This window comes from Alkalilimnicola sp. S0819, from assembly GCF_009295635.1.
Lineage (GTDB): Bacteria > Pseudomonadota > Gammaproteobacteria > Nitrococcales > WHIW01 > S0819.
This window is the reverse complement of the sequence record NZ_WHIW01000007.1, coordinates 1-111599: the sequence shown is the minus strand read 5'-3', so window position 1 is coordinate 111599 and position 111599 is coordinate 1. Positions and strand designations below refer to the sequence as shown.

Here is a 111599-nt window from a genome sequence, read left to right as displayed (position 1 = left end):
CCGGCGCGCGAGCGCGTCCAAGGAGGCAAATAATGCTCATCGAAGGTTACACCGCGCTGTATATCTTCATGCTCGCGGCCTTCACCGGCTACGAGGTGATTGCCAAGGTGCCGGTCATCCTGCACACCCCGCTGATGTCCGGCTCCAACTTCGTCCACGGCATCGTGCTGGTGGGCGCCATGGTGGCCCTGGGGCACGCCGAGGGTGTCGCGGAGCAAGTGGTCGGCTTCATCGCCGTGATCCTGGCCGCGGGCAATGCCGCCGGCGGCTACGTGGTCACCGAACGCATGCTGGAAATGTTCAAACCCAGCAAGAAGGAAGAAGGGGGTGAAGCGTGAGCATTAACTTCATCGTCCAGATCAGCTACTTCCTGGCGGCTGTTCTTTTCATACTCGGCCTGAAGGGGATGACCTCCCCCAAGACCGCCCGCCAGGGCATCGTCTGGGCCGGCTGGGGCATGGTGCTCGCCACCGCGATCACCTTCATCCACCCCACCCTGCTGCACAGCGACGGCATTGCGCTCAACTACGTGCTGATCGTCGCCGGTATCGCCATCGGCGGTGGCTGGGCCTGGATGTCCGGCAAGAAGGTCGCCATGACCGACATGCCGCAGATGGTGGCGCTGTACAACGGCATGGGCGGCGGTGCGGCCGCGGCCATCGCCGCCGTGGAGCTGATGAAGGCCTCCAAGGTGCTGGTGGACGGCGAGCTGATCTGGCAGAACATGAAGCTGGATCACGCCATCCTCGGCCTGTTGGGCGCGCTGATCGGCACCGTGGCCTTCTCCGGTTCGCTGGTGGCCTGGGCCAAGCTCGATGGCCGCATGAAGCGCAACAAGGTGGTGCCCCAGCAGCAGCTGGTGAACATCATCGTCTTCGTGGCCACCATCGCCGCGGGCCTGTGGGCCTTCTTCGCCGGCAGCGAGCAGGCGATGACCGCCATCGTGCTGTTCTTCGTGCTCGCCCTGGTGCTGGGTGCGTTCATCGCCATCCCCATCGGCGGCGCGGACATGCCCGTGGTCATCTCCCTGTTCAACGCCCTCACCGGTCTGGCGGTCGGCTTCGAAGGTTATGTGCTGGGCAACCCGGCCATGATCATCGCCGGCACCGTGGTGGGCGCGGCGGGCACCCTGCTGACCCAGCTGATGGCCAAGGCCATGAACCGCCCGATCAGCAATGTGCTGTTCAGCGGCTTCGGCACCACCGCCGGCCCCGCCGCGGAAGGCCCGGAAGGCGAGATGAAGGAAGCCCAGGCCGAGGACGTGGGCATCATGATGGCCTACGCCGAGCAGGTGGTGATCGTGCCCGGCTACGGCATGGCCGTGGCCCAGGCCCAGCACAAGATCTGGGAACTGGTCGAGCTGCTGCAGGACAAGGGCGTGACCGTGAAGTTCGCCATCCACCCGGTGGCGGGCCGCATGCCCGGGCACATGAACGTGCTGCTGGCCGAGGCCGGCGTGCCCTACGACCTGATCTACGACATGGAAGACATCAACGCCGAGTTCTCCAAGACCACCGTGTCCCTGGTGATCGGCGCCAACGATGTGGTCAACCCGGCGGCCAAGGACGACCCGAGCAGCCCGATCTACGGCATGCCCATCCTCAACGTCATGGAGTCGCAGAACACGATCGTCATCAAGCGCGGTCGCGGCACCGGCTTCTCCGGCGTGGAGAACGGCCTGTTCTTCGCCGACAACACCCGGATGCTGTTCGGCGATGCGCAGAAGATGGCCGGGGAACTGATTCAGACGGTGAAGCAGTTCTGAGGCCGGCCGGGCTCCGGAGCATTGAGAGGCCGCCCTTCGGGGCGGCTTTTTAGCGTCTGTCATGGCACCAACGCGGGCTGGCAGCACGCCGCACGCATACGTTTATCGACAGAAGCCTGCTGCTCAACAAAACTACCACCAACAATAACGTCCCCTACGAATCCCTGGAGCCAAAATCATGGTTCGCAACTTCCCGCTCAATTGGCACATGGGCACTGATACCAAGCGCCGCCACGGCAGGCCTGCGCCTCGTGCCACCACCTGGCTTATGCTCGGCGGCCTGTTGTCAACAACGGTCGTCGCCGTGGCAGACGAGGCGGTGTGGACCGGTGGCGGCATGAGCGCCAACTGGAGTGATTTCGGTAACTACCAAGGCGGATCCCGTATAAGAAACGGCGAAGACCTCAGATTCCTGGGCCCCGGAAACGCCAGCAGTCACAACGACTTGCTCTTCCTCGCGCCAAGGGACCTGCGCTTCGATGCCGCCGCACCGAGCTTCACCCTCACGGGAGAGGCGTTCTCCCTGGAAGGCAGCATCTACAACGATACGAACAAACTGCAGACAATCGACACCTCACACATCGAGTTGCGCCGCAACGCAACGAAGACCATATCCAATGCCGCGGGCGGCACGCTGACCTTCACCGACAACGGCGCGGAACTGCGCAGCCCCGGCGAGATGACGGTCACCTTCACCGGGGCCGGCACCACCAACATGAATCGGCGCTTCTACAACAACCTGGGCCGCCGCTTGGACATCGTCAACGCTGGCGGCACCCTCAACCTGAACCACGATGCCAATGGCTACACCAGCCTGACCATCAACGCCGGCACCGTAAACACTGGCGTGTCGGGAGCCCTGGACGGCAGCGCGGCACTGCGGATCGATAGCGGCGGTACCCTGAACCTGCAGGGCCACGACCAAACGGTGGGCAGCCTCAACGGCGACGGCAATATCAGCCTGGGCGCTGCCATACTGACGGTGGACGAATCCGCCAGCAGCCTTTTTGACGGCGTCATCAGCGGCACCGGGGCATTGGTGAAAGTGGGTAGCGGTAGTCACACCCTCCGCGGGCACAATATCTATAGCGGTGGCACCACGGTCGGTGCCGGCACCCTCATCGGCGATACCGACAGCCTGCAGGGGGACATCTCCAACAACGCCACCCTGGTCTTCGACCAGGCCGCCGACGGCAGCTACGGGGATGTGATCAGCGGTACCGGCGCCTTGACCAAACGGGGCGTGGGCAGTGTCACACTCACCGGCGCCAACAGCTACACCGGCGGCACCATCATCACGGCGGGCACCCTCATCGGCGATACCGACAGCCTGCAGGGGGACATCACCAACAACGCCATTCTGGTCTTCGACCAGGCCGCCGACGGCAGCTACGCCGGCTCGCTCAGCGGCACCGGAGAGATGCTCAAACGTGGTGCCGGCACCGTGACCCTGTCCAGCGCGGGCGGCCACGCCGGCAACACCACCGTCAACGGCGGCACGCTTGTGTTCGGCGGCGACGCCCTGCAGCTGGGTGCGCTTGATCTGGCCGGCGGCGATCTGCAGCTCTCCCCCGGCGATGGCAATGCCGAGGCCGGCGCGGTGAGCATTGCCAACGGCAGCACCCTCGGCATAGGCGCGGGCGACTGGGCGCGGATCGACTCCCTGGCCGGCGCCGGCACGGTACTGCTGGCCGACGAAGACACTCTTCTCTCGGTCGTTGGCGCCGCCGATACCACCTTTACCGGCACGATCAACGGCGACGGCGGTCTCTCCATGACGGGTGGCGGCACGCTCACCCTTCAGGGCCGCAACCATCTGCTGGGGGGCGTGCTCAGCGTTTGCGGCTGCAGCGGCGACCCGGCCGGGCTGCTTATCGACGGCGGCACCCTCACCGCCGGCTCGGGCACCGGTGTCGCCAATGGCCTGCTCCAACTGAGCAACAATGCCCAGCTCATTACCGGCGATCTGGAGGTCAGCCCGCTGGGGCGGCTGGTGGTGGAGGCCGGCGCGGAGCTGAGCATCGCCGGTCTCGGACTGATCAACGACCAGGGGGTGTTGGTGGCCAACGGCACAGTAGGCAATCTGCTGGTGGACGAGGGCGGCACCGTAATGGGCGGCGGCACGGTCAGGGGCCTGGTCGCCCTGCAAGGCGCCACCCTCGCCCCGGGCAATTCCATCGGCGCCCTCACGGTGGATGGGGATCTGATCCTGAACGCCGGCAGCCGCTATGAGGTGGAGGTAGACCCGGCGGGCAGCGCCAGCGATCGCATCCACGTCACCGGCGATGCGATGCTGGCCGGCGGGGTGCTCCACATCGGCGAGAACGGCGCCTATCGTGCCCAGAGTGACTACACCATCCTCACCGCCGACGGCAGCATCAACGGTGGCTTCGATTCGGTGAGCAGCGCCTTCGCCTTCCTGGACCCCAGCCTCGGCTACAGCGCCCATGCGGTCACCCTGACCCTGGCGCGCAACGACACCGACTTCGCCGATGCCGCCCGCACCCGCAACCAGCGCCGCGCGGCAAACGGCGTGCAATCGGTGGGCGGCGGTGATGCCTACAGCACCGTGCTGGGGCTCTCCGATCCCCAAGCCCCCGGCGCCTTCGACGCCCTCTCCGGCGAGGCCCACGCCAGCAACCAGGGCGCGCTGCAACAGCAGACCCGCGGCCTGCCCCGGCGAGGGCTTGCCGCGCTGCGCGGCAATCTCGCCGCCGGCCTGCGCCCCGGCGCGCCCACCGCCAGCGCCGGCGACTTCGTCCCCGCCGCCGCCCTGCCCCGCTCGGCGGCCTATCCGCTCTGGCTGGAAGCCCGGGGCGAGCGCGCGCGCCTGGAAGGCGACGGCAACGCCGCCCGTCTGGAGCAGCGCAGCCACGGCCTGCGCCTGGGCGGCGACCTGCCCGTGGGGGACTGGCGCCTGGGCGGGGCCTTCGGCTATGCCGATCAGGATCTGCGGGTGCAGAATCGTGCCGCCGAGGCCGAGGCCGACAGCTACCAGCTCGCCGCCTACGCCGGGCGGGCATTCGCGCTCGGCAAGGGCCGGGCACATCTGATCGGCGGCGCGAGTTGGGCCCATCACGAGATCGACAGCAAGCGGCGGGTGGTCTTTCCCGGCTTCAACGAGACCCTGCGCGCCGACTACCGCGCCGAGACCCGGCAGCTCTTCGCCGAAGCGGGCTATACGCTGCCCCTCACCACCGCACTGGGCCTCACGCCCTATCTCGCCCTGGACTGGAGCGAGCAACGCCATGAGGCCTTTCAGGAGAAAGGCGGCGGCGCCGCCCTGCGCGCCGAGCGCGGCCGCAACCAGGTCAGCACCGCCACCCTCGGGCTGCGGGCAAGTCAGCAATGGGAATGGCGTAATCAGGAAGGCGTGCTGCAGGCGGATCTGGGCTGGCGTCACGCCGAGGGGGATCTGGCCGCCGAGTCCGAGCACCGCTACGCCGGCGGTCAGCGCTTCACCGTCAGCGGTGCCCCCATCGCCCGGGACGCCGCCGTACTGGGCCTGGGCCTGAACATGGTCCTGAGCGATGCCGCCGCCCTGGGCCTGCGCTACGACGGCCAATACGGCGCCGGCGACCGCGAACACAGCGCGCAAGTCAGCCTGCGATGGCGCTTCTGAAGGCTTGCATGGTCGCCCTTCCAGGGACTTACGTGACGTGCCCATTCGCGACTATACTGCGCAGGCGCTTCAACAATAGAAAAAGACGATAACAACCATGCTTCGCATCGCTCGCAACCTCTGGCCTGCCCTGGCCCTGCTGTCGGCCCCAATGGTTTCCGCCGATGAGATCATCAACGATGATCTCATCGTCCAGGGCTCCGCCTGCTTCGGCACCGCCTGTGAAGACGGTGAGGATTTTCAGTTCGACACGCTCAAGCTGAAGGCCCCGGAGCCGCGCCTGCTGATCCAGGACACCAGCGCCGGCGCCTTCCCCACCCATGACTGGGCACTGGGGTCGCGGGGTGACGGCAGTGGCGTGAACAGCTATTTCTATCTGGAAGACGCCGTTGCCGGCGTGCCCGTGCTCAGCCTGTACCGCGATGGCAGTATCACGCTGGGCGCCACCGCCGCCCGGGAGGCGGGGGCCATTTCCGTGGGCAGCCCCGGTAACGAGCGGCGGATCGCCCATGTGGCGGATGCCACCGTTGATCACGACGCGGTCAACCAGCGCCAGTTCGAAGCCTTCAAGACCGCCACGCTGGCCACCATTGACGACCAGACCGCCGCCATGACGGCTTCGCTGACCACGCTCAGCGAGCGCATCAACGCCCTGAACACCCGGGCGAACGAGCTTGCCGCCCGGCTGCAGGCCCTCGAGGAAAGCAGACCCGCCATCGTGTACCGTCCTTGAGGCCCCGGAGCGCCCAATGCTGAAACATTCATACCGCTCTCTGGCGGCCGCACTATTGCTGGCCTTCGCCGGCGCCGCCCACAGCGATGATGTGCGCCACGACGATCTGATCATTGAGGGTTCGGGTTGCGTGGGCGTGGACTGCGTGGACAACGAGGATTTCTCGGCCGCCTTCTTCAAGCTGAAAGAAAACAACCTGCGCCTGCGCTTCACCGACACCAACACAATCCAGCCCCAGGAAGACGGCACCTGGTCGGTGGAATTCAACAGCAGCACCAGCGGAGGCAATGACTACGCAAGCTTCCGCATGCGCGACGGCGTCACCGAACAGCTCAGCGACGGCACCGCGCCGGACTTCGCCTTTTTAGGGTGTCCGGCGCACCCCGGCGGGAGGATCCCGGCCGGCGAACCGGTGGTGAATCCCGATTGCGAGGTTCAGTACGTCACGTTCGAAGCCCCCGTCATCACCCTCGGCACCGCCGGCGACCGCAGCGTCATTCTCGGCATGGACAGCGCGGGCGTTCCCGGCGAGGTCAGCGTGGGCAGCCCCGCCAAACCTCACCGCCTGGCCAATGTGGCCCTGGCCCTGGCGGCCACCGATGCGGTGATCAAGGCGCAGCTGGACGCCGGCGTGCTGGGCGATTATGCCGCGCAGGTGGATGCCCTGAACCGGCAACTGGATACGCTTTCGGCGGAACTGGACGCCCTGGAAGCCGGCATCCGCGCGGAGGAGCGCCGCAACAGTGGCGGCGGCGGCAGCCTCTCGCCGCTGACGCTCGCCGCCCTGCTGCTGACCTGGCTGGTCTGGCGCCGACGCTTAACCCCCTGAAGCCTGCCCGGCCGCAGCGCCTTGGGCAGGCTCATGAATCCGCATTTTCGGCTCGTCTGGAACTACCGCCGGCAGCTGTGGCCCCTTGCCCTCGAACTCGCCCGAAGCCGCCCACGGCGCGCCTCGTACGGCGCAACGGCACTCACGAGGCCCCGCCGGGCAGAAAACGCGCCACCATCCACCGTACCAGCGTCTCACGGCCCAGCGCCGACCATTCCAGGCGCTGGAAATCCTCCCCGGCAGCGTAAAGGATCGTTTCATTACGGCGGCCTATCCGGCTAAGGTTGTCGGGATACGCCGCCAGGGGCAAGTCAGCCAGGAACCGCCAAGATGAATCAGGACACCGCCGCCCGGGAGTTGTGGAACTTTGCCGTCGCCGTGTACGAACGGGACGGCGTGAAGGCGGCCTGCCTGCGAGTGCAGGCCCGCTACGGGGTGAGCATCAGCACCCTGTTCGCCGCCGTGTGGACCGGCAGCCATGGCTATGGCCGCCTGGGCGCCACCGAACTGGAGGACACCGCCCGCCGCGCCACCGAATGGCACCGGGACGTGATCCAGCCGATCCGCGCCCTGCGCCGCCAGCTGCGCCAGCAACCCCCGCAGGGCGTGGAGGACGAAACCTACCGCCTGCGCAAGCAGCTGCTGGAGCGGGAGCTGGACGCCGAGCGCATCGAACAGAAGCTCTTTCTGATGGACTTCCCCCAGGGGCTCCCCTGCGCGCCCATCGGTGAGCGCTGGCGCGACGCCAGCCATAATGCCGTGCTGTTGATGCGCAAGTACTGCCCCCGCGCGGAAGCCGAGGCCGTGGAAGATCTGAGCCTGATCCTCCAGGCCGCCTGCCCGGGGCGCAGTGTCGCGGATCTGCAGGCGGAAACCGCGCGGGTCTGGCGCGGCGCGTAGCCCATCGCCCGCCGGCGGCTAGACCCCCAACGCTGCCATGGCGGCATTGATCGCTTGCAAGCGCTGGCCGTCGCCGCCGCGATCCGGGTGGTGGCGCATGGCCAGGCGCCGGTACTGGCGCTTGATATCGGCCGCCTCCACCGGGTCCTGCAGCTCCAGCACGGCCAGTGCCTCGGCCCGGGCGTCGCGCCCCTTGAAGGCTCGCCAGAAGGCGCCCAGCATCTCCAGCACCTGCGCCTCGTCCACATTGTCCCGGTTGCGCAGGTCCAGGTAGAAATCGGCCAGCGAATCGGGCGCCGCGGGCAAGCCATCGCCGGCCCCCCGCTCCGCCGTGGGCAGCAGCTTTATCCGCAGGCAGTGTATTTGCAGGCCCTCGTCGGCGAGGCGCTCGCGCAGGCGGTACAGGCTGTGGAACAACAGAAAGTGCGTGCGGTAGAGGCTGAGCGGTTCCGAGAGCGCTCCCGGGGCGAAGCCCTCCACCTCGGCGGCCTGCAGCGCCCGGATCAGCGCGAACTCGCTCAGCCCCGCCGGGTGGGCCCGCAGTTGCGCCTCGATAGCCCCGAGGAGAACATCCCAACTGTCCCATGACTGTGACATGTGTCCAGTGTAACGTACTCCGCTGAAGCCTGCGGCGACGAGAAGTCAAGCACTTATGCACACCACCGTCGCCGCCGTCCGCACGGCCCGGCAACAGCCCCTTGGACAAGGCCTGAAATTAACTCAAGATGCTGTTTTTTCTGGGCATTATGGAAATTGGCGAGTTTCTGAACAATCTAAGGGAAAGCCGCCAGTGACCGCCATTTGCGGCGTTTCCCCAACGGTCTTCCACAGACTTATCCACAGGTTTTGTGGACAAGTAAGGTTTTTGAAACACTGTGAGACAGTTACGTGACTTCAGCTAAGAAACCGCTTGAACGGCGGCTCGTAAATCACCCGGCTGACACGCCGCGAAAACCCTGGACACCTCGTGCCTGAACCCCTGGTACAGATTGCCGTCCCGGCGCCGCTGCACGGCTACTTCGACTACCGGCTGCCGGCCGGCGCGCCGATGCCCGCCCCCGGCGCTCGTGTGGAAATACCCTTCGGCCGGCAGCGACTGATCGGCGTGGTTCGCGCGCCGGTCGCCCACACCGACACGCCGGACGCCCGCCTGCGCGCCCTGCACCGGGTGCTGGACCCCGACGAGCCCTGCCTGCCCGCGGAGCTGGTGGCGCTGGCCGAATGGGCCGCCGCCTACTATCACCACCCCCCGGGCGAGGTCTTCCAGACCCTGCTGCCGGTGCTGCTGCGCCAGGGCGAGGCCGCCGAGGCGCAGCAGCTGCAGCACTGGCGCTGCACCGCGCAAGGCCAGCAGATTCCGCTGAAGCAGCTGCGCCGCGCGCCGCGCCAGGCGGCATTGCTGCAACGCCTGCGCGCCGCCGATCAAGCGCTCTCGCCCAGCAGCCTGCCCGAGGAAGGCGATTGGCGCGGTGCCTTTCGCGCGCTGGTGGAAAAAGGCCTGGCGGAAGCCCTGGAGCGGCCGGGCTACGGCCTGATCGAAGGCAGTGGCGAGAGCGTCGCCCCGGCGCTGAACGCCGAGCAGCAGGCCGCCTGCGAAGCGCTCCTGGGGCAGGCGGCGGGCTTTCGCGCCAGCCTGCTCGATGGCGTCACCGGCAGCGGCAAGACCGAGGTATACCTCGCCGCCATCGGCGAGACCCTGGCCGCCGGCCGCCAGGCCCTGGTGCTGGTGCCCGAGATCGGCCTCACCCCGCAGCTGCTCGACCGCTTCCGCCGCCGCTACGCCGTGCCCATCGCCGTGCTGCATTCGGCGCTCAACGAGCGCGAACGCCTCAACGCCTGGCTGGCCGCCGCCCGGGGCGAGGCGCGGCTGATCATCGGCACGCGCTCGGCGGTGTTCACCCCGCTCGCCGAGCCCGGGCTGATCGTCGTGGACGAGGAGCACGACCTGTCCTTCAAGCAACAGGACGGCTTTCGCTACTCGGCACGGGATCTGAGCCTGGTGCGGGCACGCAAGCTGGATATCCCCATCATCCTCGGCTCGGCCACGCCCTCCCTGGAGAGCCTCGCCAACGCCCGCGCCGGGCGCTACCAGCACCTGCGCCTTTCTCGCCGGGCCGGCGCGGCCCGACCACCGCGCTTTCAGGTGCTGGATGCCCGGGGCAAGCCCCTGGAAGGCGGGCTCACGCCCCAACTGATGGAAACCATGCGCCGGCATCTGGACCAGGACGGCCAGGTGCTGCTGTTTCTCAACCGCCGCGGCTTCGCCCCGGTGCTCATGTGCCACGAGTGTGGCTGGGTGGCTGGCTGCCCCCGTTGCGACGCGCGCCTGACCTGGCATCGCCGGGCCGGCCGCCTGCGCTGCCACCACTGCGGCCACGAGGCGCGGCTGCGCCCCCACTGCCCCGACTGCCAGAGCGTGGACCTGCGCCCCATCGGCCAGGGCACCGAGCAACTGGAGAGCGTGCTGCGGGAGCACTTTCCCGAGCAGGGCGTGTTGCGCATCGACCGGGACAGCACCCGACGCAAGGGCGAACTGCAGCGCCTGCTGGAGCAGGCCCACGCCGGCGAGGCCCGCCTTCTGCTCGGCACCCAGATGCTCGCCAAAGGTCACGACCTGCCCAACATCACCCTGGTGGGGATCATCGACGCCGACCAAGGCCTGTTCGGCGCGGATTTCCGCGCCCCCGAACGGCTGGGCCAACTGGTGGTGCAGGTGGCCGGCCGTTCCGGCCGGGCCGAGAAGCCCGGCGAAGTCGCCATACAGACCCACCACCCGGATCACCCCCTGCTGCAGGTACTGATCCACCACGGCTACGAACGCTTGGCCGAGCAGCAGCTGGCCGAGCGCCGCGCCGCGGGCCTGCCCCCCTACGCCCATCTGGCCCTGCTGCGGGCCGAAGCCGTGGACCCGGGGCCGCCGGAGGACTTCCTGGAAGCCGCCCGCCGCCAGGCCGATGCCTTGGGCCTGCCGGGCGTGCAACTGCTCGGCCCCGTCCCCGCCCCCATGGAGCGGCGCGCCGGGCGTTACCGGGCGCAGTTATTGCTTCAGGCCTTCGAGCGGCGAGATCTGCACCGCCTGCTGGGCGTGTGGGTGGCGGGTCTGGGCAAGCTCAAGGAGGCGCGCAAGGTGCGCTGGTCCATGGACGTGGACCCGCTGGAGATGCTCTGAGCCGAGCCCCGGGGGCTTGGCGACGGGCGGGTTTTACCGCGCATATCATTGAATCAGCGCCCACAAGCGCGATAATACCCGGCTCGCCCGTTCAGGACGCACGAACCCCATTATGAAAAGCCATCTCGCCCAGCTGATCCATCAGGCCATCGCCCGCCTGCAGGCCGAACACGTGCTGCCGGCCAATGCCGAGCCGGACATCGAGATCCAGGATGCCCGGGACAAGGCCCACGGCGACTACGCCACCAACACCGCGCTGAAGCTCGCCAAGATCGCCGGCAAGCCGCCGCGGGAGCTGGCCCAGCTGCTGGTGGAGGCGCTGCCGGAATCCGCCCGGCTCGACAAGGTGGAGATCGCCGGCCCGGGCTTCATCAATTTCTTCATGCACGCCGACGCCGCCACCGCCGTGGTGGGGCAGATCCTGGAACAGGGCAAGACTTTCGGCCGCGGCCGCCAGGGGCAGGATCAGCGGGTGATGCTGGAATTCGTCTCCGCCAACCCCACCGGCCCCCTGCACGTGGGCCATGGCCGGGGCGCGGCCTTCGGCGGGGCGCTGGCGAACCTGCTGGAAGCGGCGGGCTACCAGGTACACCGGGAGTACTACGTCAACGACGCCGGCCGGCAGATGGACATCCTCGCCGCCAGCGTGTGGCTGCGTTATCTGGAGCGCTGCGGCGAGACGCTCCGTTTTCCCGACAACGGCTACAAGGGTGAGTACGTCCACCTGATCGCCGCCGATCTGCACCGCGAAGCCGGCGATGCCTACCGCCACCCGGCCGCCGCGGTGATGGCCGATCTGCCCGCCGACGCCGAGCAGGGCGGCGACAAGGAAGCCCACATCGACGCCCTGGTGAATCGCGCCCGGGAACTGCTGGGCGATGCCGGCTACAAGGCCGTGCACGCCTTCGGCAAGGACGCCATCCTCGCGGACATCCGCGAGGATCTGGCGGAATTCGGGGTGGAGTACGACGAATGGTTCTCCGAGGCCTCGCTCACCGAATCGGGCGCGGTGGACCGGGCGCTGGACAAGCTCCAGGGGCGCGGGCATCTGTACAAGGACCAGGGCGCCTGGTGGTTCCGCTCCAGCGCCTTCGGCGACGAGAAGGACCGGGTGGTGCGCCGGGACAACGGCCAGATCACCTACTTCGCCTCGGACATCGCCTACCACCTGAACAAGCTCGACCGGGGCTTTGGCACCGCCATCGACATCTGGGGCGCGGACCATCACGGCTACGTGCCCCGGGTGCAGGCCGCGCTCGCCGCCTTCGGCGAAGACCCCAAGCGCCTGGAAGTGCGCCTGGTGCAGTTCGCCATTCTTTACCGCGGCGGCGAGCGGGTGCAGATGTCCACCCGCTCCGGCTCCTTCGTGACGCTGCGCGAACTGCGCGAGGAAGTGGGCCGGGACGCGGCGCGCTTTTTCTACGTGATGCGCAAGCCCGAGCAGCACATGGACTTCGACCTGGACCTGGCCAAATCCCAGTCCGCCGACAACCCGGTGTACTACATCCAGTACGCCCACGCCCGGGTCTGCTCCGTGTTGCGGCAGATGGACGAAAAGGGCCTCACCCACGACCCGGTGGCCGGCGAAGCCGCCCTGCCGCGCCTCACCGAGGCCCACGAGCAGGATCTGCTCAACCTGCTGCGCCGCTACCCGGATGTGATCGACAAGGCCGCCGCCGCCCGCGAGCCACATCAGCTCGCCAACTATCTGCGGGATCTGGCCAACGGCCTGCACACCTACTACAACGCGCATCAGTTCCTGGTGGAGGATGCCGATCTGCGCCATGCTCGGCTGAACCTCGTGCTGGCCACCCGGCAGGTGCTGGCCAACGGGCTGGCGATCCTCGGCGTATCGGCGCCGCAGAGCATGTAAGACAGGGGCAAGACGGTGGCACGGGACTACAAGAACGCCGGGCGTCGCAGCAGCGGCGGCGCGCGCCCGAAGGCAAAGGCCAAGCCGGCCCGCGCCGGGCTGCCGGGCTGGCTATGGCTTTTCACCGGCCTTGCCATCGGCCTGTTCGCCGCCCTGCTGGTGCACCTCTACCATCTGGAACAGGAGCCGCAGCGGCTGTTCGTGCAGCCGGGCAAGGCCGGGCGCGCGCCGACGGGCCAGGCGGGTGGCGAGCCACCGGCCCAACAGCCACCCAGCCGCCCGCGTTTCGAGTTCTACAAATTGCTGCCCGAGCAGGAAGTGGTGGTGCCGGAAGAGCGCACCGCCGAGACGCCGCGCAGCGCCCCGCCCCGATCGCGCGCCCAGCCCGCCAAAGCCGGCGGCAATTATCTCTTGCAGGCCGGCAGTTTCCAGAAGCAGGAAGACGCCGAACGGTTGCGCGCCAACCTCGCCCTGCTGGGCGTGGAGGCGCGCATCCAGCGGGTGCGACTGGCCAGTGGCGAGACCTGGCACCGGGTGCGAATCGGCCCCTACCGCGACAACGGCCGGCTCAACACCGCCCGCCAGCGCCTGCAGGAAAACGGCATAGAGACGATTCTGCTGAAACAGGGTGGTTGAACGAGCATCACCTGTGGGGGCGGCTCATGGCCGCGAATGTCTTTCCTCCCGTATCGCCGAATGGCAGCATTCGCGGCCATGGGCCGCTCCTGCGCGAGAAAACCCTTACGCCTGGAACATGGCCCGCTTCAGCCGATACAGCGCGGAAATGTCCTCTTCCCCATGTCCCTGCTCCATCAGCCGCTCATAGTGCTTGAGGGTCATTTCCACCACGGGTAGCGCCACGCCCCGCGCTTCCAGCATCTTGCGGCAGATGCCCAGGTCCTTGTGGTGCAGCGCCACCTTGAAGCCGGGCTCGAACACGCCCCGGGTCATGGTGGGGCCGCGATGGTTGACGAACCAGTTGCCGGCGGCACCGCCCCCCACCACCTGGATCACCTTGTCCATATCCAGCCCCGAGGCCTGGCCGAAGGCCAGGGCCTCGGTGACCGCCTGATTGATGCCGGCGGCCATGATCTGGTTCACCGCCTTGGTGGCCTGCCCCGCGCCCACCTCGCCCATGTGGGTGACCGCCTTGCTCATGGCGTCCAGCGCCGGGCGCACGCGCTCCAGCACCGCCGGGTCACCACCCACCATCATCACCAGCTGGCCGTTGCGCGCCCCTTCCACGCCGCCGGAGACCGGCGCGTCCAGGAACCGGGCATCGCGTTCGGCCAGGCGCCGGGCGGCCTCTTTCGCCGTGTCCACGGCGATGGTGGAGCAGTCCACCACAATGCTGCCCGGGCGCAGGGCCGGGAGCATGGCGTCGATGACGTCCAGCACGTCCTCGTCGCGGGACACGCAGGTGAAGATGAGCTCGCATTCGGCGGCGAGGGTGGGAATCTCGTCGGCGGCGGTGACGCCGTGCGCGCCGGCGAATTCGATGGCGCGCTCGTAGCTGCGATTGTAGACGACGCTGAGCAGGCCGGCGCGGTGCAGGTTGGCGGCCATGCCGCGGCCCATGCCGCCCAGGCCGATGAAACCGGTTTTCATGGGTTGTTGGTCCTCAGCTTGCTTCGGGGGGTGGTTTGAAACCTTAGCAGAAGGGCATGGAGCTTCGCGGCCATGAGCCGCTCCTACGAAGAGGAGGCCCGCCCCCCTTGCAGGCGCGGTGCATGGCCGCGAACCCCCGCTCCCCTAGTCTTCCAGGTAGGTGTAGCCCCGCAGGCCTTCCTCCAGCTCCCGCAGACACTCCGCCTTGCGCGCCTCATCCAGCGGCGCGGCCGCGACGCGCTCACGGTAGGCAACAAGCAGGTCCTCGGCGTCGAAGTGCACGTAGCGCAGCACCGCGTCCACCGTGTCCCCCCGGCGCACATCGCTGATCTCGTAACCATCGCCGCTCAGGCGCACGTTCACCGAATCGGTGTCGCCGAACAGGTTGTGCATGTCGCCCAGGATCTCCTGATACGCCCCCACCATGAACATGCCCAGCAAATACGGCTCGCCAGGGCGGTATTCGGGCAGGGCCAGGGTGCTCTCCACCCCGTCCCGGTCCACGTAGCCGCCGATGGTGCCGTCGGAATCGCAGGTCAGGTCCTGCAGCACGGCGCGGCTGGTGGGCGCTTCGTCCAGTCGCTGCAGGGGCAGGATGGGGAAGATCTGGTCGATGGCCCAGGCATCGGGCATGGACTGGAACAGGGAGAAGTTGCAGAACAGCTTGTCGGCGAGCTTGTCGTTGAGCTCGTCCAACAGTTCCCGGTGCGCGCGGCTGTGGGGGTCCAGGCGCGGGCGCACGGCGTGGCAGGTGGCCTGGTAGATGCGCTCGGCCTGGGCGCGCTGCGCCAGGCTCAGCACGCCATGGGTGTACATGGCCTGCGCTTCGCTCAGCCAGTGCGCCGCATCGTGCCAGGCTTCCACCGGGGAGCGGGCGGCGACCTCGCGCAGGCCGTGCCACAGGTCTTTCAGGATCAGCGGCGCGTCCGCCGCGGGGGGCTGCAGATCGGCGCCGTCGGCGGTGCGGTCGTAGTCGATGACATTGGTGATCAGCACCGCGTGATGCGCGGTGAGCGCCCGACCCGACTCGCTGATGATGTCCGGCTGGGGGAGCGCCTGCTGCTGGCAGATTTCGCGCAGGGCATAGACCACGTTGCTGGCGTACTCGGCCAGGGTGTAGTTGATGGAGCAGTAGCTGCGCGAGCGGGTGCCCTCGTAGTCCACGCCCAGGCCGCCGCCCACGTCCACGGTGGCAATGGGCACGCCCAGATGGCGCAGCTCGGCGTAGGAGCGGGCGGCCTCGCGCATGCCGCGCTGAATGTCGCGGATGTTGGGGATCTGGGAGCCCAGATGGAAATGCAGCAGCTGCAGGCTCTCCAGCATGCCCGCCTCGCGCAGCCGTTCCACCACCGTGAGCGCCTGGGAGGCGGTGAGGCCGAACTTGGATTTCTCCCCGCCGGTGTTCTGCCATTTGCCCGCGCCGATGGAGGCCAGCCGCAGGCGCAGGCCCAGCAGCGGCTCCACGCCCAGCGCGCGGGCCTCGCGGATCACCAGTTCGATCTCGGAGAGCTTCTCGACGACGATGTGCACCCGGTACCCGAGCTGCTGCCCGAGCAGGGCCAGGCGCACGTATTCCCGGTCCTTGTAGCCGTTGCAGATCACGGTACCGCCGGCGGGGATCAAGCCCAGCACGGCCATGAGCTCCGGCTTGGAGCCGGCCTCCAGGCCCACCTGGCCGTGGTTGCGGGCGAGGATCTCTTCCACCACCCGGCGCTGCTGATTGACCTTGATGGGGTAGACGGCGGTGTAGCGGCCCTCGTAGCGCTCGCTGCGCATGGCCTCGCTGAAGGCCGCGCAGAGGCTGTCCACCCGGTCATGGAGAATGTCCAGGAAGCGCACCAGCACCGGCAGACTCACGCCCTGCTCGCGCAGGGCCTCGGTCAGCGCGTAGAGGTCGATGCCCTCGCCGGCGCGCCGCGGGCGGGCCACCACCCGGCCCTCGGTGTTGATGTCGAAGTACCCGCCGCTCCAGTGAACGGTGTTGTAGGTCTGCCGTGCGCGTGAAACATCCCAATCCTGCATCTGCTGTCCGCTTGCTTTATCCGAGGCGAATGTGAAGAATCCGCGCAGTTTAGAGCCTATCCAAAGTTTTAACGAGGCGGGACGCATGATCGCGGACAAGCACTGGTTCACCGAGGCGCTGGAAGACGAGGGCCTGGCCTTCTCCATGAAGATCAGCAAGAAGCTGCACGAGGAGCAGACCGAGTTCCAGCGCATAGAGGTGTACCAGACCACTCACTGGGGCCGGTTGATGGTGATCGACGGCTGCGTGATGCTCTCCAGCCGCGACAATTTCGTCTACCACGAGATGATGGCTCACCCGGTGCTCTACACCCACCCGAACCCCAAACGGGTGCTGATCATCGGCGGTGGCGATTGCGGGCTGCTGCGCGAGGTGCTCAAGCACCCCGGCATTAGCCAGGTCACCCAGGTGGATATCGACGAGGGTGTGACCCGCGCCGCGCGGGAATACTTCCCGGAACTGTGCGAATCCAACGACGATCCGCGGGCCACCCTGCTGTTCGACGATGGGGTGAAGTATCTGCAGGATCTGCCCGCGCAGTCGGTGGACGTGGTGATCGTGGACTCCACCGACCCGGTGGGCCCGGCGGCGGGCCTGTTCGGCGTGGGCTTCATGCGCGATGTGCACCGGGCGCTGCGCGAGGACGGGCTGATGATCCAGCAGAGCGAATCGCCCATCCTGCACCGGGACAGCATCCTGAAAGAACTCTATGGGGTGATGCGCGAGGCGGGCTTTGCCCAGGTGGCGACCCTGTCCTTTCCGGTGGTGGGTTACCCCTCCGGCTGGTGGTCGGCGACCATGGCCGGCAAGGGCGCGAAGCTCACGGAGTATCGGGAAGCGGACGCCGCGACCAAGCCCTTCGCCACCGAGTACTACAACGTGGATATCCACCGCGGGGCGCTGGCGGTGCCGGAGTTCTGCAAGGGCCTGTTCACCGACCAGTAAGGCGAGCGCCCGGGCCTGCCTTGCCCGGGCCTTTGGGTCACGGCTTGCGCAGCCGGTCCAGGCGCAGCCGCTCCCGCCCATCGAACAGCCGCCGCGCCCCCAGACGCACCGCCACCAGGGTGCCGAAACCCGTCCCCGCCGTGATCAGAAACATGATCAGGATCTGGTACTTCACCGCTTCCACCGGCGGGGCGCCGGCGAGGATCTGCCCGGTCATCATCCCCGGCAAGCTGACCACGCCGGCGGCGGCCATGGCGTTGATCATCGGGATCATGCCCGCGCGCATGGCCTCTCGACGCAAGCCCGCCACCGCCTGGTCCCAGCGCTGGCCGAGCAGCAGGCGGCCCTCGATCCCGCTGCGCTCCCGCCAGGCGCTCTCGGTGAGCCGGTCCAGGGCGACGGCCACACCGGTCATGGTGTTGCCCAGCATCATGCCCAGCAGCGGCACCGCGTACTGGGGGCGGTACCACGGCTCCGGCTGCACCAGCAGCAACAGCGCGAGCACGGTGATACTGAAAGAGGACACCGACATGGCGAGCGTGCCCAGGCCATAGCCCCACAGCCCCAGGAAGCGCCGCTGCTGGCGGGCCATCACCTCGCGCCCGGCAATGAGCAGCATGGCCAGCGCCAGCAGCGCCACCCAGTGCAGGGCGCTGAAGGCGAACAGCGCTTCCAGCACCAGGCCGATGAGCAGCAGCTGCACCACGGTGCGCGCCCCGGCGATCAGCAAGGAGCGGCCCACCCCCAGCTGCCCCTGCCAGCTGAGCGCGGCCAGCACGACCACCAGGCCCGCGGCCAGGGCCAGATCCCAGGCCGTAAGGCTCAGCAGGCTCATAGCGACACCTCCCGCAGCGCGCCATCCTCGATGCGCAGCCAGCGGTCCGCCACCCGGCGAATTTGCGCCGGGTCATGGGAGACCCAGATCTGCGCCACGCCCCGCCGCCGCCAGTCGGCCAGCCAGGCCTCCACCGCGGCGGCGCTGTCCGCATCCAGATTGGCGGTGGGCTCGTCGAGCAGCATCACGGCGGGCGCGAGCGCGGCCACCCGTAACAGCGCCAGGCGCTGACGCTCACCGCTGGAAAGGCGCGCGACGGACCAGCCCAGGGCCTCCTTGCCCAGTCCGAGGGCGGGCAGGCCATCCGCACCGGCGGGAAAGTGGGCGCCCACCGTGTCCGCCCACCAGGCACTTTCCGCGGGCAGATAAGCCACCCGGGCGCGCCAGCGATGGGCCGGCATGGCGTGGGCGGGCAGGCCTTCAAGCCGCGCCTCGCCCTCATGGGGGTCCAGATCGGCGATCGCCCGCAGCAGGCGGCTCTTGCCGCTGCCCGAGGGGCCGGACAGGCACAGGCACTCCGCGGCGGCCAGCTCCTCATTCACGGGGGCCAACTGGCCGACGCCCAGCCCATGCAGCTGTAACAGGGGCATCTTGCTCACGTGGCGAACTCGTCGCCGCCGCCCGGGCAAAGCGGGGCGATTTCACCGGGCTTGGCCCGGTACATGGCCTGATCGGCGCGGACCCGCCGGGGAGTGCGCGCGAAACGCACTCCCCCGGGTCCATCCAACAGACCGATTGCGCGCAGCGCGCTCAGGCGCCGCGCCTCATCCGCCGGCTTGTTCGGTTCGCGCATGGGGGTCTCCGCTGGGGGTCGCCAGGGGCCCATTATCCACACTTGCGAAGCGCTGCCTATCGCCGGCCCAGGACCCAAAGAGGCGCCCGAGGGCGCCCCTTTGGCGTGCCGGCGGCGTTCAGTTGCCGGGATTGCGGGTGGTGGTGAACTCCGGATAGGCCTCCAGGCCACACTCGCCCACGTCCACGCCGTTGATCTCCTCTTCCTCGGAGACCCGGATACCCATGGTCGCCTTGATGAGGCTCCAGACGATCAGGCTGGCGCCGAACACCCACAGGAAGATGCAGACGATGCCCAGCAGCTGCGCGCCGAAGCTAGCCTCGGCATTGGTCAGCGGCACCGCCAGCAGGCCCCAGAGCCCGACCACGCCGTGCACCGAGATCGCGCCCACCGGGTCGTCGATCTTCAGTTTGTCCAGACCGACGATGGCGAACACCACGATCAGACCGCCCAGACCGCCGATCAGGGTGGCGGCCAGGGGGGCGGGGGTGAGCGGCTCGGCGGTGATGGCCACCAGGCCCGCCAGCGCGCCGTTCAAGGCCATGGTCAGATCGGCCTTGCCGAACATCGCCCGGGCGGTGAGCAGGGCCACCACCAGGCCCCCGGCGGCGGCCATGTTGGTGTTGACGAAGATCTTCGCCACCGCGTTGGCCTCGGCCACGTTGGAGATCATCAGCTCCGAGCCGCCGTTGAAGCCGAACCAGCCCAGCCACAGCACGAAGGTGCCCAGGGTCGCCAGCGGCATGTTCGCACCGGGAATGGCGCGGATCTCGCCCTTCGGGCCGTACTTGCCCTTGCGCGCGCCCAACAGCAGCACACCGGCCAGGGCCGCGGCGGCGCCGGTCATGTGAACGATGCCGGAGCCGGCGAAGTCGTTGAAGCCCGCGGCCTCCAGGAAACCGCCGCCCCACTTCCAGAAACCCTGCACCGGGTAGATGAAACCCGTCATCACCACCGCGAACAGCAGGAAGGCCCAGAGCTTCATCCGCTCGGCGACCGCCCCCGAGACGATGGACATGGCGGTGGCGACGAACACGACCTGGAAGAAGAAATCCGCCATGCTCGAGTAGTAGATCTCGCCCTCGCTGGCGAGCACGGCCTCGGCGGCATGATCCCCGCCGATCAGGAAGGACAGCCCCGGAATGAAGCTGTTCACCGAATCGCCGTACATGATGTTGTAACCCACCAGCATGTACATGATGCAGGCGATGGAGAACAGCGCGATGTTCTTGGTGAGGATCTCGGCGGTGTTCTTGGCGCGCACCAGGCCCGCCTCCAGCATGGCGAAACCCGCCGCCATCCACATCACGAGCGCGCCGGACACCAGGAAATAGAAGGTATCCAGGGCATACGCCAGTTCAATGACTTCGTTCATGACCGTTACTCCCGTGAACTGCCCTTAAAGCGCGTCGGCGCCAATCTCGCCGGTGCGGATTCGCACCACCTGCTCGACGTCGAAGACGAAAATCTTGCCGTCGCCGATCCGGCCGGTGTTGGCCGCCTGAATGACGGCATCCACGGCCCGATCGAGCAGGGCTTCGTCCAGGACGATCTCCACCTTCATCTTGGGGAGAAAATCCACCACGTACTCCGCCCCGCGGTAGAGTTCGGTGTGGCCCTTCTGGCGGCCGAAACCCTTGATCTCGGTGACGGTGATGCCCCGCACCCCGATCTCCGAGAGGGCCTCGCGCACGTCATCGAGCTTGAAAGGCTTGATAATCGCGGTGACCATTTTCATGATCGTCTCCTTGATGGTTTCTGTACGGCCCGCCCCGCGGGCGCTTGCACCCTCGATCCGCTGCCCATAGCTCGGAACGGGGGCCGCGCTGATCGAACGCTTGCACCGGAGCGAAGAGCACTTCCCGTGCCATGCGGGGTTTTCTCTTTCCCCACAAAGGCTTGCGCAACATCAGGAACACCGATCCGCGGCGCCGTTGCACCAAAACGGGCCGGCCACCGCGGATCCCTCGCACCAAAGCGGTGCAATCACCAGCCCCGAAGGACATCAGTCATGCTGGACCCGAAGAAACTCGATGAAATGGCCCGCCGCCTGAGCGAGAACCTGCCCGGTGGGGTGCGGGAATTTCAGGCGGAGATGGAAAAGAACATGCGCGCGACCCTGCAGAACATGTTCAACCGCCTGGACCTGGTCACCCGGGAGGAATTCGACGCCCAGGCCAAGGTGCTCGCCCGCACCCGCGCCCAGCTGGAAGCGCTGGAGACCCGGGTGGCGACGCTGGAAGAGCACGAGGACCGGGCGCAGGGATAGGAAAGGCAATCGCGGCGCATGGCCGCGGTTCTCTCCTCACGCAACAATAAGCACCCAGGGAAGGGGGTAGCACCATGGCGCTCGCCGTCATCCACAGCCGTGCGCCGCGGGGCATCGACGCCCCGCCGGTGACGGTGGAGGTTCATCTCGCCGGCGGCTTGCCCACGCTCAACATCGTCGGCCTGCCGGAAACGGCGGTGCGCGAGGCCAAGGACCGGGTACGCAGCGCCCTGCAGAACGCCGGCTTCGACTTCCCCGCCGGGCGCATTACCGTCAACCTCGCCCCCGCCGACCTGCCCAAGGGCGGCGGGCGCTACGACCTGCCCATGGCACTGGGCATCCTCGCCGCCTCGGGGCAGTTGCCGGCGGAGCTGGAGGGCTATGAGTTCATCGGCGAACTCGCCCTGAGCGGCGCGCTGCGCCCGGTGCAGGGCGCCCTGCCCGCCGCCGTGCACAGCGCCCGGGCGCATCGGCGCCTGATCCTGCCGGCAGCGAGCGCCCCGGAGGCCGCACTGGCCCACCCCGAGGGCTGCCACGGGGCGGAGCACCTGTTGGCGGTCTGCGCCCATCTGCGCGGCGAGGCCCCCCTGCCAGCGGCGAGCACCCGGCCCGCCCCGGCAGCCCCCAGCGCGGCGGCGGACCTGGCCGAAGTCCGCGGCCAGAGCCTCCCCCGACGCTGCCTGGAGATCGCCGCCGCCGGGCGCCACAACCTGCTCATGCTCGGCCCGCCCGGCACCGGCAAATCCATGCTCGCCGCCCGCCTGCCGGGCATTCTGCCGCCCATGAGCGATGCCGAGGCGCTGGAGGCCGCGGCCGTGGCCTCGGTGAGCGATACCGGCTTCGACCCGACTCAGTGGGGCCGACGCCCCTACCGCAGCCCCCACCACAACGCCTCCCACGTGGCGCTGATCGGGGGCGGCAGCCGCCCCCGGCCCGGAGAGGTGTCGCTGGCCCACCAGGGTGTGCTGTTTCTGGACGAATTGCCCGAGTTCGACCGCCGTGCCCTGGAAGCGCTACGCGAGCCCTTGGAGAGCGGCGAGGTGCGCATCGCCCGTGCGGCGGGGCGCATGCGCTACCCGGCGGATTTTCAGCTGATCGCCGCCATGAACCCCTGCCCCTGCGGCTACGAGGGCGACCCCCAGACCCCCTGCCGCTGCTCGGCAGAGCAGATCGGCCGGTATCGGGCGCGCCTCTCCGGGCCCTTGCTGGATCGGATGGACTTGCTGGTGGAAGTGCCCCGCCTGCCGGCCGGGCTGCTCGCCGACTGCGCGCCCGGCGAAGCCTCGGCCCGGGTGGCACGCCGGGTGGGGGAAGCCTGGGCACGGCAGCAGGCGCGCCAGGGCGGCGCGAACGCGCGCCTCGCCCCGGGCGCGCTGAGCCGGTTCTGCCAGCTGGACCGTGCCGGGCGAGAATTGCTGGAGCGTGCGCTGGAGCGGCTGCGGCTCTCGCCCCGGGCCTATCACCGGGTGCTGCGGGTGGCCCGCAGCATCGCCGATCTGGCCGGCGCCGAGCGGATCTCGCAACCGCATCTGGGAGAGGCCTTGAGTTATCGGGGCTGGCCGGGGGCTTGAGGCGAGGACAAGCAGGCCCCCCGTGTCAGGATGGAGGTCCCGAGCCCAAAGAAAAAACCGGGCCTGAAGCCCGGTTTCCGTGGAGTTCGAAGGCAGCGTGGCGCTTACTCGGCGCTCAGACCGCTCTGCTCCAGCATGTAGGCGACGGTGTCACGCACTTCCTCGTCGCTCAGCGCGCTGTTGCCACCCCGCGGGGGCATGGCGCGGATGCCGTTGATGGCATGATCCACCAGCACCTCGAAGCCCTGCGCCAGACGCGGTGCCCAGTCACTCTGCTCACCGGTCACCGGCGCACCCAGCACGCCGCTGGCGTGGCAGGCGGCGCAGACCTGGCCGTTGATCTGCTCGGCGCTCATCGGCCCGCTGGCCGCGGCCGCCGCCTGCTGCTCGCCGCCACCCAGCTCCGGCATCGGCTCACCACCCTTGCGCACCGCCGCCACCGGCTGCAGGCGCTCGGTGGCACGCTCGCGCTCGAGCTGGGCGCGTGCGCCCTGCTTGGCATCCGGGCTGGAGGTCGCCAGGAAGATGAGCACGGCGGTCAACATCGCCATGAAGGCGATCACCCCGATGAAAGTGCGGATAAACGTCTTGTCCTGCTGCTCGCTCACCTTATCCCCCGTTGTATGAAACCGGTGCTGAGCCCGTGCGACCCCACCCGATACGGGCAGCGCACGCGGCAAGGGCCAGAGTATAGCGGCAAAGGGACGCACCGAAAACTGCGCCCTTGGACTGCCGCCCTTTAGGCGCTATTCTATGCAGCCGCCGAAGCGCCCGTAGCTCAGTTGGATAGAGTGTCGGCCTCCGAAGCCGAAGGTCGCAGGTTCGAATCCTGCCGGGCGCGCCATTTTCCTCAGCCTTTCCCCGAACACTCGGCACCCCGCGCAGGCCCCCCGGCGCCGCGCGGCAGGCACCGACTTGGCGACCCCGCCCGCCCTACCGGCACTGAGGCGCCGGCCACCCAAGCCCAGGGGAATCAAGGCTTTTCACCTCGAATTGTGCTAAATTCGCGCCAGGGCAACGCTGCATCAGCGCCACCTTGAAGCACAGCCCCTGGACCGCTCCCCTCCCCACCACTCGGAAGGTTATGGACAAGGCCACCAATCCCCGGCTGGCCGCCCAGCTCGAAGAGCTCCGCGGCCAGCTGAACCGCTCGGAAGCGCGCCTCAGCGATGCGGTACATCAGACGGAACTGCTGCGCCAGATCAGCGAAGCTCCCAACCTGGATCATCTGTTGCGACTGCTCGATACGCGGCTGGCCGCGCTGGCGGGCGTGGACGGCCATCTGATCGCGCTGCTGGACTCCGAACGCGACAATCTGGTCTGCGAATCGCTGCAGCTGCCGGACGAGTTCCACGGCGTCCTGAGCACCTACCGGCGACTCAGCTTCCCGCTGAACGCCGAAGACCCGGCGGTGGACTGCCTGCTGAAGAACCGCCCGCGGCCGTTGCGCCTGGCGGAGCTGGAGAACGCGCCCGGCACCACCGCCACGCGGCTTGCGCGCTGGCGCATGGAAGCGGCCTACTGCCTGCCTATTGCGCTGGGGGAACGGGCCATCGGCATCGCGATGCTGCTGACACGGCAAGCTACCGTGCCCCCACCGGCGCTGGCGCAGGCCGAGGAGCTGCTGCGGCTGTTCCGCCACCCCCTGGCCAAGGCGGCCCATCACCAGCACTTGCGGGAGAAGGAGGAGCAGCTCAACCGCGCCGCCGAGGCCCAGCGGGAGTTCCTGCGCTTCATCGCCGAGGTGAACAATCTCACCTCCACGGATTCGATCTACGATCTCATCTCCCGGGAGTTCCTGGACCACTTTCCCTTTGATCTGGTGGGTGTGCTCACCAGGGACGGGGAACAACTGCGCCTGCGCCGGCTCAGTGCCGGCAAGCTCGCCCACGAAGCCACCGCCGAGGCGCTACGCCGGTATTTCAGCGAACTGAGCTTTGACCTGGACGAAGCCGACGGCGCAACACCCATGGTCTTTCTGAAGAACAGCCCGCTCTACTTCCCCGACGCCCGCAACATTCGCGAACTCCCCATGTCCGACAAGGACCGTGGCAGCCTGGACGCCATGGGCGACCCGCGCAGCATCTGGATCCTGCCCATTCGGCGCCGGGACGCGGCGGTGGGCGTGCTCTGGCTGATCAGCCTGGATGCGCCGATACAGCGGTCCGCGCAGGAGCGGGAGGTGATCGACCTGCTCTGCTCCTTCATCGGCACGGCCATGGCCAATGCCGAGCTCTACGACACGGTGGGCTCGCAGAAGCGCAAGATCGAGAAACTCAACCAGGCGCTGCAAAGCCGGGTGGAGGAGCTGCGGGCGATCGCCGCGCGGGACCCGCTCACCGGGCTGGGCAACTACGGCACCTTCCAGGCGGAGCTGGAGCGGCGGATCAAAGAGCACGAGCGGGAGCCGAGACGAGGGCTGTCGCTGCTGTTGGTGGACGTGGACCACTTCAAGCACTTCAACGACACCTACGGACACCTGGCCGGCAACATCGTGCTCCAGGAGGCCGCTCGGCGCCTGCAGGACTGCGCCCGCACCATGGATCTGGTGTGTCGATACGGTGGCGAGGAATTCGTGCTGCTGCTGCCCAAGTGCGATACCGAAGGAGCGATGGCGGTGGGCGAGCGGATTCGCCAAAGCTTCGCCGACACCCCCTTCCCGGCGGGGCGGGAAGCCGTGTCGGTGACGGTCAGCGTGGGCTGCGCCCAATACCGCGCCGGGGAAGGCGCGGCGAGTTTCGTGCAGCGCACCGACGAGGCGCTATACCGGGCCAAGCATGCCGGGCGCAATCGGGTGGAGCGCTGCTGAGCCGCCCCGCGGCCTCACGCCATTGCCGCCAGCAGCCGCTCCATCAGTCGCCGCGCCTGCCCCAGATACGCCCCGCCGAACAGGTTCAGATGATTGAGCACGTGGTAGAGCTGGTAGAGATCCCGGCGCCGCGGGTAATCCTCCGGCAGCGGTGATCGGGCCTGGTAAGACGCGTAGAACGCGGCGGGAAAACCGCCGAACAGCTCGCTCATCGCCAGATCACTGCAGGGGTCGCCGTAGTGACAGGCCGGGTCGAAGAGCACCGGATTGCCGCAGGCGTCGAAGCCCACATTGCCGGCCCAGAGATCACCGTGCAGCAGCGCCGGCCGCGGCGCGGGCCCGGGAAACAAGCGGTGCAGCCGCGCGGCGAGCCGCTCCCCCGCCTTCAGCCAGGCCCCGCCATAGCCGTTGCGCGCAACCAATCGCAACTGATGACCCAGCCGATGCTCGCCGAAGAACCCCCACCAGTCCTCGCTGGGCGGATTTGGCTGCGGGGTACTGCCGATGGTGTTGTCCCGCGTCCAGCCGTAATACGGCCCCTCGACGCTGTGCAGACGGGCCAGCGCCTCGCCGAGCCGGCGATAAGCGGCCGTACTCCCGGGGCCGAAATCGATGTACTCCAGCAGCAAATAGGCCTGGTCGGCGAACACGCCGCTGCAGATCGGCCGCGGCACCCGCGCCGCCCGGGCCAGCTCCCGCAGGCCCGCCGCCTCCGCCTCGAACATCGACAAGCGCGCGGCCCGATTGTATTTGACGAAGTAACGCACCGGCGCGCGGCCCAGCACGGCGGCGCCGTTGATGCAGCCCCCGCCACGCCGCTCGGCGTGGGGCTCGACCCGCTGCCGGGCCTCGTCGGCGAGCCGCTGGCTCAGGTGGGTCCACAAGTCCATGCGGGTCATCCTCCCTTGGCGAGCGGGCCGGATGCCAGGGTTACGGTGGGGGCGGCGAATACCGCCGGAGAAGCGCCGGCAAGGTGGCGCCGACCCCCGCCAGCAAACCACCGCAGGCCCCATAGAGATGCGCGTTGACGATGATCGGGCCACCGACCAGACCGGCCGTGGCCGGCGCGCCACCCGCCCATTGCTCCCAGCCAAGCTTGAGCAGGATACCGAGCAGCAGCACCGGGCGAAGGCCCGTCGGCAGGCCGGAACCCATCAGCGCCCCGCCGGCCAGCAAACCATGCAACACGCCGGAGAGCCCCACATACCAGGCAAGCTGCGGCTCCAGCAGGACAAACCCCAGGGCAATGCCCAGCCAGCTGCCGGCAAGCAGCCCCCACCATTGCGCCGCTCGCAAGGCCGGGGCGAACAGCCAGGCGAGCAGGCCCAGCCCCGCCAGGTTCAACAGCAGATGGACCGGGCCCAGGTGCACCAGCTGGCCACTCAGCAGACGCCACCACTCGCCCGCCAGAACCTGTTCCCGCTCATAGCGCAGCAGGCCCGTGGCGGCGTTCCCGGCGAGGGCGACGACCAGGGCGAGCGCACCCAGCAGCCACAGCGGCCAGGCGGCGATCGCCGGGTGGTCGGCGTTGAACCACAAGCGTCGCGACCGGCGGCCGATCACGGCGAGCCTCGTCGTGCAGCGCCCACCCCCAGCACACGATCACCGGCCGAAACCTGCGCCCAGGATTTCTCCGAGCTCGCCTGCAACCATCGCCCGAAGGCCAGCAGTTTCAGATCGTCCCCTCGCCGGGCATGAATCTGCACGCCGATGGGCAGCCCCGAGCGCGCGCGCCCCAGGGGCATCACCAGCGTCGGCCCGCCCAGCACGGCGCTGGGGCTCAGGAAACCGCTCAGGAACACCGGATACTCCCAGCGCCGACCCGCGTACTCGATGGGCGCGCCCTGGGGATGGTGCGCCAGGGCCTCCGCCGGGGAGACCGGCGTGACCCAGAAATCATGCTGCGCGAAGAAGCCCTCGTAATCGTCGATGGCCTCTTCTCGATAGGCCAGATCCGCGGCCAGCGCCCCCTCGTCCTGCAGAAACCCCCGCCGCACACTGCCGGCCAGGTCCTGATCCACCCGTTCCCACTGGGGCGCCAGGCGTGAAAACGGCAGCAGCCGCCGGGACCGGAGGCCGCGCAGGGGCGCGGGCAGGAACTGCAGCGCGTCGGCGCCGATGAGCCGCGCGTGCAGATGAAAAAGCGCCTCCAGTTCCACCGCCGGCAGGCCCTGATTCACGGCCAGGCCCGCGTGGGCCAGATCCGCCGCGAACCCCCGCAGCAAGGCGGCAGTTTCCGCACCGGCCTCGACGAAACCGAAGGAATCGGCCCAGGCGATGCGCCAAGCCGCCGGTTCGGCCTTCGGCGTGTCGGCGGGGAGCTTGCCGGGCTCGGCGATCACCCGCAGCGCCAGCTCCAGGTCCTCCACGCAGCGGGCCATCGGCCCATTGACCAGGGAGTGGCGATACGCCCCCTTGCCGCCCGGCATCATGCCGGCGTTGGAGACCAGCCCATCGCTGGGGCGCAGCCCCATCACGCCGCAGCAGTGCGCCGGGTAGCGGATGGAGCCGGCCAGGTCACTGCCGATCTCCAGCGGCGTCATCCCCGCCGCCAGCGCCGCCGCCGCGCCGCCCGACGAGCCGCCGCAGGTGCGCGCGGTGTCGTGGGGGTTGAGGGTGCGACCGTGGGCACCGCTCAGGCATTGCCAGTCCACGCCCCCGACCGGCACATTGCTGCGGCCCAGGATGATGGCGCCGGCGCCCTTGAGGGCGGCGACCACGGCCGAGTCCTTGCGCGGCCGGTAGTGCTTGAGCAACCGATAGCCGTAGCTGCTGGGGCAAGCGGCCACCCGGGTGAAATCCTTCACCGTCATCGGCAGGCCGTGCAGGGGGCCGCGGGGGCCGCCCTCGGCGTAGGCGCGGTCCGCGGCGCGGGCGGCGCTCAGGGCGCGCTCGCGCTGGACCACGGGGACGGCGTTCAGCCGCGGGTTCTCCGCGTCGATGCGCGCCAGACAGGCCTGGGTCAGCGCGTAGGCACTGAGCTCACCCCGGTGCAACCGCGCCAGCAGTTGGTGAGCCGGCTGGGAAAGTTCGACGTCCATGGACCCGCCTCATTGGTTTGCGTCAAAAGCGATGGTACGCACACATTACACCAACGCCGGCCCACGCCTACTTCATCGATCGGGGCGGGCGCGAAAGCCGGCGGGCATTTGGCGGATCGAAGGCGAACCCCCATCGGGGACGGGGCTTGGGCTATCATCGGCGCCAGACCCGCGCCGCCCCCAAGCCTGTAACGCCCTGAAAGCGACCCATGAAAGCCAAACGCACTCTGCACAATATCCGCTCGGTGGACCTGAACCTGCTCGGCATCTTCGATGCCATCCATCGCGAGCGGAACATCACCCGCGCGGCGCGCCGCCTGGGGATGACGCAGCCAGCCGTCAGCGGCGCGCTTAACCGGCTCCGACAGTTACTCGACGACCCGCTGTTCGTGAAGACCGCCCAGGGTATGGAACCCACCCCCCGTGCCGACGAGCTCGCGGAGCCGATAAGCCAGGCCCTGGAGGACATACTCGACGCGCTCAGTCACAACAGCGGTTTCGACTACGCCAACGCCGACCACAGCTTCTGCCTCGCCATGAGCGACTACAGCGAATTCCTGCTGCTGCCGCCATTGATGCGATGGTTGCGGGCCCATGCCCCGCATATCACCCTCTCCACGGTGCCCGTGGTGGAGCGAACCCTGCCGGTGGACCTGGAATCGGGCCTGGTGGACCTGGCCATCGGCAATATTCCCGCGCTACAGAGCGGCTGCTATCGCCAACAGCTGGTCTTCGAGGACTTCATTTGTGTCGTCAGAGACGATCACCCGGAAATCGGCGAGGAACTCACCCTGGAGCAATTCCAGGAGATCCCCCAGGTGATCTTCACCCCGCGCCAGAACCAGGACACCGTCGACCAGGTGCTGTCCCAGCAAGGCCTGCGGCGCAACATCGCGCTACGCGTGCCCAACTACCTGACCATCATCGGCGTCATCGCGGAAACCGACCTGATCGGCGTGCTGCCCGTGCGTATCGCCCGCCGCGTCTGTCGTCTGGCGGGGCTGCGCATGCTGCCTTGCCCGGTCGAGCATCCGGGCGTGCCGGTGAGCCAGCACTGGCACGTCAGAGAGAGCAAGAACCCCGCCAACCGCTGGCTGCGCGAACTGCTGAAGGAGCTTTCCGCCGCGCTGTAGGGAAGCACCGGGCGATTCCCCGCCCCCACACCCACAGGCCGCGATGGGCCGTTATCACGGCCGCTTATACCGGACATCGTGAATAGTGATTTCTCCGCGCGCACAGCGGTTGATAGCCTTCGACATGACAGCCGAGTCATGATTCACAAGGTAGTACCCAATGCGCTCAAGAAAAATGCTCCTGACCCTTGCCTGCCTGCTGGCGTCCCTGTCCACCCTGCCGGCTGTCGCCGCCGACTGGGCGATCACCTCCAATGCCATACACGAGCTGCAAGGCTCTCTGCACTCCGTAACGCCGCCGGTCAACGACCCGGTGGACGCGGAGCAGTACCTGGGCTCTTCCAGTGCCCTGGGCTACTACGGCCCCATAGGCCCCTACGGCCCCCTGGGCAGCCTGGGCCCGATCGGCAGTAACGCCTGGGACGTCTCCTACTGGATCAGCGGTGCCGCCAGCTGGAACGAATGGTCGGAGGATCTCACCGAGCTGGGCGGCCCCCTCAGCGCCGCCGGCCCCCTGGGGCCCGACGGGCCGCTCAGCGACACGGCTTACGACCAGACCCTTCCCGGCATCAACGACTTCGGCAAGCAGCTGCAGGCCGGCGGCGTGTGGACCGTGCTCGGTCCGCTGGGGCCCCTGGGCCCCCTGGGACCGTTGGGCCCGCTCGGCCCGGTGGGCGCCCATGGTTTCAGCACCGACAGCCATGGCCGATACACCGACGGCACCCAGATACAGCGCAACGTGACGGTCGACTACAACAACGGCGTGCGCAGCTACGAGCTCTACGAAAACTACACCGAGAGCTACGCCAAGACGGCGACCGACAACGACACGTCCTTCATGGTGGAGGGCTACATCGCCTATCCGTACATGGAGACGGACAGCTACACGTTCACCTCCAACGACGACCAGTACGTCACCGTCGTGCTGGTGCCCATGTACACGCTGGACGACTTCGACCTGGTCATCAAGGACCAGCAGGGCACGGTGCTGGCCACCGCCAACACCGCCTCCTACGTGGACTTCATCCAGCTCGGCAAGGTCGCCGCCGGCACCGAGCTGCGGGCCGAGGTCAGCCTCTACGCCACCGGCCATAGCTACCCCAAGGAATACCGCCTGTACGTGGTCGGCTCCACCAGCTACATCGGCACCACCACGCCCATCAGCGGCGACCACCAATTGCACTGAGCAGGACGCGGCCGTCGTGCCGGGCGGCGGAGCGTGGCATAAGCCGCGCTCCGCCGCGGCTTGCCCTCACGCCCCCTCGGCCAGCAAGCGCCGCAGGTCCGCCACGACCCCGTCGTGCCGGTCGGACGGCCGGATCAACAGCCGCGCCCGACCCTGGCGGTCGAACACATAGACGCCGGCGGGGTGGGAGACGGCGTAATTGCCGCGATCGTCCGCGTCGCCGTAGCCGTAACCGACCCGGTAGCGCCGGCTGAGCACCCGCAGGGTGGCCGGATCCGGACGCAGACCGCTGACCGGCGCCCTGAAGCGTTGCAGGAACGCCCGGAGAACGGGCCGGGTATCACGGCGCGGATCCACGCTGATGAAGACGATGCGCAAGTCCGGCGGATGACCGAGGGCGGCGCTCACGGCGTCCAGACGCGCCAGGGTGGCCGGGCACAGATGCGGGCAATGGGTGTAGCCGAAGAACAGCAGCCGCACCTCCGCGGACCCGATCCTGGGGCTGAGTTCGGACGGAAGATCGGGCAGCAGTCCGCGGATGTCCCGGCTGTGCCAGTGCGGCTGGCCACCGCACGCCGCCAGCGCGAACAGCAGCACGCCCAGCCGCAGGCAGCGCGAGAGCCCCCGGCGGCGGCGGCGCTCGTTCATGGCTCGGGCACCTGTTCGCGCCGCGCGGTATCGCGCAACAGATGCACCAGCACCACCAGCGCGCCCAGCATGCTCATCATCGCCGCGGGTATCCAGGTGAGCAGCCCGCCCAGGCGCTGATCGGTCAGTGGGTCCAGCGGCCAGGCCCGCCCGCACACTTCGTACACCTCGAACCAAACGCGCTCGGCACCGACCATGAACACCCCCAGCAGCACCTGGGGCAGGGCCACCGCCAGCACCAGCAGCATCCGCGCGCCGTAGCCGCAGCGCTGGCGCGGCGGGCCGCGCCGGTCCAGCACCAACTGCCAGAACAGCAGCCCGTCCAGGTACATGCTCAGGTTCATCAGCGCGTACAGCCGGGCGCTGAGCATGGCGTCGAAATGCAGCTCGGGCAGCAGCCACAGATACACCAGACCCACGAACAGCAGCCCCGCCACCGGCGGGCTTTGCAAGCCCGCGTAGCCACGCCCCAGCAGTACCCGGCCGGGCTCCGCGCCGGGCAGCGCACGGGCGCGCCGGGGCAGGCCGGCAAGCAGCGCCGCCCAGGGGGCGCTCAAGGCGATCAGGAAAGGGGCGGCGTGGTGCAACACCAGATGCTGCGCCCGGTGCGCGAAGAACAGATACCGGGCGAGATAGTCGTAGCCGGTCTGGGTGACCGCGTACACCGCGACCATGCCCGCGAGAAAAAGGCATGTCCGCCACCAGGGCGGCGCCTGGCCGCGCCGGCGCAGCCGGCCGAGACCGCGTGCGTAGAGCAGCACCGGCACCGCGCTGAGGAGCGCCCACGCGGGCGAGAACTCCCAAGGCAACAGGTAGTGCGACCAGGCATCGAGATCCATGCCCTCAGCAGTGCGGGCGCGGGGCGCGATTCAAAGCGCCCGGCCTTGAACCCTCACGCTTTCGGCCATAGACGAATACGCTCTGCGAAGAGAAACCGGACAGCCGCCGATGCACGCACGCGTAACGCATGAGTGGGCCTGATCAGGTGCCCTGGGCCGTAGTGCTGCACATCCTCTTCATCTGTCTCTGGCTGGGCACCCTCAGCCTGGTGCCGGCCCTGTGTGCCGAGCACCGCCGCGGGCCGGGCGAGCAGGACCAGCCCCTGATCCAAAGTGTCTTGCATCTGTATGCCTGGGGGGCGAGCGGCTGCGCCGTGCTGGCGGTACTGACGGGGATCTGGCTGGCTTACGCGCGCGGCTTCGAGGGCGGCTGGCTGGCGCTGAAGCTTGGCTTCGTGACCACGCTCGCCTGGTGCCACCTTTACATCGGCCGACTTGCCGCGCAGCTGCGCGACAACATCGTACATGCACCGCTGCACTATTGGAGCCTGAGCCTGCTGCCGCCGATGCTCGCCTTGCCGATCCTGTACCTGGTGCTGAGCAAACCCCTCTGAGCGGGGCTCAGCCCTCCTCCGGCGGTTCGCCACCCTGAACGCCTTCGCTGTCGGGAATGTCCGGCGCGTCCATCAACGGTTCTCCGGGGCCGAGATTGTGCTCGAACACCATCTTGCCGCCCAGCCAGCCCGCCACCGCGAGCATGAGCGCGGTGACCACGGACAGGAAAAAGCCCCAGGGCCACACCGCCGTGTCCGGATCCACGCGCCGCTGCAGCAGATTGACCGTGGCGAATGACAGCATCACCACCGCGCTGAGCATATGGCTCCAACCGCTCAGGTGATGGCGGATGACCCGTACCCGGGTGAAATCCGACAAGCCCGTCAGCGCCGCCAGGGCGCCCATGCCCACGCCGCCCGTCAGCAACCAGAAGCTCATCCGGGCCCAGAACGGGTCGGCGAGATACAGATACGCCGCATCGGTGACCACGACGCCGCTGAGAAAGGCGATCGGGAAGGGGATGAACATGGGGTGCACAGGGTGGCCGAAGACGGTGATCTGGCTTTTGGCTCCGCCGCCCGGCCTGAAAGTCGCCATGCTCACCCCGCTCGCTTGAGTTGCCGCCTCCGCCCCTCCATCTGCTTTGGGAACGCTCGAGCCCCAGGACAAGCGGCGTCGGGGTGACGGTGTATGTCTTTCTCCGAGCACCCACATTCCCGGTTATGACAGAGCCGACAGGCAACAACGGAGGCTGGGATGAAGGCAGCGGATATCATGAGCGCCCCGGTGATCACCGTGAACCTCGACACGCCCATCGACGACATAGCTCGCTGCCTGCTGACGCACGGCATCAGCGCCGTACCGGTGCTGGATGCGACGGGGCATGTCACGGGCATGGTCAGCGAGGGCGATCTGTTGCGCCGGGCGGAGCTGGGCACGGAGCCCCGGCGCAGTTGGTGGCTGGGACTGTTCGAGACCGACCAGGCAAGCCTGCGCGATTACCTGCGCGCTCATGGCCGGACCGCCCGGGACCTGATGAGCAAAGAGGTGATCGCGGTGGACGAGGAAACGCCCCTGGGCGACATCGCCGATCTGCTCGAAGGCCACCGCATCAAACGGGTGCCGGTGCTGCGCGAAGGGCGCCCCGTGGGCATCGTGAGCCGCGCGAACCTGGTTCAGGTGCTGGCGACGCGGGAACGCCACCAGCCGGAGCCGCCCGGCGACGAGCGGGAACTGCGGGACCGGGTAATGAACAGCCTGCGTCAGGTACCCGGCCTTACCCATGCGCTGAACGTCATCGTCGACGGCGAGCAGGTGCACGTCTGGGGAGGCGCCACCTCCGAGGCGGAACGTGCCGCCCTGCGCGTCGCGGCCGAGAACGCCGCGGCCGGCCGGGCACTGGCCTTCCACGTTCAGGTCTTCCCCCCCTACATGCGCGGCGCGGGCTGGGTCTGAGCACCCCCCCGGGAATCGTCATGGACCAAACACCCGCCAGGCTCCGCGCGCCCTCCCCCCGCATCGCACGCGGCGCTTGCATCGGCCCGGTGCTTGCGGCACTGGCCCTGACCGGCTGCAAGGGCACGCAGTCGGCCCTGCAGCCCGCCGGCCCCCAGGCCGAGGCGGCGGCGAGCCTGTGGTGGCTGATGCTCTGGGGCGCCGTGGCGGTACTCGGGCTGGTCATGCTGCTGGCCCTGCTGGCCGCGAGGCTGCCGCGCCATGAGCGCCCCGCCCCCCGCCTGCTGCTCATCGTCGGCGGCGGCGTGGCGCTGCCCATCGTCAGCTTGAGCGCGCTGCAGATCTACGGCCATAGCCTGGGGGCGCCGTCGGTGGAGGCGCGGGCCGCGGGGCTGCAGATACGGGTCAGCGCCCAGAGCTTCTGGTGGCGGTTCAGCTACCCGCAGCATGGCGGCCTGCACAGCGCCGGCGTGCTGCACCTGCCGGTGGGCGAAACGGTGGACCTGACACTGGCCAGCGGCGATGTCATCCACAGCTTCTGGGTGCCACGCTTGGCCGGCAAGCGGGACCTGATCCCCGGCCGCGCCACCCACATCCAGCTGCGCGCGGATCAAGCCGGCGTCTTTCGCGGGCAGTGCGCCGAATTCTGCGGCGCCGAGCACGCGCGCATGAGCTTCGTGGTGGTGGCCCAGCCCAGGACGGAATTCGATGCCTGGCTCCAGGCCCAGGCGCGCCCGGCCGCCGAGCCCACCACGGCGCTGGCCCGGCGCGGCCGGCGCGCCTTCGAGCAAGCCGGCTGTGGGGCCTGTCATCGCATCCGCGGCACCGGGGCATGGGGCAGCGCGGGGCCGGACCTCACCCATGTGGCCAGTCGCTGGCGACTGCGCCGGGCACACACGCCGGAAGCGGCCGGTGGCCTGGGGGCGGCCGAGGGCATGGCCGACTGGATTCGCCGCGCCCACCAGGCGCCGGACTGGCTCGCCGAGGAAACCGTGGCGCCGGCGTCCGGCCAGCGGCTGCGCGCCATCGCCAGCTATCTGCAGGGCCTGGAATGAACCAGCGACTGCACCGCCAGCTGCAGGCTGTCTGGGGCTGCCCGCCGGGGCTGGCCCAGCTCACGGTGGTGAACCACAGCAATGTCGGCCGGCGCTTTCTGATCACCGGCTTCTGCTTCTTCGCCGTGAGCGGCCTGCTGGCCATGCTGATCCGCACCCAGCTTGCGCTGCCCGACAACGACTTCGTCGACCGGGACACCTACAACCAGCTGTTCACCCTGCACGGCACCACCATGATGTTCCTGTTCGCCGTGCCGGCGGCGGAGGGGCTCGCCATGTACCTGGTGCCGAAGATGATCGGCAGCCGCGACCTGGTGTTTCCCCGCCTCAGCGCCTACGGCTACTGGTGCTACCTGGGCGGCGGCCTGCTGCTCTACAGCAGCCTGCTGTTCGGGGCGGCGCCGGATGGCGGCTGGTTCATGTACACCCCGCTCAGCGGGCCCGATTACGCACCGGGCAAGGGGGCGGATTTCTGGCTGATGGGGGTGACCCTGGCAGAGGTCTCGGCGATCTGTGGCGCCGTCGAACTGATCAGCAGCATACTCATCACCCGCGCACCGGGCATGCGCCTGCAGGACATGCCGGTGTTCGTCTGGGCCATGCTGGTGGTGAGCACGATGATCCTGTTCGGCTTTCCGCCGCTGATCCTGGGCAGCGTGCTGCTGGAGCTCGAGCGCGCCTTCGGCCTGCCCTTCTTCTCGCCCGCCGGGGGCGGCGATCCGCTGCTCTGGCAGCATCTGTTCTGGCTGTTCGGCCACCCGGAGGTGTACATCATCTTCCTGCCCGCCGCCGGCATCCTGTCCACCCTGATCCCCGTGTTCGCCCGGCGCCCGCTGGCCAGCTACACCGCGGTGGTGGTGGCCCTGGTGGCCACGGGCTTTCTCAGCTTCGGGCTCTGGGTGCACCACATGTATGCGGTCGGCATCCCCTACCTGGCCCTGAGCTTCTTCTCCGCGGCCAGCATGGCGATCACCATTCCCACCGGCATGCAGGTGTTCACCTGGATCGCCACCCTCTGGCGTTCCCGCCCGCGCCATAGCGTGCCCATGCTCTATGTCTACGGCTTCTTCTTCATTTTCGTGCTGGGGGGGCTGACCGGGGTGATGGTGGCGCTGGTGCCCTTTGACCTGCAGGTCCATGACACGCACTTCGTGGTGGCCCATCTCCACTATGTGCTCATCGGCGGGCTGGTGTTCCCGCTGATCGGGGGCATCTACTACTGGTTGCCCCATTTCAGCGGCCGGCGCCCGTCGGCGCGGCTGGGCCGGGTGGGCTTTTATCTGATGTTCATCGGCTTCAACCTCACCTTCCTGATGATGCACCTGACCGGTCTTCTGGGCATGCCACGGCGCATTTATCTGTACTCACCCGGGCTGGGCTGGGACGGTCTGAACCTGCTCTCCTCGGTGGGCGGCTTTCTGCTCGCCATCGGCACCGCCGCCTTCTTCGTCGATGTCCTGCTGCACCTCGTCCATGGCCGGCCCAGCCGGCGCAACCCCTGGCAGGCCGACACGCTGGAATGGGCCATGCCCCTGCCGCCACCGGCCTACAACTTCGCCTCCATCCCCCACGTCCGGGGGCGCAACCCCCTGTGGCGCAATCCGGCGCTGGGTACCGAGCAGGCCGCCGGCGCGCACTACCTGGGCCATGACAACCCGGGGCGGCGCGAAATACTCGGCACCAGCGTGCTCTATGCCCAGCCCCGCCAACTCATCGTCCTGCCCGGCAATACCTGGGCGCCGCTGCTGCTGGCGGCACTGACCGCGCTGGTGTTCATCGGCATGCTGGCCGGTCTGTACTGGCTCACCGCCGCGGCCCTGCTCGCCGTGCTGGCGACCGCCTGCGACTGGGCCCGACGCCATCGCATCGCGCCCGGCCGACATGCCCTGAGCGAGGCTCGGCAGCTGCCCCTGCAGAGCCTGTGTCCGCGCCGGCCGGGCTGGTGGGGCACCTTGTTCGCGCTGGCCGCCGCCGCCACCACCGCCAGCGCCCTGCTGTTCGGCTATCTGTTCTACTGGACGGCCACGCCGCAGTGGCCACCGGCGAACCTGCCGACCCTGCACAGCGAGCTCGGCCTGGCCGCGCTGCTGGCCATGCTGCTATCGAGCGCTGTGCTGCAGGCGGCTCGCCGAGGCGAAGTCGCCCTGCGCCGGCACCGGGCGTATCTGGCCTCCGGCGCACTGCTGCTGGTGCTGGGCGCGGCGCTCGCCTGGGCGGCGTGGAGCGTCGGCGGCCTGGAGGCCACGCGCCACGCCTACGACGCCACCCTCACCGCGATGCTGGGCATGCAGTCGCTGTTCATGGCGGCCAGTCTGGCCGCCGCGGTGTATCTTTCCACGCGCGCCGCGGATGCGGCCCTGGCCAGCGAGCTGGGCGTGCTGGCGCTGCTCTGGCACTACACCGTGGCCCAGGGGCTGTTCCTGCTCCTGCCGGCGCTGATCCTGCCCGGGCTTGCCTGAGATGCCCGGAACCGCCGGCCAGAACCTGCTCACCGCCCTGCTCGCACCGCTGCTGATCTGGAGCGGGCATTTCCTGGGCAGCTACGTGTTTCTTTCCGTGGGCTGCGCGCGAGCCTGGAACACGCTGCACTGGGTCGTGATGGACCCGATCCGCCTCGGCCTGTGGCTGGGCACCGTCGGCGCCGTGCTGGCGCTGCTCGCGCTGCTATTGGCGCTGCGCCGGGGCAGCGGCATCATTCCACTGGCGGGGGCGAGCGCCACGGTAATCGCCCTGGTCGCGGTGACCTGGACGCTCTTCGCCCTGCCCTTCGCCAGCCCCTGCCTGTGAGCGAAACCGCCCCCCGGGCCATTGATCCCATGGCCACCGTGCCCCAAGCCTGTATCCATGCCGAAAAGCTCCGCGTCTCGAGGGGCCCGCGCCGCCGGGCTCATGCTGCTGTGCGCCACCCTGGCGGGTTGCGGCCACCTTGAACGCTGGGGGAGCGCGGCCCGGCTGGTGGCGGCCATGGCGGATGCGCCGCCCGAAGCCCTGCCCACGCCCGCGCGGGAAGTCAGCTACCCCGGCGAGGCGCGGCGCTACCGAGCGGATCTGTACCCGGCCGCGGGTGAAGCACGCGCCGCACTTGTCCTGGTGCACGGCTTCACCAGGCACGGCAAATCGGACCCGCAACTGCGCCGCTTCGCCGGCCAGCTCGCCCAGGCCCGTTTCCAGGTGCTTGTCCCCCAGATCCCGGGGCTGACGCGGTTCTCCGTCAGCCGTGAAGACGTCGACGCGATCACCGCCAGCCTGGCCTTCCTTGCCGAGCACAGCGAACTCCGGCAGGGCCTGGCCGCCATCAGCTATTCGGTGGGGCCCGCCATGCTGGCGGCCATGGCCGAGGGGGCGGAGGCGGAATTCATCCTCGCCATCGGCGGCTACCATGATCTGGTGGAAGTCATCCGCTTCGCCACGACCGGGCATGACGCGCTCGGCGCTGCGGCGGGCGCGCCCAATGAACTGGGCCGTTGGCTGATCCTGGCCAGCCATGCCGCGCAGCTCCCCCGCGACGAGGACGCGGAACTGCTGCGACGCATCGCCCGGCGCAAACTCACGGCCAGGTGGGCGGACATCAGCGATCTGCGCGCCCAACTGACGCCGGCGGGCCAGCGCGTCCTGGCGCTGGTGAACAATCGCGACCCGGAGCGAGTGGCCCCGCTCATCGCGGGACTGCCGGCGGTGCTTCAACGCGAGATCCGTGCCCTGGACCTGGCGCATCGGGACCTGTCCACGCTCCAGGCCTGCCTGGTACTGATCCACGGCGAAGACGACCCGGTGATCCCGCCCTCGCACAGCGTGGCCCTGGCCGCGGCCGCGGCCCCCGGGCGGGCGCGCCTGTTCGTGGTCTCGGGTATCGGCCATGTGGACGTTCAGCCCGGCCTGGCCGACGCCTTTTCACTGTGGCGAGCGGCGGTGGCCTTGCTGGAAGCGGCAAGGCGCGAAACCTGCCGGGAAGACACGGATCAGGGGCCGTAGGGGGCGTGGGCCGCGGCGTTTCCACTCGCCGCGGCCCACGCGTTGCACGTCTGGTCGCAGACTCCATATCCTAGGATGACTGAAGGCGACAACGCCCGCGGCCACACCAAGCACAGGAGGGCGGCTATGCTCGCAGATCTGGGAAGAGGCGTACTGGCGGGGCTGACCGCCACCGTGGTGCTGTCCCTGCTGATGGTCTTTCGATTGTCCATGGGCATCATGACGGAGTTTCAGCCCATCGAGATCCTCAACCTGGCCGCCAACGAGCTGCTGGGCACCCCGGACCGGCGGTTCAGCGGCTGGGTGATGCATTTCTTCGTCGGTGTGGTGCTTTGGGGCGTGCTGTTCGCCCTGTGGAGCCGCGGCGTCGCGCCCCGTCACAGCGGCCTGCGCCAGGGGCTGTTGTTCGGCACCCTGGCCTGGTTGCTGCTGATGATCGTGGTCATGCCGCTGGCCGGTTCGGGGCTGTTCGGGCTGGGCTTCGGGCTCGCGGTGCCAATAATGACCCTGCTGGCACACCTGGTCTACGGCGCCGTGCTCGGCTGGGGCTTCCACTGGCTGCGCAGCCTCTGAATCGGCTATCGAAGGAGCATCATCCTGCTGCACGATAGCCCCTACAGGGCAGCGCGGCCGCGCTGCCCCGCCGGAGCCATGCCTCTAGTGCGCCGGAGCCATGGGGCCGAAGGCGAAGTCGCCGGACCCCGGGGCCGCCCCGGTTCGGGGGCGCTCAGCGCGCGGGTCGCCACTCCAGCCCCAGCACGAAGAAATCGGTATCTTCGCGCTCGAACCCAAAACGCTGCCACTCCCCGCTGAGACGCCAGGCCGCGTTGAGCCGGTAATCCAGCCCCAGACCGCCATAGACGCTGACGCCGCTGGCCTGGTCGTCATCCACCCGGCCCACATTGCGCCGATCGGTGTCGTAGTCCTGCTGCCACGCGAACACACCCAGCCGCGCCCGCAGCCCGAACCCGCGGCCCAACCCATGGCGAAAGAGCCCAGAGACGGCCAGACCGTGGCCGGATTCCGGATGTACCTCCGCGAGATCCACGTCGGTGCTGGGTGCGCGGAAATCCAGCTCCACCTCACCCAGATCCAGATAAGCGGCCTCCACCGCCCAGCGATCATCGAGGGCATAGCCCAGCCCCAGGCTCCAGCCGAGTCGGTCGCCGTCCACGTCCTCCACCTGGGCGCTGATCCCCTCGCCGGCAAAGCGACTTTGCATATCCGCGCGACCGACATCAGTGCTGGCATGCCCCAGGGCGCCGGTCAGGTACAGCCCCTCGGGCCACTGCGTGGCCCGGGCCGGGCCGCTGGCCAGCAGCAGCATCAGGGCCAGGGCGCCGAGCAGCCGCAGCCCGCCGCGCAAGCGGGCCAGGACGGCGCCCAGCAACAGGAGCAGCATGGGCAGGCCCAAGGCGCCACCGCCCCCACCGCCGCCGGAGGTGTTGTACGCCACATCGGCGGCCTGGCCGACGCCGCCCGGATCGACCACCACCCCGTCGGCGATGCCATCGGCATCATTGGGGCCCCCGTCCTCGATCAGCAGCTGCACGCACCAGTGACCGGCGCTCAGGCCCGGCTGCCAGGCCGCGTCGCCCGGGGGCGGGCAGTAACCGCGCACACCCGGGGCGGAGTACAGCCGGTTGCGCGCATCGCTGACGAAGTCGCCCCAGCCGCCGTTGCGGAACTTGCGGTAGACCGCCTGACGCGGCACCGGAGCGCGCTGCGGGATGACGACCTGCAGACTGGCGCCCACGGTGGGCACATCGGCCTCGAAGTCGAAGGTGCCGCCGACGTTGACATAGTCCGGGTCTTTCCTCAGGCCCGGCAGCGTGCTCAGCTCCTCACTGCTGATCTGAGCGCCACCGTGGCCACCTCGCAGGGCGTTCTCGCCCAGGCGACAGCGGGCACTGGGCGCGCATTCCACCAGGAAGGACTGCTGGTTCGCCAGCCGCTCGGGCAACACATGGCTATCGTCGATGGCGTCCAGGTAGTCCGGAATGCCGTCGCCGTCGCTATCCCCCAGCCCTTCGGTGGCATCGTCGATGCCGTCGCCGTCACTGTCTTTGGCGCCATCCAGCACCGGCAGCGACTGCACGACCCGCAGTATCAGGCTGGCGGAGCGGGACGCCGCCGGTACGCCGTCATCGGTCACCGTCACCCGCACCTTGTAGGTGCCCGCGGCGAGGGCGGAGGGATCGAGGGTGAAGGTTTCCGCATCGCCGTCGGTGTCGACCAGCAGTGACGAGCCGCCGCTCCAGTCGTAACGGTGCGTATCGCCGCTATTGGGGTCGTTGACGGTGGCGCGGATCACCACCAAGCCGTCGTGGTTGCCTACCAGCTGGCGAGTGTCGCCGCCCTGCTCCGCGCTCAGTGTGACGTCAGGCGGCACATTGGCCTCGGTAATGCGGATGGTGTGACTGGCCTTGGCGCCCAGATTCAACGCGTCGTCCAGGCGGATGACAATGGTCTCCTCGCCCTCGCTGACGCCGTCATCGGTGATGTTGTAGGTCACCGTCTTGACCCGCTCGCCGGCGGCGAAGCTCACGCTGCCGTCCGTCAGATCGTGGTCCGCGCCGTCGGCCGTGCCGCCTACGGTGTAATTCACCGTCAGCGGATAGCTGGGGGCCTCGCCGTTGAGGTAGATGCTGAAGCTGCCGCTCTGACCCTCGGTGAGCACCTGATCCTTGCCCAGGGACACCAGCGGGTTCAGCTTGAGCACATTGCGCCCGTCGCCGGCCCAGGTGAGCACGTTGCGGCCCGGCGGGAACAGCGGATCACCGCCGCTGCTGGGGTAATCGCCGCAACAGGCGGCACGGTCCGCCTCACCGATCAGACCCAGCGCGACCAGACGATCCAGGCTTACCCGGGTGTAGAGCCCGGTGGCGTTCTCGCTGGCCTCGATGAAGGGGAAATCGCTGCCGTCGTGGGGATCGGTGCCTTCGAGCCGCTCCACATGATCGGGCACGCCGTCGCCGTCGCTGTCGCGGAAATCGCCGCCATCGTGGGGGTCGGTGCCGTCGACGTGCACTTCCACAAAATCCGGGACGCCGTCGCCGTCACTGTCGGCATAGCTGCGGTCATCGGCCGGGTCGGTGCCGTCCAGCTCGGTCTCCACGTAGTCCGGCACGCCGTCGCCGTCGCTGTCCTTGGCGCTGCCGGCATCATTCGGATCGGTGGCGTCACGGAACGTCTCCACGTAATCCGGCACACCATCGCCATCGCTGTCGGGATAATCCGCCGGGTCGCCCGGGTCGGTGCCGGCGATCAGTTCCACGCGATCCGGCACGCCGTCGCCGTCACTGTCCTTGTAGTCGGCACCATCACCGGGGTCGGTGCCATCCAGGTGGGTCTCCACGTAATCGGGCACCTGGTCGCCATCGCCATCCGTATAGCTGGCGGCATCATTCGGGTCGGTGCCGGCACGGGTTTCCACATAATCGGGCACACCGTCGCCGTCGCTGTCGCGGTAGTCAGCGGCATCGTTGGGGTCGGTGCCGTCGGCGTTCTCCACGTAGTCCGGCACGCCGTCGCCGTCGCTGTCCACGAAATCACCGGCGTCGTAGGGGTCGGTGCCCTCGGTGTCCCGCTCTTGCGAATCAGGCACGCCGTCGCCGTCACTGTCCAGATCCAGGAAGTTGGGGATGCCGTCGAAGTCAATATCCTCATACCCCTCCTCGGCATCGGGGATGCCGTCACCGTCACTGTCCAGATCCAGGTGATTGGGGATACCGTCACCGTCGGCGTCGCCGGTGCCTTCGATGCTGTCGGGGATGCCGTCGCCGTCGCTGTCGCGGTCCAGCAGCACCGACAGGTTCAGGGCATTGCTCTTGCCGTCGGCGTCTTCCAGGTACAGCGCCATGGGGCGCTCGCCCTGGGGGGCGGCGGTGCCGTCGCTGTGCCCGTAGCGGAGCGCCCGCAGCATCGCCTGTACGGCGGGAATGGTGGCATCCGCGGTATTGAAGGCGACCCGCAGCGCCGCGCCGTTGCCGTTCTCGGTAGCGTCGATGCTGCCGATGGCCTGGCCGCCGTAGCTGACCGTGTTGCCGGCGACGCCCACCTGACCCGGGCCGTTGCCCTGGTCGCTGATGCTCAGCTGGTCCTTCGCCTCACCGGAGCTCATGTTCAGCTTGAGGTAACCGCCGTTCAGGTCGAGGTTGTCCGGCGGATCGCTGAGCAGTGCATTGGCGCCCACGTCGACGGCGACGGGGTTGCCGTCGGCGAGGTTGAAGAAGGCTTGATCGCCGTTGAGATTCTGCACCTGCGGCGCATCGGGGTCGGGCACGATGAAATTGATCGTGGCGTAGCTGCTCGCCTTGCCGGCCTCCTGGATGTCGAAGGTGATGGGGTAAGTGCCGGGCTCCAGGCCGGTGCCGAACTCGCCCGGCTCGAAGCGGTAACGGTTCTCGGACGGCTCGGTCAGCGCGCCCTGGATGTCGCCCAGGCTGATGGTGTCTATGGCCGCGCCGCTGATGTCGAACTCGAAGCTGTCGCCCTTCTGTACCACCACGTTGCCGGTGCTGGGCACGCGCGGATCCAGCGTGTAGCTGCTGGCCTGCGCATCCACCAGGTTGAAGATCAGATCCACGTGGGTCTTGGAACGCACCGAGCCGTCGCCGGCCAGGTCCTCGACGACGAAACCGGCGCTGTACAGGCCCGCGGACGCGCTGCCCGAGCCCGTCCAGGTGATCAGACCGGTGCTGCTGTCGATCGCCACCCCGGCCGGATTGCTGCCGCCACCCATTTCGTCAGCATTGGCCAGACGGTATGCCACCCGGTCGGCATCAGGGTCGGTGGCGTTGACCTGATAGGTCCAGTTCGCCAGCGTATTGCCGTCGGCGTCCTTTTGCGGCACATCGACGATGATGGGCATCTCGATCTGCGGCGCCCGGTTGCCGTTGTTCAGGGCGATGATCGTCTGGATCTTGAAGCTGCCGTTGGCGTTGTTCTCCAGATTCCCTATACGACAACAGCTGGAATAAAAGACCAGGTAATCCACCGTGGGATCCAGATCCCGGGCCTCCAGGCGGGTCGTCTGCAGGGTGTACTTGCCGCCGATATCGAACGTGCTTTCGCTCAACTGGGTGAAGCTGGGCGCGGCGGCGCCGTCACCGTTGCTAGAGGCCAGCGTGGTCACGCTGTTCTCGGCGTTCAGTCGCCAGGCGGTCTTCACCGTGACCACCACGTCATTGCGCTGGCCGTCACCGTCCAGGTCGACCGGCTGCCAGCTGATCAGCCCACCACGGAAATGGCTGGCCTCGGTTACGCCAGGCGCGGCCAGGGCGAAGCCCGCGAGCAACAGCATGGTCAGGAAATAACGGTGTCTTGTGATGCGCATGGCGCTTCCCCCGGAACGGACGTGGTGCTTCATGAGATCCAATGTGTTGCCGGCGGGGCGACTCAGTCGGTCAGCCGGCGATAATCGAGTTCAAGGCGGTAGGCGGCCTCGGCGGCGGCGGTATTGGTCCACATGAAGCAGTACACGCCCGCCTCCTGTACCGCGGCCAGCTGGCCGCGATGGACGCCGCTGATCACACCACGGTCGGCGTACTCCATCCCCCCTTGCGGCGGATGGTAATGGAGGTTGAAATCCACGCGGTGGGGCGTCTCGAAGCGGTAATCCAATCCCTGCCCGGCGGCCAGTTCCAGGCACTCCTCGCGGAAATAGCCTTGATGCGCCTCCATCGGGATCGCCTTTTCCACCCGACCCGTCTCAGCCGCCGCGGCGGCAGGCAGCAGGGTGCATGCCAACAAGACACAGGCCGGCGCGGATACGACGCGCGAGAAAAAGGTCGGTACTGTAAACTTCGGCATGACACCCACATTCCGTCAACGGTGAAGGCATCCGTGCCGAACCAGTGTCGCGGCGTCCGTACTGCGCGGTTATCTGAGCTGACCGGGCAGTGTCGGCGATGGAAAAGCGTGATGTCAGTCTCAATTTGTCTCAATTTGTCTCAGCCCGCCGCGTAGGCCGGGCTGCCCATCGCGCTGCGCACTCCCCAGGCTCCTCAAAACCAACGCTCCCCAAGGCCGCGAGCCGCTCCAGGCGGATTCCCGCCCTGTTACGACTGCGTTACAGTTACGCCATGCGCCAGCCCTTCCGTCATTGCCTCGTCTTGCTGCTACTGCTCCTGCTGAGCGCTGGCCAGGTAACGGCCGCCGACTACCGTCACGGCACCGTGGTGGCCCTCGCCGACGGCGACACCGTCACCGTGCTCACCGCCGAGCGCCAGCGGCTGAAGGTGCGCCTGGCGAGCATAGACACCCCGGAGCGCGCCCAGCCTTACGGCAGCCGCGCCCGCCAGGCCCTGGCGGAGCTGGTATTTCAGGAGCCGGTGCAAGTGCTGGTGAGCGATGTGGACCGCTACGGCCGGTTGGTGGGGCGCCTCTACCGCGCCCGGGACGGGCTGGATGTGAACGCCGAGATGGTCCGGCGTGGCGCGGCCTGGGTGTACCGCCGCTACAACGACGACCCCAGCTTGCTGCAACTGGAGCAACAGGCCCGCGGCGCGCGCCGCGGGCTGTGGGCGCTGCCCGAAGCCCAACGCACACCGCCCTGGGACTGGCGCGCCCAGCGCCGCCGCCCCCGCCCGCCGGCGGCGAACGCCCCCGCGGGCTGTGGGGAGAAAACCTGGTGCCGGGAGATGAGCAGTTGCGAAGAGGCGCGCTTTCATCTGCGCCAATGCGGCCTGAGCCGGCTGGACGGGGATGGGGACGGGGTGCCTTGCGAGGCGCTGTGCCGGTGAACATGGGTCACGCGGCACCCATGAAATCCTGAACCGGCTCCGGCAAGCAGCCCCTTACACCGGCAGAATCGGGCTGCGCTCCGCCCCCCAGGCCAGCGCCACCCCACAGCCCGGCTGCTCGAACACATCCACCCGGTCCAGCTGGGGCAAGCTGGGCGAGAGCTCCTGGCGCACCCAGCGCGCGATCCCCGCCGAGCCCTCCTCGCCGATCCCCGGCAGATCCGACACCGTGTGGTGATCCAGCTGCGCGTAGAACGGCTTGAACAGCGCCTTCACCTCGCCGTAATCCACCGTCCAGCCCAGCACCGCATCCAGCGGCGCGCTCAGATGCAGGCGCAGCAAATAACTGTGCCCGTGCAGGGCCCGGCGCGGATCGCCCTCGGCCACGCGTGTCAACCGCAGGGCCGACTCGAAACGCTGCTCCTTCCAGATGCTGTAACGCCTGCCATCGAAATGGCAGCCGGCGGTGGCGGTTTCGTAGACACTCACCCAGGAGAGCGCCGCGAAGCGCGGCTTGAGCTCACGCCAGATCCAGCCCGCCAGCACCTCGCTGGTGGGGTTCTCCAGCCCCGGAATATCGTTGAGGCAGCGCAAGTGCAGCCGCGCCTGCAGCGGCGCCCACAGCTCGCCCAGCAGGTCGTAATCCACCCCCAGCTCCTCATCGGGCATGTCCACCGCGGCATGCAGGATCACCTCGAAGCCGTGGCCGTGCATGCGTCCGCACTGATGGCCTGCGGGCACATGGGGCAGCTGGTGGGCGGCCTCGAAGCGAAAGCGTCGCCAGACATGGGCGCGCTCCCGCCGGTCCAGATCCACCCCCTGCTCGCGGGTGCTCTGCACGCCGAGGACCGCCCCTTCGGGGGCGTCCAGGCGGGCCCGCAGCCAGCGGGCGAGGTTCTCGTCGGTGGGCACCTCCAGCAGCTCGTTCAAATCGCGATAATCCAGCGCCGCCACCGCCGCGCGCAGCCGCGCCTGCAGCGCTTCGGGCTCATCGCCGCGCAGGGCCTGGCCGGGTACGGCGGGCAGGCGCAGCTTGGCCAGGAAGCTGTGGCCGTGGAGCCGCCGCGAGGGGTGCTCGGGGGGGAGGATCCGCACCCGGCGGGCGGCCTCGAAGGGGGCACTGGCCAAATGCAGCAGTTGTTCGTGATCGCTCATGCGAAGCCCAGGTATTTGTGGGTCTGCACGCTCAGCCGCCAGCGTGGGTGGCGCATGCAGTAGTCCAGGGTGGCGCGGGTGTTGGCCTCGGCCTGCGCGCCGTCCATGGGTTGGAGGAAGAAGTGCCGGAAATCGAGCTGCTCCAGCTGCGCGGGCTCCAGGCCAGGCTGCGGATAGACCAGCTTCAGCTCGTCACCCCGGGTAAGCCGCAGCGGGTTGCCGGCCTTGGGGCTGACACAGACCCAGTCCAGCCCCGGCGGCGGCTCCAGGGTGCCGTTGGTCTCCACGGCGATCTCGAAACCGCGGGCGTGCAGGGCATCGATCAGGGCCGCGTCCAGTTGCAGCAGGGGCTCGCCGCCGGTGCAGACCACGTAGCGATGCGCCTCCCCGCCCTGCCAGCAGGCCTCGATAGCGGCGGCCAGGGCATCCGCGTCGGCGAACTTGCCGCCCCCCGGGCCGTCTGTGCCGATGAAATCCGTATCGCAGAACCGGCACTGGGCGCCGGCCCGGTCCCGCTCCAGGCCGGACCAGAGATTGCAGCCGGCAAAGCGGCAGAACACCGCCGCGCGCCCGGCCTGGGCACCCTCGCCCTGCAGGGTGTGGAAGATTTCCTTGACGCTGTAGCTCATGTCGCGCCCTCGCGATAGCGCGCCCAGCCGCCGGCGCGCAACTCGCAGGCCGGGCACTCGCCGCAGCCGTAACCCCAGGCGTGGTGCCGGCTGCGATCACCCAGATAACAGCTGTGGCTTTCCTCGCGGATCAGATCCACCAGCGCCTCGCCGCCAAGGCTTTCGGCCAGCCGCCAGGTGTCGGCCTTGTCACGCCACATAAGCGGGGTGTGCAGCACGAAGCGGCGGTCCGTGCCGAGGTTCAGCGCCACCTGCAGCGCCTTGATGGTGTCGTCGCGACAATCGGGGTAGCCGGAGAAATCGGTCTCGCACACGCCGGTGACGATGTGGCGGATGCCGCGCCTGTAGGCCAGTGCGGCGGCATAGGTGAGGAACAATAGATTGCGCCCGGGCACGAAGGTGTTGGGCAAGCCATCGTCGTTCATGCGGATCGCTACGTCCTCGGTCATGGCGGTCTCGCCCAGTTCGGCCAGGGCGCTGACATCCAGCAGATGATCCTGCCCCAGGCGCGGCGCCCACTCGGGGAAGCCCCGGCGCAAGGCGCTCAGCGCGCGCACGCGGCAGTCCAACTCCACGGCATGGCGCTGCCCGTAGCGAAACGCGATGCTCTCCACGTGGGCATAACGCGCCAGCGCCCAGGCCAGACAGGTGAGCGAATCCTGCCCACCGGAGAGCAGCACCAGTGCGTGATCATCCTGCAGAGCCATGCTCCGCCTCCCTCAAAGCCAGACGTTCCCCGGCGTGGCCGGGGCGGCATATTGTACCCCCTGAAGCGCCGGCCCGCGCAGGGCCCGGGGCGGGCCGGCGGGCGCATCGTCAGGGACGCGGCTCATCGCTCACGATGCGCCCGTCCACCAGATTGATGGTGCGATCGCAGGTGGCGGAGAGACGCGGGTCGTGGGTCACCAGCAGGACCGCGCAATCGCGCTCGCGATTGAAGCGGCGGAACAGCTCGAACACCTCGGCCGCGGTTCGGGTGTCCAGGTTGCCGGTGGGCTCGTCGGCCAGCAGCAGGGCGGGCTCGGTGATCAGCGCCCGGGCGATGGCGATGCGCTGTTGCTGGCCGCCGGAGAGTTCACCGGGCCTCACATCGGCGTACTGCTCCAGCCCCACGGCCGCCAGCAGCGCGCGGGCACGGTCACGGGCGGCGCGGTCCGGCTTGCCCCGGGCCAGCATCAGCGGCATGAGCACATTGTCCAGCGCGCTGAAGGCCTGGATCAGGTGGTGGAACTGGAACACGAAACCGATCCGGTGACCGCGCAAGGCGGTGCGGGCGGCGTCATCCATGTCGCGGGTGGGCCGACCCAGCAGATAAAGCTCGCCACTGCTGGGCCGATCGAGCAGGCCGATGAGATTCAGCAAGGTGCTCTTGCCCGAGCCGGAGGGGCCGATCAGGGCGGCAAAGTCCCGCCGGCCGATGCGCAGATCCAGGCCATGCAGCACCTCGGCCTCGTTGGGCCGGCCCACATTGTAGGATTTGCGCAGCGCCGCCAGGCGCAGCACCTCATGGTCTGCCTCAGACATAACGTATCGCCACCACCGGGTCCAGGCGGGCGGCCCGGCGCGCGGGCACCGCCGCCGCCAGCACCCCGGTGAGGGTAGCCAGCAACAGCGCCGGCACCACCAGCATCGCCGGGATCGGGACCTGGAACAGCCCCGGCCCGTAAGTATTGAACACCCACACCAGCAGATAACCGGCCGCGCAGCCCGGTACGGCGCCGAACAGCCCGTACAGGGCACCCTGGATCAGGAACACCCGCAGGATCTGCGGCCGGGTGGCGCCCGTGGCCCGCAGGATGCCGATCTCCCGGGTGCGCTGGACCACGCTCACCGACAGCACGCTGGCGATGCCGAAGGCCACGGAAATCGCCACGAAGACGATGATCATATTGGTGGACAGGCTTTGTGCGCTCAGGGCATTCATCAACTGGGCGTTGGTCTGGATCCAGCTCTCCGCCTTCAGCCCGGTCAGCCGCCCTACCCGCTCGGCGATGCGCTCGGCCGCGAAGATCTCCGCCACGGTCAGGTCGATCACCGTCACCCCGCCGGGCAGGTCCAGCAGTGGCTGGGCCTGCTTGAGGCCCAGATACACATAGCGGGCGTCCAGCTCCCGCACGCCCAGCTGGAAAATCCCCGCGACGTTCACCACGGAACTCTGCTGCTCGCCGGTCTCCAGACGCAGCTTCATGCCCACCCGCAGCCCCAGGTCCTCGGCCAGCACGCTGCCGATCAGCGCCTCGTCGGCACCCAGCCGCAGCCGGCCGTCGACCAGATAACGACTCAGCGGAATGATCCGCTGGTAGCGCGCCAGGTCGATGCCGGTCAGCGCCACGGACACCACCGCGTCCCCCCGCCGGGCGAAGGCCGGCCCCGACACCACGGGGGAGACGGCGCGCAGTTGCGGCAGCCGGTCGAGGGTGTCGAGCAGCTGCTGCCAGTTGTTGATGGAGCGCAGCCGCTGGGCGCGCTTGTCCTCCTGCAGCAGTTGCACGGTCCCCGGCGCGGCGGGCAGCACCCGGTTGATCTCGTCCGGCGCGAGCAGGCGGATGTGGGACTGGGTGCCCAGGGTGCGCTCGATGATATTGGCCTGCAGCCCCTGGATCAGAGCGGTGATGAACACGATCACCGCCACCCCCACGGCGACCCCCACGGTGATCATCAGCGACTGGACGCGCCCCTCGCGCAGAAAGCCCAGCGCAATGGTCCAGTCGGTCCAGAGCAGGCGCGGGCTCAATTGAAGCTCACCGGCAACTCGTTGCGGCTGGCACGCTCATCCTCGCCACCGGCCGGCGGCGCGCGCTCTGAAAAACGCACCCGCGCGCCCTCGGCCAGCGCCGCGGCGCCATCGGCCAGCACCCGATCCCCCGCGCGCAGCCCGGCCAGCACCTCGCTCATCGCCAGGCCGCGCAGCCCCAGGGTCACGACCCGGCGCCTCACCCGCCCCTCACGCAGCAGCCAGACCCGGGCGCGGCCGATCTGTTCTTCGTCCAGGGCGTCGTTCGGCACGACCAGTGCCTGCTCGCGGCGGCCGGTTTCGATGTTCACCGACACCGTCATGTCCTGGCGCAGGAAATCCGGGGCCGGGTCCACGGCCAGTCGCACCTCCACGGTGCCCCGCTGGGGGTCTATGCCGGGCGCGATGAAAGCGAGGCGGGCCGGGAAGGGCTGCGCCGGGTAGGCATCGGCGATCACGGTGGCCGGCTGATGCAAGGCGAGCCGGGCGAGATTGCGCTCGTCCAGGGGTACGCGTATCTCCGTACCCCCGCCCAGCGCCAGGGTGAACAACACATGACCCGGCTGTACCAGATCACCTGGCTCCACATCGCGGGTAAGCACGGTGCCGCCCACCCGAGCACGCAGCACGGTCTTCTCGAGCCGCGCGCGCAGGGCGGCGAGCTGCTCGCGCAACTGTCGCTCCCGGGCATTGCCCGGTGCCAGGGCCTGAAGGCGCAGGCGGGCGGTCTGCAGCGCGTTGCGCGCCAGGGTCAGTGCCTGCTCGGCCTGCTCCAGCGCCTCTCGCGGGACCATGGACTCCCGGGCGAGCGCCCGCCGCCGGGCCGCTTCCCGCCGGGCCTGGGCGAGCTCGGTTTCGGCGCGGGCCAGCGCCAGCTCCGCCTGGGGGCGGGTGCTGGTTTCCAGCTCAGCCAGCGCCGCCTCGGCCTGGCGAACCTGGGCGGCAATCTCCCCGGCATCGAGCCGCAACAGCGGCTCGCCGGGCGCGACGGTATCGCCTTCGCGCACCAACACCTGCAGCACCACGCCGGCGATCTCGCTGCCCAGCTGAGCGCGGGAAACCGGCACGACCCGCCCCGTGGCGACCACGGTCTGCACCAGCGGGCCCTGGGCCACCAGGTAGCCCTGAACCTGCGGGCCCTGCCACCATCGATAGGCGCCGAAACCCACGGCGACCACCAGGGCCGCCATCAGCACCGCCATCAAACAAGGGCTTTTGCGCACGGCATGTCTCCAGGTCCAACCCACCAGCAAGCCCCATGGCCACGCACTCCGCCTTCACCACGCGGTAGAGGTCGGTACTGGAGGAACGCTTTGCTACTCGCTTGCGGCCGCGGTCGCCCAACAGGCCTTGGGGCGCGCAGCGCCGATGTTGCTGCCTTGCTGAATGGCCTGGGCCAGCGCCGGAGGCAAGGGCTCTCCCACGCTTCGCCGCCGGGCTTGCCCCGGATCAAAGGAACCCAAGTCCATATACTTATAGCAAGAGCATATTAGCGCAACTCATCCGCTGTTCCGTACCCTTCCCGGTTCACCATGACCTGAAATGGGATGAGCCAATGACCAGCTGGAAAGAGCGCCTGGCGGAGCGGACCGACCCGGAACTGACCCGGGAAATCGACGCCTATCAACAGCAGCTCGAGCTGAGAAAGCAGGGCAAGATCGAGGACAACCTCTTCCAGGAGACCCGTTTGCGCCGCGGCGTCTACGGCCAGCGTTATGACAACGGCCAGCGCCACGACGGCATCGCCCAGCGCACCCTGGGCTTCCCCTGCGGTGATCTGCGCAAGGGCCCCGAGACCCTGTGGGACGCGCCGGGGATGATGCGCATCAAGATCCCCTTCGGCGAGCTCAGCCCCGAGCGGCTGGAAGTCTTGAGCGACCTGGCCGAGGAATACTCCGACGCCGTCTGCCACGTCACCACCCGCCAGGACATCCAGCTGCACTATGTGCACATCGAGGACACGCCGGACCTGATGCGCCGGCTGGCGGCGGTGGGCATCACCTCCCGGGAGGCCTGCGGCAACTCGGTGCGCAACATCACCGCCTGCCACAAGGCCGGCTGTTGCCGCGGCGAGACCTTCGACGTCACCCCCTATGCCCGGGCGGCCATGCGCTTTCTGCTCGGTCACCAGGACACCCAGGACTTCGGCCGCAAGTTCAAGGTCACCTTCTCCGGCTGCGCCGGCGACGCCTGCGGCCTGACCTCGCTGCACGATCTGGGCTACATCGCCAAGCTCGACGAGCAGGGTCGGCGCGGTTTTGCCGTCTACGTCGGCGGCGGTCTGGGGCCGGTGCCCTACCAGGCCAAGCTGTTCGACGAGTTCGTCCCCGAAGAGCAGATCCTGCCGCTGGCCCAGGCCATCTCCCGGGTGTTCGCCCGCTACGGCGAGAAGAAGAACCGCGGCCGGGCGCGGATGAAGTTCCTGGTCCACAAATGGGGCATCGAAGACTTCCGCGCCGAGGTCATCAAGGAGCTGGAGCAGCTGCCCGAGGACCCGGCCTGGACCGCCTTCCTCGAAGAGGTGGCCGCCTACGGCGAGCAGCCGGCCAAGCCCGGCGAGGCACTGGGCCCCACCGACGACGCCCTGTTCGAGGCCTGGCGGGCGAGCAACACCTATCGCCAGCGCCAGAGCGGTTACGCCATCGCCATGGCGACCCTGCCGCTGGGGGATTTCACCTCCCAGCAGGGCCGTCAGCTGGCCGACATCGCCCGGCGCTACAACGGCGGCCACATCCGCGGCACGGTGGACCAGAACATCGTCCTGCGCTGGGTCAGCGAGGCGGATCTGCCGGCCCTGCATGCCGATCTGCAGGCCATCGGCCTGGGTCAGGCCGGCGCCGGCACCATCACCGACGTCACCTCCTGCCCGGGCACCGACACCTGCAAGCTGGGCATCGCCTCCTCCCGGGGGCTGGCCGCGGAACTGTCGGAGCGGCTCGCCGCCAAATCCGAGCAGCTGGACCCGAAGGTGCGGGAGCTGCAGATCAAGGTCAGTGGCTGCTTCAACTCCTGCGGCCAGCACCACATCGCCGATCTGGGCTTCTACGGCGTCTCGCGCAAGATGGAGGGCACCACCGTGCCCCATTTCCGTGCCGTGCTGGGTGCCCGGCGGGAGAACAACGCCCACGAATACGGTCAGACCATCGGCGCCATCCCCTCCAGGCGGGTACCGGAATTCGTCGACCGGCTCACCAGCCTGTATCTGGAGCAGCGCGAGGGCGAGGAGCGCTTCCCCGACTACATCAAGCGTCTGGGCAAGAAGGGCCTCAAGCCGGTGCTGGAGGAATTCAGCAAGGTGCCGCCCAAGGCGCTGGACCGCTCCTATTACACCGACTGGCGTGATGCCCGGGAATTCAACATCAGCGACATCGGCACCGGTGAGTGCGCCGGCGCGGTGATCTCGCGCATCGACTTCGACCTGCAGGAGGCCGAACGGCTGCACTTCGAGGGCCAGATCGCGCTGGAGGAGCACGATTACCGCAAGGCCGACGAGACCGCCTACGCCGCCATGCTGGAGGCCGCCAAGGCGCTGGTGCGCACCCAGAAGCCGGACGTGGCCACCGATGCCGACACCCTGGTGAGCGAGTTCCGCACCCGGCTCTACGACAGCGGCCTGTTCCAGGATCGCTTTGCCGGCGGCAAGTTCGCCCAGTACCTGTTCCGCCGCCACGAGGACCGTGACCGGGCCTATCGCGAAGACGACGCCCGCCACCTGCTGGAGGAAACCCAGCTGTTCATCGAGGCCGCCTACGCCTGCCAGGCACGGCTGGACGAACAACCCCAGCGCGCCACCGGCGCCTGAGCTCGGAGAGCAAGCCTATGAACCTGCACAAGATCGGTGTGAAACTCCCGGCCCGGGAAAGCGGCGGTGGCGTCGACCTGGTGGGCCTGATCCCCGTATTCCACCGCTGGATACAAGGCGGCACCCTGGATGGGATATTGATCGACGTCGCCGACTACAGCCATATGCACCACGGCCCGGGGGTGCTGATCATCGCCCACGACGGCAACTACGGCTACGACGAGACCAAGGGCCGCCGGGGCATGGTCTATTACGCCAAGCACCCCCAGGACGGCGATCTGGCCGAGCGCCTGGGCACCAGCACCCGCCGGGCCCTGCAGGCCGCCCGCCAGCTGGCCGCCGAGCAGGCGCTGGGCGCGGAACTGGCCTTCCCCGGGGAAGAGCTGGAGTTCTTCGCCAACGACCGGCTGGCCGCCCCCAACACCGAGCAGACCTTCCAGGCCCTGGAACCGGCCTTGCGGGCCCTGCTCGACCGGCTCTATCCTCAGGGCTATGAACTGGCCCGGGAGCCCGACCCTCGGGAGCGCTTCTCGGTCCGGGTCAAGGCCCTGGCGGCGGCCGACCCCGACACCCTGCTGGAGCGGCTGGACGCCTGAGCGCGCTCGCTGCTCAAGCCGGCTTGATGACAGGAGCAAGGGCCTCATGGCGGCACTGGGCTACGAAACCGTCCTCGACGTCCATCACTGGAACGACAGCCTGTTCAGCTTCCGCTGCACCCGCCCGGAGGAGCTGCGCTTTCGCAACGGGCAGTTTCTGCTGCTGGGCCTGAAGATCGACGGCCGCCCGGTGATGCGGGCCTACAGCATGGTCAGCACCGATGCCGACGACCATCTGGAGTTCTTCTCCATCAAGCTCGACGAGGGCCAGCTCACCTCGCGGCTGCGCCATCTCAAAGCCGGCGACCAGGTGATCGTCAGCCGCAAGCCGGTGGGCACCCTGGTGCTGGACGATCTGCGCCCGGGCAAGCACCTCTACCTGCTCAGCACCGGCACGGGGCTCGCGCCGTTCATGAGCATTATCCGCGACCCCGAAACCTACCGCCGCTTCGACAAGGTGGTGCTGGTCCACGGCGTGCGCGAGATCAGTGATCTGGCCTACGCCGACTACATCCGCGAAGAACTGCCCCAGCATCCGCAACTGGGCGAGCAGGTGCGCCGGCAGTTGCGCTACTACCCGACGGTGACCCGGGAGGACTACCCTACCCAGGGCCGCATCCCCGACCTGATCGAAAGCGGCCGGATGAGCGCCGATCTGGGCCTGCCGGAGCTCAACCCGGCACAGGACCGAATCATGCTCTGCGGCAGCCCGGCCATGCTGGAAGACCTCTGCGCGCTGCTGGATAGGCGCGGCTTCGAAGTCTCGGCGCGCACCGGCTCGGCGGGCGACTACGTGGTGGAACGCGCCTTTGTCGAAAAATGAGGCGCTGGGAAAAGGCCGGTAGATCGGATCTGTGGTCTTGGTGCCGGTTCTGGGGTGGGCGTGGTCTCGGGCGGCCCACGATTTGGCCCGGCTGCGCCGGGCTACCCTGCGCTTCTCGCCGGAAAGGGGCGAGCAGCAAACTCGCTTCGCTCAAACAAGCTGCTCGCTGATCCCTTTCCGGCTGCGATGCTCGGCTGCATCGACGGCCGCCCGAGACCACACCCACCCCAGAACCCCCTCTGTCGGCGCCTATCCCACCCGAAAGTAGCAAAGCAGGAAAGCGGAAAAGTGCGCATCCGCGCACTGTCGCACCGGCCTAGTCCCGCAGGGCCCGGCAGAACCGGGCTTCCTCTCTCTCCGCCGAGAAGCAACCGCCAGGTTCGTGGAGCCGTGTGCGGGTGGGCCCTGGGGGTTCGTTGGCGCAGCCGAGCCCCGCAGGGCTGAGCGGATGAAGTGGAGCGCTGTCTGAGCGAAGCGAGTTCGCGGAACGCCGCTCAGACCGAGGAGCGAGGGGAGCCCCGGCGGAGCCGGGGCCAAGCCGTGGAACCCCCAGGGCCCACCCGCACACGGCGACCGGCACCGACGCTAATTCCCGGCTTCTCAAGCCATCCCGAATGCTCCCGCCACCGACCTGCCTTGCGAGGGTTCGCGATCACCCCGTAAGATGTATTTTTCGTATGCCTTGGAGGAGAGACCCATGAGCGAAACCTGGCTGCCGTCCCTGATCACCGATACCCCCCAGGAAGGCTACGAACTCGCCGTCAAACTCGCTCGCGTGGCCATCAAGCTGACCCAACCCGACGCCCAGGTGCGCGATGAGCTGCGGGAGGTCTATGCCCGGGACGCCGACAGCCTGATCGCCGTCTCCCAGGTGGTCGCCACCCACTACCAGACCGTCGCCGCCGCCAACGACTACTGGCGCTAGGCGTTGCCCGGCCGCCTACAGAGTAGGCCAGGGCTGGACCGTGTCCCGCCACGCCGAAACCCGACAAATGCTGGAGGCCGATGAGACCTTCAGCAACACCGTCTCCCGGCACCTGTCGGTGCCCAAGGGCATGGATCCGCCGGCGCAGGGGATCGACCGGCGGCTATCACCGCCTGTCGGTCTGGCCGGATACCCCTCCACGGCGATAGACCGCCGCCAGCAAGGCCGCCGACTGCACCGCCCCGCTGCCCCCGGGCGCATCCGCCAGCCCCAGTCGCCGCACGGCGCGGGACAGATAGCCCTGCTCCTCCAGCCCCAAGGCGGGTAAATCCAGCCAGCCGCCGCGGGGCAGGCTCCGCCCCACTCGCTGCAACTCACCGCGCAGCACCGCCAGCACGAAATCCGCCCGGGTCAGCAACAAAGGCGCATCCCCGAGCCAGGCGAGCCAGTCATCGGCCAGTGATGCGAACGTGGGCACTTGCTCCGGCCGCCCGGCCATCCGCTGCTCCCGCAGACTGTGCCAGGGCAGCGGATGGCCGGGGTCGACAAAGACATGGTAGGAGCGGCCGCTGCTGACCCCGTCGATCAGCTCCAGGCAGGCCAGCTCGATCAGGCGGGCGCAGGCCGGGTCATGGGCGCCGCTGACGGTGATCCCCAGCGCCACCAGTCGGCGCGGGGCGGCGAGCGGCGCGGTACGCGGCCGAAGGGTACGCATGTGTCTGCCATGGCTAGCGAGTCCGGGTACAGGCTAGCGGCGCCGGGCGACGGACGGTGTCGCGGCGGCTTCAGTCCTGGTAGGCGGCCAGGGCGGCCTGCAGGCCGCGTACCAGCTCATCACGCAGCCCCTGGGGCTGGAGCACCTGTACGCCATCACCGAGGCCCGCCAACCACCAGCGCAATTGCCGGGTATCCGGCACCGTGGCCCGCAGACGCCAGCGGCCCTCCTCATCCCGGCGCAAGTGCTGATCCGCGCTCAGCGGTCGCTCCTCCAGATGCACCGCCAACTGCTCGCTCAGGCGCAGCTCCAGCGCCAGGCGTTGCTCGCTGAGCAGGACATCGAAGCCGCCCTGGGCGATGTACTCGTCCAGATCGAAATCGGCAGGGGGGGCCGCCGGCAGATCGGTGAGTTCCAGTTGTTCGATGCGGTGCAGGGCGAACTGTTTGGCTCGGCTCTCGCCGGGCTTGCAGCCGAGCAGGTAGCCGTACAGCCCGGTCTCGTCGCGAAACACCAGGCCCAGCGGCGTGAGCTCGTAGTCACGCAACTCGCCGCTCCGCGAGCGGGTGCGATAGCGCAGCCGCACCCGATGGTCACCCATCAGCGCCTCGTAGAGGGTCTCCACCAGCGCGGCATCGACACTGGGCGGGAGCAGCCGCTGGCCCGGCGGCAGCACACGCACGCGCTGGGTCCACAGCCAGCTGGGCGAGAGTTCGCTGCGCTGGTCGAGAAACTGCTGGGCACTGTGGAAGATGGGCTCGAAGCGCTCCCGGGTGTGGGGCGGCAGCAGGTGACGGCTATAGTCACGCATGATCTTGAACAACAGGGCCCGGTGGCTGTCCATCGCCGCCGGGTCTTCCACCCGGCGCACGTCCCGCTCCCAGGCCCAGCCGTAGACGCTGTCCCGATCATCCCGGTGGATGGCGAACTCGCCGCTGGCCCAGAGCTGGTGCAGGTCCCGCTGCAGCGTGCGCAGGGTGACCTCGAAACCCTCCTCGCCGAGGGACGCCCGCAGCTCCTGGGCGGTGGCGCGCCGGGGATAGGTGGGCAGCAGCTGCAACAGCTTGTGGTGACGGGCGAGGGTGTCGTGTATGCGGGCCATGGGTCGCGAAGTCCGGCGGTTGTTGCTGTTCGGCGCCGACAGCATAGCAAGCCGGGGTCGCCCCGGCCGTAGCTCAGCCCGAGGCCTGTTCCTCGGCCGAGTCGGCATCGACCGCGGATTCCTCGCCCACAGCGCCCGCGGTATCCCCAGCCGCTTCCTCCCGCGGCAGCGCCGGGGCCTCCAGGGCGTATTCCTCGCCAGCCTCGGCGTCGTAGTCCAATTCCAGCTCCGCCTTCTCGGTGAAATACTGCGGCAGCTGGTCGCGGATGGCCGGGGCCAGCTCCCGAAATTCGTTGGCCTGCTTGATCAGGTTGCCGGGGCCGGCCACCAGCTGGCGCTCGGCCTTGCTGTAGGCATCCTGGGCGCGGTCCAGGCCTTTTTTCACATCCTCGAAGCTGCCGAGGAAGGTCTTCAACTTCTTGTAGACCCGCTCGGCCTTCTTGGCGAGCTCGGCGCTGTGCTTGTTCTGATCCTCGAAGCGCCAGAGCTGGCGGACGATGTTGAGGCTGGTGAGCAGGGTGGTGGGGGTGGCCACCAGCACGTTGTTCTCGACAGCCTTCTGGAACAAGGTCTCGTCGGCCTTCAGGGCTTCCACGAAGGCGGATTCGATGGGTACGAACATGAATACCATGTCCGGGGATTTCAGCCCGTCGAGCTTGTGGTAGTCCCGGTCGGCCAGTTCGCGGATGCGCGCGCCCATGGCCTCCACGTGCTCTTTCAGCGCCTGGCGCCGCTCCAGCTCGTCCTCGGCGTTCACAAAGCGGGTATAGGCGTTCAGCGAGACCTTGGCGTCGATGATCAGATGGCGCTCCTGGGGCAGGTAGACCACCGCATCGGGGCGAGCACGCTTGCCCTGCTCGTCGGTGATGGAGACTTCGCGTTTGTAGTCGCTGCCCAGGCGCAGGCCGGAGCGGTCCAGCACGTTCTCCAGCACCATCTCGCCCCAGTTGCCCTGCATCTTCGCCCGGCCCTTCAGGGCGGTGGCCAGCTCGTTGGCCTCCCGGCTCATCTGCTGGTGCAGGTTCTGCAGCTGCTTGAGCTCGGTCTGCATGGCGCTTTGCTGCTTGCTGCTCTCCACGTGAACGTGCTCCACCTTCTGCTTGAACTCCCCCATCTGTTCGCGGAAGGGCTTGAGCAGCGCGTCCAGGGATTCGCGGTTGCGCTGGGAGAAGGTTTCGCTCTTGGCCTCGAAGATCTTGTTGGCCAGGTTCTCGAACTCCTGCTTGAGCGCGGCCTTGTGCTGGTCCAGCTCCTTCAGGCGGGCTTCGTAATGCTCCTGGTCGGCGGCCCGGCGGCTGCGCAGGGTGGCGAGCTGCTCGGCCAGCTCGGCGCGGGTCTGTTCGCTCTGGCGGGCCTCGGCGCGGGCCTGCTCCAGCTGGCCCTCCAGCGCCTGCAGCCGCTCGCGCTCATCGTTCAGGCGTCGCGCCTCGTTATCGGCACGGGCCTCCAGCACCGCATGGCGGGTGCGCAGCTCGGCCAGCTCGCTCTCCCGGGCACTCGATTGCTCGCGGGCCTCGGCGGCCGCGTCGCGCTCGGCCTGCAGCATCTCGTCGCGGTGGCGCAGCTGCTCGCCCAGGGCCGCGGCGGCCCGGCTGGCGCGCAGCCACAGCCCCAGCAAGAGCACCACGCCGGCCAACAGCAGCGCGGCCAACACCATCAGACTCTGAGTTTCGCTCACCACATCCCCCTGCAGACTGATCATCGGTCTTGATAGCCGGCCAGTGTAGCGCCTGCGGGCGACAAATTGTGCCGCACGGACAACGCCTGTGGCTCCGATGCCGCGAAGCGGAATCCGGGACGGCTGTTGACGCCGCCCCCTGGATTTCGCCTCGCGGCATCGCGGCGAGGGGCCGCGCCGCTGGTCAGATGTCGAAGTTGTAACTCAGGCCCAGCACCACGGCGTCGTCCTGCTCCACGCCATCGCGGTCTTCTCCGCCGACGATGTAGGTCAGGCGCATCTCCGCCCCCGTGTCGCCGATGGGCCGGCTCAGGCTCAGATCCAGGTGGCGAAAGCCGCTGCTCTCGGCGCTGCTGGCGATGAACTCACCGCTGTCCTCATAGGTGTAGAAACCGGCGGTGGCGGCGAAGCTGAAGTCCTTGGGCAGGTCGTACGCGAAGCCCAGGGTCCAGTAGGCGTCGCCTTCGTTGCCCCAGACCACGTCATCCAGCAGCACATTGACGCCCAGGCTCACCGGGCCCAGCCCCAGGCTGGCGGCGAATTCCGGCACATCCGCGTCGTCGATGTTGGTGTAGTGGTAGTAGATCAGGCCCACGTCGTAGCTGAACATGCCCAGCGAGCCGGCATGGCCGCCGTAGAAATCGCTCTCGAAGCCGCCCCCGCTCTCGTCGCTGTAACCCAGGCTGGAGCCCCAGTAGCCCAGATAGAAGCCCGAATCATGGGCCCAGTCCAGGCCGCCCTGCACGGCGGCGTCGTCGTTCTCCGGCGCGTTGGTGATACCCCGAAACACGTACTCGGAGACGACGCCGATGTTGCCGCTGAGCTCGGCCTGGGCCGGCAGGGCGACGGTGCCGGCCAGCAGCGCGCACACGGAAGCGGTGGTGGTGGTCTTGCGGGTGAAGCTCATTGGTAATACCCCCGAAGGATGGATGGAAAGGCTTGCGGTGAAGCCGGGTCAGACGGGGTATTGCAGAGGGTGTGCCAATGGTGGTTGGCGTTATTATTCAAAGGCTTGCAAAAGGGCCGCAAGGATTTCGTCGACGGGCCCCGAGCGCGGCGCACGGTGCTGGTGCGGGCGGGGCACAGGTTTGGTGCGCTGGGCCTGCTCGGGGCCGGGGGGCCGGGGTTGCGCCTGTGGCGGCGTCGTGGCTATGCGGCGCTCAGGCCACCAGCTCCACGTCCGCCGGCAGGGCGATCTCCATGGTGATGGGCAGATGGTCGGAGAGCGGGCAGTCCAGCACGGCCGCGCTGCGCACCTCCAGCTCATCGGAAACCAGGATGTGGTCGATATTCTTCTGCGGCCGCCAGCTCGGGTAGGTATGCAGATGGTGCAGGGGTTCCATCAGCCGGGTGCGGTGCAGCAAGCGCTCCAGCTCCGGCGCGCGGGAATGGCAGTTGAAGTCACCCATGACCACGGCGTGGGGCAGGTCCTGGATCAGCTCCGCCACGAAATCCATCTGGTTCATGCGCGCGCGCCGGCTCAGCGCCAGATGCAGCAGCACCACGGACAGGTCCGCCTGCGGCCCGCCAAAGCGCACCACCAGCGCGCCTCGGCCGGGGATCATGCCGGGCAGCTTGTGCTCGCGCATCTCCAGCGGCCGAAAGCGGCTCAGCAGCCCGTTGCTGTGGCGCGCCAGCCGGCCGATGCGGCGGTTGGTCTGGAAGTGGCAATAGGGAAAGGCGCCTTGCCCCGCCAGATAATGGACCTGATTGACGAAGCCGCTGCGAAAGCTGCCTGCGTCCACTTCCTGCAGCCCGACGATGTCGTAATCACAGATAGTGCCGGCGATGCGGTCCAGATTGTCCTGGCGCGCCGCATGGGGCAGGACATGCTTCCAGCTGCGGGTCAGATAATGATGGTACTGGCGAGTTTCGATGCCGGTCTGGATGTTGTAGCTCATCAGCCGCAGGGTCTCGGCGGCATGACGCACGGGTAGCGTGGCCGCGGGATGCGGCTCCGGGTCCAGGCGCTGGATGCGGGCACTCATCTCGGTCATCGGGCTCCGGGCAGGACGGGGATGCCCATCATGCCGCGCAGATGTTCCCGGCGACGTGACGAGCCTCACAACCGTATCGGCTTATTGGGCGCCTAGCCGCTGTTTCACCAGCTCGTCCGCCACCTGCAGCATACGGGGCTGGCTACGGGCAGTGCGTGTGCTGATGGTGTAGCGCCCGGCCACACCCAACGAAGGCGTGCTCATGATCCGGTAGCGTTTCGCCAGCTGCTCGCCCTGGCGCAGGCGGGTGGCCACGGCGAAGCTGTCCCAGAGTTTCAGCACCTGGGCCCGGTCCACGCCCTGCGCGGCGAACAGCTCGGCCACGTCCTCGGCGGACTGGAAACGCTGACCCTTGACGTGAATGGCATTGAACAGGGGCTTGTGGACCTGCTCCACCACGCCCAGCACTTCGGCCACGTAATAGGCTCGGGCAAGCGGCTCCCAGCTGGGGTTGAACACCATGGGGGTGCGCCGGATCACCACGCCCTCGGGCGCCTCGGCGAGCCAGTCGTGGAAGGGGCCGCTGAAATCGAAACAAGCCGGGCAGGCATAGGAGAAGAATTCCCGCACTTCCACCTGCCCATCCTGCTCGCCACCGGCATCGGGCTGGCTGATCACCCGATAATCGCGCCCCGCCTGGAACTGCTGCGCCTGGGCCAGGCCCGTGAACAGCATCAGCACCAGGGCGAGCTGCATCATCCGCTTCATCATTGGTCCATCCTTACATTTACTGGTTCTTGTGGGCCGGGGCCGGCACCTTTGGTGTTCGACTCCACGACGCGCACCGGGTTCCCCCCAGAATAGCTCGGGCCCTGTACCAACCCAAACCCGAAAACGCGAAAGGCGGCCTGAAGGCCGCCTTTCCCTGGGCTCACGCGCGCAAGCCGAGCTTACTGGGCGCGGTACAGACCGGAGACGTACCCGGCCAGCGCCTGGATTTCTTCATCGGTGAGCTTGCCGGCCACGTCCCGCATCATGCTGTTGAGGTCGGTCTGGCGCTCGCCGGCACGGTAGGCGCGCAGCGCATTGGCCAGATAAGCCGCCTTCTGGCCGCCGATCTGCGGGAAGCCCGCACCTTCCACGCCCTGGCCCGCCGGGCCGTGGCAGGCGGCACAGGCGGCCACGCCGCGCTCGGGAATGCCGGCCATGTAGAGGCGACTGCCCAGTTCCACGCTCTCGTCCGGGGCCTCTTCCACCTGGTTGCTCTGCTGGCTGTAATAAGCCGCCAGGTCCAGCATGTCCTGCTCGCTCAAGCCCTGGGCCTGGGGGCTCATCAAGGCGTTCTGGCGGGTACCGCTCTTGAAGGCCTGGAGCTGCTGCACCAGATAGCCGGCATGCTGCCCGGCCAGATCCGGCCACGCCGGGTTCGGGCTGTTGCCATCGGCACCGTGGCAGGCCGCGCACGTGGCGGCCTTCTGCTGACCGGCCTGCGGGTCGCCTTCGGCCAGGGCCACACCGGAGATGGCGAACACCGCCAGCACTGCAATCAAATATTTGTTCATCGTGACAACTCCTGCGCCGAGCCGGTGGGTAGCCCCGGGCACGCGCCCGGCCGGTGATCCGCGTAAATTCTGCGCCTGAAACAGGCAGGGAAAGCCGGCCGCTTTTATACCAGCCGCCCCCCCGGGGGGTCAATTTGAGCCCTTCCCCGCCAAGGGATCACTGATCAATCCCCATCGGGCCCTGACCGGCTGGCGCGTGCACCGCCAAGACGCGGCTCACCAGACTCCCCCCGAGGCCCGAGGGGATGGATCAGTGTCTCTTCAACCTCGGAATCTGCGACAATCCCCGCACTATGACCAATTATTACCAACGTGCCGAATTCCAGCTCAGCGCCCCCAGCCTCGCGGAGCTACCCCCCGACCAGGGCCGCGAAGTCGCCTTCGCCGGTCGCTCCAACGCCGGCAAGTCCAGCGCGCTCAACACCATCACCAACCGCCGCGCGCTGGCCCGCACCAGCAAGACCCCGGGGCGCACCCAGGCGATCAACGTCTTCCGCCTGGATGAGGCCCGCGCCCTGGTGGACCTGCCCGGTTACGGCTATGCCAAGGTGCCCGAGGCCATAAAGCGCCACTGGCAGGCCGCGCTGCCCGAGTACCTGGCCCAGCGTCAGGCGCTGGTGGGGCTGATGTTGATCATGGACGTGCGCCATCCGCTCACCGATTACGACCGGCAGATGCTGGAGTGGTGCCACCACGCCGGCCTGGCGGTGCATATCCTGCTCACCAAGGCGGACAAGCTCAAACGCGGCCCGGCCACCGCCACCCTGCATCAAGTGCGCAAGCAGCTGCAGGCCGAATTCCCCAACACCACGGCCCAGCTGTTCTCCTCACTCAAGCGCGACGGCGTGGAAGAAGCCCGTGCCCAGCTCGACCGCTGGCTGACCGTGTAGGAGCCGCCCTGGCACTTGGCTGCAGGTCCAATTCGCCCGTAAAGAAAAGGTTCTTGGCGGGAGAATCTGAAATGAAAACGGAAGCTGGTGCGGTGGCTCCGGCCTTGTGCCACCCGGGCCCGGCTCCCAACTGCTGGTGGAACGCCCACCGGAGCGTGCAGGCCCTGGGGCGGGCACGGCCGGCGGCGGACGTCGATGCAGCCGAGCATCGCAGCCGGAAGGGGATCAGCGAGCAGCTTGTTTGAGCGTAGCGAGTTTGCTGCTCGCCCCCTTCCGGCGAGAAGCGCAGGGGAGCGCCGGGCGCAGCCCGGTGCCAAATCGTGGGCCGCCGCCGGCCGTACCCGCCCCAGGGCCCGCGCCAAGCTCACAGGCCCGGCCATCACTACAAACGGGAGGTCTGTTGATTTTCCCGCCAATCCGCGATGAACCAAAAGAAAACCCCGGCTCCCTGGGGGCGGAAGCCGGGGTGAAAAACCCAGCCGAATTGGGGGGGGTGGCTGGGTCGTTGGGCCCGTCCATGAGGAGGAGAGATCGGGCCTGAGCGCCCCAAGGCGGAGCGCTCATCTAGTGTGACCGGCGGGTGCTGCGAAAGTTTCCCGCCCCGGAAAAAGAAAAAGCCCCGATGATCTGGGGGACCATCATCGGGGCCAACTGGCTCGATTCTCTTGGGGGGTGTGAGAACCGAGCTTCTTCGGTGCCGCCGAAGAGGAAGGAGCGGCACCGAAGGCACCGCATGCGCGGTGCTCAAGGAATATGACCGGTGCTTTCGTGGAAAGTTCACCGTGCTGGCGAATACGCCCGCGCGGGGGGTGGGGCCGGTCAGGCCCAGCGGCGACTTAGCCAAGGCAGGCGGCGCAGCAGCGGCACCATCGACAGGTAGAACAGTATGCCGAGCCCGTCGGCGGCCAGATCCAGCAACTCGAAACTTCGATGGGGCAGCCCGTACTGCAGCAACTCGATGAACAGGCCATAGCCAAGCAGCAATATGCCGCGGGTGACGAACGGCCCTCGCACCCAGCCGAAATCCACCAGCCCGGCCAGGACGGCGAAGGCGAGCAGATGCACCAGCTTGTCGTTCCAGTGGGCGGTGGGCACCTGCTCCACCGGCGCGACCGCCAGCCAGGTGGCGCTGACCAGTGCCAGCACCGCCAGCAGCCGGAACAGATTGCGCTCGGCGCGCGTCCAACGGCTCATGGCGTCACCGCCAACGCCGTGCTCAACCGCAAGGGCTGCAAGGCAAGCGCCTCACCCCACAGCCGGCCCATCACCGGGGCGAGGCGCGCGGTGTCCCCACTACTCCAGAAGCGGCAAGTCCCGGTCTCCCGGGTACTCAACAGCGCCAATTCATCGAGGCGACGCGCCAATTGCCGCGCCACCGCCTCACCGGTGTCCACCAGCGCCACCGTGGGGCCCAGCAGGTCGGCCAACTGCGGGCGCAGAAACGGGTAATGGGTACATCCCAGGATGATGGTATCCGCTCCCTCGGCGAGCAGCGGCGCGGTGTAGCGGCGCAACAGCAGGCGCGTCTCCTCCGCGGCCAAGGCGCCCCGCTCCACTTGTTCCACCAAACCGTGACAGGACTGGGTCACCACCCGCAGGTTGCGGGCGTAGCGGCTCAGCAGCGCGGCGAACTGGGCGCTTTTCAGGGTTCCTTCGGTGGCCAGCACCCCCAGCACGCCGCAGCGGCTGACGGCGGCGGCCGGCTTGACGGCGGGCTCCATGGCGATGATAGGCAACGAGAAGCTACGGCGCAGTTCGCCCACGGCGGCAGCGGTGGCGGTATTGCAGGCCACCACCACGGCCTTGGCGCCCTGCTCGGCCAGAAAGGCGGTGAGGCCCGCCGCGCGCTCGCGGATAAAATCCACCGGGCGCGGCCCATAGGGCGCGTAGGCCGAATCGGCGATATAAAGTAAATGCTCCCCCGGCAGCAGGCGCCGGATCTCGCGCATCACCGAAAGCCCGCCGACGCCGGAATCGAAGATTCCCACGGGGGCCTCGCGCGCCGGGAGTGTTGCAGGTCCTGCCTTCATGGTCCCCACAGCTTACCCAGCACGGCGCACCGTGGATAGCGCCGGGCATGAGCCAGCACATGGCGCGCGCCGTGCCGGGAACCGATAATGGGGCGCATGGTCGAAGGCACCGGGAGCACCCGGCCATGCGCCGGGCGGACGACAACAAGGAGTAACCATCATGCGCAAGGCCATTTTCCTCACCGGGCTTTGCATCGCGCTGCTGAACACGCCGGCCCTGGCCGAGAATGGCCTGAACCGCGCCGGCGAAGCCGTGGGCGAGACCGCGGGCAAGGCGATGGACGGCACCCGACGGGTCTATGAGCGCAGCACGAACGCCGTGGAGAAGGGTCTGAACACCGCCAGCGAGCACGTGGGCCGAGCGCTGGGGCACGTGGAGAAGGGGGTTCGGGACTTCGCCGAGGGCGTGGAGGAAGGGCTGAGGAGAGAGCGCTAACCGGCGCTCTGGACGCGCGCCAGCAGGCTATCGAGCTGCCGGGCGAAAACCTTGCGATCGGCCTGGCTGAGGGCGGCCGGCCCGCCCCCGGCGAGGCCCGCATCGCGCATCTGCTCCATGAAATCCCGCATTGCCAGGCGCTGGCCGATATTCGCCTCGGTATAGAGCTCGCCACGCGGATTCAGCGCCTGCCCACCGGCCGCGAGCACCTCGGCGGCCAGCGGGATGTCCTGGGTCACCACCAGATCTCCGGGGCTGAGCTGGCGCACGATCTCGTTATCGGCCACATCGAAGCCCGCCGGCACCTGCACCGCCCTTATCCAACGCGAAGGCGGCACCCGCAGGGGGTGATTGGCCACCAGGGTCAGCGGCAGGCCCTTGCGCTCGGCGGCACGGTAGAGGATTTCCTTGATCGGCACCGGACAGGCGTCGGCATCCACCCAGATCCGCATCTCAAGCCTCCATCCAGGGCGGGCTCAGGGCTCGCAGCCGCGCCTGCACCGGACAATCCTCCCGGTGCGCCCCCGGCAGGTACCCGGTACTCATCAGAAACTCCCCGGTGATCTGCACACCGGTGAAACGAAAGGTGTGACGGAACAGGCGCACCCACTCAGCGGGGCTCAGGGGGTGGTGCTGATCCAACCAGGCGGCGAAGCTGCCGTGGTGCTCGCGCAGCCCCAATACCACGGAGGCATTATGGATGGCCGCCTCCACTTTCAAGCGGTTGCGGATGATGCCCGCGTCCGCCAGCAAGCGCGCCCTGTCCCGCTCATCGAAGCGAGCCACCCGCTCGGGGTCGAAACCGGCGTAGGCCTCCCGGAAGGCGGCGCGTTTTTTCAGCACCGTCAGCCAGGAGAGTCCGGCCTGGTTGATCTCCAGCACCAGACGCTCGAACAGTTCGGCGTCACCGCGCAGCGGGAAGCCATACTCCGTGTCGTGGTAGGGGCCGTGCCAGGGGTGCCCCGGCGCGCTCAGACAGTAGTCACTCAAAAAGGCTTACCCGGCGGCGGCGACCGCATCCCTGAGGAACACGCCCCGCAGCATGCCGTCCTCGCCGGTGTAGGTGAACTGCTCGCTGAAGCCCAGGCGCTGGTGAAAGCGCACGGAAGGACCGTTGTAGGGCTCGAGCACCAGCACCGCGATCTGCGCCTGGCCGCCGCTCGCCTCGCGCACCCGCTGGTAGAGCTGACCGGCAAAGCCCTTGCCGCTGCGCTCGGGCAGCACGCAAACCTGGTCGATCAGCACGAAAGGCTCGCTGTGGCGCGCCAACAGCCGCGCACCCAGCGGATCGGTCGCATCCACCTGATCGCGGGAATAAGCCAGCACGAAAGCAGCCAGGCCCTGCTCTTCCTCCAGCACCAGGAAGTACTCGGCCCGATCCAGCCACTGCCGATAACCCTCGGTGCCCAGGTGAGAGACCAGAAAGCCGTGGCGCTCGATGGCGGCGGGGCTCAAGCGGTTGAGCAGGAAGCGGCCCGCCATGGCGTGCAGGACCGGCACGTCGTACAACTCGGCCCGACGCAGGCTGGGAGACATAGCAGTGAACCCGGCAGTTGCGGCAAAGGCGCTCATGGTACCTACCCCCGTCCGTACTCGCCACGACGGCGTTCGATCAATTAGGGAAACACTCAGCCATGCCCCTGGGCACTCTGACCGCCTGGCGGGTTCGCAGCCCGATGTGGGCCGGTACGGTGGGCGCAAGCAGCACCGGGGCCGGCACGACCCACAAAAACGCGTTCATGAAACGGCTCCCTATTCCCCGCGGAAGCCCGAGAAAGCCCCAATAAACCGGCCAAGGTGCCGACCCTTCCGGCACTTTGGGGGTTTGCGGGCGCGCCTTCAAGCCCGGCAATCGGTTATTCTGCGCCCATGAACGACGACGTTTACGATGACGACCTGCCGGAACGCACCAGCCGCAGCCAGCGCAAGCGCGAGGCGCATGCCCTGCGGGATCTGGGCGCGGAACTGGTGGCCCTGTCCGCCGAGCAGCTGCGCCAGGTCCCCCTGCCGGACGATCTGCGCGCCGCCGTGGAGGACGCCACGCGTATCAAGTCCCACGGAGCGCGCCGCCGGCAACTGCAACGGGTGGCCAAGCTGATGCGGGCCACCGACCCCGAGCCGGTCAAGGCCGCGCTGGATCAGCTGGACCAGAGCTCGGCGGCCGCTCGCGCACAGCAACAACGCGCCGAGCACTGGCGAGCCCGGCTGCTGGCGGAAGGCGACCAGGCGCTGAGCGAATGGCTGCGGGAGTACCCGGACGCCGACCCCCAGCCCCTGCGCCAGCTCATCCGCAACGCCCGCCGGGAACAGGCCGCGAGCAAGCCGCCCAAGGCAGCCAGGGAGCTGTTCCGCCTGTTGCGCGGCGCTATGGCGAAGCCCTGATTCCCTCCCCCGGTGACTTTCCGGCCCGCCCCTGCACAACGCGTGGCGATTGACGGGGCGCGACCTCGCCCCTAAGATGCGACCTATTCTCATTACCGTATGCTTTTGCACTTGGGAGTGAACATGCGAACCGCATTGCTGCGCATCCTCGGGCTAGCCGCCGCGGCCGCCACCGCCGTTCTGGTACCGGCACAGGCCGCCGAGCAGGTCAATGTCTACTCCTCGCGCCAGGAAGTGCTGATCCGCCCGGCGCTAGATCGCTTCACCGAGCAGACCGGCATCCAGGTACGCCTGCTGAGCGCCGGCGCCGGCGCCTTGCTCACCCGCCTGCAGAACGAGGGCCGCAACACCCCGGCCGATCTGCTGCTTACCGTGGACGCAGGCAATCTGCACCGGGCGAAAGAGGCCGGCGTGCTGCGCAGCATCGAATCCAAGGTGCTGAATGAGCGCCTGCCCGCCACCTACCGCGACCCGGACGGCCAGTGGTACGGCCTCTCCCAGCGCGCCCGGGTGATCTTCCGCGCCAGGGACCGGGTGCCGGAAGGCGCCATCGACAGCTACGCCGATCTGGCCGATCCCCGCTGGAAAGGCCGCATCTGCATCCGCTCCTCCAGCAACATCTACAACCAGTCCCTGGTCGCCGCCATGATCGCCCACCAGGGAGTGGAGCAGACCGAAAGCTGGGCCCGGGGGCTGGTGAGCAACATGGCCCGCCCCCCCCAGGGTGGCGACCGGGATCAGTTGAAGGCCGTGGCCGCGGGTCAGTGCGATATCGCCGTCGCCAATACCTACTATTACGGCAAGATGCTGCAGGACCCGGCCCAGCGCGAGATCGCCGAGCACGTGGCCATCGTTTGGCCGGATCAGGCGGGCCGCGGCGTTCACGTGAACGTCAGCGGCGCCGGTGTGACCCGCCACGCCCGGAATCCGGACAACGCGGTGAAACTGCTCGAATACCTGGCCGGCCTGGAAGCCCAACGCTGGTACGCCGAGGTCAACAGCGAATACCCGGTGAACCCGCGGGCCGAGCGCAGCGAAATGCTCCAGACCTGGGGCGAGTTCAAGGCCGATGAGCTGAACCTGGGCCTGTTGGGCGAGCACAACGCCGAGGCCGTGCGCCTGATGGACCGGGCCGGCTGGCGCTAGTCGGCAGCCCCGCCCCGCCATGCCCACCATCGCCACCCCCGATACCCTGCGCTGCGCGCCCGTCCAGGCGCGCCGGCGCCTGGACGGCTGGAGCATGGGCGTATTCCTGATCGCCGCCCTGCTCGCCCTGCCCGTGCTGGTGATCGCCGGCTATACCTTCCTCGGCTCCACGGAGGTCTGGGCGCATCTGAGCCGTACCGTGCTGCCGGACTACCTGCAGAACACCCTGTGGCTCGCCCTGGGGGTGGGCAGCGGCACCCTGGCAATCGGCACCGGCTGCGCCTGGCTGACCACCATGTGCGACTTCCCCGGGCGGCGCCATATGATCTGGCTGCTGCTGCTGCCCCTGGCCATGCCGGCTTACATCATCGCCTACACCTACACCGGGCTGCTGGATTTCGCCGGCCCCGTGCAAAGCGGGCTGCGCGCGCTGTTCGGCTGGTCCTGGGGAGAGTATTGGTTCCCCGCGATCCGCTCCCTGCCCGGAGCGGCCCTGATGCTCACCCTGGTGCTTTACCCGTATGTGTACCTGCTCGCCCGCACCGCCTTCCTGGAGCAATCCATCTGCGCGCTGGACGTCGGGCGCACCCTGGGGCTGAGCCCCTGGCGGGTATTCCGCCGCATAGCGCTGCCGCTGGCCCGCCCGGCCATCGTCACCGGGCTCTCCCTGGTGCTGATGGAGACCCTGGCCGACTACGGTACCGTGGCGTATTTCGGGGTAAACACCTTCACCACCGGCATTTTCCGCACCTGGTTCGGCATGGGAGAACCGGCGGCGGCCGCGCAGCTGGCGGCCACCCTGCTCGGCGTGGTCATGCTGCTGATCCTGCTGGAGCGCTGGTCCCGCCGTCAGCGCCAATACCACCACACCACCGGTCGCTACCAACCGATCCCCGCCTACCGCCTGCGCGGCGCCCGAGCATGGCTGGCGCTCCTCGCCTGCGCCGCGCCCGTGGCCCTGGGCTTTGCCCTGCCCGCACTGCAACTGCTCGCCTGGTCGCTGCAGACCGCGCCCACCCAGCTTGGGCTCGACTTTCCACGGCTGGTGCTGCACAGCTTGAGCCTGGCCGCCGTCACCGCTGCCATCGCGGTGCTGCTCGCCGGCGTGCTCGCCTATGGGCGACGCCTGCGCGGCACGCGCTGGGTGCGCGGCGCAGTACGCACTGCCGGCCTGGGCTACGCCATACCCGGTACCGTCATCGCCGTGGGGGTGATCATCCCCCTGGCCTGGCTGGACAACACCCTGGATGGCTGGATGCGGACGACCTTCGGCCTCTCCACCGGCCTGCTGCTGAGCGGCACCCTGGTGGCGCTGGTGTTCGCCTATCTGGTGCGTTTTCTGTCGGTGTCGCTGCAGACCGTGGAGGCAGGGCTGGCCAAGATCGGCACCAGCATCGACGACACGGCTCGCTCGCTGGGCTCTCCGCCGGGCCAGGTATTGCGCCGGGTGCACATGCCCATCATGCGCTCCAGCCTGCTCACCGCGGCGCTGCTGGTGTTCGTGGACGTGATGAAGGAGCTGCCCGCCACCCTCATCCTGCGCCCCTTCGATTTCAACACCCTGGCGGTGCGCGCCTTCGAACTCGCCTCCGACGAGCAACTGGCCGCCGCCGCCCCCTCGGCGCTCGCCATCGCCCTGTGCGGGCTCGCCCCGGTTATACTGCTGAGCCGTTCCATCAACCGCGCGCGCCCCGGCACCCATGCTTGAACTGCAAGACCTCACCGTCGCCTACGACCAATACCCCGCGGTGGTGGACGTCAGCTTCCGTCTGCCGGCGGGACTGATCGGCTGCCTGCTCGGCCCCAGCGGCTGCGGCAAGACCACGCTGCTGCGGACGGTGGCGGGTTTCCAGCGGCCGGCGGCGGGCGAGATCCGGCTCGCCGGCAAGAAGGTCAGCGACGCGGCCTGCGTGGTACCGCCGGAGCGGCGCGGCGTGGGCATGGTGTTCCAGGACCTGGCTTTGTTTCCGCACCTCACCGTGGCCGAGAACATCGCCTTCGGCCTGAGCGGCCAACGCGGCGCGGAGCGCCACCGGCGCGTGGCCGAACTGCTGGAGCTGATCGGCTTGCACCAGCTGGGCGGCGCCTACCCCCATGAACTGTCCGGCGGCCAGCAGCAGCGGGTGGCCATCGCCCGGGCCATGGCGCCCAAGCCCAAGCTGCTGCTGCTCGACGAGCCCTTCTCCAGCCTGGACCCGGACCTGCGTGCGCAGCTCCCGCGCGAGCTGCGGCGGATCTTTCGCGAGGACGGCATCACCGCGCTGCTGGTCACCCACGACCAGAACGAGGCCTTCGCCATGGCCGATCAGATCGGCGTGATGCGCGATGGCGCCCTGGAACAATGGGACAGCGCCTACCGGCTCTACCACGAGCCGGCCACCCGCTTCGTCGCCGACTTCGTCGGCGAAGGGGTGATGCTGCCGGGCACGGTGCTGGACAGCCGCCGGGTACGAACCGAGCTCGGGGTGATGGAAAGCGACGAGGCACTGCGCCCGCCGCCCAACACCCTGGTGGACATCCTGCTGCGCCCCGACGATCTACTGCATGACGACAAGAGCCCGCTGAAGGCCCGCATCGTCGAGCGCAGCTTTCGCGGCGGGCATTTCCTCTACACCGTGGCGCTGGCCAGCGGCCGGCGGGTGCTGTGCCAGGCGGACAGCCACCACGACCACAAGCCCGACGAGGCCATCGGCATTCGCGCCGAGCTGGACCATCTGGTGATCTTCGAGCAAGCCGTCGACACCGGACCCACGGTGAGCTGAAACCCGCGCCGCGGGCGGCACCGGTTCACACTGTTCTGCGGCGTGCAAGGGTGTACAATGCCCGCCCTCCACTCGCTCGCCACTTCCCAACCCTCCGGTACCCCATGATCTCCACATCCAATATCACCATGCAGTTCGGCGGCGCGCCGCTGTTCGAGAACGTGTCGCTGAAATTCGGCGGCGGCAACCGCTACGGCCTGATCGGCGCCAACGGCTGCGGCAAGTCCACCTTCATGAAGATCCTGGGCGGCGACATCGAGCCGTCCGCGGGCTCGGTGGGCATCGAGCAAGGCCTGCGCCTGGGCCGGCTGCGCCAGGACCAGTTCGCCTACGAGGAATACACGGTGATGGACACCGTGCTCATGGGCCACCCGGAGCTGTGGGAGGTCAAGCGCGAGCGCGAGCGCATCTATGGCCTGGCCGAGATGAGCGAGGAAGACGGCATGAAGGTGGCCGACCTGGAGGTGGCCTTCGCGGAGCTGGACGGCTACACCGCCGAGGCCCGCGCCGGTGAGCTGCTGCTGGGGCTGGAGATACCGGTGGAGCAGCACTTCGCGCCCATGAGCGCCATCGCCCCGGGCTGGAAGCTGCGGGTGCTGCTCGCCCAGGCGCTGTTCTACGACCCGGATATCCTGCTGCTGGACGAACCCACCAACAACCTGGACATCCACACCATCCGCTGGCTGGAAGACCTGCTCAACCAGCGCAGCAGCACCATGGTGATTATCTCCCATGATCGCCACTTCCTGAACAGTGTCTGCACCCACATGGCCGACGTGGACTACGGGGACATCAAGATCTTCCCCGGCAACTACGACGACTACATGACCGCCTCCACCCAGGCGCGGGAGCGGCTGCAGCACGAGAACGCCAAGAAGAAGGCCCAGATCGCCGAGCTGCAGGCCTTCGTCAGCCGCTTCTCCGCGAACGCCTCCAAGGCCAAGCAGGCCACCTCCCGGGCCAAGCTCATCGACAAGATCGAGCTGCACGACATCAAGCCCTCCAGCCGCAAGAGCCCCTACATCCGCTTCGAGCAGGAGAAGAAACTGCACCGGCTGGCGCTGGAAGTGGACGGTCTGGCCAAGGGCTTCGACGAAGGCCCCCTGTTCCAGGACCTGAAGCTGATGGTGGAGGCCGGTGAGCGCATCGCCGTGATCGGCCCCAACGGCATCGGCAAGACCACCTTGCTGCGCACCCTCTTCGGCGAGCTGGAGGCCGACGCCGGGCGCATCAAATGGGCGGAGAACGCCCAGCTCGGCTATTACGCCCAGGACCATCAGGCGGAGTTCGAGTCGGACATGAGCGTGTTTGACTGGATGAACCGCTATGCCGGGGAAACCGACGATGACCAGATCGTGCGCGCCACCCTGGGACGGCTGCTGTTCTCCCACGACGACCTGAAAAAGCCCGTGAACGTGCTCTCCGGCGGCGAGCAGGGGCGGATGATCTTCGGCCGGCTACTGCAGCAAAAGCCCAACGTGATGCTGCTCGATGAGCCCACCAACCATCTGGACATGGAATCCATCGAGGCACTGAACCTGGCACTGGAGCATTACCCGGGCACGCTGATCTTCGCCAGCCACGACCGCCAGTTCGTCGCCTCGCTGGCCACCCGCATCATCGAGCTCACCCCCTCCGGGCTGGTGGACTTCTCGGGTAGCTACGACGAGTACCTGGAGCGGCGGCAGGCGGCCTGAGACGGGGCGTTTTCACCACAGAGGCCACAGAGAACGAAGAAAGATCCTTTTTCCACTCTGTGTTCTCTGTGAACCTCCGTGCCTCTGTGGTGAATAAAGCCGCTATCGACTTGCTCAATACCCCCGCGCCGGCGGGCTCGGCTCGGCGTCGGGCTTGAACTGGGCCAGGGTATCCAGCGCCCCCTGGCGCAGCAGGCTGATGTCGATCCCCACGGCGATGAAGCGACACCCCCAGTCCCGGTAACGCCGGGCGTCGTCGGCATTGGGGGCGAGAATCCCGGCGGCCTTGCCGGCGCGGTTCACCACCTCGATCAGATGCCGGATCATCGCCTGCACCTCCGGGTGATGGGGCTCGTCGGGGTAGCCCATGTCGGTGGACAGATCCACCGGACCGATGAACACCGCGTCCACCCCGTCCACCGCGGCAATCTCTTCGATGCGCTCCGCCCCCTGGCGTGACTCCACCTGCACGATCAGGCAGGTCTGCTCGTGGGCGCGACGGGTGTAATCATGAATGGCCCCCCAGCGAGTGGCCCGGGTCAGCCCGCCGCCCACGCCGCGTATGCCGCCCTGGGTTGCGTAGCGGGTAGCGCGCACCAGCGCCTCGGCCTGCTCGGCGCAATCCACCATGGGCACCATCAGGGTCTGCGCGCCCACGTCCAGATACTGCTTGATCAGGGCCGGGTCACCGTTGACCGGGCGCACCACGGCGGAAACCGGATAGGGCATCACCACCTGCAGCTGCTCCAACACCGAGGGCACGGAGTTCGGCGCATGTTCGCCGTCGATCAGCAGCCAATCGTAGCCGGTGGTGGCACAGACCTCGGCCGGATAGGCGCTGCCGAAGGCCACCCACAGGCCGTAGAGGGTCTGCCCGTCGGCCAGCGCGGCCTTGAAACGGTTTTGGGGTATATCCATTGGTCGCTCCCTGTTTTTGGGCTCAGTCGCCCACCACCTCGGAGAACTGCAGCACGCGCCCCGGCGGGCTATGCTCCAGCCGGCGCAGGCTCGGCAGGCTCACCAGAAGGGTCTGTCGCGCCCGGGGCCCCATGGGCAGCCCCCGGCCCAGACCCGGGCCGAACTCGATACGGTGGGCGAGATCCGCGAAGACGATGGCAGGGCGAGGTGGCGCGGAGGCACCCGCATCCGCGCGGCATCGTCGAACCCGGCCTGCTCGGTCGCGCTCATGTCAGAGCCGATCCGCGCACCAGGCCACCGCCTGCTCGGCGAAGATGAAGGGGGGTTCGCCGGCGTAGGCCAGGCAGCCGTCGGCCAGCTCGGTGAGCACCGCCGCCAGGGCCAGCGCGGCCGGGCGGGCGGCCTCCGTATCGCTGACCACGCTGAGCAGGAAATCCCGATCGGCCAGCTTGCCGGCCTCACCCTTGCGCAGCAGCCCTTCGGCACGCAGCTCGGCCACGTCCACCGGGTTCGCGTAATACATGATCCGTACCGGCTCGGCGCGCCATTGGACGGCCAGCTCCAGCTCCTCCGCGGCGGGGTCGAAGTCCGCCGGCAAGACCAGCGCCAGCCCGTGGCGCGCCAGGGCGTCGCTCAGTGCCGAGGCCGACGGCAGACGCACGCGGTGCAGAAAGATATTGTGCTCGATTTCCATTGCTTTACTCATGCCCAGGCCTGCAGCAGCCACAATAACACCATGCCGGCCACCAGCGTGCCCAGCAGATTACGCGTAGTGAAGGCGATCAGCGCCGCTACCGCGCCGGCAAGAAGCCGCGGGTTGTCCAGGTGGAAGCCCGGCGCGTCGCCGCCGTACACGATGGCGGGCAACACCAGCGCCGGCAGCACCGCGGCGGGCACGTAACGCAGCACCTGCCGGAGCCGCGCCGGCACCTCGCGACCACTGAACCAGTGGATGAAGGACAGGCGCAGGGCGAAGGTGCCCGCCCCGATCAGCGCCAGCATCGCCCAGATCTGCCAGGCGCTCATGCCTTCCCCCTCCCCAGTCGCCATTCGGCCAGCACGCCGGCGGCGATACCCGCCACCGCCCCCAGGAAAAGCCCCAGGTTCATGGGCAAGGCATGACCCAGCAGGGCCACCGCCCCGCCCACCACGGCGGCCACCATCGTAGGCTTGTCGTTGACCGCCAGCACCAGCATTCCCATGAAGATCAGCGGCACGGCGAAACCCAGCGACCAGCTCGACGGCACCAGCGCGCCCACGAAGGCACCGATGGCGGTGGCGATCTGCCAGACCAGCCACATGACCCCCGCCGCGCCCAGATAAAAGGGCACGGCGTCGGTGCGCGAGGGGTGCTGCTCGGCGCGCAGCACGGTGAGGGTATAGGCCTGGTCGGTGATCATATAGGCCAAGGGCCACTGCCAACGCCGGGGCAGATGGGAGAAATGCGGCGCCAGACCGGCGCTGTACATGGCGAACCGCAGGTTCACCACGTAGGCGGTGAGCACCATGATCATGGGCAGGGCGCCGTCGCCGATCAACTGCATGACCACCAGCTGCGAGGCCCCGGCATAGATCAGGATGGACGCGCCGATGCCATGGGCGGGCGCGAGCCCCGCGTCCACGGCGGCGACACCCGCGGTGAGGCCGAAGGGGAAAATTCCGGGCAACATGGGGGCGATCATGCGCACACCCTCCCAGAACGCGGCACGGGACGAGGCTTCGACCTTCAAGGCGATCTCCTAACAGCCAGTGCAGCACCGCATGGTAAGGAGCGGCGGGGGATTTCACCAGCGGCGGAACCAAGCACGAATCGGATAGTCAAAACATTGACACCCCGAGAAAGACAGCAGGGAGAATACCTTATGGCTGATCAACAGCGCGGCCTGGAAGCCATGATCCGCAGCCGCCGCACGGCCCGCCAGCGGCGCCGAATGGATGCGGAAAACCTCGACCCGGGCACCCTGGAAGAGCTGGAGGATGAGCGGCACCGGCCGCGCCCCAACGAACAGCGCCACAGGGACCCCATGAACCGCTTCATTCAGGACCGGCGCTGAGCGGCCGGCCGCCAATTCACCTCTCCACCTCACGCTGAAGCGGCGCGCCCGCGAACGGGCCGGCCTTCCGGCTCAGCCCTGTTCACGCCCGGGCGTCGCCGCCGCGGCCTCTCCAGTCGCCAGACGCCGATGGGTCCTGGCCACCGCACGGCGCTCATTGCGCCGGTTCCAGGGCTCGCCCACGAAGCGGCGCCCGAGCCCGTCCACGGTGCGCAGCACCAATAGATTGTTCAGCATGCGGGCAAAGTTGCCCGGCTGCCGGGGAAAGGCGCGCAGGGTCATGGAAAAGCCCAGTTCCTCATAGATCACGTAATGCCAGTAGCCGGGCGGAACGTAGAGCACATCGCCGTGGTTCAGCTCCGCCACCTGCCCGCGCGCCTGCCGCAGAGCGGGGAAGCGCTGGTAATCGGGCTGTTCGATGTTCACATCGAACAGGGCGCTGAAGGAGAACGGCACCCGGTACAGGTTGCCCCCTTGCTCGGGCGGGAACAGCAGCACCCGTTTGCGCCCGCCGAAATGGCACAGCAGCAGGTCCGCCAGATCGATGTCGAAGTGCATCTGCACCCGCGCCCCGCGCCCGCCCATGAAAAGCACCGGCAGTTTGCGAAAGAGCTTCAGCCCCAACTCCGGGTAGTGGAAATCCTCGGTGAGCCGCGGCACGGCGGCCAGGATGTTGAAGAAGAACATGCGTAAATCGTTCTCGCCGGCCTCCAGCCGGTCCAGGTACCGCGCCAACGGCATGCGGGCGGCGGGCGCGTGCTGGTGCTTGCGCCCGCGGGAGGGGACGCTGTCGTAGAGCGGCACCTCCACGTCCCCGGCCACATCGCGCAGATACTCCACCGACCAGCGCTCGCGCGCCGTCCAGCCCTCGGTAAGGCGCTCCATGACCAGCGGCCGCGCGGGTTTCTTGTACGCCAGCTGAAAACGCGGCGCTTCGATGCGCTGAACACGTTCGACGGGGCTGATTTCCACCATGATGGTGCTGCCTGCTTCTTGTTCCCGGGATTAGGCGCTCATGGTAGCGCCGCGCGCGCCGGCGCCCAAGCGCCGCCTTGAACCCGTCGCCGCCGCCCGCACGGTAGATAAGGAGACACTCAAGCGGCATACCGCGGGCGGTTCCTCATGCGCCACTTCAGGCTGGTGTTCCTGCTGCTCTCCCTGCTCCTGGGCGCCACCCCAGTGGTCGCCGCGCCTTCGGCGGCCACGCTGCCGCGGGGCGAGGCGCCCACTCTGGCGCCACTGCTGGAGCGGGTGCTGCCCGGTGTGGTGGATATCGTCGTGGAAGGGCCGCTCGACCGGGGCTCCGGCGCGCCGGCGCTGGCCGGAGCGGGGAAGAGGCAGTTCGAGGGCATCGGTGCCGGGGTGGTGCTGGATGCGGAGCGTGGCCACATTCTGACCAATGCCCACGTGCTGGAAGCAGCCGAGCGCATCACCGTGCGCAGTCATGACGGGCACCGCCGCCAAGCCCGACTGGTCGGCACCGACCCGAGTACGGATCTGGCGCTGTTGCATATCGCGCACCCGCCGCCGGGGCTGCGGAACCTGGTCTGGAGCAAGCCCGGCAGCACCCGTGTGGGCGATCTGGTGCTCGCTATCGGCAACCCCTTCGGCCTGTACGCGAGCATCAGCAGCGGGGTGGTCTCGGCGCTGGGCCGGCAAGGCTTGGGCATACAGGGCTATGAGGACTTCATCCAGACCGATGCGGCCATCAATCCGGGCCACTCCGGCGGGCCGCTGGTGAACCTCAAGGGCGAGGTGGTGGGCATCAATCTGGCCATCCTCGCCCCCGGCGGCGGCAGCATCGGTATCGGTTTCGCCCTGCCCGGCGACATTGCCCGGCGCGTGGGCCTGCAGATGAGCGCTCAGGGGGACCTGCACCGCGGCCGCATCGGCCTGCTGGTGGAGGAACAATGGCCCGCGGACGAGGCGCGCCCGCCGCGGGTACTGGTGCGGGAGGTCCTGAAAGGGTCCGGCGCGGCGCGGGCGGGCCTGCGCCAGGGTGATGTGATCCTCGCCGCGGACGGCGAGGCGCTGCAGCGCAGCGCCCAGTTGCGCAACCGGGTCGCGCTGCGCCAGGTGGGCGAACGCCTGCGCCTGCGGCTGCAACGGGACGGAGCGGTGATCGACCGCGACGTGGAGATCGTCGAGGAGCCCGCCGTGATGGCGGAAGCGCCCGCCGAGCTCGACTATCCGGTGGCCTTACTGCCGGCACCGTTTTCCTGAAGCCGAAAGGCAACGGGCGCCCCGCGGGGCGCCCGTTCATCGAGGCAGGCTCACGCCCTGCCCGTCTTAGGGGTAACCGGACTCGTTGGGGTCGATGATGACTTCACGCACCCGCTGCACGCCGCTGTAACGGCTGGTGTTGGAGAACACCACCCGGCCCTGGTTCTTGTACAGGGCGTAGGTGCGCACGATATCGTTGCCGCGGTAATTGAAGGGCTTCCAGGCCTTGCCGGTCTGACGGCTGTAGGTGGCCGAGGGCGGCCCCACCAGGTCGTAGACCTCCTGCATGGACATGCCCTCGCGCACCAGGCTCAAGCTCTCGTAGTTGCCCTGGGCGGCCGGCGCGGCGGCCGGCGCGGCGGCCTGCCGGCGGGCCGGGGCCGCCTTTTTGCTCGGGGCGGAGCGGGCGGCGGAAGCGCCGCTTTCCTGGAGTTTCGCCAGATCCACCATGCCGCGCTGGTACTGCTCGCCGCTGGGCGCGCCCACGTCGGACAGGGCACGGCTCACGTGCTTGCTCAGCTTGCGCTGCGTGTTGTTCCGATCGATCTCGGAGAGCACGCCGTGATAACGGCCGTTGCCGGAGGCGCCCAGCGCCTTCGCCCCCCAGGCCACGGCATCCAGCTCGCCGCGGCCGCGCGCCCGCTGGTAGTCCTGCAGCAGCACCTCGGCCAGTACGTCGAGCACCTGGGTGTCACGCTCACCGCTGTGGTAGATGCTCTGGGAGACATCCTTGAGGCTGATGAAACCGCCCCGGGCAAGCCGCTCCACGTAGCTTTCCTGCACCGGGTTCAGCGCCTGGGCCGTACCGGCCACCAGCATCGCAAGCAGTATCAGTATCCACTTCTTCATGGCTTGTGCCCTGTTTTTGTCAGATTCGGGAATCGGGGCAGCCGCCCCGTTCGGGAACGGTAGCGGAGCGCACCCCATGCTGCAACCGCAAAAAGACCCCCCAGCCATGGGGTTGAAGGCGGTGCAAGGGCACCACCATCAGGCTGGGCTGGGCTTGTTGGCGAAAAGCTCCACCAGCCAGTCCACGAACACCCGCACCTTGCGCGAAACGTAGCGCCCCTGGGGATAGAGCACGTAAAAGGCGGATTCCGAATGGGGGTACTCGGGCAGCACATGCACCAGCCGACCATCCTGCAGCGCATCAGCCACCAGCCAGGCGGACAGCCGGGCCAGGCCCACGCCCCCCACCACCGCCTGGGCCAGGGCGTCACCGGTATTGGCGTGGAAGTTGCCGTTCACATGAATCACCCGACGGCCCTTCTCGTCCTCGAAGGCCCAGTCGTTGAAATCCGCCAGGGTGTACATGGTCAGACAGTTGTGGCGCAGCAGGTCTTCCGGGGTCTTCGGCATGCCGTGGCGCGCCAGATAATCGGGCGAGGCGCAGACGATGCGCTCGTTGGTTACCAGCCGCCGGGCCACCAGCGACGGATCCTCCAACTGCTCGGCCAGCCGTATGGTCACATCCAGCCCCTCGGCCACCACGTCCACCGAACGGTCGGTGAGTTCCAGCTGCAGATCCAGATCCGGGTGCTGTTCCAGGAATTCGTTGATGTGGGGTAGCACGTTGATGCGGGTGAAAGCCGCGGTGGCGCTGACGCGCAAGGTGCCGCGCACCGCCTGGTGATAGGCGCCGGCCGCTTCCTCGGCCTCTTCCAGCTCCTGCATGATGCGCACACAGCTCTGGTGAAAGGAGCGCCCCGCCTCGGTCAGGCTCATCTTGCGGGTGGTGCGGTTGAACAGCCGCACCCCCAGCCGATCCTCCAGGCGGCGCACCTGCTTGCTCACCGCCGAGGGGCTAAGATCCAGGGCACGGGCGGCGGCCGAAAAGCTGCCATAACGCGCCGCTTGTACAAAGACGCTGATTTCAGAGATGTGGTCCACGAAGCAGTCTCCCTATCTGTTCCATTTGGTCACAGATAATATTCCAACAATGGCCTTCTCCTCAAAAAAGAGAACGCGTATGATGCATTGCAACAGTCGGGAGACGAACCGCACACAGGACCACATGGGAGGCATGACCATGAACCAGCAGATCCCCGCATACGCCGAGCTCGATTGGCAGCAGATCGAGCTGATCATGCGCGCCGCGCGGCGCGAGCGCAGCGACTTCATCGCCGCGATGATCCGCCGTCTGCGCCGGCGCAAGGACAGCGACACCGCCCAGCACGGTCTGGGCGGCATGGCCCAGGCCGGCTGACAGCTTACACAGTTTTCCCTCTCTCCTCCTCTTGGGCCGGCTCCTACGCCGGCTCTCTTCTTTTCTGGCCCCGGCATTTGTTTATAATCGCGCCCACTTGAACCCCATGCCAGTGAGCCCCCGCATGCCGGACATCGCCACCTTTCGCGCACGCCTGGGACAGTGGATCGACAGCCCGATCCCCCACCACGCCATCATCGCCCTGATCACCCTCAACGCCATCACCCTGGGGCTGGAAACGTCTCAAACCGTCACCGCGCGCTATGGCGAGGCACTACACCTGCTCGACCGGGCGCTGATCGCTGTGTTCACCCTGGAAATCGCGCTCAAGCTCATCGCCTGGGGACCGCGCTTTTTCCGCAACGGTTGGAACGTGTTCGACCTGCTGGTAGTCGGCGTTTCCCTGATACCCACGGCCGGACCGCTGTCGGTGTTGCGCAGCCTGCGGGTGCTGCGCGTGCTGCGACTGGTCTCGAGCATGGGCCGGCTGCGCATCATCGTCGATTCGCTGCTCCACGCCCTTCCCGGCATCGGCTGGATCGGGGTGCTGCTGGGGCTGGTCTTCTACGTGTTCGCAGTGATGGGGGTGGGGCTGTTCGGCGCGGCCTTTCCCGAGTGGTTCGGCACCATTCCCGGGGCGCTGTACAGCCTGTTCCAGATCATGACCCTGGAGAGCTGGTCCATGGGCATCGTGCGCCCGGTGATGGAACAGTACCCCTACGCCTGGCTGTACTTCATTCCCTTCATCCTCATGACCACCTTCACGGTGCTGAACCTGTTCATCGGCATCATCGTCAACAGCATGCAGGAGCTGCACGCGGCGGAAGAGAAACGCCTGGAAGAGCGCGAGCGTCGGGCGCACACCGAACGCGAAGACCTGCTGGCGCAGGTGAGCGCGCTGCAGGCGCAGATGCGCCGACTGGAGCAGGCGCTGCGCCGTCAACGCTGAGGACGCGTTGAGCGACTCCCCGGCCTGCGCCGCCTGGCCGGTGCCCCACCCCTGGGCAAGGGCGGCGTGGGCGGCGCGCCACGCCGTCGTTGTCTGCCCTGACGGCTTCTGCAAGAATAGCCGGCGGCGCTCGGGACGCTGCGCAGCGGCAACCCGAGCTCGGCACGGAAGCCACCGCCTTGCACTCCCGATCCGGGCTCTCCGGGTCTGTCGGGTTTTTGGCCAACCTTGTCGGGCATCACGCGCCGAATCCAGGGAACCAAAAAACCAACAGGGAGTTTTCCATGATGCAATCGATTCGCAGCCTGGTCGTGCTGCTCGGTCTCGCCGTGCTGGGCCTCGCCCAGGCCGCGCCGCCGGGCACCGAGGCCTATGGCCTGTATCTGAAGACCGGCGAGGACTACATCCCGGCCCGGTCTCTGCCCAACATCCCCTACCTGAACCACGACTTCACCGCGCACATGTTCGACTTCCCGGTGGCGAACCGGGGCAACGAGACCGTGGAACTGCTGGTTCATTACCCCGAGTTCCACCCGGGGCGTTTCACACTGGAGGCCCGGCCGATCGCCCTGGCCGGCGCCCGCGCGCCGATCCCGGTGAACATCGCGCCGCTGGGCGAGGATCGATTCCGCGTGACCAGCACCGAAGCGGTGCCCGATACCCACCTGCTCGTCGCCGATCTAAGCTGCTGTGTGCAGGGCGTGCACGGCATCGCCCTGGGCGAACCGGCCGCCGTGCTGCTGGAAGCCTATGCCGCGGAGCGGGATCTCAACCCGGTGCGGGCCGAGCACACGCTGGGCAAGGCCCTGCGGGGACAAGCGCAGAACACGCAACTCCAGGCGCTTCATGCGCACTGGCGCACACGGGTGGCGCAGGCCAAGGCGAGCGAGCACTACGCCTTCATCGAGAGCGTGCAGCAGCAATACGAGCGCGCCGAGGGGCCGGAGCAGCGTTACAAGAAGCTGCGCCACCTGCGCAGTGTCAGTGAGCAGTACCTGAAGAACCACCCCCAGGGACTGGAGCGCGCGCAGGTGCAAAAGCTGCTGGACACCGTCAACGATAAACTGAATGTCTGAGCAGCGCTGACATCCACGGCCCCGGGCCGGCCGCGTGCCGGCTCAGGGCCCCGCCGCCCGCGGCAGGCGAAAGCTCAGTCGAGCCCCACCCCAATCGCTGGCGCCGATGCGCAGCTCCGCCCCATAGGCGCGCACAATCTGGTCCGCCACCGCCAGGCCAATGCCCTGCCCCGGCACGCGCTCATCACCCCGCACCCCGCGACGGCGCAGGCGTTCGCTCTCACCGGCGCCGAAACCCGGGCCGTCGTCATCCAGGCGCAGCATCAACCAGCCACCTTCCGCGCGGCCACTGAGCCGCACCCGAGCGCGCGCCCATTTGCAGGCGTTATCCAGCAGATTGCCGAACAGCTCGGTCATGTCGCCGGCATCCGCCAGCACCCGCGCCCCCGGGGGCAGCGCCAGTTCCAGTGTCAGCGCCCGCTCGGCGTAGACCTTCTCCAGGGCGGCGCACAGACCGCGCAAGGCCTCCTCCAGCGACAGGGGCGTATGGAAAGCACTCCGCCCGGCGGTGGCGGCGCGCTGCAACTGGTAGTCGATACTCCGGCGCATGCGCGCCACCTGCTCTTCCACCGCCTCGGGCTCGTCGCGGCTACCTTGCAGCACCGCCAGCGGCGTCTTCAGGCTGTGGGCCAGATCCGCCAGCGCATCGCGGTGGCGCTGCTGCTGCATGCGCTCGTGGCGCAGCAAGGCGTCCAGGTTGCCGGTCAGGGGGCGCAGCTCCCGCGGGTAACCCCCGCCCAAGCTCTCCCGCCGCCCGGCCTCGATCTCGCCCACATCCCGCGCCACGCGACGCAGCGGCCGCAAGCCCCAACGCAGCACCAGCAACTGCGTCGCCAGCAGCAGCACCGCCATGCCCCCCAGCCAACGCCAGAGCACCCGGCGGTAGGGCTGGATCTGGGCGGCGAGCAGCTCACCGTGCTCGGCGATACTGAAGCTCAGCGCCCGCGCACCGCTCTCCAACTGCCACTCCACCCCGAAACCGAGCACCAGCCAGCGCTGACCGTCCGCCCACTGCTCGGTAAAGCGCCATTCGCCGGTGGCCAGCCGCGCGCGCAGCGGCGGCTCGGCGGCGAGCACCGAGGGTGATACCCAAAGCGCTTCGCCCTGCTCGTACACCGCGGCGTAGAGCCCACTGTCCGGCTGGTTGAGGCGCTCGATGGCACTGGGGCCAGGCAGCTCGAAGCGCCCGTCCGGCGTGACTTCGCCCTCGCCCATGAGCAGAAAAAGCTGCCCGCGCAGGCGCTCCTCGAGGGCCGCCCGCGCCGCGCCCTCGAAGGCGCGCTCCAGGGCCACGCCGGTGAGCAGCACGAAAATGCCGATCACCAGCGCCCCGCCCAGCATGCTGCGCGCGTTCAGCGACAGCGGGGCGAGTTTCATGGCCGCGCCGCCCCCAGCCGGTAACCGCGGCCGCGCAGGGTTTCCAGGGGCACCCCCGCGAGCTTCTTGCGCAGCCGCGCCACCAGCACCTCGATGACATTGCTGTCCCGGTCCTCGTCGTGCGGGTAGAGATAATCGGCCAGCGCCTGCTTGGAGAGCACCCGCCCGGCATGACGGGCCAGATGCTCCAGCAGCCGGTATTCGAAGGCGGTGAGCGCCACGGACTCGCCGTGCAGACTCACCTGTTGGGCATCCAGATCGATGAGCAGCCCGTCCAGCTCCCAAAGCTCGCGCGCCAGGCCCGCGCTGCGCCGGGAGAGCGCCCGTAGCCGCGCCAGCAACTCCTCGGGATGGAAGGGCTTGGTGAGGTAATCGTCGGCACCGGCCTCCAGGCCATCCACCTTGTCCTGCCAGCGCCCCCGGGCGGTGAGCACCAGGATCGGCAGGGTGTTGCCCTCGGCACGGAGGGTGCGAATCAGCTCCAGCCCGGGGAGTTCCGGCAGGCCCAGATCCACCACCGCCAGATCGTGGGGGTACTCCCGGGCCAGATACAGCCCCTCGCGCCCGTCACCGCTGACGCTCACGCGCCAGCCCTGGGCTTGCAGGGAGGCCTGCAGTTGCCGGGCGAGCTCGGCTTCGTCCTCGACGATCAATACCCGCATGGCTCAGTCCGCCGGCACCCGCACCACCCGCACGCGGCCATCGCCGCTGAGCAGCTTGATGCGGTAATGGGTACCACCGCGGCCCTCCACGGTGCGCAGGGCGAGCACCCGGCCACCGTACTTGCGCTGCGCCCAGGCCGCCGCCGCGCGCGCGCCGTCGCGCTCCGCCGCCGGGGGGTCGCCCTGGCCCCCGCCGGGGTGAACCGGCGCCGCGGCCTGGGCCACGGCGCCCAGCGGCAACAGCAGCAGGGCGAAGCTCAGCAAGAAGGTACACAGCGTTTTTTTCATGCGTTCAAGAATACGTGCCGCCGGCCCGGCGGGCCATGCTGCCCGCCCCGGTCGACGGCCTCGGCTGCTCCATGCGGGTTCAGTGGCCGATGCGAATCGCCACGGTGGCGCCGGCGCCGCGATGCTCGACCCGGCCGTGGCGGTGGCCCTGATGACGGTGATGCTTGCCTCGATGGGGGCGATGCTTGTGATCGTGGCGGCGGTGCTTCTTGTGGTAGCCCTTGCCGTGGTGACGATGTCCGTTGTGGTAGCCCTCGCCGCGACGGTGGTGATGATGCCCGTGATAGTGTCGCCCGCCGTGGCGATGATACCCATGATAGGGTCGCCCGCCGTGGCGATGATAGCCGTGATAGTGTCGGCCGCCGTGGCGATGATAATCGTGATGGCGGTGCTTGTGCCCGGCCCGCGACTCCTTCACCCACTGGCAGATCTGAAAGCCCGGCGGACCGAAGCAGACCTGGGAGCGCGCGCCGTGGCGCTGATGTACCGGCATGGCCCGCATCTCCCGCAGGGTCTCCAGCTGCGCTTTTTTCAGTTCGACCAGCCCAGGCCCCGCCTGGGCCGCGCCCAGACCCAGCAGGCCCACGCCCATCACCAGCACTCGGATCAGCTTGCGTTTCATCTCGGCTCTCCTTCGAAAGATGCCCTTGTCGGCCCGGCGTATCCGAGCCTTGGGCGCAGAGTACGCGGGGGAGCCTGAACGCAGGCTGAACGAGCAGTTCCCAAACGGCACCGCCGGGCGCACACTAGGAAGACACCGACCCACTCCCGCCACGCACATACCGAGAGTGCCGAGCATGAGCAGGAAACCGACTGTTAGCTGTGTGGAGCTGAACCAGCGCTGGCTGAGCCTGCCGCTGAACCTCTGGCAGACGTACTGGGCGTCCGTGGAGACCATCGGCTACCGCTTGCCCATGCTGGCGGACGGCGGCCTCACGCCCGATGCGCGCCAGCGGGCCGAGACCAGCCGCATGGTCAACGAGAAGCTGCTGGCGAGCGCGCAGAGCCTGCTGGCGCTGTGGGCGCCGCCCCCGGCTCAGCTCACCCTCTACTGGCTGCGGGTGTGGAGCGCGGCACTGCAGGCGGATACGAAAGCGCTGGAGCAGGTGCAGCGCAGCTGGCTCAACGGCAGCTGGCCGCAACTGCTGGGCAATCACATCCTGCGCGCCGTGGAGCAGGGCCTGCGGCCCTGGCATCAGGGCGCCACGGCCAACGCCCGGCGCCTGCGAAAGCGCCAGCGCTGACCCCAGGTTGTTCGCGGGCGCGGGCTACCAGCTGCCGGTATTCTCCATGGAGGCCCAGGGTTCCTGGGGCGGCAGCGGCTCACCCTGCTGCAGCAGCTCGATGGAAATCCCGTCCGGCGAGCGCACGAAGGCCATGCGCCCATCTCGGGGCGGGCGGTTTATGGTCACGCCGGCGGCCCGCAGGCGCTCGCACAAGGCATAGATGTCCGCCACCCGGTAAGCCAGGTGGCCGAAGTTGCGCCCGCCGTCGTATTCCTCCGGGTCCCAGTTCCAGGTCAACTCCACCATGGGCGCCCCCTCCTCTCGGGCCCGCGCCAGGTCGTCCGGTGCGGCGAGAAACACCAACGTGAAGCGCCCCGCTTCCACCTCCTTGCGGCTGACCTCCACCAGGCCGAGCGTGTCGCAATAGAAGGCCAGGGACTGTTCCAAATCACTCACACGAACCATGGTATGCAGGTACTGCATTGCGGGCTCCTCCGTTTCATTCGCCGCCGATACGCCATCCTACCCCCTGGGGAGGCACGAGCTACTTCCCTCGCCGGCATTTTTATATATAAAACGCTGTTTGCTATACAATACGACGGCAACATTCTTCGCTAATCAGAGTTCCCCATGCAGCTGTCCGTACTCGATCAATCCCCCGTGCCCGCCGGCAGCACCCCGGCCCAGGCCCTGCACAACTCCATCGAGCTCGCCCGCCTGTGCGACGGGCTGGGCTACAAACGCTACTGGATCGCCGAGCACCATGCCGCGGGCACCTTCGCCAGCTCCGCCCCCGAGATCCTGATGAGCCGCATCGCCGCCGAGACCGCGCGGCTGCGCATCGGCTCCGGCGCTACGCTGTTGCCCTACTACTCGCCGCTGAAGGTGGCCGAGAGCTTTCGCATGCTCGAAGCGCTCTACCCCGGGCGCATGGATCTGGGGATAGGCCGCGCGCCGGGGGGCGGCAGCCTGGAAGCCGCGGCGCTGCACCGGGGCGAACGCCTGCACGGGGATGATTTCCTGGAACAGCTCGCGCAGCTGCGCGGCTTTCTCTACGGCGACTGGCCGCAAGGCCACCCTTACGCGGACATCCATGTGGCCCCGGCGGTGGACACCGCTCCCGAGCCCTGGCTGCTGGGCTCCAGCCCGCGCAGCGCGCAGCTGGCCGCCCAGCTGGACCTGCCCTACGCCTTCGCCCACTTCATCTTCCCGCCGGCCACCCGCGAGGCGGTGCAGACCTACCAGCACTACGCGCCGGGCCGCAAGCCCATGGTCGCCCTGGGCGTGGTCTGCGCCGACACCGAGGAGGCGGCGCTGGAGCAGTTCGCCAGCACCCGTCTGTTCGGCCTGAACATCGCCGAGGGGCGGCGCCTGGAACCGGTGCCCACCCCGGCGGAAGGGCTGGCGAAGCTGGGCCCGGGGCGCAGCGAACCGGGCCGCCCGGCGGGCGAATGGCCCCGGCACATCGTCGGCGACCCCGAGCAGGTGCGCGCGCAACTGCTGGAGATCAGCGAAGCGCTGGAGGTGGAGGAGCTGATGATCTGGAGCGTGATGCACGACCATCGGGCCCGGCTGCGCTCCTACGAGCTGCTGGGGCAGATGTTCGCCTGAGCGTGAACGCCGAAGGCCGTGCGCTTGGTGAGCGCCTCTTCCAGGGGCGCCCCCGCAAGCCGGCTTCGCGCAACTGTCGGCACACCGCGTAAAAGTGCGCGCGGGGTAGAGTGATCAGGCGCCCAGCGGCAGCTCGCTGGCCTGTACCGCGGCGGCGCGCACCGTATTGCGGCCCGCCCGCTTGGCCGCATACAGGGCCTGGTCGGCGGCGGCGACCAGGCCCGTGCCGTCCACCTCGGCGCGCGGCTCGCCAATTACCGCCAACCCCAGGCTCAGGGTCATCCCGAGCGGCTGGCTCCCACCCTCGAAGGCATGCCCCGAAACGCGCCGCCTGACGCGCTCGGCGACCTCCAGAGCCTCGTGCTCGCTGATGTCGTGCAGCACCACCGCGAACTCCTCGCCGCCGATGCGCGTGAGCACATCACCCACCCGCAACTCGCTCTGCACCAGCTGGCACAGCTGCTTGAGCAACTCATCGCCCACCGTGTGACCATGCTGGTCGTTGATGGCCTTGAAGTGGTCGATATCGAAGATGATCAAGGCGGCGGGCACTCGCAGGCGCGCCAGATCGGCCATGAACAGGCGTCGGTTGCCGACACCGGTAAGCGCGTCGGTCTCGGCCCAATGGCGCAACTTGCGATTGTCCATATCCTTGCGCCAGTTCGCGTGGGCCAGCGCCTGGCGCAGCTCGATCTGCTCGCGCAGGCTGCGGTGGTACGCGCCCCAGATATCCATGCGCAGCCCCAGCCAGACCCCGAGCACCGCACAGACGAACAGCAACTGCCCGTTGCCGTGCACAGCCGCCGCCAGCAGGGTGGGCACGCCGGTGCTCAACAAGCGCACCCAAAGCAGCCCCGGCATGCTGGCATAGGGGCCCATGATCGCACCGAAAACCATGAGTATCAGCAAGACACCCAACAGCAAGCCGTCCAGAGCGGGCAGCAGCAGCCAGGGGCCCGCGCCCCAGGTCAGGCCGTAGATCAGGCTGATCAGCACGAAGCCCAGCGCCTTGCGCTCGGGATTACTGTAATCCTGTCGCCGGCACAGATACGTCGCGTAAAGACGCGGCAACAGCCCACCCACCAACAGCGCCGCCAGCCACACCCCGGGGGCCAACCCACCAGCCTCCTGGAGCAGCAGCGCCGCCAGCAGGATCAGCGCCGCGGCATTGGTGAGAAAGCTGCGCGGCCGGATACCGCCGCACAAACTGCGCAGCAACTCCACGCGCGTCTCCGCGCCTGCGCCCCGCCAGCCCAGCAGGGCCTCCAACACCGCTTCCCGAAAAACCATGATTCGCCCTTCCCTTACCCCCCGCGGGCAGGCAAGAATCCAGTATAAGGGAGACACCGATCAATTTTTATAGGCTATTGACCGCCTGTCGGCTTCACAGCCCAGGCGCGTCTCGCCGGCGGAGTATTCAGCGTGCAGTCCACCTTCACGGCCGAACGGATCTGGTCCGTGCATCAGCGCGTCGGCGAGCTCGCGCCGCTGGTGCAGAACCTGAGCAATCTGGTGGTGCAATACGACACCGCCCAGGCCATTGCCGCGGTGGGGGGCACGCAGCTCACCCTGCTCGCCCGTGAAGAGGCCGAAGCGGTGGCCGGTATCGCCCAGGCACTGGTGCTCAACAGCGGTACGCTGGACAGCCACTGGCTGGAGGCCGCGCAGCGGGCGCTGGACGTGGCCGTGGCACGTGGCACGCCCTGGCTGCTGGACCCGGTGGCCGCGGGCCTCACCCCGTTTCGTGACGAGCAGTTACGCGGCCTGCTGCAACGCGGTCCGCAAGTCATCAAGGGCAACGCCAGCGAAATCCTCACCCTGGCGGGCCAGGCCCGAGGCGGGCACGGCGCCGACAGCCGCCACAGCGTATCCCAGGCAATGCTTGCCGCGCGCAGCCTGGCCCGCGCCCGGAACTGCGTGGTGGTGGTGAGCGGCCCGCGGGATTATCTGTGCGACGCCGAGCGCGCCGTGGAGCTCGCCAACGGCCAGCCGCTGCTGGGGCGCATGATAGGCTCCGGCTGCATGCTGGGCGCGGTGCTGGGCGGCTATCTGGCGGTGGAGCCGGACAGCCTGCTTGCCTGCACAGCCGGCGTGGCCTGCTTTACCGTGGCAGGCGAGCTGGCCTGCGAGCGCGCCAGCGGCCCCGGCAGCCTTAAACCGCAGTTTTTCGATGCGCTCTTTCAGCTGCGCGCGGACGATCTCGCCCAGCGCCTGAAAGTGCTGCAGCCCGAGTCGGCCTGAGATCGCCGGCCCCGCCGCCATGCATCAACACAGCCTATTGAACGGCCCTCAGGCGCTGGCGAAGGATCTCTGGCTGCTGCCGGGGCTGGCCGACAGCGCCATGGTGCTGCCGCGCATCCGGCAAATCGCCGCGCAACGCCCCTTTCGCCGCATGCCCACCCGCAGCGGCCATTTGACCGCGGCCGCCATGTCCCACTGTGGCGCGTACGGCTGGACCCTCGGCGAACAGGGCTATGCCTACCACCGCCACCGGGGCGACGAGCAACCACCGGTGCCCGCCATTCCCCCGGACTGGCTTGCCCTGGCCGCCGAGGCGGCCGCCCGGGCCGGCTACGCCGACTACCGCCCCGATGTGTGCCTGATCAACCGCTACGGCGCCGGGGACGGCATGGGCCGGCACCGGGACGACAGCGAGGCAGACCTGCGCCAGCCCATCGTCTCGGTCTCCCTTGGCCTGCCGGCACGCTTTGCCTGGTGGGGCGTGGAAGGGCGCGGCCGGGGCCGTGAGATACTGCTGCAGGACGGCGATGTGCTGGTCTGGGGCGGGTCCGCCCGGCTAGGCTACCATGGGGTGCGCCCGGTGGCCGCGGGCCGCCACCCACTGAGCGGTCCGCACCGCTACAACCTGACTTTCCGCGTGGCCGGCCCGCCACAGGCGTAGGCGCGGCGGCCGAAAGCATTTCCCAGGAGGTTCCATCATGAGCTTCAACACCGAACAGCAACCCGGGGTCAGCGCACAGGTCGCCCCCGAAACCCACGGCTTCACCCTCAACCACACCATGCTCCGGGTGAAGGACCCGCAACGCTCGCTGGACTTCTACAGCCGAGTGTTCGGCATGCGCCTGCTCCGCAAGCTCGACTTCCCCGAGATGCGCTTCTCGCTGTACTTCCTCGCTCACCTGGCCGAGGGCGAGCAGCCGCCGGAGGACGCGGGCGAGCGCACCGCCTGGACCTTCAGCCAACGCGGCGTGCTGGAGCTTACCCACAACTGGGGCAGCGAGGACGACCCCGAGCGGCGCTACCACGATGGCAACGCCGAGCCCCAGGGCTTTGGCCACATCTGCTTCGCGGTACCGGAGCTTGACGCTGCCATCGCCTGGTTGGATAGCCAGGCGGTGGATTACGTCAAGCGCCCGGAACAGGGCAAGATGCGCGACGTGGCCTTCATCCGCGACCCCGACGGCTACTGGATCGAAATCATCGAGCCCGCGCGGCTCAAAGCCATGGGCGCCGACTGACCCTGAAAACCCCGGACGCCCGCGCCCGGGGAAACGCCCCTGCAAAGCTACGGGCTGACCATCCTCGCCCGCCGGCACCGCCATGCCAGCGCCAACCACCTCGGTGATGGCGCCCCGGCGCGTCATCCTGCCGCTGACCGCACTGGGCCTGGCGCCCATGCCGTCGCTGAACACCGGGCCGGCGGGGCTTGTCTCCCGCCCCACCGGCCGCATATCCGCCCTCACCCGCAGCCGGCCGCCGTGGCATGGTGCGACGGCGGCACGGCGTGGCACGTGGAGGCCGCCATGCAACCTTGCTCCCCCGGACACTTGCCCGCCGCCCTCGTCCTGTTCCTTGCACTGGCGTTCTGCGCGGCATCCCCTGCCCAGGAGGTCCCCCTGCATGACAACCTGGGCGACCACCAGATGCCCATAACCACCGCGGTGCCCGAAGCCCAGCAGTACTTCAACCAGGGGCTGCGCCTCAGCTACGCCTTCAACCACGCCGAGGCCATCGCCAGTTTCCGCGAGGCGGCCCGGCTCGATCCCAACTGCGCCATGTGCTACTGGGGCATCGCGCTGGCCCACGGCCCGAACATCAACATGCCCATGGCCCCGGAGGCGGTGGAGCCGGCCTGGCGCGCGCTGCAGGCGGCGCGCGCGCGGCTGGAGCAGGCCAGCGAGCGGGAGCGGGGCTATATAGAGGCACTGAGCCGACGCTACAGCGCCAACCCGCCCGCCGACCGCACCCCGCTGGACGTGGCCTACGCGGAAGCCATGGCGGAGCTCGCCGCCGCCTGGCCCGACGACCAGGACGCCGCCACCCTTTATGCCGAGAGCCTGATGGATCTCTCCCCCTGGGATTACTGGGAGAACGGCGCCGCCAAACCCGCCACCCGCACGATCCTGGAGCAATTGCGCGGCGTACTCGCCGCCAACCCCGACCACCCCGGCGCCTGCCACTACTACATCCACACGGTGGAGGCGGTGCACCCCGAGTGGGCCGTGGACTGCGCGGACCGGCTCGCCGGGCTGATGCCCGGGGCGGGCCATCTGGTGCATATGCCGGCGCATATCTACATACGCGTCGGACGTTGGGATGACGCCATAGAGCACAACCGCCACGCGGTCCATGCCGACGAGGCGTTTATCGCCGACCGGGGCGCCCGCGGGCTCTACCCGTCACTCTACTACCCACACAACTACCACTTCCTGGCCTTTGCCGCGCTGATGGACGGCCGCGAGGACGAGGCCATCGAGGCCGCCGCGGCCCTGAGCGAGAAAATCAACGTGGAGATGGCCCGGGAGATACCGGAGCTGCAGGGCATGGTGCCCTACCACCAGCTGGTGCTGAGCGTGTTCCAGCGTTGGGAGGCGGTGCGGGCCGCGCCGCTGCCGCCCGAGGACCTGCCCTTGGCCCATGCGTTGGCGCAATACACCCGGGGGCTGGCCGCAATGGCACAGGGGCGGGACGCACAGGCCCGGGAAGCCCTGCGGGCCGTGCAGCAAGCCGCCGCCGCCACCGAAGGTTCGCCCTGGCGGGAGATCGCGCTGATCGCCCAACACAGCCTGGCCGGCGAGATGGCCCGGCGCGAACAGCGCCCGGCCGATGCGGTGGCCCAGCTACAGCGTGCCGCCGAGCTGGAGGACAGCCTGCCCTATATGGAACCGCCCTACTGGTACCGACCGGTACGCCATTACCTGGGGCGGGCCCAGCTGCAGGCCGGTCAGGCCGGGGCCGCCGAATACAGCTACCGCCAGGACCTGGAGCGCTTCCCGGAGAACGGCTGGTCACTGCATGGCCTCAGCCAAAGCCTGCTGGCCCAGGGCCGCAGCCAGGAGGCGGAAGTGGCGGCGCAACGCTTTCGCAGCGCCTGGGCGCAAAGTGCCCTGGCCCGGCCCGAGCCCTAGGCAGTGAGCCCTAGGCAGTGAGCCCTGGGCAATGACCCCCGGGCAGCGAGCCCCGGGCTGCCGGTTCGGCGAGGCCTATTCCGCCTCGCCGACCACCCGGAACACCCCGCCGCCGCGCGCCTTGGCCGCATACATCGCCGTATCGGCGGCGGCCAGGAGCGTCGGCAGGTCCGTACCATGCTGCGGGTACAGGGCGATGCCCACGCTCGCACCGATGCATACCGCCGCGTCACCGGCCTGAAACGGCCGCCGTAGGGCGGCGATCAGCTTCCCGGCCACGGAACGCGCCGCGGCCTCGGCCGCGTCTCGCTCCGGCGGCACCAGCAGCACGGCGAATTCATCCCCGCCCACCCGCGCCACCACATCCTCGGTGCGCAGGCTCTCGCGCAGGCGCTTGGCGATATCCACCAGCAATTGATCCCCCGCGCCGTGACCGTAACGGTCGTTCACCGGCTTGAACCCGTCCAGATCCACGAACAACAGAGCCAACTCCTGCCCGTGGCGCTCGGCAGCGGACAGCGCTTCGCCCAAGCGGGTTTCGAACGCGCGCCGGTTGGGCAGGCCCGTCAGGGCATCGTGATGAGCCAGGTGCCGCAGCTGCGACTCCAGCGCCCGTTGGCGCGTCACATCCACCACGGTGGCCACGCGCACCCGGCGCCCGTCCAGCAGCAAATCGTCCAGCCTCACCCGCGCCTCGAAACGGGTACCATCGAGACGCCGGCCACGATGCGCCTCCGCACGCTCGGGCCCCGGAATCGCCTCGCGAACCAGCTCCGAATAGAGCCGCCCCAACAATTGCTCGCGACTGCCGGCGAACAGGGTGGCGGCGAGCGCATTGGCGTACTCGATCCGTCCGCCCGGATCGACCAGCAATACGCCCGTCCCCACCCGGTCCAGCAGACGGCGCAGCCGCTGCTCGCCGCGGGCCGCGCCCCGCCACTGCCGCCAGAACCAGTACACCAGCAACAAAAAACCCAGCAGGGCCAGAAACGCCGCGCTGCTTTGCCACAGCCGCAGGGTCCGCGCCTGGCCGCGGCTATGGGCCTCTACGGCCTGGGTCAGCCGATCGGCGGCCTGCAACAGTCGTACACCGCCCTCACCCAGGCTGTAGGCCTGCGCTTCGGCCAAGGCCGACGGCGCGCCCCGCGCCGCCAGCACGGCGCTCAGCAACGGCTCATAGCCTGACCAATAGGTCCGCAGCTGTTGTAGCGCCGCGCGGTTCGCCGGCGCCCGCAGCGCGGCCAGACGATGCGGCCGGCCGTACAGCCCCTCGGTCTCCCCCCCCTGGGCGAAAGCCTGCAAGGTAGCCGCGAACAGACCGCGCTTGCGCTCCAGCGCGGCCAGCACCGCGTCGCGCCGCTCCGGGACAAGCTCAGGACGGCGCAACATCAACAGGTCGCGGCCAATGCCCTCGACCAGCATGCGCTGGCGCCCGGCCACGTTAATGGCCACCAGATCCTCCTGAAGACGCAGGGCGACTCGCTCGTTGGCATAGAGAATGCCCAATTGCAGGGCCACCACGACCAGCACCGCGCCGAAAAACAGCGGTGTGATGCGAAATTGGCGCGTCAAGGTCATGCGGATTCTCCCCCCGGTTGGCGCTTATCCTACCAAGCCCGCCGGCAGGCGAACGCGTCCGTGGCAGTAGATGGGTGGCATTCAGCGGGCCGGCGCACCGCCACTGGCGATATCCAGCTGCGCACCGGGCCCGGCCTGTCGCGCCCACCAGGGGTAGGGCAAGCCGGCCAGACGGTTCAACACCAGCGCCTGGGCCAGCAGCAGGAGCACCGCCGCCATCAGCACGGGAATTTGCGAGAGCTGCGGCATGAGCCCCAGCGACACGATGAGCGTGGTGGCGCCGGCGGGCGGATGCGCCACCCGCAGCAGGGCCATCAGACTGGTGGTCACCGCCAGGGAAAGCGCGGTAGCCCCTACCCGGGGCCAGTCCATGCCGGCCATCACCGCGGGGGCGGCGTCCAGCAAACCGAACAGGGCGAGGCTTGCCCAGCCGGCCAGTGCCCCGATCAGATGTCCCAACAACACATTGCGCGGCGAGGCAGGCGCGGCCAGGGGCATATAGAAGAGGATAAAGGCCGTGGCCCCCAGGGAAGGGAAGATGAAGGACTCGCCGGTCCACAGGGCCACCGCGGCGATCAGCCCGATGCTCACCCCGCCGTTGACGAAGTTGAAAGCCGCCAGCACCAGGGTCGGGTCGAAGCGCTCGCTGACCCGCTCCAGGTGCATGCGCCGCAGCACCCCCCGCACCAACCGCCAACGCTGCGTCTCACCGCCGCTACTCACCCAAGCCGCTCCCCTGCCCATTTTGAGGCGGCGCATCTTAGCGCGGCCCGCCCCGGCAGGCCCAAGAATTGTTTCTCACTAAGCATATAAAGATTTCTTCGATGATCCGGACGGGGTGAGAACAGCCCGCGAACATCGGCGTGGACTGCCCCAAGTCCACGCCCGCCCCGTAACCGGCACCACATGCCCTCCGATCAGGCCCGTGCTCCGTACTGCCGCCGTCCCGCCAAACCACCCTGGGCCCCATCAACGCCCATCGGCGCGGTTTCACCACGAATGTTGATTGGCGTCAAACAAAACATTCATCTAATGCGCTACTTTTGCAGGCAGTGAGGCCGCGCCTCCTTGATATCCCCAACCCACTGCAGGAGTACACGCCATGAAACTGCGACTTATCCCCCTCAGCGTTGCCCTTTGCCTGGGGCTCGCCAGCGCCGCGCAGGCGGCCGACCATGAGGTGCGCATGCTGGACAGCGGCGCCGACGGCAGCATGGTCTTCGAACCCGGGTACCTGAAAGTCGCCCCCGGCGACACCGTGCGCTTCGTACCGGCGGGCATGGCCCATAACAGCGCCAGCGCCTTCGTCCCCGACGGGGCCGAAGCCTGGAAAGGCCCCATGGACAAACCCTTCAGCGTGACCCTGGATGCCGAAGGGGTGTATCTGTATCAATGCGATCCGCACCTGCCGCTGGGCATGGTAGGCGTGATCCAGGTGGGCGACGCCGTGAACGCCGAAGACGCGGCGGCGGCGGCCGAGGCGCTCAAGGCGAACATTGCCATGGGCAAGGAACGGCTGGACAAATACCTGGGGCAGGTGGACTGAAAATACGCTTACCCCCCCTTTGGGGAGTTGATTGCTTGCTGCGGTGCCATACAATTGCGCACCGCAGCAACACAATAATGAACCGCTGATCACATATCTCATGCCAATGATCCGCGGGTGTTGCTCGGCCACGCTTTTGCCACCGGGGACACCAGCTCATGAACAGAATCCACCGCCTGCTAGGCGCCAGTCTCGTACTGCTCGCCCTCCTCCTCGCTCTGCCCGCCGCCGCCATGCCGGTGAACCCGGAGCCCCGCTGGGTCGCCCAGCCCGACGGCCAGCGCTTCCAGCTCCAGCCCCGGGGCGATGAGCACCTGCATTGGTTCGAGCAGGCGGAAACCGGCGCGGTGGTGCTGTTCAATGCCACCCGGCAGCGCTACGAATACGCCCGCCTGCGCCAGGCCGGCGCGCAGAGCACCACCCCAGGCCTGAGCCTTTCCGGTATTGCCCTGGGCCAGGGCAAGCCGAGCTGGGCCGCGAGCGCTGATGAAGCGCGCCAGGCCTGGCGCGCCCTGTGGCGCCGCTTCGAACTGGACCAGCAACGCCTGCTGCAGCAAAACCCGCTGAGCCGCAAGCTGGCACCGTCGGCGCCGACCCGCCACGAGAACGGCGCCGCCGCCCGCAGCTTCGCCGCGGGCACCAGCAGCCAGGCTGCGAGCGCCTATACCGCGCTGGTAGTGATGGTGGAGTTCACCGACCAGAGCTTCGTCAACGGCGCGTCCAGCTGGGCCGATCGCATCTTCGGCGGCTACCCCAACGCCCCCACCCCCGGCAGCGTGAACGACTATTTCCAGGAAATGAGCGGCAACCAGGTGCAGATCGCCCCGGCCGCCGAGACCGACGGCACCGCCAATGACGGCCTGGTGCGCGTGCAGCTGAATTACCCCCACCCCCACCACGCCAAGAACACCTCGGCCTGGAACGCGGTGCTACAGGACGCGCTCGCCCTCGCCGACGCCCAGGTCGACTTCGCCGCCTTCGACGTCGACGGCGACGGCCGCGTGGACCAGGATGAGCTGACCCTCGCCTTCGTGGTGGCCGGCCCGGAAAGTTCGTACTACGCCTCCTCCACCGAAGGTTTCTGGGGCCACGCGCGTTTTTCCGCCAACCTGGGCGATTACGACGGCATCAACCTGTGGACCAGCTACATGGGCCTGGGCGAACGTCAGGGCCCCCAGGGGGAGGAATACGACAGCACCATCGGCATCATCGCCCATGAATTCGGCCACTCCGCCTTCGGCCTGTCAGACCTGTACAACCAGCCCTCGGATGTTTCCAGCTGGGGCCTGATGGGCACCGGCAGCTGGGGTTACAAGCCCGGCGAACGCTCCGGCGAACGGCCGGTGCACATGATTGCCCACAGCCGCCTCAATGCCCGTCTGCCCGGCGGCCAATACGGCCTGGTTCAGGCCCAGCGGCTCTACCCCGGCGAGCACGCGCAGAGCCATGGCATCGGCCACTGGTTCAGTGCCAACCCGAGCGTTTACCAGATACTGGGCGAGAACCAGAGCCGCTACTGGCTGCTGGAGCAGCGCAAGGTGCAGGGCTACGATGAGGGCCTGATCCGCGGCCTGGACCGCATCGCCACCGGCGATACCGGGCTGATGATCGCCTACACCAACAGCACCGCCCGGGTGCACATCTATCGCGCCGACGATGATCCGAACCTGGGCCTGGGCGCGCGCCGCGACTCCCTGTGGTTCAGCGGCAACGCCCACACCCTGGGCCCCGACACCGTGGTGAACAGCGCCTACCCCAGCGGCACCTACTCCGGCCTGGTGGTGGAGAACATCTCCGCCCCCGGCGAGACCATGAGCTTCGACCTGCGCCGCCAGCACGCGCCCTGCACCAGCCACAGCGCCACCAACCCCCAGCATGAGAGCGCGGGCCGCGCCTACAGCGTGCAGGAAGGCAGCGGCTGGTGGACCACCACCCGTTATTACGCCGTGGGCTCGGGGGATGATCTGGGCACCTATACCTACAACCAGGTGACTCTGTCCGAAACCACACCCGGCTACTTCAGCCTGGGCAACTGCCCGGCACCGGACTACACCCCGCCGGTAATCACCCTGGTGGGTGACGCGGTACAGACCTACACCGTGGATCCGAACAGCAGCGGCTACCAGGATCCGGGCTACAGCGCCCATGACGACGTGGACGGTGATATCAGCAGCCGAGTCGGCTGGTCGGGCGGGGTGAGCCTCAGCCGCGTCGGCACCTATACCCGTGAGTACTTCGTCAAGGACAGCGCCGGCAACTGGGCCGAGGTGCAGACCCGCACCGTGCACGTGCTGCCGGACGACGGCGGCGGCACCGACACCACCGCCCCGGTGATCACCCTGCAGGGCGACACCCAGATCACCCTGAACCTGGGCGACCCCTGGGTGGAACCGGGCTACAGCGCCAGCGATGACACCGATGGCGATATCACCTCACAGGTGGTGATCAGCGGCAGCGTGGACAGCAATACCGCCGGCGAGTACACCCTCGACTACGATGTGAGCGACGCCGCCGGCAACCCCGCCGTCACCCGCACTCGCACGGTCACGGTGGTGGACAACAGCGGCGGCTGCACCGAGCACACCGCCACCGCCCAGGGCCACATCAACGCCGGCCGCGCCTATGCCTGCGGCAACTACAACTACGATGCCTGCGCAGTGGGTTCCGATGAGGTGATCGGCTCGGTGTTCCTCTACACCCAGATCACCCTGCGCGAACAACCGAGCGGCTACTACGAAGCAGGCAGCTGCAACTAAGGCCAGACCCACCCACCGGCAAAACCCTCGATCCCGCTACGCCGCATGGCGGCTAGTGAGACACTGATCCATTCCCTAGGGGCGGGATCGAGGGGCCGGGCGCGAGATCACCTTGTACACCGGCGCCAGGGCATCGATCTGGCGCAGGATCACCTGGATCACTGTCATCAGCGGTACCGCCAGCAGTACCCCCACCGCCCCCCAGAACCAGCCCCAGACGAAGATCGCCAGAAACACGAAGATCGGGTTCACCGCCATGCGGTAGCCGTGGATGTAGGGCTCCAGGAAAAATCCCACCACCGTGTTCAGCAGCAGATAACCCGCCGGCGCGGCGAGCATCAGCCAGACCCCGTCCTGAGTGGTGGCCGAGACCACCGCCAGCAACGACGTGGCAAGAATCACCCCCAGATAGGGCACGAAGCGCAGCAAGCCCGCCAGCAGGCCCCAGACCGCCGGCGAGGGCAGCCCCAGCGCCATGGTCATCAGTCCCGTGAGCAGGCCCACGGTGGTGTTGCTCAGGGTGATCACGGCCAGGTAACGGGCGATCTCGCGCTGGGCGTCGCGGATCACCAGCAGCAGGGTGCGCCGCCGGGGGCGGCTGCGGATCTGGGCGGCGATATTGCCGATCAGCGCATTGCCGCTCACCAGCAGGAAGTAGCACAGCGCCAGGGCCAGCGCCACGGCCACCGTGGTGTCCCGCGCGCGCACCAGCAACTGCCCGCGCCAGGACTCGGATTGCAGCACCACGGTGGTGGGTTCCCGGGCGGTGCTCTCCTGGCTGAGCTGCTGCTCCACCTCGCGGGCGGAATCGGTCATCCGCTGCCAGGCCTCGCCGAGCCCGCCATCGGCCACCAGCAGCCGGGAAAGGCCCCGCGGCGCCTCCTCCGCCCAGTCCATCACCGGCCCGGCCACCATCACACCAATGCCCCCCACCGCCGCCAGCAGCAGCGCCAACAGCGCCAGGGCACTCAGCGCCCGGGGCACCCCGTACAGGGCCAGCCGCGTCACCACGGGCGCGAGCAATAAACTGAGCAGTCCCGCCAGGGTGATGGGCAGGGTGAGTTCCCGGGCCAGATACAGGGTGTAGAGCACACCCAGGGCAAACAGCCCCCACAGCGGTGCCTTCAACGGGCGCAAATCATCCATGTGCGGTTACCGTATCCCCAATGCAGTGCTGTCACACTAGACCAGCCCCGGGGCGGCCGCCAACCCGGCGAACGGGCCTGGTTGCCCCGCCCCGACGCAGCCCTTAGGCTAGAGCGGTTTCATGCGCAGCCCGCACACAGCACCCACGCCCGAGCCCAGGAGAGCAAAGAATGACCAGCCCCGCCCGCCGCCTTGTACCAGCCCTGCTGGCCGCCTGCCTGCTTGTACTGTCGGTGACCGGCCAGGCCGCGGAGCCCCGGGCCTACGAGAAGGAACCGGCGGCGCACATGATGGTGGGCGATCTGGTACTCACTCGTCCCCTGCTGCTGGTGGGCACCGTACTCGGCGGCGTCGCCTTCGTAGCCTCCCTGCCCTTCACCCTGCCCAGTCGCAGCGTCGACAGCGCCGGCGAGACCTTGTTCCTCAAACCGGCGCGGGCCACCTTTACCCGCTGCCTGGGCTGTCCCGTCGAATTCTGAGCCGGCCGGCTCAGCAGCGGATATACGCCCAGCCCTCCAGCTGGCGGCGAGCCAGGTAGGCCACCGCCGCCGGCACGCGGGCAAGCCCGGCCGGCGCGTTCAGGCCCTGTTTGGCGAGGCTGTTCTCGCACAGCCGCAACAGCGGCTGCAGATCCACGGCTTCCAGCGCCAACGCGGCGGGCAGGGCGGGGCCGTTGACCACGATCTCCACCCGCGCGGCGGGTTCGTCCTTCAACAGATTGCGGGCATTGGCCTGCGCCCGGTGAAAGGCTTCCGGGGTGGGCGCGTGCAGCAGGACGTGAAGTTCAGTCATGGAAGGCTCCGAAGGTTCGCGGTTGGACGCTAGCCGCCCCTCCTTTGCCTGCGGGCGCGGCCGAGGAAGGCCGGGAGCGGACGATGTACCAAGGGACTTTACAACGCCCGGGCGATCTCGTGGGCCAGGGCCTGCAGCGCCACGTCGCCACGGCGGCGCGGGCGCGCCGGCTCGATGCGCTGGTCCAGCGCCACCCGCGCGGGCGCGCCGGCCAGCACCAGCACCCGATCAGCCAGGTACACCGCCTCGTCGATGTCGTGGGTGACGAACAGCACCGCCTTGCCGGTCCGCTGCCAAATGCCCAGCAGCTGATCCTGCAGATGCTCGCGGGTAATCGCGTCCACCGCGCTGAAGGGCTCGTCCATCAACAGCAGCTCGGGGTGCACCGCCAAGGCCCGGGCAATGCCCGCGCGCTGGGACTGGCCGCCGGAGAGCTGGTGGGGCCAGCGATCGGCCAGCTCGGTGAGCCGGGTGAGGCTCAGGACCTCAGCCACCCGCTCGGCCATCTGCGCCTTGCTCAAGCCCAGACCCTGCAGGCCATAGGCGATATTGCCGCGCACCCGCCGCCAGGGCATCAGGCGCGCGTCCTGAAACACCGTGGCGTGGGCGCGACGGCCCGCCCCCCCGGCCACCTGCAACCGGATCTCGCCATCGCAGTGCCGGCTCAGCCCGGCCACGCAGCGCAGCAGCGTGGACTTGCCCACCCCCGAGCCGCCCACCACGGCGATGAACTCCCCGGGCTGCACCTGCAGGTCCAGCCCCTGGAACACCGGCGGCGCGTCGGGGGCATAGCGGTAAGCGAGGCGTTCGATGTTCAGGACGGGCGCCATTGCAGGGCTCGCTTCTCCACTTGGGCAAACAGGTAATCGCTCAGGCTGTAGACCAGCGAGATGATCAGCATGTAGACCACCACCGCCTCATAGGCCCCCATCCCGGCGGCGGCGTTCATTTCCTGGCCCATGCCGGGCACGCCCAGCAGCTCCGCGGCGATGAGCGTCATCCAGGCTTGGCCGATGCCGGTGCGCACCCCGGCGAAGACCCCAGGTGCGGCCGCCGGCAGGGTCACTTGCCAGGCCTGGCGCAAGGCACCGTGCTGAGCGAAGGCCCGGGCCAGTTCGTAGTAGCGTGGTTCCACCCCGCGCACGGCGGAATAGGTGGCGAAGTAGTTCACCCAGAACACGCCGATGGCGATGACGAAGGCCGCCCCGGCGTGGCTCACCTTGAACCAGGCGATGGCGAACACCACCCAGGCGAGCGGCGGAATGGGCCGCAGGATGCGGGCAAGCCAGGCATGCAGGACATCGGCCAGCGTGGAGGACGCCGCCAGCAGCCCCACCAGAAAACCGCACAGTGTGCCCAGGCCCAGCCCCCACACGTAATGGGTGAGGCTGGAGAGGATCACCGGGGCCAGCCGCCCCGAGGCCCATTCCTCGCGCAGGGCCGAGGGCAGCAGAAAAGGGTCGGGGATGCTGCCCCGCGCCGCCCAGCCGCTGGCCTGGGCGAACTTCCACAGCGCGACGAACAGCACCACCCCGAGCAGGCCGAAGGCCGCCCGCCCAAGGCGCGAGCGCAGCAGCGGGTGTGCCGGGCCGTGCATCAGCGCGCCCCGGCAAGCTCATCGTAGAAGCGGGTATCGAACAGCGCCTCCAGATCCACATCCACCTTCAGGGTGCCGAGTTCGGCCTGGAAGTCGCGCATCCGGCGGGTGCCCTCGATGATGCTGTTCGGGTCGGCGCGGAAGTTCTCCCGGGAATTGCGAATCGCCCGTTCCACGATGGCCACCGGCAGGCGGCCACCACCCACGTAGCGGCCCACCACCGGGGCGGCCTCGGCGGGTTGTTCGCGCAGGGTCTCGGTGGCCTCCACGTGGGCGGCCACCAGCGCGCGTACCAGTTCAGGCTGCTGCTCGATCAGGCGCTCGCGCACCAGCAGCACCGCACCGGGCTGGTCGGGGAAGAGTGCAGCACCGCTGACCACCACCCGTGCCGCGGGCATACGCTCGGTGACGACGCTCACCACCGGCTCCAGGATGGCCGCGCCGTCCACCGCCCCGGTCATCAGCGACTGCTGCACCTGGGCGGCCCCCTGGTAGATGATCTCGACACTGTCCGGCGCCACGCCCAGCTGCTCGCGCAGCCAGTACTGCAACACCGTCTCGGGCACCGAGCCCCGGGGGAAGGTGCTCAGCACCGGCTTGCGGCCCTGGTCCTCGGCGAAGCGGGCAAAGGCCGTGGCGGCATCACCCCGCTCGAAGTACGGCGCCAGCTCGCCCAGCGCGAGAATGCTGATCTGCTCGACGATATTGGAGGCCACCACCTTCACGTCCGCCCCCTTGGCACGGGCCACCATCGCCGGGCCTATGCCGACGAAGGCCACATCCAGCTGGCCGGCGAGCAGCGCCTGCACCATGGCCGGACCGTTCTGGAACTGGACCGTGTCCACGTCCGTGACGCCGGCCCGGGCCAGGGCATCGCCTTCCAGGATCAGGAAAGACTGGGCCACCGGGATGATCGGCATATAACCGATCTCCAGACGCGCTTCGGCACTCGCCACCGCGCTCCAGCCCAGGGTCAGCGCGAACAGCCAGGCAACGAACTTACGCATGGGAAATCCTCCACGGGGAAGACGGGGAGCCCATGCTAAACAGCGCGCAATGCATATGAAAGTCGATTTTTAGCACTAATTCGCATATTCATATTTGACGGCCACCGCCTGCCTCCGCCTACACTGCGCTCAGGCAGGAACACAGCGAGCGCCGCCATGCCCATACGCAAGACCCCCGACATGGACCGGCTGGACCGGCTGGTCGCCGAGACCCAGCGCCAGCGCCTGGCTCGGGAGCAGGGCTACCGGGAGCAGGCGCTGAAGCTCTACCCCTGGGTCTGCGGCCGCTGCGGGCGGGAATTCAGCCGCGCCAATCTGCGCGAGCTCACCGTGCATCATCGTGATCACAACCATGACAACAACCCCCCCGATGGGAGCAACTGGGAGTTACTCTGTCTGTACTGCCACGACAACGAACACGCCCGCCAGCTGGACGCCACCGGCGCCGGCGAGGCCGGCCGCCCCGCCAGCGCCGCCACCCACAAGGGGCTGGCGGGACTGGCGGATCTGCTGAAGCGGGACGAGTGAAGCCCCGCGCCACCGACAACCGGAAACACGCTTGAAGACACCCAAACGCCTGCAACCCCTGCTAGCCGACGGCCTGATCGACCAGGTGGTGCGCCAGCTCAAAAGCGGCAAGGAAGCCAGCGTATTCCTCGTGCAATGTGGTGAGGAACTGCGCTGCGCCAAGGTCTACAAGGAAGCCAATCAGCGCGGCTTTCGCAGCCAGACCCAGTACCAGGAGGGCCGCCAGGTGCGCAACAGCCGCCGGGGCCGCGCCATGCAAAAGCGCAGCCGCTACGGCCGCGAAGAGCAGGAAGCCGCCTGGCAGAGCGCCGAGGTGGATGCCCTGTACCGCCTCGCCGAGGCCGGTGTGCGCGTCCCCCGGCCCTACAGCTTCATCGACGGCGTGCTGCTGATGGAGCTGGTCACCGACGCCGACGGTGATGTCGCACCGCGCCTCGACGATCTGCGCCTGGAGCCCGCCCAGGCACGTGATTTCCACGCACGGCTGATGCAAGAAGTGGTGCGCATGCTCTGCGCCGGCCTGATCCACGGCGATCTGTCGGAATACAACGTGCTGGTGGATCCCCAGGGGCCGGTGATCATCGACCTGCCCCAGGCGGTGGACGCCGCCGGCAACAACCACGCACCGCGCATGCTGCTGCGCGACGTGGACCGGCTCAGCGCCTGGTTCGCCCAGTGGGCGCCGGAGCTGGCCCAGACCGATTACGGCCGGGAGATCTGGGCGCTGTACGAAGCCGCCGACCTCAGCCCGGAGCAGCCACTCACCGGCCGTTTTCAGCGCGATGAGCGCCCCGCCGACGTGGACGAGGTGCTGCGGGAGATCGACGCGGCCCGGGAAGAAGCCCTGGAAGCGCGCCTGCGGGCGATGGAGGTTGACTGAGCCATGGACGGCTTCCAGCTACACCCGCGCCTGGCGGCGGATTGCCATGTGCTCGGCCACAAGGACGGCGGCTGGCTGCTACTGCAACGTAATGCCCTGCTGCCCTGGTACATCCTGGTGCCCGAGACCGGCCACGGCCAGCTCCACGAACTGCCCCCGGACCAGCGGGCCCGGGTGCGCGCGCAACTGGACGCGCTGGCCGCCTTCGTCCAGACCCACCATGGCTGCCGACGCGTCAACCTTGCCGCCATCGGCAACCTGGTCCCCCAATTGCACATCCATGTTGTCGGCCGGCGCGAGGACGACCCCTGTTGGCCCGGCGTGGTCTGGGGCCGGCTGCCCGCGGGGCCGGACTGGGGGCCCGCGGCCCTGGAGGGCATACGCCAGGCCCTGCGCGCCGCCGGCCTGCTCAGCGCCGAGCCGGAGAGCCGCCCATGAACGGTGCGCGACGCTGGGCACGGCGATTGCTGCGGGGGGCATTGGGCTCCTTGCTGCTGTATCTGCTGGTCGCGCTCGCCCTGGTGGGCCTGGGCCGGCCCGCCGAACAACCGAGCAGCGGCGCCGGCACGGCCTTCAACGCGGTGGAGCGCAAGCCTCTCGCCGGCCTGCCCGCGCCCCACTACTACACCGCCGCGGACGGCCAACGGCTCGCCTACCGCTACTATCCCGCCAGGCACGAGCACGCCCCGGCCCTGATCCTGATCCACGGCGCCAGGGCCTATGGCGGCTATCTGCATCCACTCGCCCTGCGGCTCAGCGATGCCGCCCATGTGTACGCTCCGGATCTGCGCGGCCACGGTCCGCAGCCGAAGCGCCGGGGCGATGTGGACTACGTGGGGCAACTGGAAGCGGATCTGAACGCGCTGCTCGCCCTGGTGCGCCGACAGCATCCGGGGCAGGCCGTGATCCTCGGCGGGCACTCCGCCGGCGGCGGGCTGGTCATCCGGCACGCGGGCGGACGGGGCAACGCACCGGTGGACGGGCATCTGCTGCTCGCCCCCTACATCCATTACCAGGCCCCCACCCAGGGCGAGAAAGTCTCCGCCTGGGCCAGCCCCAACATCCCCCGCATGATCGGCCTGACCATGTTGAGCCGGTTGGGCCTCACCGCGCTCAACCACCTCCCCGTGCTGCACTTTCACATGCCCCGGGAACTGCGCGACGGCACCGAGACCCTGGACTACTCCTACCGCCTGCAGCGCTCCCTGCAGCCGCGCATGGACTATGTGGAAGATCTGGCGGCGCTGGAGCGGCCGCTGCGCGTGCTGGTGGGGGAGGACGACGAGAGCTTCCGTGCGCGCGCCTACCCCGCGCTGTTCGCCCGCCACGCCCCCCAGGCCGAAGTCAGTCTGCTGCCCGGGCTGGGGCACCTGGACCTGATCGCCGCCGAGACCAGCGCCACCGAGATCAGCCGCTGGCTCACGAGCTGCTGCGAAACCCGAGTAGCCCGATAGAAACCGCGCCATCGTTCATAGCGAGAATCACGAAGCTTTCAGCCTGTCACCCCCCAGGCAGCCGCCGACCCGCCCAAAGGCCCCCTCGGCGCCAACGCCAACAACACCACTCCGGCGCCACCTGCAATCGCAGGCACTCCGGCAGCGTCAAGCCGTCGATGCTGACGGCAAAGCCCAGACAATCTGGCCTGCGTCAGCGGCGCGCCGAGCACGACCGGGAGAGACACCAGCAGAGTGTAGCGGAGCACAGCAGCCGCCTGAGTCGGGGGATGATCCTGCGGGTGTTCCTCTGTGCCTTCCTGCTGCAATGGGGAATAGGCGCGGTGCTGCGCCTGTGGGAGGGCCCGCTCAGCCAGCGCTACCAGGCCGCGGGCAACGACTGGGCGCTTGGGATCATCCTGCTGCTGCCGCTCATCGCCCTGCTGTGGCTCCCGCGACCCATGCCCGGGAGCGCCTTGCTACCGCCCGATGGGAGCGCGACCCCGACGCCCGCCGCGTCTCAGTGCCGCGCCAGCTCCCGGGCCACCGAATCCGGCAGCGCCTGCATGCGGCTCGGTCGCGACAGCCAGGCCGCCAGCAACAGCACGAAGGCCACCAGCCCCAGCGCGGCATCCACCGAGAACCAGTCGGTCACCGCGCCATTGGTGCTGGAGGCGAAGGGCCGGGAGCCTAGAAAGGCCATGGACCACAGCGCCATTACCCGCCCGCGCACCGCATCGGGCAGGCGCTGCTGCACCTGGGTGGACAGGCCGGTGAGCGCACAGGTCATGCCGCCGCCGGCCAGCACGAAGCTCGCCGCCACACTCCAGGGCCCCGGACTCAAGGCCAGCGCCACCATGCCGGCCGCCAGCAACCCCAGCCCCAAGGTGGACAATGCCGCCAGGCCGAGGCGCCGGCGCAACAGGGCAAGCACCAGGTAGACCGTCGCCGCCCCCACCCCGAAAGCCGAGGCGAAGAAGCCCGCCAGCTCAGTGCCCTCGGCGTGCAACGCCGAGAGCGCCGGCGCCAGGGTGATGGCCGGGTCGGCGCCTATGCCCACCGCCGCCACGCCGATCAGCAGCCGCCCCACGGTGGGGTCCACGCGCAGATGGCGCACCCCGCCCCACACCGAGGTATCGCCGCCGGGCTTGCGCCGCGCGCGGCTTTGCACCGGCAGCCCGGCGATGAGCAGCCCGAACAGCAGGCTGAAGCCGGCGGCCAGCGCGAAGGCCGCCGCCGGCCCCAGGCGCAGCGCCACCAGCGCGCCCAGGGCAGGCCCCAGAGCCCGGGTGAGGGTCATGGGAATGTTCCCCAGCGCCACCGCCGAGGGCAGCTCGTCGCGGCGCACCAGCGCCGGCAGCAGCGCGTGCATGGCCGGCCCGCCCACCACGAAGCCCATCCCTACGATGAAGGCCGCCGCCACCACCGGCCAGGCACCGGGCAGCCCGTCCACGCCGGCCAGCGCGATCCACAGCGCCAGCCCCCCGGAACCGCTGGTGACGATCACCCGCCCCCACAGCAACTGACGCAGCCGATCCCCCCGATCCGCCAGCGCGCCGGAGAGCGGTGCGAAGAGCAGCTGCGGGGCGAACTGGGCAACGCTTACCAGACCGACCATCAGCGCGGAGCCGCTGAGCTCCCAGGCGACGATGGCGGCAACGATGTTATGGATCCAGATCCCGGTGGTGGAGAGCAGCCGGCCGAAGAAGTAACGGCCGAACAAGGGGTCCAGCAGCAGGCGCAGCGCGCCGCGTGGGGCCGGAACAGGCATGGTGGGACCTCCCGCCGAACAGGCGGGAGATTGTAGCCCAAGGGTGCGCGGATTGGATCAGGCGGCGTTGCGGGCGGCGCCGTTGCGCTGGCGAGCATTGAGCACCCGGGCCAGCAAGGTGGCCGGGGTGTCGCCGGGCTCGGCCTCGGCGTGGGCGGTGCGGGCCTGCAGCTGCAGGCCCAGGCGCTCGGCGGCGCGCACCGCGCCGGCGGCGGGAGTGTGCGGCATCAACACCAGAAAGCGCCCGGCCGACTCCTGGAACAACTGGTCGCTGCCCCGGGTGTACTGGGCGAGCCGCTCGGCGGCCTGGGCCAGGGCGGCGTCACTCTCCACCAGGGCCAGGTCCTCGCAGTCCAGCACCACCAGGCTCAGGGCCTGGTCATGGCGGCGCAGCGCATCCAGCTGCAGGAACAAGGCCTCTTCGAGTGCCAAACGGTTACCCAGGCCGCTGCGCGGGTTCACCCGAGTGCCCTGCATGGCGGCGCGATACATCAGCGCGTTGCGCAGCGCGGGGCGCAGCACATCGATGGCCAGCTCCAGGCGCAGCTGCTCGGCTTCGCTGAAGCCGTACCCGCGGCTCACCGTCAGTTCGCCCAGCTCACCGAACTCGTCCTCCAGGCTGTGCACCAGCAGGCAGTTCTCCGCCAGACCGAGCGTCATCGCTTCCCCGCCGGCCCCATCGCGCCATTCCAGACTGGCGATGGCGAGCGTGGTACGCAACTCGGCGAAGAATTGCTCCAGCACCGCGCAGGGCTCCAGGCTCTCGTGCAGGCGGGTGGCCAAGGACAAGCGAGTGGCCAAGGCACTGGCGGTGTCCTGGGGGCGGCTGCTGGCGGGAAACTGGCGTACGATCATGGCGTTTACCTCGACGACTGCGTGTCTGCGGATCTCGTCGAAGGTCTTGCACAGGCCGTGCCAAGCACGTATTTCCTAATATTTACCGCTAGTTGCGCACCCCCCCAAGGGGGCTTGCCAAGCATTCTCCCGCCTGCGGCAGGGGCTTCGTCGGAAGTTTGACGCCGCCCACAGTAACGAAATCGTCAATTCCGCCGGCGGGGCGGGCATGGATAAGCTTCATCGCGGGTTCGCGGGAAAACCAACCGACCTCTCGATTGTGATGATGGCCGGGCCGGCAAGCTGGGCGCGGGTCCTGGGGCGGGTACGGCCGGTGGCGGCCGTCGATGCAGCCGAGCATCGCAGCCGGAAGGGGATCAGCGAGCAGCTTGTTTGAGCGTAGCGAGTTTGCTGCTCGCCCCCTTCCGGCGAGAAGCGCAGGGGAGCGCCGGGCGCA

110 protein-coding genes, 1 tRNA gene and 4 pseudogenes (1 of these 115 running past the window's edge) are annotated in these 111599 nt (G+C 68.5%); 55 read left to right on the top strand and 60 right to left on the bottom strand.

Translation table 11 applies throughout. From position 1 onward, the window contains the following. From GBG68_RS08115 to GBG68_RS08085, 8 genes are all read left to right on the top strand, one after another. A protein-coding gene (locus GBG68_RS08115) for a Re/Si-specific NAD(P)(+) transhydrogenase subunit alpha (protein WP_152146436.1) crosses the window boundary here: on the top strand, positions 1–33 show its end. It extends 1098 nt beyond the left edge of the window; only the last 33 of its 1131 coding nucleotides appear in the window; its start codon lies off the left edge, out of view; its stop codon occupies positions 31–33. Continuing rightward, the gene (locus GBG68_RS08110) at positions 33–338 is read left to right on the top strand and encodes an NAD(P) transhydrogenase subunit alpha (RefSeq protein ID WP_152146435.1); all 306 of its coding nucleotides are present in this window, start codon (positions 33–35) and stop codon (positions 336–338) included. The genes GBG68_RS08115 and GBG68_RS08110 overlap by 1 nt, the downstream gene beginning before the upstream one ends. Positions 339–340: 2 nt before the next feature. Beyond that, on the top strand, positions 341–1765 hold the full coding sequence (locus tag GBG68_RS08105; protein ID WP_152146474.1) for an NAD(P)(+) transhydrogenase (Re/Si-specific) subunit beta: 1425 nt from the start codon (positions 341–343) through the stop codon (positions 1763–1765). Between the two features lie 178 nt (positions 1766–1943). Further along, on the top strand, positions 1944–5387 hold the full coding sequence (locus tag GBG68_RS08100; protein WP_152146434.1) for an autotransporter domain-containing protein: 3444 nt from the start codon (positions 1944–1946) through the stop codon (positions 5385–5387). A gap of 97 nt (positions 5388–5484) precedes the next feature. Beyond that, positions 5485–6120, top strand: a complete 636-nt coding sequence (locus GBG68_RS08095; protein ID WP_152146433.1) for a hypothetical protein — start codon at positions 5485–5487, stop codon at positions 6118–6120. A 16-nt stretch (positions 6121–6136) separates the two neighbouring features. Further along, a complete protein-coding gene (locus tag GBG68_RS08090) occupies positions 6137–6949 on the top strand; it encodes a hypothetical protein (RefSeq protein ID WP_152146432.1) in 813 nt (270 codons plus the stop codon). A 33-nt stretch (positions 6950–6982) separates the two neighbouring features. Then, complete coding sequence (locus tag GBG68_RS14720; protein WP_226801730.1) at positions 6983–7231, top strand: ESPR-type extended signal peptide-containing protein; 249 nt, start codon at positions 6983–6985, stop codon at positions 7229–7231. A gap of 48 nt (positions 7232–7279) precedes the next feature. Then, positions 7280–7849: a TIGR02444 family protein gene (locus tag GBG68_RS08085; protein ID WP_152146431.1), complete on the top strand. Its 570-nt coding sequence runs from the start codon at positions 7280–7282 to the stop codon at positions 7847–7849. An 18-nt stretch (positions 7850–7867) separates the two neighbouring features. Here the strand turns inward: GBG68_RS08085 and GBG68_RS08080 are convergent, their stop codons facing one another. After that, positions 7868–8446 (bottom strand): DNA-J related domain-containing protein, encoded by a 579-nt coding sequence (locus GBG68_RS08080; RefSeq protein WP_152146430.1) that lies wholly within the window; start codon positions 8444–8446, stop codon positions 7868–7870. A 370-nt stretch (positions 8447–8816) separates the two neighbouring features. Here GBG68_RS08080 and GBG68_RS08075 point away from each other — a divergent pair, with 370 nt between their 5' ends. From GBG68_RS08075 to GBG68_RS08065, 3 genes are all read left to right on the top strand, one after another. Further along, positions 8817–11018 (top strand): primosomal protein N', encoded by a 2202-nt coding sequence (locus GBG68_RS08075; RefSeq protein WP_152146429.1) that lies wholly within the window; start codon positions 8817–8819, stop codon positions 11016–11018. Positions 11019–11130: 112 nt separating this feature from the next. Next, a complete protein-coding gene (gene argS / locus GBG68_RS08070; protein WP_152146428.1) occupies positions 11131–12891 on the top strand; it encodes an arginine--tRNA ligase in 1761 nt (586 codons plus the stop codon). Between the two features lie 15 nt (positions 12892–12906). Then, complete coding sequence (locus GBG68_RS08065) at positions 12907–13527, top strand: SPOR domain-containing protein (protein ID WP_152146427.1); 621 nt, start codon at positions 12907–12909, stop codon at positions 13525–13527. Positions 13528–13632: 105 nt separating this feature from the next. Here GBG68_RS08065 and GBG68_RS08060 read toward each other — a convergent pair. Together GBG68_RS08060 and speA are read right to left on the bottom strand one after the other, a co-directional pair. Continuing rightward, positions 13633–14511 (bottom strand): annotated as a pseudogene (locus GBG68_RS08060) (NAD(P)-dependent oxidoreductase); the annotation flags it as partial. Between the two features lie 132 nt (positions 14512–14643). Next, positions 14644–16521, bottom strand: coding sequence for a biosynthetic arginine decarboxylase (gene speA / locus GBG68_RS08055; protein WP_152146425.1), 1878 nt, complete (start codon positions 16519–16521; stop codon positions 14644–14646). Between the two features lie 85 nt (positions 16522–16606). On the opposite strand from speA, the gene speE reads away from it, so the two are divergent. Further along, a complete protein-coding gene (speE, locus tag GBG68_RS08050) occupies positions 16607–17467 on the top strand; it encodes a polyamine aminopropyltransferase (protein ID WP_152146424.1) in 861 nt (286 codons plus the stop codon). A gap of 37 nt (positions 17468–17504) precedes the next feature. Here speE and GBG68_RS08045 read toward each other — a convergent pair whose 3' ends face one another. The 5 genes from GBG68_RS08045 to GBG68_RS08025 form a co-directional block, all read right to left on the bottom strand. Continuing rightward, entirely contained in the window at positions 17505–18302 is a 798-nt protein-coding gene (locus GBG68_RS08045; protein WP_152146423.1) for an ABC transporter permease, read from the bottom strand. Continuing rightward, a complete protein-coding gene (locus GBG68_RS08040; RefSeq protein ID WP_152146473.1) occupies positions 18299–18892 on the bottom strand; it encodes an ATP-binding cassette domain-containing protein in 594 nt (197 codons plus the stop codon). Before GBG68_RS08040 ends, GBG68_RS08045 begins: the two co-directional genes overlap by 4 nt. A gap of 5 nt (positions 18893–18897) precedes the next feature. Next, the gene (locus GBG68_RS08035) at positions 18898–19095 is read right to left on the bottom strand and encodes a hypothetical protein (RefSeq protein ID WP_152146422.1); all 198 of its coding nucleotides are present in this window, start codon (positions 19093–19095) and stop codon (positions 18898–18900) included. Positions 19096–19213: 118 nt separating this feature from the next. Continuing rightward, the gene (locus GBG68_RS08030) at positions 19214–20470 is read right to left on the bottom strand and encodes an ammonium transporter (RefSeq protein ID WP_152146421.1); all 1257 of its coding nucleotides are present in this window, start codon (positions 20468–20470) and stop codon (positions 19214–19216) included. A gap of 24 nt (positions 20471–20494) precedes the next feature. Next, complete coding sequence (locus GBG68_RS08025; RefSeq protein ID WP_152146420.1) at positions 20495–20833, bottom strand: P-II family nitrogen regulator; 339 nt, start codon at positions 20831–20833, stop codon at positions 20495–20497. Between the two features lie 273 nt (positions 20834–21106). Between GBG68_RS08025 and ubiK the strand changes: the two genes are divergently transcribed. Together ubiK and GBG68_RS08015 are read left to right on the top strand one after the other, a co-directional pair. Then, a complete protein-coding gene (gene ubiK / locus GBG68_RS08020) occupies positions 21107–21364 on the top strand; it encodes a ubiquinone biosynthesis accessory factor UbiK (protein WP_152146419.1) in 258 nt (85 codons plus the stop codon). Positions 21365–21438: 74 nt separating this feature from the next. Further along, the gene (locus GBG68_RS08015; protein ID WP_152146418.1) at positions 21439–22935 is read left to right on the top strand and encodes a YifB family Mg chelatase-like AAA ATPase; all 1497 of its coding nucleotides are present in this window, start codon (positions 21439–21441) and stop codon (positions 22933–22935) included. Positions 22936–23039: 104 nt separating this feature from the next. Here the strand turns inward: GBG68_RS08015 and GBG68_RS14660 are convergent, their stop codons facing one another. Beyond that, a complete protein-coding gene (locus GBG68_RS14660; RefSeq protein WP_226801729.1) occupies positions 23040–23543 on the bottom strand; it encodes a c-type cytochrome in 504 nt (167 codons plus the stop codon). A gap of 159 nt (positions 23544–23702) precedes the next feature. On the opposite strand from GBG68_RS14660, the gene GBG68_RS08005 reads away from it, so the two are divergent. Beyond that, positions 23703–23779, top strand: a tRNA-Arg gene (locus GBG68_RS08005). A 240-nt stretch (positions 23780–24019) separates the two neighbouring features. Continuing rightward, on the top strand, positions 24020–25744 hold the full coding sequence (locus tag GBG68_RS08000) for a sensor domain-containing diguanylate cyclase (RefSeq protein WP_152146417.1): 1725 nt from the start codon (positions 24020–24022) through the stop codon (positions 25742–25744). A 14-nt stretch (positions 25745–25758) separates the two neighbouring features. Here GBG68_RS08000 and GBG68_RS07995 read toward each other — a convergent pair whose 3' ends face one another. Genes GBG68_RS07995 through GBG68_RS07985 form a run of 3 tightly spaced genes read right to left on the bottom strand, consistent with a single transcriptional unit; the run spans position 25759 to position 28785 of the window. Next, positions 25759–26634 (bottom strand): fructosamine kinase family protein, encoded by an 876-nt coding sequence (locus GBG68_RS07995; protein ID WP_152146416.1) that lies wholly within the window; start codon positions 26632–26634, stop codon positions 25759–25761. 40 nt (positions 26635–26674) lie between these two features. Further along, a complete protein-coding gene (gene rrtA / locus GBG68_RS07990; RefSeq protein WP_226801728.1) occupies positions 26675–27307 on the bottom strand; it encodes a rhombosortase in 633 nt (210 codons plus the stop codon). Continuing rightward, on the bottom strand, positions 27304–28785 hold the full coding sequence (locus tag GBG68_RS07985) for an amidase (protein WP_152146415.1): 1482 nt from the start codon (positions 28783–28785) through the stop codon (positions 27304–27306). Before GBG68_RS07985 ends, rrtA begins: the two co-directional genes overlap by 4 nt. A gap of 209 nt (positions 28786–28994) precedes the next feature. Between GBG68_RS07985 and GBG68_RS07980 the strand changes: the two genes are divergently transcribed. After that, the gene (locus tag GBG68_RS07980; RefSeq protein ID WP_152146414.1) at positions 28995–29918 is read left to right on the top strand and encodes a LysR family transcriptional regulator; all 924 of its coding nucleotides are present in this window, start codon (positions 28995–28997) and stop codon (positions 29916–29918) included. A gap of 160 nt (positions 29919–30078) precedes the next feature. After that, positions 30079–31104 carry a hypothetical protein gene (locus GBG68_RS07975; protein ID WP_152146413.1) on the top strand — a complete coding sequence of 342 codons (1026 nt, stop codon included), beginning with the start codon at positions 30079–30081 and terminating at the stop codon, positions 31102–31104. 66 nt (positions 31105–31170) lie between these two features. On the opposite strand, the gene GBG68_RS07970 is transcribed toward GBG68_RS07975, so the two are convergent. Both GBG68_RS07970 and GBG68_RS07965 read right to left on the bottom strand, forming a co-directional pair. Next, the gene (locus tag GBG68_RS07970) at positions 31171–31752 is read right to left on the bottom strand and encodes an SCO family protein (protein WP_152146412.1); all 582 of its coding nucleotides are present in this window, start codon (positions 31750–31752) and stop codon (positions 31171–31173) included. Continuing rightward, positions 31749–32591 carry a cytochrome c oxidase assembly protein gene (locus tag GBG68_RS07965; RefSeq protein WP_152146411.1) on the bottom strand — a complete coding sequence of 281 codons (843 nt, stop codon included), beginning with the start codon at positions 32589–32591 and terminating at the stop codon, positions 31749–31751. The genes GBG68_RS07970 and GBG68_RS07965 overlap by 4 nt, the downstream gene beginning before the upstream one ends. A gap of 128 nt (positions 32592–32719) precedes the next feature. On the opposite strand from GBG68_RS07965, the gene GBG68_RS07960 reads away from it, so the two are divergent. Then, positions 32720–33145, top strand: a complete 426-nt coding sequence (locus GBG68_RS07960) for a CopD family protein (RefSeq protein WP_152146410.1) — start codon at positions 32720–32722, stop codon at positions 33143–33145. A gap of 7 nt (positions 33146–33152) precedes the next feature. Here GBG68_RS07960 and GBG68_RS07955 read toward each other — a convergent pair whose 3' ends face one another. Beyond that, positions 33153–33683: a DUF2231 domain-containing protein gene (locus tag GBG68_RS07955; protein WP_193222261.1), complete on the bottom strand. Its 531-nt coding sequence runs from the start codon at positions 33681–33683 to the stop codon at positions 33153–33155. A 159-nt stretch (positions 33684–33842) separates the two neighbouring features. Between GBG68_RS07955 and GBG68_RS07950 the strand changes: the two genes are divergently transcribed. The 6 genes from GBG68_RS07950 to GBG68_RS07925 all read left to right on the top strand — a co-directional run bounded on the left by GBG68_RS07950 (position 33843) and on the right by GBG68_RS07925 (position 40141). After that, entirely contained in the window at positions 33843–34541 is a 699-nt protein-coding gene (locus GBG68_RS07950) for a CBS domain-containing protein (protein ID WP_152146408.1), read from the top strand. Between the two features lie 20 nt (positions 34542–34561). Then, positions 34562–35596 carry a c-type cytochrome gene (locus GBG68_RS07945; RefSeq protein ID WP_152146407.1) on the top strand — a complete coding sequence of 345 codons (1035 nt, stop codon included), beginning with the start codon at positions 34562–34564 and terminating at the stop codon, positions 35594–35596. Further along, positions 35593–38055 carry a cytochrome c oxidase subunit I gene (gene ctaD / locus GBG68_RS07940; RefSeq protein ID WP_152146406.1) on the top strand — a complete coding sequence of 821 codons (2463 nt, stop codon included), beginning with the start codon at positions 35593–35595 and terminating at the stop codon, positions 38053–38055. Before GBG68_RS07945 ends, ctaD begins: the two co-directional genes overlap by 4 nt. A gap of 1 nt (position 38056) precedes the next feature. Further along, positions 38057–38383 carry a hypothetical protein gene (locus tag GBG68_RS07935; protein WP_152146405.1) on the top strand — a complete coding sequence of 109 codons (327 nt, stop codon included), beginning with the start codon at positions 38057–38059 and terminating at the stop codon, positions 38381–38383. Positions 38384–38440: 57 nt separating this feature from the next. Then, positions 38441–39568, top strand: coding sequence for an RNA methyltransferase (locus tag GBG68_RS07930; protein WP_152146404.1), 1128 nt, complete (start codon positions 38441–38443; stop codon positions 39566–39568). A gap of 126 nt (positions 39569–39694) precedes the next feature. Beyond that, on the top strand, positions 39695–40141 hold the full coding sequence (locus GBG68_RS07925; RefSeq protein ID WP_152146403.1) for a DUF6789 family protein: 447 nt from the start codon (positions 39695–39697) through the stop codon (positions 40139–40141). A gap of 154 nt (positions 40142–40295) precedes the next feature. Here GBG68_RS07925 and GBG68_RS07920 read toward each other — a convergent pair whose 3' ends face one another. Continuing rightward, positions 40296–44906: an outer membrane beta-barrel protein gene (locus GBG68_RS07920; protein WP_152146402.1), complete on the bottom strand. Its 4611-nt coding sequence runs from the start codon at positions 44904–44906 to the stop codon at positions 40296–40298. Between the two features lie 62 nt (positions 44907–44968). Further along, positions 44969–45382 carry a hypothetical protein gene (locus GBG68_RS07915; protein WP_152146401.1) on the bottom strand — a complete coding sequence of 138 codons (414 nt, stop codon included), beginning with the start codon at positions 45380–45382 and terminating at the stop codon, positions 44969–44971. Positions 45383–45654: 272 nt separating this feature from the next. Here GBG68_RS07915 and GBG68_RS07910 point away from each other — a divergent pair, with 272 nt between their 5' ends. Next, positions 45655–46314: a thermonuclease family protein gene (locus GBG68_RS07910; protein WP_152146400.1), complete on the top strand. Its 660-nt coding sequence runs from the start codon at positions 45655–45657 to the stop codon at positions 46312–46314. 54 nt (positions 46315–46368) lie between these two features. Here the strand turns inward: GBG68_RS07910 and GBG68_RS14655 are convergent. The 8 genes and pseudogenes from GBG68_RS14655 to GBG68_RS07880 form a co-directional block, all read right to left on the bottom strand. Continuing rightward, positions 46369–46734, bottom strand: a pseudogene (locus GBG68_RS14655) (6-pyruvoyl trahydropterin synthase family protein); the annotation flags it as partial. A 24-nt stretch (positions 46735–46758) separates the two neighbouring features. Then, positions 46759–47124 (bottom strand): annotated as a pseudogene (locus tag GBG68_RS14650) (6-pyruvoyl trahydropterin synthase family protein); the annotation flags it as partial. Positions 47125–47187: 63 nt separating this feature from the next. After that, positions 47188–47469: pseudogene (locus GBG68_RS14645) on the bottom strand (6-carboxytetrahydropterin synthase); the annotation flags it as partial. After that, a complete protein-coding gene (queE, locus tag GBG68_RS07900; RefSeq protein WP_152146398.1) occupies positions 47466–48098 on the bottom strand; it encodes a 7-carboxy-7-deazaguanine synthase in 633 nt (210 codons plus the stop codon). The pseudogene GBG68_RS14645 and the gene queE, both read right to left, overlap by 4 nt. After that, positions 48095–48805, bottom strand: coding sequence for a 7-cyano-7-deazaguanine synthase QueC (gene queC / locus GBG68_RS07895; protein WP_152146397.1), 711 nt, complete (start codon positions 48803–48805; stop codon positions 48095–48097). Before queC ends, queE begins: the two co-directional genes overlap by 4 nt. A gap of 109 nt (positions 48806–48914) precedes the next feature. Continuing rightward, positions 48915–49622: an ABC transporter ATP-binding protein gene (locus GBG68_RS07890; RefSeq protein ID WP_152146396.1), complete on the bottom strand. Its 708-nt coding sequence runs from the start codon at positions 49620–49622 to the stop codon at positions 48915–48917. Continuing rightward, entirely contained in the window at positions 49615–50832 is a 1218-nt protein-coding gene (locus GBG68_RS07885; RefSeq protein ID WP_226801726.1) for an ABC transporter permease, read from the bottom strand. The genes GBG68_RS07890 and GBG68_RS07885 overlap by 8 nt, the downstream gene beginning before the upstream one ends. After that, the gene (locus GBG68_RS07880; protein ID WP_226801724.1) at positions 50829–52055 is read right to left on the bottom strand and encodes an efflux RND transporter periplasmic adaptor subunit; all 1227 of its coding nucleotides are present in this window, start codon (positions 52053–52055) and stop codon (positions 50829–50831) included. The genes GBG68_RS07885 and GBG68_RS07880 overlap by 4 nt, the downstream gene beginning before the upstream one ends. A gap of 332 nt (positions 52056–52387) precedes the next feature. Here GBG68_RS07880 and GBG68_RS07870 point away from each other — a divergent pair, with 332 nt between their 5' ends. The 4 genes from GBG68_RS07870 (at position 52388) to GBG68_RS07855 (ending at position 56978) form a co-directional block, all read left to right on the top strand. Next, complete coding sequence (locus tag GBG68_RS07870; protein WP_152146394.1) at positions 52388–54634, top strand: nitrite/sulfite reductase; 2247 nt, start codon at positions 52388–52390, stop codon at positions 54632–54634. Positions 54635–54651: 17 nt separating this feature from the next. Beyond that, positions 54652–55230 carry a hypothetical protein gene (locus tag GBG68_RS07865; protein WP_152146393.1) on the top strand — a complete coding sequence of 193 codons (579 nt, stop codon included), beginning with the start codon at positions 54652–54654 and terminating at the stop codon, positions 55228–55230. A gap of 46 nt (positions 55231–55276) precedes the next feature. Next, positions 55277–56053, top strand: coding sequence for a ferredoxin--NADP reductase (locus GBG68_RS07860; RefSeq protein ID WP_152146392.1), 777 nt, complete (start codon positions 55277–55279; stop codon positions 56051–56053). Between the two features lie 697 nt (positions 56054–56750). Then, complete coding sequence (locus GBG68_RS07855) at positions 56751–56978, top strand: hexameric tyrosine-coordinated heme protein (RefSeq protein ID WP_152146391.1); 228 nt, start codon at positions 56751–56753, stop codon at positions 56976–56978. A gap of 166 nt (positions 56979–57144) precedes the next feature. On the opposite strand, the gene GBG68_RS07850 is transcribed toward GBG68_RS07855, so the two are convergent. From GBG68_RS07850 to GBG68_RS07820, 7 genes are all read right to left on the bottom strand, one after another. Further along, positions 57145–57693, bottom strand: coding sequence for a hypothetical protein (locus GBG68_RS07850; protein ID WP_152146390.1), 549 nt, complete (start codon positions 57691–57693; stop codon positions 57145–57147). Positions 57694–57763: 70 nt separating this feature from the next. After that, positions 57764–58795 (bottom strand): helix-turn-helix transcriptional regulator, encoded by a 1032-nt coding sequence (locus GBG68_RS07845; protein WP_152146389.1) that lies wholly within the window; start codon positions 58793–58795, stop codon positions 57764–57766. A gap of 73 nt (positions 58796–58868) precedes the next feature. Beyond that, positions 58869–60497, bottom strand: coding sequence for a DNA recombination protein RmuC (gene rmuC, locus GBG68_RS07840; protein ID WP_226801723.1), 1629 nt, complete (start codon positions 60495–60497; stop codon positions 58869–58871). A 160-nt stretch (positions 60498–60657) separates the two neighbouring features. After that, positions 60658–61380, bottom strand: a complete 723-nt coding sequence (locus GBG68_RS07835; RefSeq protein ID WP_152146388.1) for a TorF family putative porin — start codon at positions 61378–61380, stop codon at positions 60658–60660. Positions 61381–61633: 253 nt separating this feature from the next. After that, positions 61634–62470, bottom strand: a complete 837-nt coding sequence (locus tag GBG68_RS07830; RefSeq protein WP_226801721.1) for an endonuclease/exonuclease/phosphatase family protein — start codon at positions 62468–62470, stop codon at positions 61634–61636. 81 nt (positions 62471–62551) lie between these two features. Beyond that, positions 62552–63181, bottom strand: coding sequence for a thiol:disulfide interchange protein DsbA/DsbL (locus GBG68_RS07825; protein WP_152146387.1), 630 nt, complete (start codon positions 63179–63181; stop codon positions 62552–62554). Between the two features lie 179 nt (positions 63182–63360). Next, entirely contained in the window at positions 63361–63972 is a 612-nt protein-coding gene (locus tag GBG68_RS07820; RefSeq protein ID WP_152146386.1) for a c-type cytochrome, read from the bottom strand. 293 nt (positions 63973–64265) lie between these two features. Between GBG68_RS07820 and yihA the strand changes: the two genes are divergently transcribed. Next, positions 64266–64862 (top strand): ribosome biogenesis GTP-binding protein YihA/YsxC, encoded by a 597-nt coding sequence (gene yihA / locus GBG68_RS07815; RefSeq protein WP_152146385.1) that lies wholly within the window; start codon positions 64266–64268, stop codon positions 64860–64862. Positions 64863–65681: 819 nt separating this feature from the next. On the opposite strand, the gene GBG68_RS07810 is transcribed toward yihA, so the two are convergent. Beyond that, complete coding sequence (locus tag GBG68_RS07810) at positions 65682–66056, bottom strand: VanZ family protein (RefSeq protein ID WP_152146384.1); 375 nt, start codon at positions 66054–66056, stop codon at positions 65682–65684. After that, positions 66053–66850 (bottom strand): glutamate racemase, encoded by a 798-nt coding sequence (gene murI, locus GBG68_RS07805; protein WP_226801718.1) that lies wholly within the window; start codon positions 66848–66850, stop codon positions 66053–66055. Before murI ends, GBG68_RS07810 begins: the two co-directional genes overlap by 4 nt. Before the next feature lie 202 nt (positions 66851–67052). Between murI and GBG68_RS07800 the strand changes: the two genes are divergently transcribed. Beyond that, positions 67053–67328: a hypothetical protein gene (locus GBG68_RS07800; RefSeq protein ID WP_152146382.1), complete on the top strand. Its 276-nt coding sequence runs from the start codon at positions 67053–67055 to the stop codon at positions 67326–67328. Here the strand turns inward: GBG68_RS07800 and GBG68_RS07795 are convergent. Genes GBG68_RS07795 through GBG68_RS07785 form a run of 3 tightly spaced genes read right to left on the bottom strand, consistent with a single transcriptional unit; the run spans position 67325 to position 68864 of the window. Next, complete coding sequence (locus GBG68_RS07795) at positions 67325–67780, bottom strand: YaiI/YqxD family protein (RefSeq protein ID WP_152146381.1); 456 nt, start codon at positions 67778–67780, stop codon at positions 67325–67327. The two genes, GBG68_RS07800 and GBG68_RS07795, sit on opposite strands and share 4 nt — an antisense overlap. Position 67781: 1 nt before the next feature. Beyond that, positions 67782–68318: a DNA-3-methyladenine glycosylase I gene (locus GBG68_RS14555; protein ID WP_152146380.1), complete on the bottom strand. Its 537-nt coding sequence runs from the start codon at positions 68316–68318 to the stop codon at positions 67782–67784. A gap of 6 nt (positions 68319–68324) precedes the next feature. Beyond that, a complete protein-coding gene (locus tag GBG68_RS07785) occupies positions 68325–68864 on the bottom strand; it encodes a GNAT family N-acetyltransferase (protein ID WP_193222260.1) in 540 nt (179 codons plus the stop codon). 333 nt (positions 68865–69197) lie between these two features. Here GBG68_RS07785 and yjgA point away from each other — a divergent pair, with 333 nt between their 5' ends. The 5 genes from yjgA to GBG68_RS07760 all read left to right on the top strand — a co-directional run bounded on the left by yjgA (position 69198) and on the right by GBG68_RS07760 (position 75315). After that, positions 69198–69710, top strand: a complete 513-nt coding sequence (yjgA, locus tag GBG68_RS07780) for a ribosome biogenesis factor YjgA (RefSeq protein WP_152146378.1) — start codon at positions 69198–69200, stop codon at positions 69708–69710. Between the two features lie 117 nt (positions 69711–69827). Continuing rightward, positions 69828–70856 carry a Fe(3+) ABC transporter substrate-binding protein gene (locus GBG68_RS07775; protein WP_413463311.1) on the top strand — a complete coding sequence of 343 codons (1029 nt, stop codon included), beginning with the start codon at positions 69828–69830 and terminating at the stop codon, positions 70854–70856. Positions 70857–70875: 19 nt separating this feature from the next. After that, positions 70876–72564: an ABC transporter permease gene (locus tag GBG68_RS07770; protein WP_152146376.1), complete on the top strand. Its 1689-nt coding sequence runs from the start codon at positions 70876–70878 to the stop codon at positions 72562–72564. Continuing rightward, complete coding sequence (locus GBG68_RS07765) at positions 72557–73618, top strand: ABC transporter ATP-binding protein (protein WP_152146375.1); 1062 nt, start codon at positions 72557–72559, stop codon at positions 73616–73618. The genes GBG68_RS07770 and GBG68_RS07765 overlap by 8 nt, the downstream gene beginning before the upstream one ends. 104 nt (positions 73619–73722) lie before the next feature. Beyond that, positions 73723–75315, top strand: coding sequence for an ABC-F family ATPase (locus GBG68_RS07760; RefSeq protein ID WP_152146374.1), 1593 nt, complete (start codon positions 73723–73725; stop codon positions 75313–75315). A 114-nt stretch (positions 75316–75429) separates the two neighbouring features. Here GBG68_RS07760 and GBG68_RS07755 read toward each other — a convergent pair whose 3' ends face one another. The 4 genes from GBG68_RS07755 to GBG68_RS07740 form a co-directional block, all read right to left on the bottom strand. Continuing rightward, positions 75430–76233 (bottom strand): HpcH/HpaI aldolase family protein, encoded by an 804-nt coding sequence (locus GBG68_RS07755; protein WP_152146373.1) that lies wholly within the window; start codon positions 76231–76233, stop codon positions 75430–75432. A 271-nt stretch (positions 76234–76504) separates the two neighbouring features. Continuing rightward, on the bottom strand, positions 76505–76939 hold the full coding sequence (locus tag GBG68_RS07750) for a hypothetical protein (RefSeq protein WP_152146372.1): 435 nt from the start codon (positions 76937–76939) through the stop codon (positions 76505–76507). Further along, positions 76936–77259: an AzlD domain-containing protein gene (locus tag GBG68_RS07745; protein WP_152146371.1), complete on the bottom strand. Its 324-nt coding sequence runs from the start codon at positions 77257–77259 to the stop codon at positions 76936–76938. The genes GBG68_RS07750 and GBG68_RS07745 overlap by 4 nt, the downstream gene beginning before the upstream one ends. Then, positions 77256–77963, bottom strand: a complete 708-nt coding sequence (locus GBG68_RS07740) for an AzlC family ABC transporter permease (RefSeq protein ID WP_226801715.1) — start codon at positions 77961–77963, stop codon at positions 77256–77258. Before GBG68_RS07740 ends, GBG68_RS07745 begins: the two co-directional genes overlap by 4 nt. 132 nt (positions 77964–78095) lie before the next feature. Between GBG68_RS07740 and GBG68_RS07735 the strand changes: the two genes are divergently transcribed. Beyond that, the gene (locus GBG68_RS07735) at positions 78096–78287 is read left to right on the top strand and encodes a hypothetical protein (RefSeq protein WP_152146370.1); all 192 of its coding nucleotides are present in this window, start codon (positions 78096–78098) and stop codon (positions 78285–78287) included. Positions 78288–78359: 72 nt separating this feature from the next. On the opposite strand, the gene GBG68_RS07730 is transcribed toward GBG68_RS07735, so the two are convergent. Then, positions 78360–79262 carry a cupin-like domain-containing protein gene (locus tag GBG68_RS07730; RefSeq protein WP_152146369.1) on the bottom strand — a complete coding sequence of 301 codons (903 nt, stop codon included), beginning with the start codon at positions 79260–79262 and terminating at the stop codon, positions 78360–78362. Between the two features lie 147 nt (positions 79263–79409). On the opposite strand from GBG68_RS07730, the gene GBG68_RS07725 reads away from it, so the two are divergent. Continuing rightward, on the top strand, positions 79410–80510 hold the full coding sequence (locus GBG68_RS07725) for a trypsin-like peptidase domain-containing protein (RefSeq protein ID WP_152146368.1): 1101 nt from the start codon (positions 79410–79412) through the stop codon (positions 80508–80510). Positions 80511–80576: 66 nt separating this feature from the next. Here GBG68_RS07725 and GBG68_RS07720 read toward each other — a convergent pair whose 3' ends face one another. Together GBG68_RS07720 and GBG68_RS07715 are read right to left on the bottom strand one after the other, a co-directional pair. Beyond that, positions 80577–81359, bottom strand: a complete 783-nt coding sequence (locus tag GBG68_RS07720) for a hypothetical protein (protein WP_152146367.1) — start codon at positions 81357–81359, stop codon at positions 80577–80579. Positions 81360–81497: 138 nt separating this feature from the next. Next, the gene (locus tag GBG68_RS07715; RefSeq protein WP_152146366.1) at positions 81498–82400 is read right to left on the bottom strand and encodes a LysR family transcriptional regulator; all 903 of its coding nucleotides are present in this window, start codon (positions 82398–82400) and stop codon (positions 81498–81500) included. Positions 82401–82539: 139 nt separating this feature from the next. On the opposite strand from GBG68_RS07715, the gene GBG68_RS14170 reads away from it, so the two are divergent. The 3 genes from GBG68_RS14170 to GBG68_RS07705 all read left to right on the top strand — a co-directional run bounded on the left by GBG68_RS14170 (position 82540) and on the right by GBG68_RS07705 (position 84741). Beyond that, complete coding sequence (locus GBG68_RS14170; protein WP_193222259.1) at positions 82540–82716, top strand: hypothetical protein; 177 nt, start codon at positions 82540–82542, stop codon at positions 82714–82716. A 124-nt stretch (positions 82717–82840) separates the two neighbouring features. Further along, positions 82841–83665 (top strand): ion transporter, encoded by an 825-nt coding sequence (locus GBG68_RS07710; protein WP_152146365.1) that lies wholly within the window; start codon positions 82841–82843, stop codon positions 83663–83665. Between the two features lie 284 nt (positions 83666–83949). Next, positions 83950–84741, top strand: coding sequence for a hypothetical protein (locus GBG68_RS07705; protein WP_152146364.1), 792 nt, complete (start codon positions 83950–83952; stop codon positions 84739–84741). A 42-nt stretch (positions 84742–84783) separates the two neighbouring features. On the opposite strand, the gene GBG68_RS07700 is transcribed toward GBG68_RS07705, so the two are convergent. The 4 genes from GBG68_RS07700 to GBG68_RS07685 all read right to left on the bottom strand — a co-directional run bounded on the left by GBG68_RS07700 (position 84784) and on the right by GBG68_RS07685 (position 87690). Continuing rightward, complete coding sequence (locus GBG68_RS07700) at positions 84784–86118, bottom strand: ATP-binding protein (RefSeq protein WP_226801714.1); 1335 nt, start codon at positions 86116–86118, stop codon at positions 84784–84786. Beyond that, complete coding sequence (locus tag GBG68_RS07695) at positions 86115–86780, bottom strand: response regulator transcription factor (RefSeq protein WP_152146363.1); 666 nt, start codon at positions 86778–86780, stop codon at positions 86115–86117. The genes GBG68_RS07700 and GBG68_RS07695 overlap by 4 nt, the downstream gene beginning before the upstream one ends. 3 nt (positions 86781–86783) lie before the next feature. Then, a complete protein-coding gene (locus GBG68_RS07690) occupies positions 86784–87068 on the bottom strand; it encodes a PepSY domain-containing protein (protein ID WP_152146362.1) in 285 nt (94 codons plus the stop codon). A 79-nt stretch (positions 87069–87147) separates the two neighbouring features. Next, on the bottom strand, positions 87148–87690 hold the full coding sequence (locus tag GBG68_RS07685) for a hypothetical protein (protein ID WP_152146361.1): 543 nt from the start codon (positions 87688–87690) through the stop codon (positions 87148–87150). A gap of 175 nt (positions 87691–87865) precedes the next feature. Here GBG68_RS07685 and GBG68_RS07680 point away from each other — a divergent pair, with 175 nt between their 5' ends. Further along, positions 87866–88312, top strand: coding sequence for a hypothetical protein (locus GBG68_RS07680; protein ID WP_152146360.1), 447 nt, complete (start codon positions 87866–87868; stop codon positions 88310–88312). 24 nt (positions 88313–88336) lie between these two features. Here GBG68_RS07680 and GBG68_RS07675 read toward each other — a convergent pair whose 3' ends face one another. After that, entirely contained in the window at positions 88337–88777 is a 441-nt protein-coding gene (locus tag GBG68_RS07675; protein WP_152146359.1) for a VOC family protein, read from the bottom strand. 147 nt (positions 88778–88924) lie between these two features. Between GBG68_RS07675 and GBG68_RS07670 the strand changes: the two genes are divergently transcribed. After that, complete coding sequence (locus GBG68_RS07670) at positions 88925–89905, top strand: LLM class flavin-dependent oxidoreductase (protein WP_152146358.1); 981 nt, start codon at positions 88925–88927, stop codon at positions 89903–89905. Between the two features lie 114 nt (positions 89906–90019). Here the strand turns inward: GBG68_RS07670 and GBG68_RS07665 are convergent, their stop codons facing one another. Beyond that, positions 90020–91195: a GGDEF domain-containing protein gene (locus GBG68_RS07665; protein ID WP_152146357.1), complete on the bottom strand. Its 1176-nt coding sequence runs from the start codon at positions 91193–91195 to the stop codon at positions 90020–90022. A 132-nt stretch (positions 91196–91327) separates the two neighbouring features. Here GBG68_RS07665 and thiM point away from each other — a divergent pair, with 132 nt between their 5' ends. The 4 genes from thiM (at position 91328) to GBG68_RS07645 (ending at position 95274) form a co-directional block, all read left to right on the top strand. Then, positions 91328–92146: a hydroxyethylthiazole kinase gene (gene thiM, locus GBG68_RS07660; protein WP_152146356.1), complete on the top strand. Its 819-nt coding sequence runs from the start codon at positions 91328–91330 to the stop codon at positions 92144–92146. 19 nt (positions 92147–92165) lie between these two features. Further along, a complete protein-coding gene (locus GBG68_RS07655; RefSeq protein ID WP_152146355.1) occupies positions 92166–92807 on the top strand; it encodes an alpha-ketoglutarate-dependent dioxygenase AlkB in 642 nt (213 codons plus the stop codon). 37 nt (positions 92808–92844) lie between these two features. After that, positions 92845–93384 (top strand): lactoylglutathione lyase, encoded by a 540-nt coding sequence (gene gloA, locus GBG68_RS07650; protein WP_152146354.1) that lies wholly within the window; start codon positions 92845–92847, stop codon positions 93382–93384. Between the two features lie 405 nt (positions 93385–93789). Beyond that, positions 93790–95274 carry a hypothetical protein gene (locus tag GBG68_RS07645; protein ID WP_152146353.1) on the top strand — a complete coding sequence of 495 codons (1485 nt, stop codon included), beginning with the start codon at positions 93790–93792 and terminating at the stop codon, positions 95272–95274. Positions 95275–95349: 75 nt separating this feature from the next. Here GBG68_RS07645 and GBG68_RS07640 read toward each other — a convergent pair whose 3' ends face one another. Further along, positions 95350–96852, bottom strand: coding sequence for a diguanylate cyclase domain-containing protein (locus GBG68_RS07640; RefSeq protein ID WP_152146352.1), 1503 nt, complete (start codon positions 96850–96852; stop codon positions 95350–95352). Between the two features lie 81 nt (positions 96853–96933). Further along, on the bottom strand, positions 96934–97575 hold the full coding sequence (locus GBG68_RS07635) for an HPP family protein (protein WP_226801713.1): 642 nt from the start codon (positions 97573–97575) through the stop codon (positions 96934–96936). Between the two features lie 379 nt (positions 97576–97954). Here GBG68_RS07635 and GBG68_RS07630 point away from each other — a divergent pair, with 379 nt between their 5' ends. Together GBG68_RS07630 and GBG68_RS07625 are read left to right on the top strand one after the other, a co-directional pair. After that, complete coding sequence (locus tag GBG68_RS07630) at positions 97955–98398, top strand: pseudoazurin (RefSeq protein WP_152146351.1); 444 nt, start codon at positions 97955–97957, stop codon at positions 98396–98398. Positions 98399–98556: 158 nt separating this feature from the next. Beyond that, entirely contained in the window at positions 98557–101154 is a 2598-nt protein-coding gene (locus GBG68_RS07625) for a M6 family metalloprotease domain-containing protein (protein ID WP_152146350.1), read from the top strand. Positions 101155–101229: 75 nt separating this feature from the next. Here GBG68_RS07625 and GBG68_RS07620 read toward each other — a convergent pair whose 3' ends face one another. Beyond that, the gene (locus GBG68_RS07620; RefSeq protein WP_152146349.1) at positions 101230–102300 is read right to left on the bottom strand and encodes an AI-2E family transporter; all 1071 of its coding nucleotides are present in this window, start codon (positions 102298–102300) and stop codon (positions 101230–101232) included. 170 nt (positions 102301–102470) lie between these two features. On the opposite strand from GBG68_RS07620, the gene GBG68_RS07615 reads away from it, so the two are divergent. Next, a complete protein-coding gene (locus GBG68_RS07615; protein ID WP_152146348.1) occupies positions 102471–102779 on the top strand; it encodes a multidrug transporter in 309 nt (102 codons plus the stop codon). Between the two features lie 10 nt (positions 102780–102789). On the opposite strand, the gene GBG68_RS07610 is transcribed toward GBG68_RS07615, so the two are convergent. From GBG68_RS07610 to GBG68_RS07595, 4 genes are all read right to left on the bottom strand, one after another. After that, on the bottom strand, positions 102790–103092 hold the full coding sequence (locus GBG68_RS07610; protein WP_152146347.1) for a hypothetical protein: 303 nt from the start codon (positions 103090–103092) through the stop codon (positions 102790–102792). 98 nt (positions 103093–103190) lie between these two features. Beyond that, positions 103191–103922, bottom strand: a complete 732-nt coding sequence (locus GBG68_RS07605; protein WP_152146346.1) for an ABC transporter ATP-binding protein — start codon at positions 103920–103922, stop codon at positions 103191–103193. Then, entirely contained in the window at positions 103907–104689 is a 783-nt protein-coding gene (locus tag GBG68_RS07600) for an ABC transporter permease (RefSeq protein ID WP_152146345.1), read from the bottom strand. The genes GBG68_RS07605 and GBG68_RS07600 overlap by 16 nt, the downstream gene beginning before the upstream one ends. Beyond that, on the bottom strand, positions 104689–105696 hold the full coding sequence (locus GBG68_RS07595; RefSeq protein WP_152146344.1) for an ABC transporter substrate-binding protein: 1008 nt from the start codon (positions 105694–105696) through the stop codon (positions 104689–104691). The genes GBG68_RS07600 and GBG68_RS07595 overlap by 1 nt, the downstream gene beginning before the upstream one ends. Positions 105697–105852: 156 nt before the next feature. Here GBG68_RS07595 and GBG68_RS07590 point away from each other — a divergent pair, with 156 nt between their 5' ends. From GBG68_RS07590 to GBG68_RS07575, 4 genes are read left to right on the top strand one after another with little or no spacing between them, the layout of a single operon-like run. Then, complete coding sequence (locus tag GBG68_RS07590) at positions 105853–106224, top strand: YajD family HNH nuclease (RefSeq protein WP_152146343.1); 372 nt, start codon at positions 105853–105855, stop codon at positions 106222–106224. Positions 106225–106255: 31 nt separating this feature from the next. Then, on the top strand, positions 106256–107104 hold the full coding sequence (locus GBG68_RS07585) for a PA4780 family RIO1-like protein kinase (RefSeq protein ID WP_152146342.1): 849 nt from the start codon (positions 106256–106258) through the stop codon (positions 107102–107104). A gap of 3 nt (positions 107105–107107) precedes the next feature. Next, entirely contained in the window at positions 107108–107542 is a 435-nt protein-coding gene (locus GBG68_RS07580) for an HIT domain-containing protein (RefSeq protein ID WP_152146341.1), read from the top strand. Further along, positions 107539–108558, top strand: a complete 1020-nt coding sequence (locus GBG68_RS07575; RefSeq protein ID WP_152146340.1) for an alpha/beta hydrolase — start codon at positions 107539–107541, stop codon at positions 108556–108558. Before GBG68_RS07580 ends, GBG68_RS07575 begins: the two co-directional genes overlap by 4 nt. A 499-nt stretch (positions 108559–109057) precedes the next feature. Here the strand turns inward: GBG68_RS07575 and GBG68_RS07570 are convergent, their stop codons facing one another. The 3 genes from GBG68_RS07570 to GBG68_RS14385 all read right to left on the bottom strand — a co-directional run. Then, complete coding sequence (locus GBG68_RS07570; protein WP_152146339.1) at positions 109058–110308, bottom strand: MFS transporter; 1251 nt, start codon at positions 110306–110308, stop codon at positions 109058–109060. A gap of 57 nt (positions 110309–110365) precedes the next feature. Next, positions 110366–111163, bottom strand: a complete 798-nt coding sequence (locus GBG68_RS07565; protein WP_152146338.1) for a GGDEF domain-containing protein — start codon at positions 111161–111163, stop codon at positions 110366–110368. Positions 111164–111382: 219 nt separating this feature from the next. Beyond that, positions 111383–111599: hypothetical protein (locus tag GBG68_RS14385; protein WP_226801712.1), on the bottom strand; the 217-nt coding region annotated here is incomplete at its 5' end.

Coding starts and splice junctions, on each gene's coding strand:
- GBG68_RS08100 (WP_152146434.1), top strand. CDS start 1,944: ATGGTTCGCAACTTCCCGCTCAATTGGCACATGGGCACTGATACCAAG.
- GBG68_RS07580 (WP_152146341.1), top strand. CDS start 107,108: ATGGACGGCTTCCAGCTACACCCGCGCCTGGCGGCGGATTGCCATGTG.
- GBG68_RS07980 (WP_152146414.1), top strand. CDS start 28,995: ATGAAAGCCAAACGCACTCTGCACAATATCCGCTCGGTGGACCTGAAC.
- GBG68_RS07865 (WP_152146393.1), top strand. CDS start 54,652: ATGAACCTGCACAAGATCGGTGTGAAACTCCCGGCCCGGGAAAGCGGC.
- GBG68_RS08000 (WP_152146417.1), top strand. CDS start 24,020: ATGGACAAGGCCACCAATCCCCGGCTGGCCGCCCAGCTCGAAGAGCTC.
- GBG68_RS08040 (WP_152146473.1), bottom strand. CDS start 18,892: ATGCCCCTGTTACAGCTGCATGGGCTGGGCGTCGGCCAGTTGGCCCCC.
- GBG68_RS08025 (WP_152146420.1), bottom strand. CDS start 20,833: ATGAAAATGGTCACCGCGATTATCAAGCCTTTCAAGCTCGATGACGTG.
- GBG68_RS07845 (WP_152146389.1), bottom strand. CDS start 58,795: ATGGCCCGCATACACGACACCCTCGCCCGTCACCACAAGCTGTTGCAG.
- GBG68_RS07645 (WP_152146353.1), top strand. CDS start 93,790: ATGCCCATAACCACCGCGGTGCCCGAAGCCCAGCAGTACTTCAACCAG.
- rmuC (WP_226801723.1), bottom strand. CDS start 60,497: ATGATCAGTCTGCAGGGGGATGTGGTGAGCGAAACTCAGAGTCTGATG.
- argS (WP_152146428.1), top strand. CDS start 11,131: ATGAAAAGCCATCTCGCCCAGCTGATCCATCAGGCCATCGCCCGCCTG.
- GBG68_RS07750 (WP_152146372.1), bottom strand. CDS start 76,939: ATGAGTAAAGCAATGGAAATCGAGCACAATATCTTTCTGCACCGCGTG.
- GBG68_RS07930 (WP_152146404.1), top strand. CDS start 38,441: ATGCCGAAAAGCTCCGCGTCTCGAGGGGCCCGCGCCGCCGGGCTCATG.
- GBG68_RS08095 (WP_152146433.1), top strand. CDS start 5,485: ATGCTTCGCATCGCTCGCAACCTCTGGCCTGCCCTGGCCCTGCTGTCG.
- GBG68_RS07620 (WP_152146349.1), bottom strand. CDS start 102,300: ATGGATGATTTGCGCCCGTTGAAGGCACCGCTGTGGGGGCTGTTTGCC.
- GBG68_RS14170 (WP_193222259.1), top strand. CDS start 82,540: ATGAACCAGCAGATCCCCGCATACGCCGAGCTCGATTGGCAGCAGATC.
- gloA (WP_152146354.1), top strand. CDS start 92,845: ATGAGCTTCAACACCGAACAGCAACCCGGGGTCAGCGCACAGGTCGCC.
- GBG68_RS07920 (WP_152146402.1), bottom strand. CDS start 44,906: ATGCGCATCACAAGACACCGTTATTTCCTGACCATGCTGTTGCTCGCG.
- GBG68_RS07705 (WP_152146364.1), top strand. CDS start 83,950: ATGATGCAATCGATTCGCAGCCTGGTCGTGCTGCTCGGTCTCGCCGTG.
- GBG68_RS07835 (WP_152146388.1), bottom strand. CDS start 61,380: ATGAGCTTCACCCGCAAGACCACCACCACCGCTTCCGTGTGCGCGCTG.
- GBG68_RS07610 (WP_152146347.1), bottom strand. CDS start 103,092: ATGACTGAACTTCACGTCCTGCTGCACGCGCCCACCCCGGAAGCCTTT.
- GBG68_RS07575 (WP_152146340.1), top strand. CDS start 107,539: ATGAACGGTGCGCGACGCTGGGCACGGCGATTGCTGCGGGGGGCATTG.
- queC (WP_152146397.1), bottom strand. CDS start 48,805: ATGGCTCTGCAGGATGATCACGCACTGGTGCTGCTCTCCGGTGGGCAG.
- GBG68_RS07745 (WP_152146371.1), bottom strand. CDS start 77,259: ATGAGCGCCTGGCAGATCTGGGCGATGCTGGCGCTGATCGGGGCGGGC.
- GBG68_RS07665 (WP_152146357.1), bottom strand. CDS start 91,195: ATGGTTTTTCGGGAAGCGGTGTTGGAGGCCCTGCTGGGCTGGCGGGGC.
- speE (WP_152146424.1), top strand. CDS start 16,607: ATGATCGCGGACAAGCACTGGTTCACCGAGGCGCTGGAAGACGAGGGC.
- GBG68_RS07625 (WP_152146350.1), top strand. CDS start 98,557: ATGAACAGAATCCACCGCCTGCTAGGCGCCAGTCTCGTACTGCTCGCC.
- GBG68_RS07945 (WP_152146407.1), top strand. CDS start 34,562: ATGGACCAAACACCCGCCAGGCTCCGCGCGCCCTCCCCCCGCATCGCA.
- GBG68_RS07615 (WP_152146348.1), top strand. CDS start 102,471: ATGACCAGCCCCGCCCGCCGCCTTGTACCAGCCCTGCTGGCCGCCTGC.
- GBG68_RS07850 (WP_152146390.1), bottom strand. CDS start 57,693: ATGCGTACCCTTCGGCCGCGTACCGCGCCGCTCGCCGCCCCGCGCCGA.
- GBG68_RS07935 (WP_152146405.1), top strand. CDS start 38,057: ATGCCCGGAACCGCCGGCCAGAACCTGCTCACCGCCCTGCTCGCACCG.
- GBG68_RS07755 (WP_152146373.1), bottom strand. CDS start 76,233: ATGGATATACCCCAAAACCGTTTCAAGGCCGCGCTGGCCGACGGGCAG.
- GBG68_RS07855 (WP_152146391.1), top strand. CDS start 56,751: ATGAGCGAAACCTGGCTGCCGTCCCTGATCACCGATACCCCCCAGGAA.
- GBG68_RS07730 (WP_152146369.1), bottom strand. CDS start 79,262: ATGGTGGAAATCAGCCCCGTCGAACGTGTTCAGCGCATCGAAGCGCCG.
- GBG68_RS07630 (WP_152146351.1), top strand. CDS start 97,955: ATGAAACTGCGACTTATCCCCCTCAGCGTTGCCCTTTGCCTGGGGCTC.
- GBG68_RS08090 (WP_152146432.1), top strand. CDS start 6,137: ATGCTGAAACATTCATACCGCTCTCTGGCGGCCGCACTATTGCTGGCC.
- GBG68_RS07570 (WP_152146339.1), bottom strand. CDS start 110,308: ATGCCTGTTCCGGCCCCACGCGGCGCGCTGCGCCTGCTGCTGGACCCC.
- GBG68_RS07765 (WP_152146375.1), top strand. CDS start 72,557: ATGCTTGAACTGCAAGACCTCACCGTCGCCTACGACCAATACCCCGCG.
- GBG68_RS07830 (WP_226801721.1), bottom strand. CDS start 62,470: ATGACCGAGATGAGTGCCCGCATCCAGCGCCTGGACCCGGAGCCGCAT.
- GBG68_RS07770 (WP_152146376.1), top strand. CDS start 70,876: ATGCCCACCATCGCCACCCCCGATACCCTGCGCTGCGCGCCCGTCCAG.
- GBG68_RS07985 (WP_152146415.1), bottom strand. CDS start 28,785: ATGGACGTCGAACTTTCCCAGCCGGCTCACCAACTGCTGGCGCGGTTG.
- GBG68_RS07870 (WP_152146394.1), top strand. CDS start 52,388: ATGACCAGCTGGAAAGAGCGCCTGGCGGAGCGGACCGACCCGGAACTG.
- GBG68_RS07725 (WP_152146368.1), top strand. CDS start 79,410: ATGCGCCACTTCAGGCTGGTGTTCCTGCTGCTCTCCCTGCTCCTGGGC.
- GBG68_RS07685 (WP_152146361.1), bottom strand. CDS start 87,690: ATGAAACGCAAGCTGATCCGAGTGCTGGTGATGGGCGTGGGCCTGCTG.
- GBG68_RS07890 (WP_152146396.1), bottom strand. CDS start 49,622: ATGTCTGAGGCAGACCATGAGGTGCTGCGCCTGGCGGCGCTGCGCAAA.
- GBG68_RS08085 (WP_152146431.1), top strand. CDS start 7,280: ATGAATCAGGACACCGCCGCCCGGGAGTTGTGGAACTTTGCCGTCGCC.
- GBG68_RS07995 (WP_152146416.1), bottom strand. CDS start 26,634: ATGGACTTGTGGACCCACCTGAGCCAGCGGCTCGCCGACGAGGCCCGG.
- ubiK (WP_152146419.1), top strand. CDS start 21,107: ATGCTGGACCCGAAGAAACTCGATGAAATGGCCCGCCGCCTGAGCGAG.
- GBG68_RS07760 (WP_152146374.1), top strand. CDS start 73,723: ATGATCTCCACATCCAATATCACCATGCAGTTCGGCGGCGCGCCGCTG.
- GBG68_RS07800 (WP_152146382.1), top strand. CDS start 67,053: ATGCGCAAGGCCATTTTCCTCACCGGGCTTTGCATCGCGCTGCTGAAC.
- yjgA (WP_152146378.1), top strand. CDS start 69,198: ATGAACGACGACGTTTACGATGACGACCTGCCGGAACGCACCAGCCGC.
- GBG68_RS07960 (WP_152146410.1), top strand. CDS start 32,720: ATGAGTGGGCCTGATCAGGTGCCCTGGGCCGTAGTGCTGCACATCCTC.
- GBG68_RS07735 (WP_152146370.1), top strand. CDS start 78,096: ATGGCTGATCAACAGCGCGGCCTGGAAGCCATGATCCGCAGCCGCCGC.
- GBG68_RS08035 (WP_152146422.1), bottom strand. CDS start 19,095: ATGCGCGAACCGAACAAGCCGGCGGATGAGGCGCGGCGCCTGAGCGCG.
- GBG68_RS14720 (WP_226801730.1), top strand. CDS start 6,983: ATGAATCCGCATTTTCGGCTCGTCTGGAACTACCGCCGGCAGCTGTGG.
- GBG68_RS07795 (WP_152146381.1), bottom strand. CDS start 67,780: ATGCGGATCTGGGTGGATGCCGACGCCTGTCCGGTGCCGATCAAGGAA.
- GBG68_RS07695 (WP_152146363.1), bottom strand. CDS start 86,780: ATGCGGGTATTGATCGTCGAGGACGAAGCCGAGCTCGCCCGGCAACTG.
- GBG68_RS07655 (WP_152146355.1), top strand. CDS start 92,166: ATGCATCAACACAGCCTATTGAACGGCCCTCAGGCGCTGGCGAAGGAT.
- GBG68_RS07680 (WP_152146360.1), top strand. CDS start 87,866: ATGAGCAGGAAACCGACTGTTAGCTGTGTGGAGCTGAACCAGCGCTGG.
- GBG68_RS07915 (WP_152146401.1), bottom strand. CDS start 45,382: ATGCCGAAGTTTACAGTACCGACCTTTTTCTCGCGCGTCGTATCCGCG.
- GBG68_RS07690 (WP_152146362.1), bottom strand. CDS start 87,068: ATGAAAAAAACGCTGTGTACCTTCTTGCTGAGCTTCGCCCTGCTGCTG.
- speA (WP_152146425.1), bottom strand. CDS start 16,521: ATGCAGGATTGGGATGTTTCACGCGCACGGCAGACCTACAACACCGTT.
- GBG68_RS07955 (WP_193222261.1), bottom strand. CDS start 33,683: ATGGCGACTTTCAGGCCGGGCGGCGGAGCCAAAAGCCAGATCACCGTC.
- GBG68_RS08080 (WP_152146430.1), bottom strand. CDS start 8,446: ATGTCACAGTCATGGGACAGTTGGGATGTTCTCCTCGGGGCTATCGAG.
- GBG68_RS07595 (WP_152146344.1), bottom strand. CDS start 105,696: ATGCGTAAGTTCGTTGCCTGGCTGTTCGCGCTGACCCTGGGCTGGAGC.
- GBG68_RS08015 (WP_152146418.1), top strand. CDS start 21,439: ATGGCGCTCGCCGTCATCCACAGCCGTGCGCCGCGGGGCATCGACGCC.
- GBG68_RS07965 (WP_152146411.1), bottom strand. CDS start 32,591: ATGGATCTCGATGCCTGGTCGCACTACCTGTTGCCTTGGGAGTTCTCG.
- GBG68_RS08110 (WP_152146435.1), top strand. CDS start 33: ATGCTCATCGAAGGTTACACCGCGCTGTATATCTTCATGCTCGCGGCC.
- GBG68_RS07565 (WP_152146338.1), bottom strand. CDS start 111,163: ATGATCGTACGCCAGTTTCCCGCCAGCAGCCGCCCCCAGGACACCGCC.
- GBG68_RS07810 (WP_152146384.1), bottom strand. CDS start 66,056: ATGAGCCGTTGGACGCGCGCCGAGCGCAATCTGTTCCGGCTGCTGGCG.
- GBG68_RS08030 (WP_152146421.1), bottom strand. CDS start 20,470: ATGAACGAAGTCATTGAACTGGCGTATGCCCTGGATACCTTCTATTTC.
- queE (WP_152146398.1), bottom strand. CDS start 48,098: ATGAGCTACAGCGTCAAGGAAATCTTCCACACCCTGCAGGGCGAGGGT.
- GBG68_RS08045 (WP_152146423.1), bottom strand. CDS start 18,302: ATGAGCCTGCTGAGCCTTACGGCCTGGGATCTGGCCCTGGCCGCGGGC.
- GBG68_RS07950 (WP_152146408.1), top strand. CDS start 33,843: ATGAAGGCAGCGGATATCATGAGCGCCCCGGTGATCACCGTGAACCTC.
- GBG68_RS07605 (WP_152146346.1), bottom strand. CDS start 103,922: ATGGCGCCCGTCCTGAACATCGAACGCCTCGCTTACCGCTATGCCCCC.
- GBG68_RS07640 (WP_152146352.1), bottom strand. CDS start 96,852: ATGACCTTGACGCGCCAATTTCGCATCACACCGCTGTTTTTCGGCGCG.
- GBG68_RS07970 (WP_152146412.1), bottom strand. CDS start 31,752: ATGAACGAGCGCCGCCGCCGCCGGGGGCTCTCGCGCTGCCTGCGGCTG.
- GBG68_RS07975 (WP_152146413.1), top strand. CDS start 30,079: ATGCGCTCAAGAAAAATGCTCCTGACCCTTGCCTGCCTGCTGGCGTCC.
- GBG68_RS07600 (WP_152146345.1), bottom strand. CDS start 104,689: ATGCACGGCCCGGCACACCCGCTGCTGCGCTCGCGCCTTGGGCGGGCG.
- ctaD (WP_152146406.1), top strand. CDS start 35,593: ATGAACCAGCGACTGCACCGCCAGCTGCAGGCTGTCTGGGGCTGCCCG.
- GBG68_RS07700 (WP_226801714.1), bottom strand. CDS start 86,118: ATGAAACTCGCCCCGCTGTCGCTGAACGCGCGCAGCATGCTGGGCGGG.
- GBG68_RS07910 (WP_152146400.1), top strand. CDS start 45,655: ATGCGCCAGCCCTTCCGTCATTGCCTCGTCTTGCTGCTACTGCTCCTG.
- GBG68_RS07820 (WP_152146386.1), bottom strand. CDS start 63,972: ATGAACAAATATTTGATTGCAGTGCTGGCGGTGTTCGCCATCTCCGGT.
- GBG68_RS07590 (WP_152146343.1), top strand. CDS start 105,853: ATGCCCATACGCAAGACCCCCGACATGGACCGGCTGGACCGGCTGGTC.
- GBG68_RS07720 (WP_152146367.1), bottom strand. CDS start 81,359: ATGAAGAAGTGGATACTGATACTGCTTGCGATGCTGGTGGCCGGTACG.
- GBG68_RS07860 (WP_152146392.1), top strand. CDS start 55,277: ATGGCGGCACTGGGCTACGAAACCGTCCTCGACGTCCATCACTGGAAC.
- GBG68_RS07675 (WP_152146359.1), bottom strand. CDS start 88,777: ATGCAGTACCTGCATACCATGGTTCGTGTGAGTGATTTGGAACAGTCC.
- GBG68_RS07670 (WP_152146358.1), top strand. CDS start 88,925: ATGCAGCTGTCCGTACTCGATCAATCCCCCGTGCCCGCCGGCAGCACC.
- GBG68_RS07785 (WP_193222260.1), bottom strand. CDS start 68,864: ATGTCTCCCAGCCTGCGTCGGGCCGAGTTGTACGACGTGCCGGTCCTG.
- GBG68_RS07925 (WP_152146403.1), top strand. CDS start 39,695: ATGCTCGCAGATCTGGGAAGAGGCGTACTGGCGGGGCTGACCGCCACC.
- GBG68_RS07825 (WP_152146387.1), bottom strand. CDS start 63,181: ATGATGAAGCGGATGATGCAGCTCGCCCTGGTGCTGATGCTGTTCACG.
- GBG68_RS07710 (WP_152146365.1), top strand. CDS start 82,841: ATGCCGGACATCGCCACCTTTCGCGCACGCCTGGGACAGTGGATCGAC.
- yihA (WP_152146385.1), top strand. CDS start 64,266: ATGACCAATTATTACCAACGTGCCGAATTCCAGCTCAGCGCCCCCAGC.